The organism is Brevundimonas sp. SS2672 (assembly GCF_059579685.1).
Genome location: NZ_CM184201.1, coordinates 1 through 113,610, shown reverse-complemented (window position 1 = coordinate 113,610; position 113,610 = coordinate 1). Strand labels below are relative to the sequence as shown.

The window sequence follows — 113,610 nt, the reverse complement described above, 5'->3', positions numbered from 1 at the left end:
CGACGATCCTCGACCTTCAGCACGGCCCAGCCGGTTTCGGTCTGGATCGGGCCGACGACCTGACCCGGCGTCTTGCCCTGCAGGGCGGAGGCGTAGGCCCCCGGCAGGACGTCCAGCGTCGAATAGCCCAGATCGCCGCCGGAATAGCGGGTGGCGTCGTCGATGGAGCGCTGGGCGGCGACCGCCTCGAAGGCCGCGCCCTGGCCCAGGACGCCCAGAACGGCGTCGGCCTGTTCCTTTGTCGGCGCCAGGATCAACCGCACCCGAACCTCCTCGGTCGTGCGCGCCAGACGCTGCTGCTCGGCGTAGAGGCGTTCGACCGCCTGGTCGGACACGGCGCCGGACACCACCTTCTCGACCAGCATGTCGCCCAGGATGCGCTCGCGCACGGCCTGCAGGCGGCGCTGGGCGGCCGGGCTGACATCAAGGCCGCGACGTTCGGCCTCGGCGGCCAGCAGCTTCTGGTCGACCACCTCGTCCATCACCCGGCGGAACAGTTCGGAGGACAGGTCCAGAGGATCGTCCTCGCCGATCAGCCCCTGGGCCACCGCCTCGCGGCGCACGTCCGAGGCCCAGACCGCACGGTCGTTGACCTTGGCGACGACGCGGTCGTTCTTCTCAGGCGCGGCTTCATCCCCGCCGCGCCCGCAGGCGGCGGCGCCCAGCGCCAGCCCGACGGCGGCGATCAGGAACAGGCTGTGGAGGGGACGCCGCGCTCGCATCGGACGCTCCTGACAGGGGTCTGGGGGCAAGCCGCCGGAACGGCCGTTCGCGCCTGCGCCGCGCCGCCCTTAAAAAGGCCCTCGCGTTGACAGGGGTAAGGGCGGTGCTTAAGTCCCGCCTGCGCCCAAGTCGAGGGATTTTCGATCGTATGCGCGGCCCTTCGCGCGCCCTGACTGCAGGGAAGGCCTGGGGTCGGCGTGATCGCGGCCTCCCGACCGGGCGAAACCTGTCTTTCTCAGAGCCTTCAGCCGCTCGACCGCCTGACCCGGATCGCCCATGCTCGGCTTCGCCAAGAAACTTCTCGGTTCCTCCAACGACCGCAAGGTCAAGGCCTTCCAGGCCCAGGTCCAGAAGATCAACGCCCTTGAATCCAAGTTCGAGGCCTTCTCGGACGATGAACTGCGCATGATGACGCAGACCTTCCGGGACCGCGTCGAGGGCGGCGAAAGCCTGGACAAGCTGCAGAACGAGGCCTTCGCCGTCGTGCGCGAAGCCTCCAAGCGCGTTCTGGGCCAGCGTCAGTACGACGTACAGATGGCCGGCGGCATGATCCTGCACGAGGGCGGCATCGCCGAGATGCGGACCGGCGAAGGCAAGACCCTGGTGGCCGTGGCTCCGGTCTATCTGAACGCCCTGGCCGGCAAGGGCGTCCACGTCGTCACCGTCAACGACTACCTGGCCCGCCGCGATGCGGACACCATGGGCAAGGTCTATCGCTTCCTGGGCCTGGAGGTCGGCGTCATCGTCAACGGCCTGTCCCAGGGCCAGCGCCAGATGGCCTATCAGGCCGACATCACCTACGGCACCAACAACGAATTCGGCTTCGACTATCTGCGCGACAACCTGGTCTACGACCGTCGCGAGATGGTGCAGCGCGGCCACCACTTCGCCATCGTCGACGAGGTCGACTCCATCCTGATCGACGAGGCGCGCACGCCGCTGATCATCTCGGGCCCGACCGAGGACCGGTCGGACCTCTACAAGATCATCGACGCCCTGGTGAAGGAGCTGGTCAAGGACAAGGCGACCTTCGACCTCGACGAAAAGCAGCGCCAGGCCCTGCTGACCGAGCTGGGCTCGGAGCGCATGGAGCAGATGCTCGAACAGGGCGGCCACTTCGCCGAGGACACCGTCGACCTGTACGACCCGGCCAACGTCAGTCTGGTCCACCACGTCAACCAGGCCCTGCGCGCCAACACCCTGTATCAGCGCGACAAGGACTACATCATCAAGGACGGCGAGATCGTCCTGATCGACGAATTCACCGGCCGCATGATGTCCGGCCGTCGCCTGTCCGAAGGTCTGCACCAGGCCATCGAGGCCAAGGAGGACGTCAAGATCCTGCCCGAGAACCAGACCCTGGCCTCGGTGACCATCCAGAACTACTTCCGCCTCTACGAAAAGCTGTCCGGCATGACCGGCACCGCCGCGACCGAGGCCCAGGAATTCCTCGACATCTACAAGATGGACGTCCTGGAAGTGCCGACCAACCGCCCGATCCAGCGCAAGGACTACGACGACGAGGTCTATCGCACCTTCGCCGAGAAGAACCGCGCCATCGCCGCCCAGATCGCCGACTGCTACGTGCGCGGCCAGCCGATCCTGGTCGGCACGGTGTCGATCGAGAAGTCCGAGGAACTGTCCGACCTGCTGAAGGACTACGACTATCAGGTCGAAGTCTCGCGCAAGGTGAAGCCCGAATACGAGGGCCGCGAGAAGGACGCCCAGAAGGCCGGCGACCTGGCCTATGACGTGGAATACGTCACCGGCCGCGGCATTCCGCACAATGTGCTGAACGCGCGTCAGCACGAGCAGGAAGCCTACATCGTCGCCGAGGCGGGTCTGCCGCACGCGGTGACCATCGCCACCAACATGGCGGGCCGCGGCACCGACATCCAGTTGGGCGGCAACCTGGAGATGCGCGTCCAGCGCTGGACCCAGGAACAGCGCAACATGGCCGTCGAGGTGACGCCCGAGGCCCTCGCCGCCAAGGAAGAGGAATTCAAGGCCGAGATCGCCGCCGCCAAGGCCAAGGCCATGTCCGTCGGCGGCCTGTTCGTCCTGGGCACCGAACGCCACGAAAGCCGCCGTATCGACAACCAGCTGCGCGGCCGCACCGGCCGTCAGGGCGACCCCGGCACCTCGAAATTCTACCTGTCGTGCGAAGACGACCTGCTGCGCATCTTCGCCGGCGACCGTCTGGACAGCATCATGAAGTCCTTCGGCGTGGCCGAGGGCGAGGCCATCAGCCACCCCTGGCTGAACCGCGCCGTCGAGACCGCCCAGAAGCGCGTCGAGGCCCGCAACTACGACATGCGCAAGAACGTGCTGAAGTACGACGACGTCGTGAACGATCAGCGCAAGGCCGTGTTCGAACAGCGCCAGGAGTTCATGGACTCCGAGGATCTGTCGGAACTGGTCGCCGACTTCCGCAACGACGCGATCAACGATCTGGTCGAGCGCTACATGCCGCCCAAGGCCTATGCCGAGCAGTGGGACATCAACGGCCTGGACGAGCGGGTGAAGTCCACCCTCGGCCTCGAACTGCCCCTGCATGACTGGGCCGCGGAGGAAGGCGTCTCCAACGAGGAGATCGAGGAACGCATCCTCGCCGCCGCCGACGCCCGCGCCGCCGAGCGTCTGGAGCTGATCGGCGCCGACCAGACACGCGGTCTGGAAAAGCAGTTCATGCTGCAGATGATCGACATGCAGTGGCGCGAGCACCTGGTCCATCTGGACCACCTGCGCGGCGTCATCGGCCTGCGCGGCTACGGCCAGCGCGACCCGCTGAACGAATACAAGACCGAGGCCTTCAACCTGTTCGAGACGCTGCTGCACGACCTGCGCCACAACGTTACGCGCTGGTTGATGACGGTCGAGTTCCAGTTCCAGGCGCCCCCGCCGATGGAGATGCCCGAGTTCCAGGAAATCCACCTGAACCCCGGCACCGGCGAGAACGAGATGCTGAACCCGATGGCTCAGAATCCCGAAGGCCAGCTGACGGGCGACGACCGCTCCAAACTGCCGGTCGAAGCCCTGCCCATCGGCTGGGAGCGCACCAGCCGCAACGCCGACTGCCCCTGCGGCTCGGGCCGCAAGTTCAAGCACTGCCATGGCAGTCTTATTTGAGGCGCGCTGACGCGCGCGGCGCTACGCTCGCGACGCGGTCGCTCGCTGCTTGAGCGCCAAAGATCGAGTTGAGAGAGGCGGGTTCGCGAAAGCGGCCCGCCTTTTTCTTTGGCCGGTGACGCCGCCTGCCACGCAGGTTAGCGTGCGGCCATGAACTACAAGCCCCTGTTCTCGCGCGCGCTCGGCCTTGATCCGGAACGCCTGCATTTCGCCGCCCACAGCCACCACCTGTGGCCCGACGCCAGCTTCGACGGCCAGGTTCAGGCCTGGGCCGAGGCCAACCGCTTCGCCGACCGAAAATGGGACCTGGTGTTCGGCGACGTCATTCCCGAGGCTCAGGGCCATGTAGCCGGAGAGCTGGGCCTGCCCTCCCCCGACAGCCTGATCTTCGCGCCCAACACGCATGAAATCCTGCTGCGCATCGTCTCGGCGGTCGACAGGGCGCCGGTGCGCATCCTGGCCACCGACGGCGAGTTCCACTCCTTCCGCCGCCAGTCGGAACGCTGGGAGGAAGCGGGACAGGCGGTCGTCACCCGCGTGCCCCTGGCGCCGTTCGAGACCTTCGCCGACCGCTTCGTCGCCGCGGCTAGGGCGGGCGGGCACGACCTGATCTTCGTCAGCCAGGTCTTTTTCCGCACCGGCGGCCTGTTCGAGCGAGATCGGCGAGCTGGCGGAGCTGGCCGATCCGGCGGGCCCGTGGGTAGTGGTGGATGGCTACCACGGCTTCATGGCGACGCCGACGGACCTGTCGGCCGTGGCGGATCGGGTCTTCTATCTGGCCGGCGGCTACAAATACGCCATGGCGGGCGAAGGCGCCTGCTTCTTGCACGCTCCGCCCGGCTTCGGCCCGCGCCCGGTCGTGACCGGCTGGTTCGCCGAGTTCGGCCATCTGGAAGGCCCGCCCGGCGGCGTCCAGTACCGCACCGACGGCGGCCGCTTCTGGGGGGCCACCTTCGACGCCAGCGCCCTGTATCGCTTCAACGCCGTGCGCCGGATGCTGGACCAGCACGGCCTGACCACGGCAATGATCGCCGACCACGCACGCGGCCTTCAGACCCGGTTTCAGACGGCGATCCAGGGCGGAGACGCCGGGGCGGTGAACAAGGCCGAGATCCTGAACCCGGTCGAGGGAGCGGCGCCGCGCGCCCGCTTCCTGGCGCTGCGTCACGCCGACGCCCCGCGCTGGAAGGCGGCCCTGCAGGAGATGAACGTCATCGCCGACGTGCGCGACGACGTGATCCGCTTCGGCTTCAGCCTGTATCAGAGCGAGGACGACGTGGCGCGGCTGATCCACGCCTGCGCCCGGCTGGACTAGGTCTCAGAAGAACAGGCTGTCGGCGTCGCGCCGGGCCTCGGGCGGATCCGTGCGACGGGGCGAGGCCGGGCGAGCGGGCGAGGATCGGCCCGGCGAGGGCGGCGCCTTGGCTCTCGGCGCCGGATCGCCCGGCAAGGCGGGGGCCGGAGGCGCAGCTCGCGCCGGGGCTGCGGCGGGCGGCGCGGAGGGCGCAACGGTCTTGGCCGGTGGCGGCCCGAGACGCGGATAGGCCGGGCCCGCCGGTTCGGCGGCGCGGCGCGAGGCGACGGCCGGAGGCGTCGACGTCGGCGCTCCATCAAGCGAGGCTGCGGCCGCAAGCAACTGACGCGCCTGCGCCCGCGCGCGGGGATGATCGCACCGGCACAGCACCAAGCCGGTCGGCCCTCGCCAAATCAGCAGGGGACGACGCGGCGGCTCGGCCCACCGGCGAGCCAGGCGCTCGATCTCGCGCGCCAGCACGGGATCGTCGGGCGGCGTCGGACGGAGGTCATACCCCTGAGATTCCAGCTCGGGTGCGATCTGCGCCAGCCAGTCGGCGCCGCTGGCAGCGCCGTGAACATAGACGGGGGCAAGGCCGAAGGCGGCGGGCCCGGCCGCCGCTTCCAGACGCGCCTCGAACCCCTCGGGCGCGACGATCGGCTGCGGCGTATGGCGCGCCACAGCCAGCCACCAGGCGGCCAGCGCCACCCCCAGCATCAGCAGGCCCAGCACGGCGCCGATCACGACGCCCAGCAGGATGCGCGGCAGTTGGGAAGGGGCGGCGGACGACGTCATCGTCCGTCAGGACTAGCATCGAACCGCCCGACGACAACCCCCGCCGAGGTCAGACCGCCAGATCGAACAGAGCGTCGCGGGTGATCTCTGTGTGGGTCATGGGGAACAGATGGCCGCCGCCCGCCACCGTCTCGACCTGCAAATCGGGCCGACGCCCGCCGGGCCGAACCGCGCACAGGCTGCCGGTCTCGCCCTTGAGGATGCGCACCGCGCCCGGATAGCGGGCCAGGGCGCGCCAGGGGTCATGCGCCTGGGCGGCGTAGTTCGAGGCCTCCCACGCCGGGCTGCAGGCCAGCTCCAACCCCTTGTCGGTCTCGATCAGGCCGTCGGCCAGATAGTCGGCCAGCATCAGGTCCGGCCAACCCTTGAAGGCGCCCCGCCCCCGATAGGCGGCCAGGGCCTGCTCCCGGCTGTCGAACACGGCGCGGCGTTTCAGGGTGCGCGAGACGATGGGAAAGCGTCGCGACAGCCGCCCGGCCAGCGGCAGATTCAGCGCCATCACCATGGGGCGCGGCCAGATCACGGGGTCGAGCAGCAGCAGACGCGACACCCGGTCGGGCCGCTCGGCGGCGGCCAGCAGGCCGCTGGTCCCGCCGATGGAATGGCCGGCCAGGGCCACAGGCGGGCCGCCCGTCGCCTCCAGCAGGGCGATCAGGTCGTCGCGGTGATCTTTCCAGCTGCGATGGCCTTCGGGCTGGGCGGGCAGACGCGTCGCCCCATGGCCGCGCAGGTCAGGCGCCCAGATGCGCAGGGCGCTGGACAGGGGCTGCAACAGGGTGCGGTAGGTGCGGGCGTTGAAGCCGTTGGCGTGGACGAAGACCAGGTCGACCGGTCGCTCGGGATCGCCGAAGTCGAGCACCGCCATCTGGCCCGCGCCCCAGCGGTTGTCGATGGGGACGCTGATCCGGCGCGGCGCCGACAGGGCCAGGGCGTCCATCAGGTTCAGGCCGCCACGCGACAGGCCGGGCAGCGGCCATGCCCTTCTATGGTGGTGCGTTCGATGGCGTAGCCGGCGCCGGCGGCGGCGCGGGCGAAGGCGTCGCCGCCCTGGACCGCCACCTCTTCGGCGGCGCCGCAGCAATCGCAGATCAGGAAGGCCGCCGCGTGCCCCTTGTCCTCGCCCAGGGCGTCGGCGGTGCAGGCGACATAGGCGCTGATGGAGGCGATGCGGTGCGCCAGGCCCCGGCGCTCCAGAAAGTCGAGCGCGCGATAGACGGTCGGGGGCTTGGCCGCCTGGCCGTCCAGGCCGTAGCGGGCGATCAGGTCATAGGCCTTCACCGGCTCGCCCGCCGTCAGCAGCAGCTCCAGCACCCGGCGGCGCGGGGCGGTCATGCGCTCGCCGTCGGCGGCGCAGCGCGCCTCGACGGCGGCCAGGGCGCGGTCCACCTCGGCGGCGCCGAGATGGTGTTCAGCGTGTTCGTGATCGCAGGCCAGACCCATGGCCTACAGCTAGGAGGTCATGACCGCCGCTGCAACCGCATCCACGGTCGCACCCGCGCGCGACGCCGCCGACCGCTGACGCAATGTGGCCAAACAGCGGCGTTTGCGGAGGCTCCGACCATAGGCTAGAAGAACCGACCTTTCTGTTCAGAAGATCCTTTTTCATGACCGACGCGACCCAAGCGAACAGCCCCCTGTCGGGCAACGTCCTGTTCTATTCCCAGCCCGAGCCGCTGTCGGCCGAGGCCCACGGCAAGCTGGGCGTGACCCCGGCGGACAAGCCCTACGCCTTCGTCGCCCAGACCAATGTGGTGCCGCTGACGGTGACCGAGTTCGCCCCGGCCGCCCTGTCCTACCCGGTCATCTTCGTCGGCGACGCCAAGCAACCGGTCGCCGCCATGGGCCTGAACGCCGCCGAGAACCTGTTCATCGAGGACGGCGACTTCCGCCCCGACGCCTACATCCCGGCCTACGTCCGCCGCTATCCTTTCGTCTTCGCCAATGACGACGAGCAGAAGCGTCTGGTGCTGTGCATCGACCGCGCCGCCCCCTTCGTGGTCGAAGGCGGCGAAACTCCCCTGTTCGAAAACGGCCAGCCCAGCGGCTACGTCAACTTCGGCATGGAGTTCTGCAACAACTTCGAGCAGGAGCGCGTGCGCAGCGAGTCCTTCGTCGCCCTGCTGAAGGAACTGGACCTGTTCGAAGTGCGCGAGGCCAACTACACGCCGCGCAACGCCGACGGTTCGGCCGGAACGCCGCAGAAGATCGCCGAATATTTCGCCGTCTCGGAAGACAAGCTGAAGGCCCTGCCGGCCGAGAAGCTGGCCGAACTGCGCGACAACGGCGCCCTGGGCCAGATCTACGCCCACCTGGTGTCGCTGCTGGGCTGGGATCGCCTGATCGCCATGGCCCTGACCCGCGCCGCCAAGCAGCAGCCCGTCGCCGCGAACGCCTGATTTTTTTGAGGAGCCTAACGCGCGTTCGCGCGGCTTGAGGTCCCTGGAAAAACACCAAACGACAAACGCCCCGTCAGGCAACTGGCGGGGCGTTTTTTATCCTTCTCCCCTTGTGGGAGAAGGTGGCCCGCCAGGGCCGGATGAGGGGTCTCTCCGAAGTTTGACGCCGGCTGACGGTCAGGGGCGCGAAACCCCTCATCCGTCCGGCTTCGCCGTCCACCTTCTCCCACAGGGGAGAAGGACGCGACCTTAGCGGCGCGCGACCAGGGCGCGGGTCAGGCAGGAGAAGACCAGGCGGCCCGCCTCGTCCAGCAGGTCCTGCTGGGCGATGACGACGCCCTTCTCGTCGCCTACCGGATCCTTGCCCATGATGGTCAGGCGACCGCGCAGCAGTTCGCCCGCCGGGGGGCTGCGCAGGAAGCGAAGGCCGTCGACCGCCAGGGTCTTGGCGCCCGCCCAGCCGCTGGTGCGATCGGCGGCCAGCCGGCTCCACAGGGCGTAGACCATGGCCTCGGGCGCGCCATAGGCCACGTCCCACCCCGGCAGGAAGCGTTCCGCGAACAGATCCAGCGCCGCCGCATCCACCGCGCAGGCCCCCAGGGGAATGACCTGGCCGATCTCGAAATCCTCGAAATGGATGTGCAGCGGCTCGGTCATGCGCGGTCTTCCCTCGGTCAGGCGGCCGGTTCTTCCGACACCCGAACCATCAGCTTGCCGTCATGGTCGCCCGTGAACAAGCGGTTCAGCGAGCCGACCGCGCCTTCCAGGCCGTCGTCGACATGGACCTTCCAGTGAATCTTCCCGTCCGCCAGCCACGGCCCCATCTCGGCGACCATCTCCTTGGCCCGGTGGGCGTAGTCGAGGACCAGGAAGCCCTTCACGTCCAGACGGTGGGTGATGATGCGGGCGAAGTTGGGCGAGGGCGGCATCCGCGTGGCGTTATAGGCCGAGATCAGGCCGCAGACGGCCATGCGGCCGTGCACCTTCAGCCGGTTCCACACCGCGATCATGATGTCGCCGCCGACGTTCTCGAAATTGAGGTCGATCCCGTCCGGAGCCAGCCGATCTAGGGCGTCGCCGACGTCCTCGTTTTTGTAGTCGACGGCGCCGTCAAAACCGAGGTCCTCGGTCAGCCAGCGGCATTTCTCGGCGCCGCCGGCGATGCCGATGACGCGACAGCCGCGCTGCTTGGCCACCTGGCCGGCGATGGAGCCGACCGCGCCCGCCGCCGCCGAGATGACCAGGGTCTCGCCCGGCTTGGCCTTCAGCACGTCGGTGACGCCGAAATAGGCGGTCATGCCGGTCATCCCCAGCACGGACAGGTTGGCGGTCAGCGGCAGGCCCGGCGCGCGATGAACCGGCCGCAGCCCGGCCTCGGGCACGACGGCGTAATCGGCCCAGGCGCCCGACAGAGGCATGACCAGGTCGCCTTCCCTGAACCGCTCGCCGCGCGATTGTTCGACTACGCCCAGGGTCAGGCCGCGCATGACGTCGCCCAGGCCGACGGGCGGCAGATAGCCCTCGGAATCATTCATCCAGGTGCGGTTGGTCGGGTCGATCGACAGATAGATGGTGCGGACCAGAACCTCGCCGTCCTTCAACTCCGGCACGAGGCTTTCCACCAGCTCCAGATCGCCGTCCTGGATCAGGCCGTGCGGCCGCTGACGCAGGATCCATTGTCTGTTGCGCAGGCTCATCATTCCGCCTCCCTGAGCGTTTTCTTTCAAGACCCATAGTGACGCCTCTTCCTCACAGAGCAAGCGGATCAGGCGCCCCGAGCCCGCTTGCCGACAAAAAAGAAGGCGGACCCGTTCAGGATCCGCCAGGAGTCGCATCATCGAGAATGAGGCGAGGGCGAAGACCGACGATCAGGCCGGTCCGGGGGAATAGCCCTCGGCGATCGGATAACGACGGGCGCGCAACTCGGTTCCCGGCTCGGCCGACTTCCTGGCGCCCTTCCCGTCGAAGGAACGGCCGCGCGACGGCGACGTTCGCCATACAGGTTTTCTAACCGCGACAAGGAGGCGAGCCGATGACCCATCAAGACCCGCATTCCCATTCCGCCGACGCCGTGAACACGCACCATGCGGTCGAGGCGCAGTATGTCCGCCAGGGCCGCGGCGGGCGGCAGATCCTGATGATCCTGCTGCTCTCGGCCGGAGCCGCCGCCGTCCTGCTGATCGGCATGTGGGCGGTCAGCAACAGCGGCTTCGCGCGTCAAGACGGCGCCTCCGAACCCGCGCCGGTCGAGGCTTCGGCCGAAGCTCCGGCTGCGGCGCTGGCCGAACCCGCCACCTAGAGCGACATCGGTTCACATGCGATCGCCTGCGAACCCCGGATGTTCGCTCAATGGCCCAGACACGGAAAAGGCCCCGAGACGGCGCTCGGGGCCTTTCGAAACGGTCCCGTCGGGTCGCCCTTACGCGGCCTGCTTCTGGCGCGAAGGATGGAAGAAGAGCGCCTGGCTGATCGCCGCCTTCACCGTTTCCGGCTGGAAGGGCTTAGTGATCAGGAAGGTCGGCTCGGGGCGCTCGCCGGTCAGCAGCCGCTCGGGGAAGGCGGTGATGAAGATGACCGGCACGTCGAAGCGCTTGAGGATGTCCTTGACCGCGTCGATGCCGGACGAGCCGTCAGCCAGCTGGATGTCGGCCAGCACCAGACCCGGCTTGTGACGCGACACCGCGTCCACGGCCTCGTCGTGGGTGGTGGCGGTGCCGGTGACGCGGTGGCCCAGCTCCTTCACCAGGCTTTCGATGTCGGCCGAGATGATGGCTTCGTCCTCGATGATCAGGACGTCGGTCGCCAGTTCGGCGTCGATGTCCGACTGCGCTTCGGCGATCAGGCGTTCGACCGTGCGCGGATCGACGGCCAGGATCTGAGCGGCCTCGGACGGGGTGAAGCCCTCCAGGGCGGTCAACAGGAAGGCCTGACGCGAGCGCGGCGAAATCCGCATCAGACGGTGGGCCGCGTCGTCGCCTTCGGCCGCCGCGCCGTCCTCGAGCTGCGCCCCCGTGGCCGACCAAATGGCGTGAAACACATGATAGAGAGCGACACGCGGCGTCATGTCCGTGGGCAGCTGGCGCTCGCCCGCCGCGAGCGCCTCGAGGGCCACGCGCACATAGTTGTCGCCCGTGGCCTGGTCGCCGGTCAACGCACGGGCGTAACGACGAACATAGGGCAGATGAGGCGCAAGTCTGGCCAGAAGGCTCATACGGTCTTTCCCCGACAATCTCAGCGCCGCGCACGTGTCGGCGCACCAGTGGTCTCAACGTATCAAATGCGCCACGGTTCCCGGCTCCTTCGCCAGCTTGAGCATAAAAACGCAGAAGGCTAGGAACCGTATGCAAGAGGCGGCGTTTTCCGCTTCTACAGGCGTTTCAACTGGCTTGGGCGGCAGCCGTAAACTCGATGATCAACACCAAGGACACCCCCGCTCACCCCGACGGGACACCGTCGCGCGATCGAGGGCTTGAAGAGGTTCGTCTGCGTCAGCAGGCGATCGGCGTGAAGCTGCGCCATATGTTCGACGAGGTCGTGAACGAGCCCGTCCCCGACGAGTTCCTCGAGATTCTCAGACGCGCGGATCAGGCGTCGTCCTCCAAGGAGGGACAGTGACCAGCACTCCATCCCGGCCCCCGTCGGCCGACGACGGCGCCTTCAAGGCCGAACTGGTCACCCTGATCCCCCATCTGCGCGCTTTCGCCCGTACCCTGACCGGCGACCCGACCTCGGCCGACGACCTGGCCCAGGAAGCCATGATGAAGGCCTGGGACGCGCGCGCCAGCTATCAGATGGGCACCAACATGAAGGCCTGGACCTTCATGATCCTGCGCAACCAGTTCTATTCGGAGAAGCGCCGCTCCTGGCGTCAGACCCAGCTGGACCAGGAAGCCGCCGAGCGCACCCTGATCGCCGTCGACGATCCCGAGGCGCCCGTCGCCCTGGACGAATTGCGCCAGGCGCTGCAGACCCTGCCCGAGGAGCAGAGGGAAGCGCTGATCCTCGTCGGAGCCGGGGGCTTCGCCTATGAGGAGGCGGCCGAAATCTGCCAGTGCGCCGTGGGCACGGTGAAGAGCCGGGTGTCCCGCGCCCGCAAGGCGCTGCAGGCCACGCTGGAGCGCGGCGGCTACACCCGCGACGGAAAGTCCGCCGGGGACGCGATGCGCTCCATCCTGGCCGACGCCGACAGGCTGAGCGGCTCCGGGCGGCGCTAGTCGTGCTGCGGGTCGGCCGGCTTCTGGGGCGAAAGCTCGGAAGACCCAGCGTGCAGGGAATCCGGTTCCGCCTCGGCGTCGCCATGGCCATCGCCCTGCTGCCGATCCTGCTGCTGGCCGCGATCCAGACCGAGGCCGGGTTTCGCCGCCAGGCGGCCGAGCAGCGCATCGACCTGCAACTGGCCGCCGATCGCAGCGCCGCTCACGCCAAGAACAATATCGACAGCACCGTGGTGCTGTTGCACGCCCTGGCTCCAGAGGGCGTCGGCTTCTACTGCGAGCCGCGCCTGACGGCCCTGGTCGATCGGATGGACAGCATCGTCGCCCTGGCCCGCTTCAGCCCCACGGGCGAGCCCGTCTGCGCCTCGCGCGACGCCCGCCCGCCCACGGCGGCCCAGGTCCGCGAACGGGCCTGGTATCAACGGCTGCGGCGCGGCGAGAGCGTGGCCATGGAATGGACATCCGGCCAGCCGAACGCCCTGCTGGTAGGGGTGCGTTCCGAACGTCCCATGGGCGCCTTCCAGGGCGCGATGGCCGCCGTCCTGCCGTTGTCGGCGCTGCAGCCGGACATTCGCGACCCCGCCCTGCCGCTCGGAGCCCAGGCCGCAGTGATCGATACTTCCGGCCGGGTGCTGACCGCGACCGACCCCGCGGCCTTCCAACTCGATGATCCCCAGGCGATCGCCGCCTGGGCCGCCCAGGCCGAGCGTGGCGACACCGCCCTGTTCGAGGCGAAGGACGCCCGCGGCCGTCGTCACGTCTATGCCGGGGCGCCGTTGTCGGGGCGCGACGTCTTCGTCCTGCTGTCCGCGCCCGCGCCCGGCCTGCTGTCGTGGGCGCGGCTGAATCCGTTCGGCACCCTGCTTCTGCCGCTGGGCGCCTGGCTGGCGACCTTCGCCGCCGTGATGCTGCTGTCGGAACGGATCGTCGTGCGCTGGCTCGGCTATCTGGAGCGGGTCGCCGCCATCTATGCGCGAGGCCGCTTCTCGGTCCGCCCCGTGCAGGCCGAGCACGCCCCGGCCGAGATCCGCGTCCTGGCCCGCACCCTCGGCGTCCTGGGCGACAACATCACCCGGCGCGACAAGGCCCTGCTGGAAGCCCTCGACGAGAAGGACGCGCTAATGCGCGAGATCCATCACCGGGTGAAGAACAACCTGCAGATCATCTCCTCCCTGCTGTCGATGCAGCAGCGGGCCGTGGCCGACCCCAGCGCCCGCGCGGCCCTGGGGGACACGCGCCAGCGGATCGCCGCCCTGGCCCTGATCTATCGCATCCTCTACCAGAGCGAGCATGTCCGCGAGGCCGACTCCGAGACCTTCCTGCGCGAACTGGTCGGCCAGTTGATCGCCGGCGAGGCGGTGCGCGGCCCCCTGGTGACCACGACGATCGAAGCCGATCCCCTGGTCATCGACCCCGACAAGCTGGCGCCCCTGGCCCTATGGGTGGTCGAGGCCGTCTCCAACGCCCAGAAGCACGCCTTCGCCGGGCGCGGCGGCGACCTTCAGGTGCGCTTCCGCGTCCGAGGCGACACCAGCGTCCTGGAGGTGCAGGACGACGGCCCCGGCGTGGCCGACACCGCTGCGGCCGGGGTCGGCCGCACCCTTATGATCGCCTTCGCCAAACAGCTGCGCGGCGAGGCCGAGATCGTCCCGGCGCCCGAAGGAGGCCTGATCGCCAGACTGACCTTCGCCACGCCGGAGGCGCACGGCGGCGCCCAGGTGCGCGAGGTGGCCGCCTTCCGTCTCAGCGGAACCGCCCCTCAAGCGTAGCGTTGTTTCCGGGACGGGCGCCGAGCCCGAAACCTTCAGGAGCTTCCTATGCGCAAACTCATCATTCTGGCTGTCGCCGCCGCCGCCCTGACCACCGCCGCCTGCAACACCATCCAGGGCGTCGGCAGGGACACCCAGGCCGCCGGACAAGCCGTCGAAGGCGCGGCCAGGGACGCCAAGAACTGATCCTTCACGGAAGGATCGACGCCCCCGGAACCCCGCCGCGCGCTTCGCCTGGCGGGGTTTTATTTTTCACTGGCGCGACCCTGGTCGCTTGTTTAGCGTCCCCGCGCCCTATGCCAGGGCCAGGACTTTGAAAATAACATGCGCGTCGGCTGCCCCCGAGAAATCAAGACCAATGAACATCGCGTCGGCCTGACGCCGGCCGCCGTGCGCGAGTACGTCGCCCATGGCCACGCCGTCGTCCTCGAGACCGGGGCGGGCTTAGGCGCGGGCTTTACCGACGCCGACTACGTCAAGGCGGGCGCCCGCATCGCGCCGGACGCCCGGACGGTCTTCGCCGGCAGCGACATGATCGTGAAGGTCAAGGAGCTGCAGCCGGCCGAGTTCGCCCTGCTGAACGAAGACCACATCCTCTTCACCTATCTGCACCTGGCTCCCGACCCCGAGCAGACCAAGGCCCTGCTGGCCTCCGGCTGCGCCGCCGTGGCCTATGAGACGGTGACGGACCGAAACGGCGGCCTGCCGCTGCTGGCGCCGATGTCCGAGGTGGCCGGGCGCATCGCCGTCTTCTCGGCGGCCGAGACCCTGCTCAAGCACAAGGGCGGCATGGGGCTGCTGTTCTGCGGCGTGCCGGGCGTGGCGCCGGCGCGGGTGCTGGTGCTGGGCGGCGGCGTCGTGGGACTGAACGCCGCACGCATGGCCATGGGCCTGGGCGCCGAGGTGGTGGTGCTGGAACGCTCCATCCCCCGCATGCGCCAGATCGACGAAGTGACCGGCGGCCGGGTCATCACCCGCTATTCCTCCCTGCACGCCATCGAGGAGGAACTGCCCAAGGCCGATGTGGTCATCGGCGCCGTCCTGACGCCGGGGGCCGAAGCCCCGACCCTGGTGCGCCGCGACCAGCTGAGGTCGATGAAGAAGGGCAGCGTCCTGATCGACGTGGCCATCGACCAGGGCGGTTGTTTCGAAACCTCGCGCCCGACCACCCACGACGATCCGACCTATGTGGTCGACGAGGTGATCCACTACTGCGTCGGCAACATGCCCGGCGCCGTGCCGCGCACCAGTTCGGAGGCTCTGAACAACGCCACCCTGCCCTTCGGACTGGCCCTGGCCGACCGGGGGCTGGACGCCCTGCGCGCCGACCCGCACCTGGCCAAGGGGCTGAACGTGCTGAAGGGCGAGATCACCCATCCGGCGGTGGGCCAGGCCCTGGGCATGGACTGGCGCGACCCCTTCGGCGTCTGGGCCGATACTCGGGCAAGGGGCTGAATCGCACCCACCTGTAATTCGCCGCGCTTCTGGGCCATAAGGCGCCCATGAAGTTCCTCGATCAGGCCAAGATCTATATTCGCTCCGGCAACGGCGGCGCGGGCTCCGTCTCGTTCCGTCGCGAAAAATTCATTCCCAACGGCGGCCCCGACGGCGGCGACGGCGGCAAGGGCGGCGACGTCTGGGTCGAGGCGGCCGATGGGCTGAACACCCTGATCGACTTCCGCTACCAACAGCATTTCAAGGCCCAGACCGGCCACCACGGCCAGGGCCGCCAGATGCACGGCGCCAAGGGCGAGGACGTGGTCCTGCGCGTCCCCGTCGGCACCCAGGTTCTGGACGAGGACAAGGAGACGGTGCTCGTCGATCTGGACGAGCCGGGCATGAAGGTGAAGCTGCTGTCCGGCGGCAACGGCGGCTGGGGCAACACCCGCTTCAAGGGGCCGGTCAACCAGGCGCCGCGCCACGCCAACCCCGGTCAGGACGGCCAGGAGCGCTGGATCTGGCTGCGGCTGAAGCTGATCGCCGACATCGGCCTGGCGGGCCTGCCCAACGCCGGCAAGTCGACCTTCCTGTCGGCCGTCTCGGCGGCGCGGCCCAAGGTGGCGGACTATCCCTTCACCACCCTGACGCCCAACCTGGGCATGGTGGACCTGAGCCCGTCGGAACGCTTCGTCATCGCCGACATCCCCGGCCTGATCGAAGGCGCCAGCGAGGGCGCAGGCCTGGGCACCCGCTTCCTGGGCCACGTCGAGCGGTCGGCCAGCCTGATCCATCTGATCGACGGCACGCAGGACGATGTGGTCGAGGCCTATCGCATCATTCGCGGCGAGCTGGAGGCCTATGACGAGGGTCTGGGCGACAAGACCGAGATTCTGGCCTTGAACAAGATCGACGCCCTGACGCCTGAAGTGCGCGAGGAAAAGGCTGCGGCGCTGGAAGCCGTCGCGGGTCGTCGCCCCATGCTGGTGTCCGGCGTCTCGGGCGAGGGCGTGACCGAACTGCTGCGCGCCGCCTGGGCCGAGGTGAAGAAGACCCGCGGCGAGGTCTCGGACGAAGGCGAGGACGTCATTCCCGAAACGCCGGGCGGCTGGCAGCCGTAATCCGTCACATGGCCGGATGACGGGGGCGTCGCCGCCCCCTATGTTCGCGCCATGACCGACGCGACCGCCGAAATCCCCGCCCGCTCCCTCACGCAAGACGGGCCGCCCTTGCGGCTGTGGATGATCGACGCCTCGGCCTACATCTTCCGCGCCTATCACGCCCTGCCGCCGCTGACCCGCAAGTCGGACGGCCTGCCCGTGGGGGCGGTGCAGGGCTACTGCAACATGCTGTGGAAGCTGCTGAAGGACATGAAGGGCGAGGACGGCCCGACGCACCTGGTCGCCGTCTTCGACCACTCCGAGAAGACCTTCCGCAACGATCTCTACGACCAGTACAAGGCCCATCGTCCCCCGGCGCCCGAGGACCTGGTCCCGCAGTTCCCCCTGGTGCGCGAGGCGACCAAGGCCTTCGGCGTCCACTGCGTCGAAATGGCCGGATACGAAGCCGACGACCTGATCGCCACCTATGCCTGCAAGGCGCGCGACGCGGGCGGCGAGGCGGTGATCGTCAGTTCCGACAAGGACCTGATGCAGCTGATCGGCGACGGCGTGGTCATGTACGACCCGATGAAGGACCGCCGCCTGGAAGAAGAGGCCGTGTTCGAGAAGTTCGGCGTCACGCCCGACAAGGTGGTCGAGGTCCAGGCCCTGATCGGCGACAGCGTCGACAACGTGCCCGGCGCCCCCGGCATCGGCCCCAAGACGGCGGCCCAGCTGATCCATGAATACGGCGACCTCGACACCCTGCTGGCCCGCGCGGGCGAGATCAAACAGCCCAAGCGCCGCGAGACCCTGATCAACTTCGCCGACCAGATCCGCCTGTCGCGCGAACTGGTGACGCTGGACTGCGAGGCGCCGATTCCCGAACCGATCGACGACTTCATCATCCGCGACCCGGATCCCGAGGCCCTGTCGGCCTTCCTGGAGATGATGGAGTTCAAGTCGCTGGCCCGCCGCGTCGGCGACGGCAAAACGCCGCAGAAGGAAGGCTCCGCCTTCACCCGTCAGCCGACGGCGCCGGTCGCCACGCCGCGCTACGGCCAGACCGAGGTCGCCGCCCCCGCCGAGACCCAGGCGATCGACCTCGACCGCTATGAGTGCGTACAGACCCTGGAAGACCTCGACCGCTGGATCGCGCGGGCGAAGGCGGCGGGCGTGGTCGGCTTCGACACCGAGACGGACGCCCTGTCCTCGACCCACGCCGGGCTGTGCGGCCTGTCGCTGGCGGTCGGTCCGAACGAGGCCTGCTACATCCCCCTGACGCATGAGCATGAACCGACCGGCGACGGCGGCCTGGACTTCGGCGACGGCGGCGACGCGCGCCCGCCCTTGCAGCAGATCGACAAGCCGACGGCCCTGGCCCGGCTGAAGGAGCTGCTGGAAGACCCGTCAGTGCTGAAGGTCGGTCAGAACATCAAATACGACCTCGCCGTCATGGCCCGGCGCGGCGTGCGCGTCGCCCCGATCGACGATGTGATGCTGATCTCCTACGTGCTGGAAGGCGGGCTGCACGGCCACGGCATGGACGAGTTGGCGCGCCTGCACCTCGGCCACGAGCCGATGACCTTCAAGAGCGTGGCGGGGACCGGCAAGAGCCAGAAGAGCTTCAAGCACGTCGAGCTGAAATCGGCCGTCTGCTACGCCGCCGAGGATGCGGACGTGACCCTGCGCCTGCATCGCCTGCTGAAGCCGCGTCTGGCGGCCGAGGGGCTGTCGAATGTCTATGAGACGCTGGAGCGCGGCATGCCCGCCGTTCTGGCCGACATGGAGCGGGCCGGGGTGCGGGTCGATCCGGACCGACTGCGCTCTCTGTCCTCGACCTTCGGCCAGCGCATGGCCGAGCTGGAGGAAGAGGCGCACAAGCTGGCCGGGCGTCCGTTCAACGTCGGCAGCCCGCGCCAGATCGGCGAGATCCTGTTCGGCGAGATGAACCTGCCCGGCGGCAAGAAGACCGCCAGCGGCCAGTGGGGCACCGACGCCAGCGTGCTGGAGGACCTGGCCCAGAACCATCCCCTGCCCCGCACCATTCTGGACTGGCGTCAGCTGTCCAAGCTGAAGGGCACCTATACCGACGCCCTGGTGGCGGCCATGGACCCGCAGACGAACCGGGTCCACACCTCCTATCAGCTGGCGGCGGCGACGACGGGGCGTCTGGCCTCATCCGACCCCAACCTGCAAAACATCCCGATCCGCACCGAGACCGGCCGCCAGATCCGTCAGGCCTTCATCGCTTCGCCGGGCCATGTGCTGATCAGCGCCGACTACAGCCAGATCGAGCTGCGCCTGCTGGCCCACATCGGCGACATTCCCGAGCTGAAGCGCGCCTTCAAGAGCGGTCTGGACATCCACGCGGCGACCGCATCCGAGATGTTCGGCGTGCCGGTCGAGGGCATGCCCAGCGAGACGCGCCGCCGGGCCAAGGCCATCAACTTCGGCATCATCTACGGCATCAGCGCCTTCGGCCTGGCCGCCCAGCTGGGCATCGACCAGGGCGAGGCGGGGGCCTACATCAAGACCTATTTCGAGCGCTTCCCCGGCATCCGCGACTACATGGACAGGACCAAGGCGCTGGTGAAGGAGCAGGGCTTCGTCACCACCGTCTTCGGGCGGCGCATCCACATCCCGGCCATCCACTCCAAGTCCGGCGCCGAGCGTCAGTTCGGCGAGCGCGCGGCCATCAACGCCCCGATCCAGGGCGCCGCCGCCGACATCATCCGCCGCGCCATGATCCGTATGCCGGGCGCCCTGCTTGATGCGGGCCTCCAGACCCGGATGCTGCTGCAGGTCCACGACGAACTGGTGTTCGAGGCCCCCGAGGCCGAGGCCGAACGCGCCGTCGCCGTGATCCGCCGCGTCATGGAGACCGCCGCCGAACCGGCCGTGGCCCTAAGCGTTCCGCTGGACGTCGAAGCCAAGGCCGCCGGCAACTGGGACGACGCGCACTAACTCCAACCAAGGATGACGACATGAGCCTGGACCCCGAAATCCGCGACAACGAAGAGGCCAAGCGCTACGAACTAGATGTCGACGGCGAGACCGCCGTGGTCATCTACAATCCCGTCGCGGGCGGGCGGCTGATCACCGAGACCATCGTGCCGGTCCCGCTGGAAGGGCGCGGCATCGCCAGCCGCATGGCCAAGCACGTCCTGGCCGATCTGAAGTCGAAAGACCTGCTGATCCTGCCGACCTGCCCCTTCTTCTCCAGCTATCTGAAGAAGCACCCGGAATACGCCGATCAGGTGCATCCGACCTATCGGGCCATGCTGGGCCTGTAGGGCATCGCTTCAAGCCCCGCCTCCTGCTAGGGCGGGGCGATGAAGTCTTCAGACATCGACGTCCTGATCGTCGGCGCCGGCGCGGCCGGCATGATGTGCGCCATCGAGGCGGGCAAGCGCGGCCGCCGCGTACGCGTGATCGACCACGCCCGCGCGCCCGGCGAGAAGATCCGCATCTCGGGCGGCGGGCGCTGCAACTTCACCAATCTGGGGACGAGCGGCGCCAATTTTCTGGGCGAGAACCCACGCTTCGCCCTGTCGGCCCTGCGGCGCTTCACCCAGCACGACTTCATCAAGATGGTCGATCGCCATGGCGTCGCCTGGCACGAAAAGACGCTGGGCCAGCTGTTCTGCGACGACAGCGCCAAGCTGATCATCCGCATGCTGACAGACGAGATGAAGGCGGCGGGCGTCACCCTGTCGCTGGGCCTCGGCGTCAAGGCGGTGGAGCGCGCGGGCGAGCGATTTCAGATCGATCTGGACGACGGATCGCGGGTGACGGCGGCCTCGCTGGTCGTCGCGAGCGGCGGCAAGTCCATTCCCAAGATGGGCGCCACCGGCTGGGGCTATGAGGTGGCGCGGCGCTTCGGCCTGCGCGTCACCGACACTCGGCCAGCCCTCGTGCCCCTGACGTTCGAGCCGGGCCTGCTGGAGCAGCTCAAGCCTCTGGCGGGCGTGTCAGTGGACGCCGTGGTGCGGCACAAGGCGCCCAAGGATGCGGGCGCAGGCCGACAGGCCAGGGAAACCGTCTTCCGCGAGGGCCTGCTGTTCACCCATCGCGGCCTGTCGGGGCCGTCGATCCTGCAGATCAGCTCCTACTGGCGCGAGGGCGAGGCGATCACCGTCGATCTGGCCCCCGACCGCGACGCCGCCGCCGAAATTCTGGCCGCCAAGACCGAGAGCGGAAAGCAGGCGGTCCACACGGCCGTCGGCCACGTCGTGCCGCGCCGTCTGGCCGAGGCCCTGTGTGCGCGCGAGAACCTGTCGGGCAAGCTGGCCGAGGTCGGCGACAAGAAGCTGCGCGCCCTGGCCGAGGGGATCAACGCCTGGACGGTCAAGCCGGTCGGCTCGGAGGGTTATCGCACCGCCGAGGTGACGCTGGGCGGGGTCGACACCGCCGCCCTGGATCAGCAGACGATGGAGGCCAAGGCCGTCCCCGGCCTGTTCTTCATCGGCGAGGTCGCGGACGTCACCGGCTGGCTGGGCGGCTACAACTTCCAGTGGGCCTGGTCGTCGGGCTGGGCGGCGGGCCAGCACTGCTGACGGCGTGAAAACAGAGCCTGCGGCGACGCGGCGCGTTGTCGCGCGGGCGGGCCCTCCCTACGTCTTTTCCTCTAGCGGGACGGGCCCCTCTGGCGGCGCTTAGGCGGCGTGATGTCGGACCGCTTCAACGACGAAAGAGGATGACGATGCCCCTGCTGATGTGCCCGAACGACAATGCGCCCATGCAGACGCTGGACCGCCACGGCGTCCAGTTCGACATGTGCCCGACCTGCCGCGGCGTCTGGCTGGATCGCGGCGAGCTGGAAAAGCTGATGGAATCGGCGACCAACGAAGGGCGCGCCACCGCCTACGTCGCACCGCCGCAACCAGCCCCTGCTCAGCCTCAGCAACCCTGGGGAGCCCAGCCGACCTATCGCGAACCGCCGCGTCATCGCGACGACCGCTATGACCACGACCGCCGCCGCGACGACGACTATCACCACCGCAAGAAGAAGAAGCGGCTGGATATCTTCGACATCTTCGACTGACGCGGAAAGAGCGATCAGGCGGCCAGGCCGACCGCCTGCATCAGGGGCCGCAGGGCCTGAGCCGCCTGCGGTTCGGCCCCCAGGGCCGCGCGGGTGTCGGGCGCGCGCATCAACCGCATCGCCTCGGCGCGGGCGCGCTCGGCGACCGGGCCGGTCGGACCGGTCTCGGCCGCCGCCAGACGCAGCAGAGCCGCGAGCTTCTGCGGGATCGGGACCGGCGCGCGGGCGATCTGCGTCGTCAGCCGGGCGTCGGCCTCGACCGCGCCTCCGACCATGCCCAAGGCGTCGACGATGGCCTGGGTCTCGCGCTCAGGCAGGCCGGCGTTGCGCACCGATCGCTGCAGGGCGACCAGCGACAGCAGGCGTTGTCCCGGCGGCGCGGTCTCCGTCGTCAGGCGCCCGCGCATCTCGGTTTCGAAGCGCAGGGAGGCTACGCAGGCGTCCAGCCAGCGCGCCGCCGCCCGCTTGTTGGCGCCGCCCGTGACGTTCTCGCACAAACGGGTCAGGCGCTCCGCCTCGGCCAGGACCGACGTGCAGTCGGCCACATAGGCGGCGACGAAATCGGCGGCGACCAGACTGCGCGAGCGTTCGATAAAGGCGGTCTGCACCTCTTCCAGCGTCAGCAATCGTCCCGCCGTGGCCGTCAGGGCGGTGGCCAGGGCGCGCAGGATGTCGATCTCGCCTACGGCGTCGCCGGGCCGCAGGCGGCGCTGGCTCATCAGCTCGCGCAGCACCATTCGCGCCAGGGCGGCCGCCAGCAGGGGGAATTCGCCCGCCGCCAGCCGCTCGCCCAGTCGCGCGGGCGGACCTTCGACCGGCGGCACCAGCAGGGCCAGGCGCGGATCATGAGCGAGAATAGCGCCGACCTCGCGCGGGGCGACCATCCGCACCGCCGCCGCCAGGCTGGAGCCCTGATCCAGGCCAGGGCCCAGAATCTGGGCCAGTCCCGCCCGCGAACCCAGCAGTTCGCACAGGATCTGTTCGACCGAGACGAACACCAGGGCGCGCGGAGCGCCCTCGACCGGCGCACGGTCGCAGATGTCCATCAGCCGCTCCAACCGCGCTCGCGCCCCGATCAGGCCGCGCAGAGACCCGGCCACCGCCCCGCCCATCAGGAAGGCCCGATCCGGCGCGCCGGCCAGCCCCTGCGCCAGATCGGCCACAGGCTGCGTCTCCAGATCAGCGAACGCCCTGTCGCGACCGGCCTTCAGCAGCCGCTCGATCGCCTGTTCGGCCAGGCGCTGATAGTGGCGCATCAGATCGTGCACCGACTGGCCGGGAACGGCCTGGGCCTCAGGCACGGCCACCTTCTGTATGGCGTGTTGCAGCTCCACGCCCGACGCCTCGAGCCGCTCCGCCAGATCCGGGCGATGCAGGAGTTCAAAAGCCGTCGCCGTCTGACGGGCCAGCCAGTCCTCAAGGACCCGGCCGATGGTTTCGCGGCCGTGAGGGGCGTAAAGGTCGTGCACGCCGCGACAGGCCGGGCCGCGCGGCTCGACCGGCGCCGGACGTCTGCGGTTCAGTTCGGGCGCGCCCCGCGTCAGGATGACGACGCTGGCGAACTCCATCGTCTCGGGGTCGAGCGTCTCCTTGGTGACGCGCACCGCCACGGCCTGGCGGTCGCGCATCAGGTCCTCGGCCGTCTCCATGGCGCGACGACGATCCTCCGTGGCCTGCGACAGGGACCAGTCGTCCGGTGGCGTGCGGCGGATGTAGATTTCGTAGTGGACAGGACCGGCCATGGCGCCTTCAGAGACAACAAGACGGCCATCCTGCCTCTTCAGGCTTTAAGGCGAGGTTTCGCCTTTTCCTCGCGCGGGTTGAAAGGCAGAGTCATGCGAACCATTTTGCAGTGGCCGTAAAGTCACCGCGATTGCATAGAACGGTTACGCTTGCCGCGCGTTACCGGATAAGGCGGCCGATCAGACGATCGCCCCGCCCGCACTAAGGAGAAGCCCTTGGCTAACATCACCCTGGTCGACGACGACGAGAACATCGTGGCCTCCGTCTCTCTGGCGCTGGAAAGCCACGGCCATAAGGTGACCGCCTATCACGACGGCGCCTCGGGCCTGGAAGCGCTGGAGACCAGTCCGCCCGACCTGGCCATCCTGGACGTGAAGATGCCCCGCATGGACGGCATGGAGGTGCTGCGCCGCCTGCGTCAGACCTCCAGCATTCCGGTCATCATGCTGACGTCCAAGGACGAGGAGATCGACGAGATTCTCGGCTTCAACCTCGGCGCCGACGACTACATCCACAAGCCCTTCAGCCAGCGCCTGCTGATCGAGCGGGTGAAGGCCCTGCTGCGCCGCGCGGGCGTGGAAGGCCTGGATCCGATCGACCCCGCCGCCGCCGAGGCCGGCAAGGCCATCAAGCGCGGCAAGCTGTCGATGGACCCGGCGCGCCACGAATCGACCTGGGACGGCCGGCCGGTGAAGCTGACCGTCACCGAGTTCCTGCTGCTGCAGGCCCTGGCCCAGCGCCCCGGCTTCGTGAAGAGCCGCGACAATCTGATGGACGCCGCCTATGACGATCAGGTCTATGTCGACGACCGCACCATCGACAGCCATGTGAAACGGATGCGAAAGAAGTTCCGCATGGTCGACCCCGAGTTCGACGCTATCGAGACCCTGTATGGCGTCGGATACCGCTACCGCGAGAGCTGAAGCCGAAGACGTCCCGGCGCGGCGCCGATTCCGCTTCGGCGGATCGCGCCTGGGCGGCTTCATCCTGGCCCTCAATCTCCTCAGCCTGCTGATCCTGTTCGGCGGCGCCCTGGCGCTGAACGAATGGCGGCGCGGCCTGATCGAGGCGCGCCAGGAATCCCTGGGCGTCCAGGCTGAGCTGCTGGCCAACGTCCTGGGCGAACTGGGCATCACCCAGGGCGACCCCTATCCCATGCTGGACGATCGCGCGGCCGCCCTGTGGCTGCGCGACAACTTCATTCCGGCCGGACAGCGCGCCCGCCTGTTCGACATGGACGGGATCGAGGTGTCCGATTCCTATCGGGTCAGCGACACCATTCCGGGCGAGCCCCTCCCCCCGGCCCATCCCGCGGGAACCGCCCTGGCGCCCAGCGAGCCGTCCGCGCGTGAGACCGCGCGCCTGGCCCGCGCCGATGCGGAACTGTCCGCCGAGGTCGAACGCGCCCTGCAGGGCGTGCCTCAGGCCGCCATCCGTCGCAATGAAGAGGGCGAACGGGTGGTCTCCGTCTCCCTGCCCGTGCGCCATGTGCAGCAGGTCCTGGGCGTGCTGACGCTGGAGGCGGGTGACGTCAACGAGACCCTGGCCGCCCAGCGCCGCGCCCTGACGCCTTTCGCCCTGGTGGCCCTGGCGGTGAACCTGCTGGCGTCCCTGGTTCTGCACCTGTTCGTGGCGCGACCGGTGATGCGTCTGTCGGCGGCGGCGGACCAGGTGCGGCTGCAGCGCGCCCGCGCCATCTCCCTGCCCGATCTCGAGGATCGTCGCGACGAGATAGGCGACCTGGCCCGCGCCCTGGAGTCCATGACCGACACCCTGTCGACCCGTATGGACGCCATCGAACGCTTCGCCGCCGACGTCAGCCACGAGATCAAGAACCCCCTGACCTCGATCCGCTCGGCGCTGGAGACCCTGCCGCTGGTCAAGACCGAAGAACAGCGGGCCCGCCTGACCAATCTGCTGCAACAGGACGTGCGGCGGCTGGACCGGTTGATCACCGACATCTCCAACGCCTCGCGCCTCGACGCCGAACTGTCGCGCGATCGCCCGCGCGCCATCGACCTGAACGAACTGCTGGGCGACATCATCGGCGTCTATGAGGCCGGGCAGAAGCCGGGCGAGCCGCCGGTGCGCTTCGCCTCGACCGCCGAGAACGCCCGCGTGGTGGGCCGCGACATTCCCCTGGGCCAGGTGTTCCGCAACCTGATCGACAACGCCCGCTCCTTCAGCCCGTCCGAGGGCGAGGTGCGGGTCCGCCTGGAACGCGACGACAGCCAGCCCGACCTTCCCCTGCGCATCCGCATCGAGGACGACGGCCCCGGCATCCCGGCCGAGAATCTGGAGACGGTGTTCGAGCGCTTCTACACCTCCCGCCCCAAGGGCACGGCCTTCGGCGCCAACTCGGGCCTGGGCCTAGCCATCGTGCGCCAGATCATCGACGCCCACGGCGGACGGGTCCACGCCGAGAACCGCACCGACGCAAACGGCGCCGTGGTCGGGGCCCGCTTTGAAGTGCGGCTGCCCGCGACCGGAAAACGCGTGTGACCCCGCCGCGCCAACCCCTGCACGCCACAGTCGCCGCCGTCCGCATCGACGACGCCTGGCGCGGCGTCCTGATCCAGGGGCCGTCCGGCGCAGGCAAGAGCGACCTCGCCCTGCGGTTGATGCAGGTCGGATGGAGGCTGGTCGGCGACGATTGGGTGGACGTCTTCGCCTGCGAAGGCGCCCTCTACGCCGCTGCGCCCGCGACCATCGCCGGACGGATGGAGGTGCGCGGCCTGGGCGTCGTCAGCCGCCCTTTCCTACCCTCGACGCGGATCGCCCTGTCGCTGCACCTGACGCATGGACCGGTCGAACGGATGCCCGAGGCGGCCCAGGACGTGATCGACGGCGTCGCCGTGCCGCGTCTGGTTCTGGACCCTCGTCCCGCCTCCGCGCCCCTGGTCGTGGCGGCCGCCATCAACCGCGCCATGAGGGCTGCGGGCCGGCGCGGCGACAGCGCTCTTTGATCCGCGCCGCGATTGCCCTATGAAACGAGGCTTGTCGCTCGTCGAGGCGAGCTGGGGATGTCTTTGGTGAAGCCTATATGATCGGGCTGGTGATCGTCACCCACGGGGGCCTGGCCTCCGAATTCCTGTCGGCGATGGAGCACGTGGTGGGGCCGCAGCGCGGCGTCGCCGCCATCTGCATCGGTCCCGAGGACGATATGGAGCGCCGACGCCGCGACATCGTCGACGCCGCCGCTGCAGTCAATGAAGGCGAGGGCGTCATCCTGCTGACCGACATGTTCGGCGGCACCCCCTCCAACCTCGCCATCTCGGTGATGGAGCAGACCGGCGCCGAGGTGATCGCCGGACTGAACCTGCCCATGCTGATCAAGCTGGCCAGCGTGCGCGGCCGTGAAAGCCTGGAAGCCTGCGTGGCCCACGCCCAGGACGCCGGCCGCAAATATATCTCGGTGGCGTCGTGGGTGCTGGCGGGCGAGAAATGAGCGACGTCGTCCCGTCCGCCCAGGCGACCCTGAACATCTGCAACCAGCGCGGCCTGCACGCCCGCGCCTCGGCCAAGTTCGTGAAGCTGGCCTCGGAGTTCGAAGCCGAGATTCAGGTGACGCGCGACGGGGTTACCGTGGACGCCCGTTCGATCATGGGTCTTCTGATGCTGGGCGCCGGGATCGGCTGCGGCGTCGAGGTGAAGGCCGAAGGGCCGGACGCCGCCGAGGCCGTCGCCGCCCTCACCGATCTTGTGGCGCGTCGCTTCGACGAGGATCAGTAGTCAGGTCCGGCGGAGTACGGACCACGCCGGCGCACTCGCCCTCCAGCGGCACCCTCACCCCGTCGCCCGAACGATCGGTGCGATCACGGAACAGGGCGGCGCGCGCCAGGATGATCAGCGTCACCGGCGTCGTCACCGTAAAGAAGACGGCCACCAGCAGTTCGACCGGCATGAACTGCCCCTCGGCCGCGGTGAAATAGACCACCGACCCGCCCAGGATCAGGAACATGCCGAGCGTCGCCCCCAGCGTCGGGGCGTGGACTCGCTCATAGAAGGTCTTGAGCCGCACCAGGCCGAACGCGCCCAGGAAGGTCAGGGCGGACCCGGCCAGAACCAGACACGCCGCCAGCAGGGCCGCCCAGGCCGGGACGTTCGCGGGAAATCCGGTCATTCGATCACCTCGCCGCGCATCAGGAATTTGGCCAGGGCGACCGAGGAGGTGAAGCCCAGCATGCCGATGATCACCGCCGCATAGAAATACAGGTGGCTGCCCGTCCGCACCCCGAAGGCGACGACCAGCAGCATCCCCGCCTGGTAGAGGGTGTCCAGGCCCAGGATGCGATCCTGGGCGCGCGGCCCCTTGGCGATGCGCCACACGCCGATCAGGGCCGCCCCGGCCAGGAACAGCTGCGCCACGACCAGCGCCCAGTAGAAGACGGCGCCGCTCATTCGAAAATCTCCATCAGACGGCGCTCATAGCGATTCTTGATGCGGTCCGCCCAGTCGTCGCCAGCCTGAAGGTCGAGGATATGCAGCAGGAGCACGCCGGTCGCGTCCTCGTACTCGACCCAGATGGTGCCGGGGGTGCTGGTGATGATCACGGCCAGCACGGCCAGGCCGTATCGATCCCGCATCTCCAGCGGGATGTGCACAAAGCCCGAGACGCGATTCTCGCGCGAGGCGTTCAGCCCCAGGATGACCAGGGCCACCTCCCAGTTGGAGCGGATGATGTCGCGCGTGACGACCAGGGCGAAGCTCAGCAGGGTCAGCGGCCTTCTGACCCGCACCGGCTCAACCTCAAGAGCGCGCATGATGTGGGGCGCGGCCAGGGCCATCAGCAGGGCCAGGGCCATGGCGGGCGCCGCGACCGACCCGCTGAGCAGCAGGGAGGCGCCGAACAGGGCCAGCGACAGGATGGGGTGAGGCAGAACCGCCCGGATCATGAGCCGCCTCCCAGCACCGCGCGGACATAGGCGTCGGGGCGCACCAGCCAGTCGGCCGTGTGGTCGGCATAGGCGAAGCCCGCCTCGCCGAAGATCGCCAGGAAGATGCAGGCCGCCAGCAGACCGGCGATGGCCACGCCCTCGGCCGCGCCGACGACGACCGCCGGCTCGGCGTCGTCGTCCCGCGCCCACAGGGCCGCCATGCCCAGGCGCGTCAGCCCGATCAGGGCGCCGAGCGAGGCCAGGGAAAGGGCGGCGATCACCCCGTAACCCGCCCAGCCGGCGAGGCCTGACAGGGCGTCCATCATGGCCAGCTTGCCGATGAAGCCCGCCAGCGGCGGCAGGCCGGCGATCATCAGGGTCGAGATCAGGAAGGCGCCGCCCAGGGCCGCCACGGCGGCCGGAATGACCAGGCCGGGCTCATTGCGCTCTTCGTCGTCGAAGGGATCGATATACTCGTCCTCGAAGACGGCGCGGCCCGAGCGCGCGCCGGGGTCCTGGCCCCGGTTCAGCACCTCGGCCAGCATGAACAGGGCGCCGCAGGCCAGGGTCGAACCCACCAGGTAGAAGACCGCCCCGCCCAGGACGTCGGCGTTGCCCGTGCCCGCCGCCGCCAGCACCGTGCCGGAGGAGACGATGACGGCGTAGGCGGCGGCGATCGACAGGTCTCGCGCGGCGATGATGCCGGCCGTGCCGAAGCCGATGGTCGCCAGACCGCCCAGCAGGATCCACAGTTGCCCGAATCCGGCCGAAGCGCCGCTGTCCGCCGCGAACAACAGGAAGCTGAGGCGGATGATCACATAGGCGCCGACCTTGGACAGGATGGCGAAGACGGCGGCCGCCGGGGCGCTGGCGGCCGAATAGGTGGTGGTCAGCCAGAAGCCCAGCGGCCACATGGCGCACTTGGTCAGGAAGGCCACGCCCAGGATCGCGGCGCCGACGTGGAACAGGCCTCGGTCCGCCTCGGCGATCTGGGGGATGCGCACGGCCAGGTCGGCCATGTTGAGCGTGCCGGTGACGCCGTAGATCAGGCTGACCCCGATCAGGAACAGCATGGAGGCCGTCAGGTTGACGGCGATATAGGCCAGGCCCGCCCGAATCCGCGCCTCGCCCGAACCGTGCAGGGCCAGGCCGTAGGAAGCCGCCAGCATGATCTCGAAGAAGACAAAGAGGTTGAACAGGTCGCCCGTCAGGAAGGCGCCGTTGACCCCCATGACCAGCAACAGGAACAGGGCATGGAAACGCGGCCCCGCCCGGTCCCATCGCGCCAGAGCGAAGATCATGGAGCAGGCGCCCAGCACGCTGGTCAGAGCCACCATCAGGGTCGACAGGCGGTCCGCCACCAGGACGATGCCGAACGGCGCCGGCCAGTCGCCCAATTGATAGACGCGCGCGGTGTCGCCCCCGCCCGTGGCGCCGGTGGCGCTCTCATGCAGCAGGGCCAGGGCCATGGCCAGGATGGCCGCCATGGCGAAGAGGCTGAGGCCGCCCTTCAGCAGACGGCGGCGCTCGTCGAACAGCAGCATGGCCGCCGCAATGACCATGGGCAGAACGATCGGCCCGATGATCAGATGTTCCTGCCAGTCGGTCATTCGGGCGCCTCCTGGCCGTCGACGTGGTCGCTGCCGGTCTCGCCGCGCGAGGCCAGCAACACCACCAGGAACAGGGCCGTCAGGGCGAAGCTGATGACGATGGCCGTCAGCACCAGGGCCTGGGGCGTCGGATCGGCGTAGAGGGCCGGGTCCTCGGCGCCCTTGCCGGTGATCGGCGCAGCGCCGGAACGCAGCCGCCCCATGGAGAAGATGAACAGGTTGACCGCATAGGAGACCAGCGACAGGCCGATGATGACCTGAAAGGTGCGCGGGCGCAGCATCAGCCACACCCCCGAGGCGGTCAGAACGCCGATGGCCAGGGCCAGGACGATCTGGGTCATTGCGCCCCTCCCTTCTGCTCGGCTTCCGCTTCGGCCTCGGCCTCCTCTATGCGCGCACGACGCAGCGACTGGTGCGCCAGGGCGACCAGGATCAGCACGGTGGCGCCCACCACCAGCACCACCACGCCTAGGTCGAACAGCACGGCGCTGGCCAGGGGCACGCGACCCAGCAGCGGCAGATCGGCGTACTGGAAGTAGCTGGTCAGGAAGGGTTGATCGAAGATCCAGCCCACGGCGCCGCTGATCGCGGCGATCAACAGGCCGACGCCGATCCAGATGATCGGGCGGATCTCCAGCCGCTCCTCCACCCAGCGGGCGCCGGACGACATGTATTGCAGGATGAAGGCGATCGACAGCGCCACCCCCGCCGCGAAGCCGCCGCCGGGCAGGTCATGCCCGCGCAGGAAGAGGTGCACGGCCAGAAGGATGATGAAGGGGAACAGCCAGCGCATCACCACCCCGGGGATCATCATGGTGTCGCTGAGGGTGTCGCCTTCGCTGCGGCCCTCACGAGCGCGGTCCGACGCATCCTGAACCCGCTTCTGCATCGGCTGGGACAGGCTGTCGCTGGCCGGACGGAAGCGACGCAGCAGGGCCAGAACCGTCAGGCCGACGACGCCCAGGACGGTGATCTCGCCGAAGGTGTCGAAGGCGCGGAAGTCGACCAGAATGACGTTGACGACGTTGCGGCCGCCCGCCTCCTCATAGGCCCGCTCGACGAAGAAGCGCGACACTCCCTCGACCGGCGGGCGCACCATGACGGCCCAGGCGATCAGGGCGGCGCCGGCCCCGGCGCAGATGGCGATCACCCGGTCCAGCCGACGACGCCAGCGGGCGCGGCGCTGCTCGGACTCGGGCACATGGATTTCGGCCAGGCGCTTGGGCAGCCAGCGCAGGCCCAGCAGCAGCAGCACCGTCGTCACCACCTCGACCACCAGCTGGGTCAGGGCCAGGTCGGGCGCCGACAGCCAGACGAAGGTCAGGCAGCTGGCCAGGCCCGCCCCGCCCATCAGGATGACGGCGGCCAGGCGGTGATATTTGGCCTGCCAGGCGGCGGCCAGGGCGCAGGAGCCGCCCGCCAGCCACAGGGCGGCGAAGGCCAGGTTGTGCGGCTGGGGAACACGGAACTCAGGCCAGGTCAGGACGAATCCGCCCGCCGCCGCCACAGCCGCCGACAGCAGGGCCGTCAGCAGGATCAGCCGCAGCTGCGGCTGCAGGCGCTGCGCGCCCAGATGGCGCACGATCCACTGCGACAGGTCCATGAGGATGACCTGGGACCTTTCGAACAGATAGCCGCCGTTCAGCCGCTTCATGCCCCACGGGCCGCCGCGCGGATTGGCGTTCAGCGCCTTGCCGAACACGACATAGAGGCCGATCCCGCCCGCCATGGCGATGACGCTGAGCAGCAGCGGCAGATTGAAGCCGTGCCACAGGGCCAGGCTGTAATAGGGCAGGTCGAAGCCGAGCATGGTCACGGCCGCGCTGCGCAGAAAGGGCCCGACGGTGACCGCCGGGAAGACCCCGACCAGAAGGCACAGGGCCACCAGCACCTCGACCGGACGCCGCATCCAGCCCGGCGGCTCGTGCGGCACACGGTCCAGCTCGGTCGGCGGCGGGCCGAAGAAAGTCGTATGGATGAAGCGCAGCGAATAGAGGACGCTGAAAGCGCTGGCCAGGGTCGCCAGCACCGGCAGGGCCTGGTTCAGCGCCGAGGTCTGGGTGCTGGCCAGGGCCTCGGCCAGGAACATCTCCTTGGACAGGAAGCCGTTCAGCAGGGGCACGCCCGCCATGGCGGCCGCGGCGACCATGGCCAGGGTGGCGGTGATCGGCATGAAGCGGATCAGGCCGCTGAGCTTGCGCATGTCGCGCGAGCCGGCCTCGTGGTCGATGATGCCCGCCGCCATGAACAGCGAAGCCTTGAAGGTCGCGTGGTTGATGGTGTGGAAGATGGCGGCGATGGCGCCCAGGTCCGACCCCAGCCCCAGCAACAGGCAGATAAGGCCCAGATGGCTGATGGTCGAATAGGCCAGCAGGCCCTTCAGGTCGTGCTGGAAGATGGCGCACCAGGCGCCGACCAGCAGGGTCGTCAGCCCCAGGCCGCCGACCACGAAATACCACATCTCGGTCTCGCCGAAGACGGGCCAGAACCGCATCAGCAGGAAGACGCCCGCCTTCACCATGGTGGCCGAATGCAGATAGGCGCTGACCGGCGTCGGCGCCGCCATGGCGCGCGGCAGCCAGATATGGAACGGAAACTGGGCGCTCTTGGTCAGGGCGCCGATCAGGATCAGACCCAGGGCGACCGGATAGAGGGGGCTGGCCAGGATGACGTCGCGCGCGGCGATGACGGCGTCCAGCTCATAGCTGCCGACGATCCGGCCGATCAGAATCATGCCGACCAGCAGGGCGACCCCGCCGGTGGCGGTGATGGTCAGCGCCATGCGCGCGCCCTCGCGCGCCGAGGCGTTCTGGTGCCAGTAGCCGATGAGCAGGAAGGAAAAGAGGCTGGTCAGCTCCCAGAAGACGACCAGCTGGATCAGATTGCCCGACAGCACCACGCCCTGCATGGCGCCCATGAAGGCCAGCAGGAAGGAGAAGAAGCGCGGCACCGGATCCTTCGGCGACATGTAGTAGCGCGCATACAGGACGACGAGCGCGCCGATCCCCAGGATCAGGGCGCTGAACAGCCAGGACAGGCCGTCCAGGCGGATGGTGAGATTGACCCCAAGCGACGGCAGCCACGCAAGGGTCAGCTTCAACACCTCGCCGTCCTGGAACCTGGGCCAGAGCACCGCCAGACAGCCGACGCTGATCAGGGCGATGATCCACGACAGAACGGCCGCAGAGGTCCGCGCATGACGCGGCAGCCCCGAGGCGATCATGGCCCCCAGAAAGGGCAGGACGAGAATGACGAGCAGGAGGAAGCTGGCGGGCACGGGCGTGTCGATCATCTCCGATGGGTTGTGGGGCGGCGCCCGAAAGACTGCGGATCGCGCCTTTTCGTTCTGCCAGAGTTTTTCCTAAGGGAAATGACGCGCTTGCGTCAAAGCGACGAGTTGGCGCGATTGTGACCGTAGCAGGAGCGATTGAGGCGCGAAAACCATCACATTGCGCTCGACAATCATTGTCAACACGCACGGGCGCGCCCGCAGATGCGGAACGCCCCCCGCTCCGACCGGGGAACGGGGGGCGTCTTCAGCTCAGGTCGTGAAATCCGGGCCTCAGCCCTCGCCCATGCCCTCGGCCGGTCGAGGCGCGCCGCCGGCGCGCACCGCCGCCTCGATCCGGGCGCCGACGTCGGGATCGATGCTCTTCCAGTAGTCGAAGGCGCGCTCCAGCACCGGAGAGCGCACGCCGCCCAGCAGGCTGCCCGCCACCTGATCGACCAGTCTGGCGCGCTGGTCGTCGTTGAACACCTCACGCACCAGGACGCCCGGCTGGGTGAAGTCGTCGTCCTCGGCGTGCAGGGTATAGGCGCTGCGGACCAGGTCGCCGTCGGCCTCCCAGCCGTCATGGACCGGGCCGGTCTCATCCGACCAGGCGCGGCCGCCGCTGTTGGGGACATAGACCGGCTGGGCGCCCGAGTGGTGATAGGCCATCTGCCCGTCGAACATATAGGTGTTCACCGGAACCTTGGGCTGGTTGACCGGCAGCTGGTGGAAGTTGGTCCCGATGCGGTTTCGTTGGGCGTCGTTATAGGCGAAGGCCCGGCCCAGCAGCATCTTGTCCGGCGACAGGCCGATGCCGGGCACCGTGTTCCCCGGCGAGAAGGCCGCCTGCTCGATCTGGGCGAAGAAGTTCTCCGGGTTGCGGTTCAGCGTCATCCGCCCGACCGGGATCAGCGGATAGTCCTTGTGCGACCAGGTCTTGGTCAGGTCGAAGGGATTGATCCGATAGGTCGCCGCCTCGGCATAGGGCATGACCTGGACCGACAGATCCCACGACGGATGCTCGCCGCGCTTGATGGCGTCGAACAGGTCGCGGCGGTGGAAGTCGGCGTCGGCGCCCGACATGGCCGCCGCCTCGGCATTCGAGAAGAAGGCCATGCCCTGGCGGGTGTGGAAGTGATACTTGACCCAGAATTTCTCGCCCGCCGCGTTAATCCACATATAGGTGTGGGAGCCGTAGCCGTTCATCTCGCGCCAGGTGCGCGGCAGGCCCCGCTCACCCATCAGATAGGTCACCTGGTGAGCGGTCTCGGGGTTGTTGGTCCAGAAGTCCCACTGCATGTGGTTGTCGCGCAGGCCGGAGTCGGGCAGGCGCTTCTGGCTGCGGATGAAGTGCGGGAACTTCATCGGATCGCGCACGAAGAAAACCGGGGTGTTGTTCCCGACCAGGTCGTAGTTGCCCTCGGTCGTGTAGAACTTCAGCGAAAATCCGCGCACGTCGCGCCAGGTGTCAGGACTGCCCTGTTCGCCCGCCACGGTGGAGAAGCGCGCCAGCATCTCGGTCTTGGCGCCCGGCTGAAACAGCGCCGCCTTGGTGTAGGCTGAAACATCGTGGGTGATCTCCAGCTCGCCGAAGGCGCCGGAGCCCTTGGCGTGCGGCTGGCGTTCGGGAACCTTCTCCCGGTTGAAGTGCGCCATCTGCTCCAGGAAGTGCACGTCATGCAGCACGATCGGCCCGTTCGGCCCGACGGTGAGCGAGTTCCGATCACTGACGGCCGGTGCGCCCGCGCCCGTCGTGGAACCTGAATTCTGCTGGGTCATCGCCTATCTCCTCTGGCGCCCGGCGCTCCCGTACAGCCGAGCCTCGCTTATGAGATGGACCAGCGCCGCAAAAACGCAACCGGCGCAGTCGCAGAAAAACGGCGGGTTCTGGGCCGCACAGCCCCTCGGAGGATTCAGCGTCTCAGCCGGCGCCTGGGATGCCGCGCCATGCGAGGAGGCGACCCGGCCTCGCCTGGAGTTTCCCCAAAAAAGCCCCATTTCACTAGGCCCTGACGAGGAGGAAATTTCGTCTCGCCTGCCATTTTCAGACATTAATTTAGATTTTTGGATTTCAATCCCTGCCCCATGGGCAAAATTATTGCCAGCAACTAGGCTGGCGATGGGAAGCATCTTTCTAAAATCAAGCGGCGCCGTGAGGGGAGCTGCTGGCAAAGAATCGTCAGCATCAGAGGGGATTTCATGCTGTTTTGCGTTTCTCGGGGCGGTCGCCCCGTGATGTATCGTGCTCTGTTGGCAAGCGGGTGCGCGTCATTGGCCTTGATGAGCGCGGCGGGAACCGTCTCCGCCCAGGAAACGCCCGAAGAATCCGGCGCGGTCGAAGTGGGCGAGATCGTCGTCACCGGCTCGCGGATCGCCCGCCGCGACTACGCTTCCAACAGTCCCCTCGTCTCCGTCACAACCGAGGCGATTGAGAACACCGGCCAGGTGACGGTCGAAAAGGCCCTGACCCAGATGCCGCAGTTTTCGGGCGCCATGGGCCAGAGCACGGCCGGTTCGTCCTCAACCTCGCTGAACGGCGGCCAAGCCTACGCCAGCCTGCGCGGCCTGGGCTCCAAGCGCACCCTGCTGCTGCTGGACGGCAAGCGCCTGCAGCCGTCGAACCCCGACGGCTCGGTCGACCTGAACGTCATCCCGGAAGCTCTGATCGGCAACGTCGAGGTCATCACCGGCGGCGCCTCCACCGCCTATGGCTCCGACGCCACCGCGGGCGTCGTGAACTTCATCCTGAAGCGCAACTTCAGCGGCGTGACCGTGGCGTCGCAATACGGCGTCAGCGACTATGGCGACGGCGAGACCTTCCGCCTGTCGGTTACGGCCGGGGACAGCTTCGCCAATGATCGCGGCAGGGCCGTGGTTTCGCTCGACTATTCGATGCGCGACGTCGCCTACCAGTCGAAGCGCGACTATTATTTCACGCGCAATCGCGAGTCCAACACCGCCATCATCGCCCAAGGCGCCGCCTGGTTCGGCAGCAACCGTCCCACGCTGGACGCCGTCAACGACGTCTTCGTCGGCCAGTACGGCGTCAATCCGGTGCTCGGCGCCGGCGACTTCTATAACGGCCAGATCGGCTTCAACACCGGCGACCAGACCCTGTTCAACCTGGGCGGCGCCTCGCCGGTCATGAACCTTAAGGACCCGGAAACCGACGGCCACTTCCTGAACGCCGCCGGCACCAACATGCTGTGGGGCTGGAACAAGGGCCGTATCCAGAACGACAACGAGCGCTACTCGCTGTTCGGCCGCGTCGATTATGAGATTGCTCCCAATATCGACTTCTTCCTGCAGGGCTCGCTGACCAGCTATGAGTCGGAAGGGACGTTCAACCCGACCCTGGCGGGCCTCGCCTATGCCCTGTCGGCGCCGGTGACCAATCCCTACATCGGGGCCGATTTCGCCCATATCCTGGCGTCGCGCCCGAACCCGACCGCCGACTTCGCCCTGTGGAAGGACCTGGACTTCGCAGGGGAGCGCCTGCAGTCCTACGCCTATAACGTCTATCAGTTCATCGGCGGCCTGTCGGGTCAGGTCGGCTACAAGGACTGGACCTGGGAAGCCTACGCCAGCGCCTCCCAGGCTGATTTCGAGAATGTGCAGACCGGCGGCGTCAGCCGCTCTGCCATCACTCGCCTGCTGTACAGCCCGACGGGAGGGTCCGAATTCTGCGCCGGAGGCTTCAACCCCTTTGGCAATCACGACCCCTCGGCCGATTGCGTGAACTATGTGCGCCGCAATACGACCAACACCAATGAGTTGACCCAGCGCATGGCCGAGGCCTCCATGCAGGGCGGCCTGTTCAACCTGCCCGCCGGCGAAGTCCGCTTCGCCGCCGGCCTGGGCTATCGCTACAACCAGTTCGACTTCCGTCCCGACAGCGCCCTGGACCAGCCGGACGGCACCAGCGACATCCTGGGCTACAGCGAGCTGCGCGCGTCTTCGGGCAGCGTCGACACGACCGAGGTTTTCGCCGAATTCCTGATCCCGCTGCTGCGCGACCTGCCCTTCGTCAAGTCGCTGGAGATGGACCTGGGATATCGCTACTCCGACTATAGCTCCGTCGGCGGCGTCCATGCCTACAAGGCCGATCTGAACTGGCAGGTGAACGACATCGTGCGCCTGCGCGGCGGCTACAATCGGGCGGTGCGGGCGCCGAGCGTCGGCGAACTCTACTCGCCCGTCTCGTCGGCCACGGTCGATATCGGCACCCCGTCCGCCAGCAACACCAACGGCGATCCCTGCGACTACCGCAGTTCGTTCCGCAACGGGCCCGACGCCGAAAAGGTCAAGGCCCTGTGCGTGTCGCTGGGCGTGCCCTCGGCCCTGATCAACGACTTCCAGTTCGGCGCCGCCCAGGTGTTCGCCCTGACCGGCGGCAACCCCGACCTTCAGGAAGAAACGGCCGACACCTATTCGTTCGGCACGGTGCTCCAGCCGACCTTCCAGTCGCCGTGGCTGAGCAACATCAGCGCCTCCATCGACTGGTATCAGATCAAGGTGGCCGATGCGGTCGGCGTCCTGGGCGTCGGCAACGGCATCCGCTACTGCTTCAACGACGGCGGCAACAACCCGACGTTCGATCCCAACAACTACTACTGCACCCTGCAGGATCGCGGGACCAACGACGGCTATATGATCAACCCGCGTCAGCCTCTGCTGAACCTGGGCCAGTTCAACGTCACCGGCATCGACCTGCAGCTGGACTGGCGCCTGCACCTGGGCGATGTCGGCCTGCCAGACGAGGGTCAGCTCAGCGTCAGCTCGGCGATCAGCTACCTGAACAGCTTCGAGATCCAGGCCCTGCCGGGCGCGCCGACGTACGACTACGCCGGCACCTGGGGGACGGCGATCGAAGCCAACGCCGGCCAGGCGCACCCCGAATGGAAGGCGTCGACCAGCGTCACCTACTCGCGTGAAAGCTGGAACGTCGGCCTGCGCTGGCGCCACATGTCGGAGATGATCAACAGCGCCCGCGTGACCTCGCCGACCAGCACCGCGCGCGGCGTGGACGCCTATGACGTCTTCGATCTGAACGCCCGGGTGACGTTGCCTTACGACACCTCCCTGCGCTTCACCGTGACGAACCTGTTCAACGAGGCGCCGCCGCAGGTCGGGGATGTCCGCGGCACCTACGACCCGCAGAACTACGACACCATCGGCCGCTACTACACGGTTGCGGTCACCAAGACCTTCTAGGTCTCCGTCAGGAGACCTGAAGCCAGACGCGGCGGGACCTTGTCCCGCCGCACCTGATCCCGGCCCGGCGGGCCGGCGACATTTTCAAATGGGGCGGCGACCTTCGCCGCGTGGAGGAGGACAGTGCAGTTGTCATCTAAGAAATCATGGTTCGTCGGCCTGGCGGCCGCCCTTCTGGCCTCGACCCCGGCGGTCGCGCAGCAGGCGGCCTCGGCGCCGAACGTCTCCTATATTCATGCCGGGCGCCTGCTGGCTGACCCGGCGACCGGCCGCGTGGCTCAGAACCAGACCCTGGTGATCGAGAACGGCCGCGTGCGCGAGATCGTCGACGGCTTCGTCGGCCAAGGCGACGTGGTCGACCTGTCCGACAAGTTCGTGCTGCCGGGCCTGATCGACAGCCACGTCCACATCACCAATCAGCAGGGCGAAGGCAACCGCGTCGCCCGCTTCACCAACACCGCCGCTGACTCCGCCGTACAGGGCGCGGCCTATGCCCTGGTGACGCTGCAGGCCGGCTTCACCACAGTCGCCGACCTGGGCGGCGCCAGCGACGCCGTCATCGCCCTGCGCAACGGTATCGCGGCGGGCAAGATTCCCGGCCCGCGCCTACTGGTCTCGGCCGGCACGGTGACTCCGCACGGCGGCCACGGCGACGCCAACGGCGTGAACAGCGCCCTGGTGCCGGTGCTGCGGCAAAACGGCGTCTGCTCCGGCGCCGACGACTGCCGTCGCTCGGTGCGCGAGCGCGTGCGCGCGGGCGCCGACATCATCAAGATCACGGCTACGGGCGGCGTCCTGTCCGACACCGGCGCCGGCCTGAACCAGCAATTCTCGAACGAGGAACTGCAAGCCATCGTCGAGACCGCGCACTTCATGGGCCGCACGGTCACCGCCCACGCCCACGGCACGGACGGCATCAACAGCTTCCTGCGCGCCGGCGGCGACTCGATCGAGCACGGCACCTTCCTGGACGACGAATCCATCCGCATCTTCAAGGCCAACAACGGCTGGCTGGTGCCGACCCTGCTGGCCGGCGACTTCGTCGCTCGCGAAGCCGCGCGTCCCGAAACCTTCTTCACCCCGAACCAGCGCAAGAAGTCGCTGGAAGCCGGTCCGCAGATGCTGGACATGGCGCGCCGCGCTCACCGCGCCGGCGTCCAGATCGCCTTCGGCACCGACACCGGCGTCTCGCCGCACGGTGAAAACGCCAAGGAGTTCGCCCTGCTGGTCCAGGCCGGCCTGACCCCGCTGGAAGCCGTCCGCGCCGCCACCGTCGGCGCCGCGACCCACTTCCGCCTGCAGGACGAGATCGGTCGCCTGACGCCCGGCTACGCCGCCGACGTCATCGCCGTCTCGGGCGATCCGCTGAGCGACGTCACCACCCTGGAGCACGTTAAGTACGTGATGAAGGGCGGCGTGACCTATCGCAACGACTGACCGCCGACGCCTCGGCGTCCGTGATCGGAAGGATCTGAAGGGGCGGCGCGAGCCGCCCCTTTTTTGCGCCCGGCTCTAAGTCAGCCTTCGGCAGGCTCCGCTATTGGCCGCCCATAGCCGGCGCATAGTCCTCGTCGAAGAAGCAGGCGGCGTCATAGCGCGTCCGCGCGGCTTCGCAGAGCGCCGCCACCGAGCGCGGCTCCGGTTTCGTTCCGTCGTCTATCCAGGCCATCAGGGCCTCGAAAACCGCGACGTACTCCGGCGAGCTGAGGGCGCTGTGCGACGCCTCGTCGGTGAAGGTCTGCACCAGCAGGCTTGAGCGCCCCGCCGCCGCCACGCGGTCACGATAGGCCGCCTCGTGCCAGACGAAGGCCGTCGGGTCGTCCTTGCCGTGAATGGTGATCGTCGGGGCCACGATCAATCCCGACAGGTCCGCGTCGTAGGCCAGGCGCGCAACCGCCATCGGGTCCGCCGCGAACCGCTCGACCCCCGCGTTCAGCGCCGCATCGTCGTGCGAGCCCTGATAGACGGTCCGGCTGTTGTCGAACGGATTGAAGCCGTCCAGACGCCGCTGCACCAGGTCCTGGAACAGGAAGGTCCCCCAGGCCAGGTGAGAGACAAGCTGGCCCTCGCCTATGCCCACGACGTTGAGAATATCGGCCAGCCGCCGCTTCTGCTCCGGCGAGCGTTCGGTCTCAGCCAGGCCGACTCCCGTGCAGGCCTGCACCCGCTGTGCCAGTTGGGCGCGGGTCAGGCGGACGCCCTCGGGCAGGCCCTGCCAGACCGGATACTGCGCCTCGTCGGGCGCCGGATGGTTGTGGCAGTAATACTGATAGACCGCTCGCAGATCGGCGCGGAACCTGTAGGCCTCGGTCCCGCCCGCCAGGACGCCGCTTGTCAGGACCACGCCGTCCCAGACCACCTGGCCCTCGGCGTCGCGCGCATAGAGCTCGGCCGCCTTGGCCGCGACATTGCCGCCCCAGGACTGGCCGTGCAGCAGGGTGCGGCGCGGACGTCCGAAGGCGTCCCAGAAAATCTGGCGCAGATCGTCGGTGTCCTCGGCGGCCATGCGCACGCCGTAGCCGCCCCGGCGATAGGTCGAGCCCGCCCAGGCGAAGCCCTCCTTCACCGTCATGGAGAAGCGTTCCAGATCCTCCAGCGGATCATCGGCTCTGGGAGCGCCCGTGCGCGGCCCGCCATGAGCGTGGACAATCAGCGAGCCGTTCCAATTCTCGGGCACGGCGATCCAGTAGTAGCCGCCCTTGGCCGCCCGCCCCGACCAGCAGTGCGCCTGCTGAGGAAGGAAATCGGGACAGACGGCCGGGGCGGGCGCCGGCGACGAGGCCGCAGGCGCATCCTGGGCGGCGGCGAAGGGCGCGCCGGTCAGCGTGACGGCGGCGGCCGCCGCCAGCATCGAAAACAGACGCATCCCTATCGCCTCCTCGGATCAGAACGACTTGGTGGCCGTGACGTACCAGTAGCGGCCCCACGGACTGTGCACCGAGCCGCGATAGCCGTTGTCGGCCAGCGGCGGCCCCTGATCCGTCAGGTCGCGGACGCCCAGGCGCAGGCGCGTCTCGGCCGGGAATTCATAGTCGACATAGGCGTTGACGGTCTGGCGGGCGTCGACGACCCACGGGTCGCCCGAGGCGCCCAGCAGGCCGGGCTGCTGGAAGTCGCTGATGTACTGGGTCGTCGTCCCTGCGCGCCAGGGGCCCTTGCGCCAGGTCAGGCTGGCGTTGAGGCGCCATTCTGGACGCCCGTTCTGCCCCACCAGTTGCGAGGAGTCCGGCAGGGTCGTGCCGGCATTGATCGTTCCGGCCTCGCGGGCGGCGTACAGCTCATTGACGATATCGCCCGGATCGCGCGTGAATTCGTCCAGCTTGCTGGCGTTCACATTGACGATGAAGGTGCCGTACTTGGTGCGACGCAGCGACCAGTTCACGGCCAGGTCCAGGCCGCTGACGGTCTGGGGCTGAAGGTTGATGAAGCGGTCGTTGATCGAGACCACCTCGCCCACCGGGGTCAGGCCCGTGCCCTGGAACAGCAGGATGTCCTCGGGCGTCGGCGCGCGACGGTTGACCAGCGGATTGGAGCCGCCTTCGACGCGGTTCAGGTAGTCCAGCGCCAGGGCCGTCTGGGCGCCCAGCAAGCCGACGATCTTCTCCTGCTCGATCCGCCACTTGTCGATGGTGAAGGTGAAGGCGCCGAAACGCTCGGGGATGAAGGAGGGCTGCAGCACCAGGCCGTAGGAGGTGTTGGTGCTCTCTTCCGGCTCCAGATCCGGGTTGCCCGCGACAAGCAGGGAGGCGCCCGAGGTGTTCTGCGAACACTGCGAGAAGTTGCTGATGCGGCCGGCGCGCAGATCGGCCTCGCAGCGGACATAGTCCGTGCCGCTGGCCAGACGGGCGTATTCCGTGGCGTGGGTCTGCTCCAGGTTCGGCGCGCGGAAGCCTTGCGAATAGGAGCCGCGGACCCGCACGCCCGGAACCACGTCCCAGGCCGCGGCGATCTTCGGCTTGGCCACCGAGCCGAAGTCGGAATAGTGCTCGTACCGGCCCGCCAGCTGCACATCTAGCTGATAGACCAGAGGAATGTTCATCTCGGGCGAGACCACCGGCACAGCGAACTCGACATAGGTCGAGAAGACCTCACGGCTGCCCGAGGTGTCGGGGTTGGGGCTGACGGCCGAGACGTTGGACAGGTTGGTCTCGCCGCTGACCATGTCGGTGAAGGTGTAGGTGCCGTCCAGATTGGCGTCGCGGTCGTCCTTCTGGGTCTCGCGGCGCGCCTCGACGCCGAAGGCCATGCCGACCGGCCCGCCCGGCAGCTGGAACAGGTCGCCGCGCGACAGCTTGAAATCCGCCATGGTCAGGGTCGTGCGCGACACCCGACGCAGGTCGAAGACGATGGCGTCGATCGCCGCCTGCGAACTGGGCGAGCAGTCGCCATAGCTGGTGGTGGCGACGCAACCGCCGCTGAAGGGGTTGTAGGCGTCGGGCGTCGACAGGGCCAACTGCTTCTGCAGGGCCGTCATATTGACGTTGGGCGAAACGTCCTTGGCCTCGGCCTCGGAGTAGACGACCGCCGTCTCCCAGTTGAAGCCGCGCCACTCGCCGCGCAGGCCGCCCAGCAGACGCGCCTGATAGTTGTCGACCTTCACCACCTGGAAGCCGGTGTCGACGAAGCGGTAGTTGGTCATCAGGATCGGCAGGCCCTCGGCGGGAACGCCGGTCAGACCCGGCAGGCGGTTCGGATTAGCCGTGCCGTCGGCGAAGGTCACGGGGCCGAAGGGGTTGTAGTAGTTGCTGGCCGGAATCCAGATCTGGTTCAGGTTGACCACCGGCGGCTGCACGGCGCGGCTGTGGGCGCTATAATAGCCGACCTCGCCGAAGGCCTCGACGCTGTCGGTCAGGTCGTAGCGCCCCGTCAGGAACAGGTTCATCCGCTCGACCGACGGACGGACGGTCGTCTCATGCCGGGTGTCGTACCGCATGTCGCGGTTGGTCGTGTTGAAGTTGTGGTTGCCGCTGGACAGGCAGATGTCGTCGCCCATGTCGATCCCGCAGCCGAAGCTGGACGGCTGGAAGCGGAAGGACCCGGCTGAGTTGGTCACGGCGACGCCGTTTGAACGGATCACCGGGCGCGAGCCGACCGAGAGGCGCGCCCACGGCGTATGCGAGGAGCGGCCGTCCAGCGACTGGACGTCAGCGAAGTCGGGGTGGTCGGCGAACAGCGGACGCAGATCGTCCGAGCGGGTGAAGTCCTGATCCGAGGCCCACAGGGCAGTGCGCTGAGCGTAGTTGGCGAACAGGGAGACGTTGCCGCGATCGAAGTTCTTGCCCGTGAACAGGTTGAACTCGGTGTCGCGCATCTGCGTGCCCTCGGCGCCGCCGTAGCGGGCGCTGACCGTCAGGCCGTCGATGTTGTCGCGCAAGACGGTGTTGACCACGCCCGCCACCGCGTCGGCGCCATAGATGGCGGCGGCGCCGTCCAGCAGGACCTCCAGCCGCTCAAGCCCCGACACGGGGATGGCGTTGGAGTTGTAGCTCAGCACCGGCACCGTGCCGGTGTCCGAGGTGCCCTGGCTGGTCGGGTGCTGGACCAGACGACGGCCGTTCAGCAGCACCAGGGTGTTGCCCACGCCCAGCGAGCGCAGATTGACCGAGTTCACATCGCCACGCGCCGAGTTCGAGGTCTGGGGATTGTTGGCGGAATCGAACAGGACGTCGCCCATCTGGGGGATGGTCCGCATCAGCTCGTCGCCGGTCGTGGCGCCGGTGGCCTCGATCTGCTCGCGGTCGGCCACCACCACCGGCAGGGCCGCCGTGGTGCGCGCGCCGCGGATGTTGGTGCCGACGACGACGATGTCCTCGACCTGGGTGGGCTCGGCGGGCAGGGCCTCCTGGGCCAGGGCCGCCCCGGCGAACAGGACGGTCGATGCGGTCGTCGCCATCAGGGCGATCTTGGATGGGTTTCTCATGTCTCTCTCCCAGTCGCCGTGTGCGGCGATCATGTCGTTGAGGTCGTGGTTCAGGGTCAGTCGTCGGCCAGCACCAGGTCGTCGCCCGGTCCGGCGGCGGGATCCGGCGCGGCAGCCAGAGGCTGAGGCCCGCCGTCCAGCGCGGCCTTCAGCGCATCGCGGTCCAGTTCCCCTTCCCAGCGGGCGACGACGATGGTGGCCACGGCGTTGCCGATGAAGTTGGTCAGGGCGCGGCATTCGCTCATGAAGCGGTCGATGCCCAGGATCAGGGCCATGCCCGCCACCGGCACCGAAGGCACCACCGACAGGGTGGCCGCCAGGGTGATGAAGCCTGCGCCGGTGATGCCGGCCGCCCCCTTGGACGACAGCATGGCCACCAGCAGCAGCAGGACCTGGTCCTGCAGGCTCAGGTCGATATTCAGCGCCTGGGCGATGAACAGGGCCGCCATCGTCATATAGATGTTGGTGCCGTCCAGGTTGAAGGAGTAGCCGGTCGGCACGACCAGGCCGACCACCGACTTGGCGGCGCCCGCGCGCTCCATCTTGGAGATCAGGCTGGGCAGGGCGGCCTCGGAGCTGGAGGTGCCCAGCACCAGCAGCAGCTCCTCCTTCAGATAACGGATCAGCTTCAGGATGTTGAAGCCGTTGGCGATGGCGACCAGACCCAGCACCCCCACCACGAAGATGGCGGACGTCAGGTAGAAGGTGGCGATCAGGGCGAACAGGTTCGCGACCGAGGCGATGCCGTAGGCGCCGATGGTGAAGGCGAAGGCCCCGAAGGCGCCGATCGGCGCCGCCTTCATCAGGATGGCGACCAGTTTGAAGAAGGCCGCGCTGACCGACTCCAGGAAGGTCATCACCGGCTTGCCCAGATCGCCGATCATGGCCAGGGCGATGCCGAACAGGATGGAGACGAACAGGACCTGCAGGATGTTGCCGGTCGAAAAGGCGCTGACCACGGTGTCGGGAATGATGCCCGTCAGAAAGCCGACGATGGTGCTTTCATGCGCCGCCTGGGCGTACTGGGCCACTGCGCCCTTATCCAGGGTGGCCGGATCGATGTTCAGACCGTGGCCGGGCCGCACGACGTTGGCGATGATCAGGCCGACGATCAGCGCCAGGGTCGAAAAGACCAGGAAGTAGCCAAAGGCCTTGGCCGCCACCCGGCCGACGCGGCCGATGTCGCGCATCCCGGCGATGCCGGTGACGATGGTCAGGAAGATCACCGGCGCGATCACCATCTTCACCAGCTTGATGAAGGCGTCGCCCAGCGGCTTCAGGCTTTCGCCGACGTTCGGCCAGAAATGGCCGATCGCGCCGCCCAGCACGATGGCGACGAGCACCTGGAAATAGAGATGCCGATAAAAGGGGCGGCGCGCGACAGCCGCCGTCTCTGACGCGATGGGAATCAAGAAGGTCGCTCCTGATGGCGAGCAGCACGCTCGCGGATTTCCTCTCGGCGCGATCTTCGCCACGCTTCGACCTCAGTGTGGCCACAGCGCCGCCAGGAGGAAACGGCGCCCGAAAGATTCATCAACTCATTGACAATAAATGTTATTTTTACACGCCGCATTTCAAGGACATGCGTTTAGTGCGAAATACCGCTCGAACTTGTGGCACAAAAGTGCGGAATACCGCACATTGAGAAGATGACGACTCCGGCGGCTGCATCACATTCGGAAGGCCTCGTACGGCGACATGCGAGACTCTGGATCGCCCTGATCCTGGCCTGGCTGGTCGTGGCGACGACGGCCGCCTATGGGCTGGGCGAGACCGCCCGGAAGGGCGCCTCAGCCGAACTGGCGCGCCAATCGGAGTCCGCCGCCGCCCTCCACGCCGCGGTTCTGCGCAGCGAACTGGAGAAGTATCGCGCCTTGGCGCCGGCCATGGCGACCGACGCCGACGTCGCCAGACTGCTGCTGAGCTCTCGCCCCGACCCGGCGATGCTGAATCAACGGCTGGAGGCCCTGGCCGACCAGACCCGCGCCTCGGCCATCTATGTCATCGGGACCGACGGGGTGACCCGCGCCGCCAGCAACTGGCGCCAGCCGATCAGCTTCATCGGCGCCGACTACAGCTTCCGCCCCTATTTCGTGAAGGCGATGCGGGACGGCTCGGCCGAGTTCTTCGCCCTGGGGACGGTCAGCGGCACGCCCGGCCTGTTCCTGGCCCGTCGGGTCGTCTACGGGAACCGCGCCATCGGGGTCGTGGTCGTCAAGGTCGAGTTCGACGCCCTGGAAGCCGAATGGCGCGCCTCGGGCGAACCGGCCTATGTGGTCGATCCCGGCGGCGTGGTGCTGATCACCAGCATTCCCACCTGGCGCTTCCGGACCCTGCGGCCGATGGACGCCGAAAGCCGCCGCCTGACCCTGGCCGACCAGACCCTAGGCGACGGCGCCCTGACGCCCCTGCCCTTCCGGACGCCTGACAACGGGGCCACGCGCCTGATCGAGGCGCCTCTGGACGGCGTCGATCGCCCCTGGATGCACGCCCGCATCGACACCATGACGCCGGGCTGGACGCTGCATCTGCTCACCCCCGACCGAGGCGCCATAGAGACGAGCGTCGCAAACGCCCGCGTTCTGGCCGCCCTGATCGCGACCCTCGCATTCGGCGTCGCCGCCGTGCTTCTGCGTCGCCGCCAGCAGGCTGTCGTGCGGCAGCGCGCCGCCGAGGCCGCTCGCCAGGAGCTGGAGCGTCGCATCGAAGAGCGGACCCGCGACCTGCGTCAGGCCAACGTCGCCCTGAATCGCCAGATCGAGGAACGGATGCGCGCCGAGGCCAGTCGCGAAGCCCTGCGCGATGAACTGGTCCAGGCCGGCAAGCTGGCGGCGCTGGGCCAGATCGCCGCCGGCGTGGCCCATGAGATCAATCAGCCCGTCGCCGCCATTCGCACCCAGGCCGAGACGGCGTCGGCCTATCTGGAGCGGGCCCAGGAGGCCAAGGCGGCGCGCGCCCTGGGCCGCATCGGCGAGCTGACCGCCCGGATCGGGGCCATCACCCAGGAACTGCGCGCCTTCTCGCGCAAGTCGGAGCCGCAGCTTCGTCCCGTATCGCTGAACGAAGCGATCGACGGCGCCCTGCTGCTGCTGGGCGGGCGCCTGCGCCAGGGGGGCGTCCGGCTGGTGCGGGCCCGAGGCGGGGACGTGCAGGTCATCGCCGACCGCTTTCGTCTGGAGCAGGTCATCGTCAACCTGATGCAGAACGCCGCCGAGGCGCTGGAAGGGCGCGCCGACGGCAGGATCCATCTGACGGTCCGGCGGGTCGGCGGGCTGGTCGAACTCAGCATCGCCGACAACGGCCCCGGCGTGGCCGACGCCATCCGCGACCAGCTCTTCACCCCCTTCTTGACCAGCAAGGCCAACGGCCTGGGGCTGGGCCTGGTCATCTGTCGCGACCTCGTCGCCGGATTCGGCGGCGAGCTGAATCTGCGCCCGGCCGAAACGGGCGCCGTCTTCGTCGTCGGCCTGAAAGCCGCGTGATGGAGGCGCGCGCCATGGAGTTTCCGCGTCTTGAGACCGTCGCCCTGATCGAGGACGACGATGATTTCCGCAGCGCCCTGGCCGAGCGGATGGAGGTCGAGGGCCTGACGGTGCGCGCCTATCGCAAGGCCGAGACGGCGCTGGCGGACATCGACGCCGACTTCCCCGGCGTGGTGGTCACGGACTTGCGGATGCCCGGCCTGGACGGCCGCCAGGCGCTGAGCCGACTTCAGGCCCTGGACCCGGCCCTGCCGGTCATCCTCATCACCGGACACGGCGATGTGGCCGAGGCCGTCGCCGCCATGCGCGGCGGCGCCTATGATTTCGTGGCCAAGCCCTTCGCCTTTGAACGCCTGTCCGAAAGTCTGACGCGCGCGCTGGAGAAGCGCGCCCTCGTTCTGGACAACCGGCGCCTGACCGCCCTGTCGTCCGAGGCCGGACTGGAACTGCCGCTGCTGGGCGACAGCCCGGCGATCCGGTCGCTGCGCGCCACCATCGCCCAGATCGCCGACGCCCGCATGGACGTGCTGATCGAAGGCGAGACCGGCGTCGGCAAGGAAGCCGTGGCCCGCGCCCTGCACAACGGGGGCCGCCGCCGGCCTCATCCTTTCGTCGCGGTCAACTGCGGCGCCCTGCCTGACGGGCTGATCGAGAGCGAACTGTTCGGCCATGAACTGGGCGCCTTCGCCGGCGCCTTGCGACGCCGCGTCGGCCACGTCGAACGCGCCCACAACGGATCGCTGTTTCTGGACGCCGTGGAGACCATGCCCACCGCCGCCCAAGTCAAGATGCTGCGCGTGCTGGAAGAACGCGAAGTCCATCCGATCGGCGCGTCCGAACCGCGCGCCGTCGACATCCGGGTGCTGGCCTCGGCGACCGGCGACCTCGACCACGCCCTGTCCGACGGCCAGTTGCGTGAGGATCTCTATTATCGCCTGAACGTCGTGCGCCTTCGCGTGCCGCCTCTACGCGAGCGTCGCGACGACATCCCCCTGCTGTTCGCCAGCCTGCTGGCGCGCGCGCCGATCAAGGCCGGCGGCGAAACGCCCATCATCACGGACGACGTCCGATCTCGCCTGCTGGAGCACGCCTGGCCCGGCAACATCCGCGAACTCTCCCACTTCGCCCAGCGCTTCGCCCTGGGTCTTGAAGGTCGCGAGACGGCTGGAGAACAGGAGCGCGGCCTCGTCGATCGCGTCGCCCAGTTCGAAAAGCGCATACTGAAGGATACGCTTGAAGCCCTGGGAGGCAACGTCAACGACGCCATCCTCCAACTGAAGATCCCCCGCAAGACCCTCTACGACAAGCTCAAGCGTCACAATCTGAAGCCTGGCGATTTTCGCAACGGTTAGCGGGGCGGCTTCAATATTCCATTCGCAGACCCAGGGAGAGGGTGCGGGGCGGGGCGTAGCCGGCGACGCCGCCGGCGGTTTCGGAGACCTCGACCTCGGCGTCGAACAGATTGTCGGCCGCCAGCCACAGCACGGTGCGTGCGCCGGCGCGCCATTCGACGCGGGCGTCCACGGCGACGGCGGCGTCCAGCACGCGGCTGTTCAGATCGTCCTCGAACCGCTTGCTCTCATAGCGGGCCTGGATCGCCAGGCCGAGCCGGTCCGACGCCTGCCACTCCACCCCGCCGACGACGCTCCAGATCGGAGCCTGGGCCGGACGCAGTCCGGTCAGCTGAGGCGCCGCCGAGCCGCCGTCCATCCGCGCGTCGGTGAGCGACAGGGCGCCGTTCAGATGCAGCCCCTGGCGCAGCGTCTGGCGCGCCGTCAGCTCGACCCCCGTCGCCTCAATGGTCCCCGAGTTCTGACGCTGGCGCAGCACGCCGCCGGCGGGGACGAAGCCCGCGCGGGGGAAGGTCCCCGGCCCCTCGGCGAGGGTGACGTTGACGATGGCGTCTTCGATCCGGTTCCAGAACAGATTGACGCCCAGGGCCGAGATCGGCCCCTCGAAAGCCAGCCCCGCCTCGACCCCCTGCAGGGTTTCGGGGACCAGCGCCGCATTGGCCTCGGTCAGGTCGTTGCCGACGCGGAACGGTCGGTGCAGCTCGTTCAGCGTCGCCGGACGAAAGCCGGAATAGGCCGCCGCCCGCGCCGCCCAGCCGCGGCCGATGAAGCGGCGCCCCGCCAGCCGGGCGCTGACCACCTCGCCCGAACGGTCGGGGTCGGTTTCGTCCAGCGTGGGCAGGCCCGTCTCCCGATCCCATTCGCGCCGCCGACCGTTCTCATTGCGCCAGCCGTCCAGGCGCAGGCCGCCGGCCACCAGCCACAGATCGTCGCTCCAGGAACCCTCGCCGTAGAGACCCGCCACCGAGGTCTCGCCGCCCGCTACGCGGTCGCGGGTGAAGGCGCCGTTCATGAAACGGAAGCGCTCGCGCGTCTCGCCCTCGTTGACGCGGGCGTCGGCGCCCAACTCCCATTCCAGCCGCCCTCCGGCGACGTCCCGCGTCGAGCGACGCAGGGCGGCGTTGACGCCCCAGCCGGTCGCCGGCGTCTCATACTGGTCGTTGGCGGGCGTGGTCGCGCTGCGGTCCGCCGCCACCGCGACGGAGGTGTTGGCGAAGTCGCTCTCGCGCCGCCAGGCCTGCAGGCGCCAGCCATAGCGCCCCTCCTGCGCCCGCCGCGCCGCCGTGGCGGACAGCAGGTGGCCGCTGGCGCTGGATCGCGCCCCGGCCAGCCCCGAGCCGCGCTCTTCGTCATAGACCGAGGCGCGTAGCGACACGCTGGCCTCGCCTGCCGGCGCATCCAGCCGCATGGCCGCCGCACGGGCTTCCAGGTCCAGGGGCGTGTCCGCCGCCCCGGCCGCCGCGCCGCGCACGGGCCTGTAGCCGTCGCTGGTCTCGTAAAGCGTCGAGGCCGTCAGCCGCGCCCGACCGAGGTCCAGACCCCCTGATCCCGCCAGGCGCGCCCCGCCCCGTTCCGACACCGAGGCCGACAGCACGCCGCCGCGCTCACGCTCGCGCAGCTGGATCACGCCGGTCAGGGCGCCCGCGCCATAGGGACCGGCCCCCGCCCCGCGCACGATATCGAGGCTCTCCAGGCTCTCGGTCGGCAGTTGCGACCAGATCACCCAGCCGCCGAAGGGATCGTTCATCGGCACGCCGTCCAGCGTCACCAGAGTGCGCCCCGCCCCCGACGGCGCGATGGCGCGCAGGGAGATCCCCTGCGTCGTCGGATTGGCCGCCAGGCTGGACGTGCGCCGGAACAGCGACACCGCCGGAACGCTCGCCAGAGCCTCGTCCAGACGCGCCGACCTCGCCAGCGCCGCCTCGTCCAGCCGGATGACCGAGAACGCCGCCTCCCCCGCCGCCGCCGGCAGACGCGCCGCCGTCACCACAACCTCGTCAACGACAACCGGCTGAGACTCAATCACCTGAAATCCCCCTCAACTCACGACCTGCACGGCTACCTGGGCGGCAAGGCCTTGCCGAGATAGCCGATCACCGTGTCGATGTCGTCCGCCGAGGCCTGCATTCCATTGGCCTCCATACGGGCGACGATGGAATCCCACTCCGCTTCGGTGTGGCCTGTGGCGGTCACCAGGACGAGGGAGTGGCAGGTTCCGCACAGGCGCTGGGCCACATTGCGCCCCGCCCCGGCGGGCAGGACGCCCGGCTGGACCGCCGGCTTCGGGGCGGGCGGAGGAGGCGGCGTCTGTTGCGCCAGGACATTCACCTTCACGGCGGGGGCGGGCGCGGAGGCGGCCACGGACGCGTGCGCAGCCGCCTCCTCCGACGGCGTCCCGGGCGCAGCCACAGGCAGCGCGGCTTGCGCCGGAGCCTCCGGCCCGGCCTCGGTCGGCGCGGGCGCGACTTCAGGCTCCGCCGCTGCGGGCGCCGCAGCGATCGGCGCGGGCGACGGTTTCGGCGCCGCTTCCGGCCGGGCCGGGTGAGAGGGTTGACACGCCGCCAGACCCAGGGCCGCAACCAGAGCGCCGGCCGAGACGCGGACGGCAGGCGAAATCGGGAACATCGACCGCATCACTTGAACTCCTCTGCGGCGGGCTCGGCGATGCGTTCCACTCGGCCGACCAGGAAGGTGTAGGAAAGAGCCCCGATCAGGGCGAGCACGCCGATGAAGGCCAGACCGCCGAAGAACGACCCGGTCGCGGCGACGATGAAGCCGATCATCATCGGCGTGACGATGCCCGCCAGATTGGTGCAGAAGTTGAAGACCCCGGCGGTCAGGCCGATCAGGCTCTTGGGCGCCACGTCCGAAATCAGGGTCCAGCCCAGGTTCGACATGCCCTGGCCGAAGAAGGCCACGGACATGACGGCGATCACCAGAACGTCGGACTTGAGGAAAGCCGCCGAGATGATCGTCGAAGACAGCAGCAGCCCCCCGACGATCGGCAGTTTGCGTCCGAAGGTGGCCGAGCCGCTGCGCTTGACCAGGGCGTCCGAAAGCTGGCCGCCGATCAGCACGCCGACCGAGGCGGCGATGAAGGGCAGCACCGCCATCCAGCCGACCTTGAGCCAGGGCATGTTGCGTTCGGCCACCAGATAGGTGGGGAACCAGGTCAGGAAGAAAACGAGGGTGGCGTTGGTGGCGAACTGGCCGATGGAGGCGCCCAGAATCTGACGCTTGCCGAGCAGCCAGCCGATCTGCTTCCACGAGAAAGACGTCTTGCCCGCCGTCGACGCCAGGCCGCCGCCGCCCGCCGCGATGTGATCCAGCTCGGCCTGGTTGACCATGCGGCTGTGCTCGGGATCACGATAGACCTGCCACCACAGCAGCGCGAACAGGACGCCGATGACGCCGGCGATGATGAACAAGGCGCGCCAGCCGAAGGTCCCCGTCACCCAGAACAGGACCGGGCTGAGGAAGGCGATGCCGAAATACATGCCCACGGAATAGACGCTGTTGGCGCGGGCCCGCTCCTGCTGCGGGAACCAGGACACTAGGATGCGGCTGTTGGCGGGGAAACACGGCGCCTCGGCCGCGCCCAGACCCAGGCGATAGACGATGAGCGAGATCAGTCCCGTCGCCGCGCCCTGCAGGGCGGTGAACACCGACCAGACCCCGACCGACAGGGCGTAGGTCAATCGAACGCCGAAGCGATCCAGGAACATCCCGCCCGGAATCTGCGCCAAAGCGTAACTCCAGGAGAAGGCCGAGAACAGCACGCCCATGGTCGCCGCGCCGAGCGCCAGATCCTGCGACATGCTGGGCGCCGCGACCGCCAGGAGCGAACGGTCCAGATAGTTGATCATCGTCCCGACGGCGATCAGGGCCAGCACGACATAGCGCGCGCGGGTCCTCTTTTTCGGCGGGACGGACAGGGCTGCGTCCATTGGCTGAATCCACTGACTAGAGACGGCCCGACGACGCCGGGCGAAAAACACGCCCCGCGAGGTCTTCCTCGCGGGGCGTCAGGCGCTAGGGGAGGACGAAGGCGTTCAGGGTGTCGGACATCCGTCGCGCGGCCACGGCGGTGCCGCCGGCGCCGGTGACGACCACATACTGCTTGCCGTCCTTGCCCATGAAGGTGATCGGCGTGGTGTGGGCGCTGGCGTCCAGTTCGACCGACCACTTCTCTTCGCCGGTACGGGCGTCATAGGCGCGGAAGGTGCGGTCGTTGGCAGCCCCGATGAAGACCAGGCCGCCCGCCGTCTGGATGTTGCCGCCCAGGTTGCGCGCTCCGGTGGCCACATCGGTCTTCAGGCCGGGAATGGTTCCCAAGGGCGCGCGCCACAGGATCTCGCCCTTGCTGATGTCGACCGCCACCAGTTCGCCCCACGGCGTGGGGGTGCAGGGCAACATGGTGTCGGCGTCGATGCGGTAGGCGAAGCCGGACTGGGTGATCGGCGCGCCCGGCTCGGCGGCGACGCGGCGGCGCGGGGGGCGCGGACCGCCGAAGATCGGGGTCACCGGTCCGGCCGGGCGGAATTGCGCCATGTTCTGAACATTGACGATGAAAACGTCCGAGTTCGGATTGTAGGACGGCCCGCCCCAGTTCGGTCCGCCCAGGGTCGAGGGGAAGCTGAGCGTGCCGCGCGTCATCAGCGGCCGCCCGTAGAGGCCGGTCACCTGGATGTTGTTCTCATCCCAGAAGGCGGTGCAGTAGGCGTGCTGTTCCGGCGTGATGTTGGGGATTTCATCCCGCGTCATCGTGACCCGCGCCAGCGGACCGGGGCGAACCGGGAAGGGTTGCGTGGGCCAGGCCTCGTCCTTGGGGTCGTCGCTGCGCGGCGTGGGCCGCTCCTCGATCTCGTGCAGGGGCCGCCCGGTCAGGCGTTCGTAAACGAACAGAAGGCTCTGCTTGCCGGTCAGGGCCACGGCCGGAACGGTGTGGTCGCCCTCGCGGAAATTCACCAGGATCGGCGGGGTGGGCATGTCCCAATCCCACAGGTCCTTGTGCGTGACCTGATGGTGCCATTTCAGCGCGCCGGTGCGGGCGTCCAGCGCCAGCAGGCTGTTGGCGTACAGTTCGGATCCCGTGGCGCGGCCGTTCAGGTCGCCCACCGGCGCGAAGACGATGCCGTTCTCTTCGTCGATGGTGATGGTGGACCAGACGTTGGCGCCGCTGCGGTCCTTCCACTCGTCGCCGCTATAGGTCTCGTGGTTGGCCTCGCCAGGCTGGGGCACGGTGTGGAAGGCCCAGACCAGCTCGCCCGTCCGCACGTCCCAGGCGCGCACGTCGCCACGCGGACCGGGAGGGCCCATTTCGCCGGGACGCGAGCCGGTGATGATCAGGTTGTCGTAGAGGGCGACCGGGTTGGGAATGGTGAAGGTGTCGCGACGGCTTTCGCCCACCACGTCCGACACCACGCCGACATAGGCGTCGACCTGTCCGCCCTGGCCGAAATCCGCCGCCAACTGGCGCGTACGCACGTCCAGCGCCGCCAGATAACCCTTGTCCGTCGCGAAGATGATGCGCGGGCCGTGGGTCGCGTCGCCCGGCCACCAGGCGATGCCGCGACCGTGGATGTTGCGCTCCGCCTCCCACTTCCACAGCACCTTGCCTGTCTCCGGCTCCAGGGCGGTGATGGTGGACTTCAGCTCGGGAATGTTCGGATTGGTCGGCGTCGAGACATACATGACCCCGTCGATCACCAGGGGCGTCACCTCCCAGCGGTAATCCAGACCACGATCGCCCTCGTCGTCGGTTCCGCCGCCGTAGCGGAACGTCCAGGCTCGCTGAAGGCCGCCGACATTCTCCGGCGTGATCTGCGTCAGGGGCGAGAAGTTGGTCGCGCCGGGATTCTGGCCGTAGCTGCGCCAGGTCGTTCCGTCGTCGGGCGTTTGTCCTCCGGATTGGGCCCCGGATTGGGCCAGGGCCGGAGATGCGGCCATGAGGATCAGCGCCAGGCTGGCGCCGACGCCTTTGAGAGCGCTCTTGGTCATGGGGCGTTCCTCTTGCTTGTTCATTGTGCGGGATCGAGCGTGACGTCGGCGTCGGTCAGGCCGAGCGCCCATTTGATGCCTTCGAGCTGGAAGTTGCTGAGGACAGGATCGTCCCAGATCGCCTCGACGTGGCCGAGGGAGCTGACGAAGACGCGGCCCCGGCCATAGGTCTTGGCCCAGGCGACCGGGAAGTCGCCGTCCGGACGACGCGCCAGCTGTTCCGGCGTCAGGCGCGAGGGATCCAGCCTCAGGATGGTGTGGACGCCGCCCTTCACATAGGGGGCGCCGAGATAGGGAAACTGATCGGTGATGGTGTCCGGCAAGGCGGCTGCGCCTGGGAAGTCCGGATCGGCGACGATCACCCCCGTCGGCTCCACCCGATACTCGCCGGCCATGAAGCCGCCGATCATCTCGCCGTATTCAGGCCAGTCGTAGAAGGCGATGGTGGCCGCGTGGCCGCCGATGAACCCCTTGCCGTCCTCCTTCACGAAGGCGAGCAGGTCGGCCTTCTGCTGGTCCGACAGCGTTCCGGCGCCGCTGCTGAGCATGAAGACGGCGTCGAAATAGTCGAGGTTGCGCGCATTGATCGGCCGCCCTTCGTAGCGGCTGCCCGTGCCGAGGATCGGCGTGCGGGTGATCAACTGGGAATCGGTGCGCAGGAAGGCCACATAGGCGCCGCTCTCGCGTCCGAGCCGTTCGATCACGGCCATGGCGTGATTGATCGAGTCGTGATGGAAGCCCGTCTGCACGTCGGCGATGACCAGCAGCTTCTTCTTGCCCGCATAGGGGTCCGGCATGGCCTGTCCCGGCGCCGGCGCCTGGGCGCAGACGGTCCCGGCCCCCAGCATCAGGCTGATCGCCCCTGCCAGCACCGCCAGCCACGTCTTCAACTTGCTCATCCGCTCCTCCCTGCGAAAGCATCGGAAGCGGCGAGGGTCGAAACCCCGCCGCTTCCGACCGGTGTCAGAACCGTTTGGTCAGCTCCACCGACCAGACCCGTCCGAACGGGTTGTGATTGCCCAGATCCACCGCCGTCGTACCGCTGAGCACGATGGGCGGCTGTTCGTCGGTGAAGTTCTGCACATTCACCGCCACGCGGACGCCGTCCAGAACCCCGCCGTCGTCGAAGTCATAGGCCAGGCCGGCGTCCCAGGTCGTCCAGGCCGGAATCTCCGTGTCCGGCAGCTTGACCCCGCCGACGGTGATGGTGGCGTTGTTCAGATAGGAGCCGACATAGTTGGCCGTCACATTGGCGGTGAGGCCGTCGCGCCGGTAGTTGACGTTGAAGCGCCCCCGCTCGGACACCTGGAAGCCATAGGTGTCGAGGGCGTCGAACAGCGGACCGCCCGCCACCACGCTCTTCTCCAGGTTCAGCACCTTGGAGACGCTGGCGTTGAAGGCGAAGTCGCCGATCGAAGTCTCGTGCAGATAGTTGACCCCGAAATCCAGGCCGCTCTGCTTGACCTGGCCTAGGTTCAGCCGGCCGCCGGTGATGACGCCGACCATGGAGCAGTCGTTGATGGTCGATGGCGAGTAGACGGCGTTCGGGTCCGTCAGCCACAGCAGATAGGCGGGATTATAGGTCGAATAATCGCCGTTGACGCAGCTGGTCGGCTGAGGCGCAGCGATGAAGAAATCCTTGTAGAGCGCCAGATTTTCCGGGCTCGACAGGATCAGGGTCTGGTTCGGAAGGTTCTCGATCCGATCCTCATAGTTGACGTTGTAATAGGTCAGGCTGAGCTTCAGGTCCGGCAGGTAGTTCGGGCGATATTCGCCGCCCAGAGACCAGATGGTCGCCGACTCCGGCCGCAGGCCGGCGGTGTTGCCGGTACGCGACAGGACCGCGCTCTGGCCCGAGGCCGGATTGGTCACCGGGATGTTCGGATCGTTCAGGCCGTTGCTGACATAGACGCGGTTGGTCTGGCCGACCGTCGCCGGGTTGGCCTCGATCAGCGTCGGAGCGCGGAAGGAGGTGCCCCAGCTGGCGCGAACCAGGAACTCCTCGTTCGGACGCCAGGTCAGACCGATCTTCGGATTGGTGGTGTCGCCCGCATCCGAATAACTGTCGTAACGAATGGCCGCGCTCAGATCGAGCGACTGCATCAGCGGCACGCCCTGCGCCTCCGACACGATCGGCACGAAGACCTCGGCGAAGGCGGATTTCACCTCGCGCATGCTCTTGGTGAAACGCGAAGTCTGATAGTCGCCGGCCAGGTTGAGCGTGTTCTGCGCCTTCAGATACAGCTTGTGGCGGGAGAACTCGGTTCCCGCCGCCAGACGGACCTCGCCGGCGGGCAGGCTGAACAGCGGGCCGTCGATCTTGGCCACGGCGTCGAACAGAACCGTGTCGTACTGCTGGATGAAGCCCCCGACGAGGGCGTCGGCGCCCGGCTGTGATCCCAGGAGATAGGGATTGAAGCCCCAGGAGGCGTTGCTGGCGATGACGTTGCCGACCGTCGTGTTCACCTGCGGCTGGCAGACGTTGCACGAATCCGTCTTCCCGTAGGTCAGCAGCCCCGAGAACCGATAGTCCCTGGGCAGGTCCAGGGTCATGTCGATCGAGTGGTTGATCGTCTCCTCGCGGTTGTCCTGGCTGCGCGAGACGTCCGGGTTATTGAGCGAGAAGTTGTAGACCAGCGTCTGGTTCGCCGTCGGGTTCGGCATGCCCGGAATATAGTAGGGGCTGTCGGGCGTCAGCCGGATCGAGACGCGCTCGAAACCGTCGCCCGCTCGGGACGAGTTCTCACGCAGGTTATAGATGCCGGTATAGCCCAACTCGAAGCCCGGAGCGACTTCCTGGCGCAGCTTGAACATGGCCGCATGGCGTTCGCGCGCCGTGTAGAAGTCGTAGAGATACGAGGAGTCGTAGAGCTCGGGCGTGCCCTGCAGCGCCAGCACGTCGGGGGCGTTGGGGATGGCGCCGTTGGTCTGCGGCAGGCCGTAGACCGTGTTGCCGATGATCAGCGCCCCAGGCGCCCCCGGATAGACGGTCGTGCCGACCAGACGGTTGTCATTGCCGCCGAAAGGACGCAGATCCTGCCTCATGTAATCGCGCGTGCTGCGCGGAACGCTGTCGTTCTTGTCCCAAGACCCGGCGAACATGACCCCGCCGCCTTCCCAGGTGCGACCGATCACGCCGTCGATGACGTACTGATCGTACAGGGAGTTGACCCAGCGGCCGGTGATCTCGGCGCCGTCGTAGTTGCGGCGCGTGATGTAGTTGACCACGCCCGCCACCGCATCCGAGCCGTAGATGGCCGAGGCGCCGTCCGTGACGACCTCGACCCGCTCGATGGCGGAGAAGGGAATGAGGTTCGGGTCCGAGACTTGGGCGTTGCCGCCCTGCGGCACCACCCGGCGGCTGTCGAACAGCACCAGGGTGGCGTTGTTGCCCAGACCGCGCAGGTTGACGCCCGCCGCCCGGCCGCCCGACGACGCCAGGGTCGTGCCCTGGCTGGAGGCCTGAGGCAGGCTGGCCACCAGGGCGCTGGCGTCCTTGGCCGGCGCCTGAACCAGATCCTCACGCGTCATGCCGACCGTGGCCGACCCCACGGGAGCGACCCCGCGAATGGCCGTGCCGGTGACGACGATCGCCTCGACCTCGACCGCCTCGGGCGCCGGCGCGGCCGTCTGCTGAGCCCAGGCCGCATGGCCCGTCAGCACGACGCCGGCCGCCGTCGTTCCCATCAAAATGGCGCGCACGCGCCGTCCCCGGCTCCTTGCAGGAGCCTGGCTCATTCCTTCAATCGACACTGTCATCCTCCCCGCAAGCCTGCTGTTCTTTCTGCGCAGGCCTTTGCTTTCCCTTAGTTGTTCCCTCGATCTTCGATCTTGCGTTCGATCATTCGCCTCCTTTCGAGCAGGGCCTGCGCCCGGCTCAGGATCGGTTTGTCAATCATGCGTCCGTTAAGCGCGAAGGCGCCGACGTCGGCCATCCGCGCCGCGTCAACGATGGCCAGCGCCTCGCTGACCTCCGCCTCGCTCGGCGCGAAGACCGCGTTCAGCACCGCGATCTGTGACGGGTGGATGCAGGCCGCCCCTACATGGCCCAGCCGGCGCGAGCGGACCGCCACCTCGCGATAGCCGTCCAGGTCGTCGAAGCGCGTCGCCTGGCCGACCAGACCCAGGGGCGCGACCCCGTTGGCCGCCGCCGCGATCACCATCTGCTGACGAGGCAGGCGCAAGGTCTCCTCGCTCGGCTCCACGCCCAGGTCGCGCGCAAAATCCTCATTGCCCAGGTTGACCGCGATGATCCGCGCGCTGGCCTCGAGAATGGACGGCAAGGCCAGAAGCCCCTTCGCCGTTTCAACCAGCACCAGCAGACGGGTCGCGCCGTGCGCCACGCCAGCTTCGGTTTCTGCAGCCTGGACCAGGCGGTCGATGCCGCGGATGTCGTCCCCGCTCTCCACCTTCGGCAGCACCAGGGCGCAAACGCCGGGCCGCACGGCCGCGCGGACATCCTCCTCGATCAGCCCCGCCTCGGCGTTGACGCGCACCAGAACGTCCGCGCCCCAACGGCCGACGGCCTTGATCGCTGCGCCTAGGGCCGCCCGAGCCGTCGCTTTCAATTCCGGCGGCACGGCGTCTTCAAGGTCCAGGATGACGGCGTCCGCCTCACGCACCCGCGCGGAGCCGACATGCTTCTCCTGATGCGCCGGCACATAGAGGAGGGAGCGCCAGACGGGCGTCATGCCGCATCCTCCGTAAGAGGCAGAGCCGCATCGATGACCACGCCTTCGGAGATCAGACGGGCGGCCTCCGCCTCGTCGAAGCCGAGCTGCTCCAGGATATCGCGCGAATGCTGGCCCAGGACCGGCGCCGGCAGGCGGATCGAGCCGGGCGTGCCCGACAGGCGCGGCACCACGTGATGCATCGGCAGATGCTCGATCTCCGCATCCGGATAATCGGCCAGGATTTCACGCTCCACGACGTGCGGATCTTCCATGATCTGCGAGACGTCGTAGATCGGACCGACGGTGACCTCGGCCTCCTCCATCAGGGCGACCAGGGCCGCCTGGTCGTGTCGACCGATGAAGTCGCCGATCGCGGCGTCCAGTTCTTCCACGTGCTTCAGCCGATCGGCGTTGGCGGCGAACCGGGGATCAGCCGCAAGATCCGCGCGACCGATCGCCTGGAGAATCCGCATGGCCATGGTCTGGGTCGACCCCGACAGGCTGACGTATTTGCCGTCGCGACAGCGATAGACGTTGCGCGGCGCCGAGTTGCTGGACCGGCTGCCTTCGCGGCGACGCGTCTTGCCGCTGAGGCGATAATTGGCCGCCTGCGGCCCCAGAAGGGCGAACAGGGGATCATAGAGCGGCAGGTCGATCACCTGCCCCTTGCCGTCGGGACGTTCCGCCTCGCGCAGAGCCAGCAAGGCGGCCGAGGCGCCATAGGTCCCCGCCACGCCGTCCGCCAGATACATGGGCGGCAGGACCGGCTCGCGGTCCTCGAAGCCGTTGATGGCGGCGAACCCGGACATGCCTTCGATCACCGTGCCGAAGCCCGGCCGCTTGCGGTAGGGCCCGCCCTGCCCCCAGCCGGACACGCGAACGATCACCAGGCGAGGATTGAGCGCGTGCAGAACCTCGGGGCTCAGGCCCATCTTCTCGAGCACGCCCGGCCGGAAGCTTTCGACCAGGATGTGCGCGGTGGGGACCAGCTTGCGAAAGATCTCGCCGGCGCGCGGATTGCGCAGATCCAGGCCCAGGCTCTTCTTGTTGCGGGCATAGATCTTCCAGTGGGTGGAGACGCCTTCGGTCTTCCAGCCGCGCAGGGTGTCCCCTGCGGGCGGCTCGACCTTGATCACCTCAGCGCCGAAGTCGCCCAGGATCTGGGTCAGGACGTTGCCGGCGAACAGTCTGGACAGGTCCAGCACCCGCACCCCGTCGAGCGGTCCGACGGCGTCCGGCTGATAGTCCCGCTGACGCAGACCCCGTTTGAGCGGCGGCGCGTCAGTCATTGCCGGTCGCCAGGAAGTCGGCGATGTCCCAATAGCCCGTGCGCGGCATCGGCACGTCGCCGCGCGTGCGCACTTCCAGCAGGAAGGGGCCGCGCTCGGCCATGGCGGCGCGTACGCCCGCCTCCAGATCGGCCGGCTCCTCGATCAGCGCCGACTTGATGCCGAACGACCTGGCCAGAAGCTGGAAGTCGGGATTGTAGAGTTCGCCGTCCGGCGACCGGAATTCCGTGCCGTACTTGTTGTTGAAATAGGTCGAACCGACGGTGCGGATGGTCGAGTAGCAGAAGTTGTTGAACAGGACCCACAGCACGGGAATGTCCAGTTCGACCGCCGTGGTCAGCGCGCCCAGCACCGACATCAGACCACCGTCCCCGACGAGGCCCAGCACCTTGCGATCGGGCGCGCCCATGGCGGCGCCGACGGCGGCGGCGGGAGAATAGCCCATGGTCGCCATGCCGCCGCTGGTCAGAAAGCCGTTGCGGCCCTGGATCTCCAGTTGCTGACCGGCGCCGTTCTTGTTCCAGCCCACATCCGTCACGAAAATGGCGTCTGCGGGCGCCGCATCGGACAGCACCTTAAGCAGCCGCGCCGGATGGATCGGCTTGGTGTCGATCTCCTGCGTCTCCTTCAGCTCTTCGCGCCAGGCGGCCTGGCGCTGTTCCAGCAGGGCGCGCTGGGCCTCGACGGCCGCCTGCGGGCGGGGCTGATCGCCGAGGGCGGCTGACAATTGCGTCAGGGTCGCCCGCGCGTCGCCGACGATGCCGACGTCGACCGGATAGCTCTTGCCGATCTCCTGCGGGTCCAGATCGATCTGGATCAGCGTCGTGTCGGGAATATTGAAGGTGTGCTCGGGCCGCCAGGAGCTGCAGTCGGCCTCGCCGAAGGCCGTGCCGACGGCCAGGATGACGTCGGCCGTGCGCGCCGTATCGTTGGCGACGCGCGCGCCCCAGATGCCGGTCGTGCCGACCGACAGCGGATGGCTTTCCGGAAAGACGCCCTTGCCGACCAAGGTGGTCGCCACCGGCGCGCCCAGTTGCTCAGCCAGAGTCTCCAGCGCCTCATAGGCGCCCGACAGAGCCACGCCGTTGCCGGCGAAGATCACCGGATTGGCGGCGGCCTTCAGCAGGGCGGCGGCCTCGGCCACGCCTTCGGCGTCGCCCATGGGGCGGGCGAAGTTCGGGCGGCGCGAACGCGTCTGGGCCTCGGCCGAAATCTTCTGGGCGAAGACGTCCATCGGGATGTCCAGCAACACCGCGCCGGGGCGGCCCGTCTGGGCGATGTTCAGGGCCCGGTGCATCACGTCCGGCAGGTGGCGGGCGTCATCCACGCGCCAGACCCGTTTGCAGATCGGCCTGAAGATATCGCCCTGGGAAGCGTCGGCGTGCAGGCGCATGCTCTGATGCGCCTCGCGCGGGTGATGATAGGTCGGCGTGTTGCCGGTGATGACCAGCATCGGCGTTCCATCCATCGCCGCCGAGGCGACCCCGGTGACGGTGTTGGTCAGTCCGGGCGACAGGTGGACGTTGATCACCGCCAGCTTGCGCGACACCCGGTAGTAGGCGTCAGCCGCGTGGACCGCCTGCTGCTCATGGCGGAAGGAGACATATTCGATGCCCAGCCGGTAGAAGGCGTCGATCAGGGCGTAGTTGGTATGGCCGCACTGGCCGAAGACCTTCTCGACGCCTTCTTCCTTGAGGCACTGCGCCATGAAGATGGCGGCGGTTACGCTGTCTGCTGACATATCCAAATCCATCACAGGGTGATCGTGACGAGACGCTCTTCGGTCATCTCGCGCATGGCGTAGCGGGGGCCTTCGACCCCGACGCCGCTGTCCTTGACGCCGCCGAAAGGCATCAGGTCGACGCGGCTGCTGGAGGCTTCGTTCAGGTGCACCACCCCGACGTGCAGACGCTCTGCCGCCTTCAGGGCGCGGCTCAGGTCGCGGGTGAACAGACCCGCCGCCAGGCCGAAAGGGGTGGCGTTCACCCGTTCGATCGCTTCATCCAGCGTGTCGAACGGCAGGATGGTCAGGACCGGGGCGAAGATCTCCTCGCACAGCACCTTCGACCCAGGATCGACCTCGGCCAGGACGGTGGGGGCCAGAACGGCCCCGCGCCGTTCGCCGCCCGCCAGCACCCTGGCGCCCTTCGCCTCGGCCTCACGGACCCAGGCCTCGGCGCGCGCGGCCTCGGCCTCGCTGATCATCGGGCCGACATCGGTAGAGTGGTCGCGCGGGTCGCCCACCTTGAGCGCGGCGACCTGGGCCAGGAACATCGGCAGGAAACGCTCCAGGACCGACCGCTCGACGAACAGTCGCTGGGTCGAGGTGCAGGCCTGGCCCTGACGGCGGAAGCCGGACTGGGCGCAACGAACGGCCGCCCGCTCCAGATCGCCGTCGGCGCAGACGATGGTGGCGGCGATGCTGCCCAGCTCCAGAGCCGTGGCGCGCATGCCCCTGCCGGCCTGGATCGCCTTGCCGACCGGCGTGCTGCCGGTGAAGGTGAAGAAGTTCACGCCGGGATGGGCGGCCAGCGGCGCGCCCACATCGGCGCCGCCGCCATGAACCAGGTTGATCAGCCCACCAGGAATCCCCGCCTCGAGCATCAGCTCGAACAGACGCGTCGCCGCCAGAGGCGTGGCGACCGGCGGCTTGAACACCACGGCGTTGCCCGAAGCCAGGGCGGGCGCGACCTTGTGCGCCACCATGTTCAGCGGCGAGTTGAACGAGCTGATGCCCCCGACCACCCCCGCGGCGCGCGCAAGGTATAGGCCATGCGCCCCGACTGACCGGCCGCGCCCTGGATCGGCACGATCTCGCCGGTCAGGCGCCGACCTTCCTCGGCCGACACACGGAACGTCTCGGCGGCGCGGGAGACTTCATTGTCTGAATCCTTCCACGGCACGCCGGACTCGGCGACGATCGTCGCGGCCAGCGCCTCGCGATCATCCAAGATCAGGTCGGCCACACGGTGCAGCAGGCGACTGCGCTCGTAAGGCTCGACACGGACGGCGGCGAAGGCGGCGCGGGCGGCCGCAACCGCCGCGTCGACCTGAGCTGCGGCGGCCGAACGGACGCGCCCCAGCGCCTCGCCGGTCCACTTGTCGGTCACCGGGATCACGGGGCCTTCGCCCTCGATCCACCGGCCGTCGATCAGCATCCTGATGTCGTATTGATCCTGCATTCTCTCTTCCCTGTCCCTCGCCTCTCCGGGCGTTGGGACCTTGCCGAACCGCGAGCGACCTCGCGATCCGTCTTGTGAGTGGTAACAATCGCCACACTGAAGGAATAGTGACGTTTGCTGTTTCGATAGGTAACGTTTCCTTATGTATGGGGCAGCTGCCGTCGCCCTCCCGGAACGCGTCGAGGCGGATGAAAGATGAAGTTCGAATTCCTGATGACCCTCAACTCCGTCCTGAGGCACGGCAGTTTCGCCAATGCCGCCGACGACGTGGGCCTGACCGCCAGCGCCGTCAGCCTGCAGATGAAACGGCTGGAGGAATATCTGGGTCAGCCGCTTTTCGACCGCTCGGGGCGATCTGTCCGCCCCACTCCCCTCGCGGTTGAACTGGCTGAAAACGTGCGCGGCGCGCTCGACGCCATGGAGGAGGCGCGCACTCGCCATGCCGCAGCCCTGACCGGCCGGGTCGTCATCGGCGCCATCCGCTCGCTGCAACCCACGATGATTCCCCTGGTGCTGCGCGAGATCGGCGGACGGCACCCGAGCCTCAGCGTGCGCGTGATCCAGGGCGACTCGGGCGAGCTTTTGGAGCACCTCAAGGCGGGACGGCTGGACGGCGCCGCCCTGGTGCGCCCGACGTCCGGCGGATCAAGCCGCCTTTACTGGCAGGACCTCGAACAACAGCCCTTCGTATTCGTCGCGCCGCCCGATAGCATCGAAACCACGGCAGAGGCGCTCATCAGCCGCTACGACTGGATTCAGTTCGACACCTCGCTCACCAGCGGCCGCACCGCCGCCAGCTATCTGCATCGACTGTCCCCGGGAACGCGCCCGCGCTTCGAACTGGAGTCGATCGAGGCCGTCCTGGCCATGGTTTCGGCCGGGCTCGGCGTCTCCATCATTCCGCGCCTGCCGACCAGTTCGCGGGTACGGGCTCCGGTGCGCCAGATCCGCCTCGACGACGATACCCCGACACGCAAGATCGCCTTCGTGTGCCGCAGCGGCGACGCCGACAACCGTCGCGTCATGGCGATCCGCGACGCCTTCGCAACCGGCTACGGCGTCACGCGCGACGAGTGATCAACCGCCCGCCGACGCGGCTTCGCCCTTGCCCAGATTGGCTGCGAGATAGTCGGAGACGTCATAGAGATCGTCCTCGGCCGCCGTCATGCCCTTGGCCATCATGCGGCCGATGACTTCGTTCCACTCATCCTGGGTGTGCCGCTGGGAGGCGAACATGCCGACCGAATGGCATTGACCGCAGACCTGCTGGGTCAGAGCTCGCCCTTCGCCTTCGGGCAGGCCGGAAGCCGTGGGCGCAGGCGACGATGGCGGAGCCGCCCTGTCGTCCTGCCGCGTCATGGCCGCCGCCCCCACCGCGAAGGCCAACGCAGTTGCACCGGCCAGACCAACGAACAGAAAACGCATCCTGTTCTCCCCCTTCTTACGACTACGACAGGAGAGGAGTTATGCATCGGCCTCGCCTCCCGGCTAGAGGGTTTGCTTCAGAATAGCCGGGAGGCGAGGCCGACCGAAGCGGTCAGCCCCGCTGGCGGTAGAGGTCTCCTCGCCGCGTCATCGTTGCAACATTCCACTCAAGGGGCGGGTATTAGTCGACCGCCGCCGCACTCCACCCCCACGCCTCCATCATCACATGGAACAGGCGGGTGTTGGGGAAGTAGCCTCGGACGCCGTCGGCGCCGGCGCCGATGGCCAGAGCCGGGACTTCCTCGGCCGTGTGGGTGCGATTGACCAGGACGTTCTTCAGCCGGACCACATCGTCGTCGCCTCCGGCCGCCTTCCAGGCGTCGTAGCCCTCCAGAACCGGCTCGCCGCGCCGTCCGCCGTCGACCTGCAGGCCGAAGGAGTGGTCGGCGGTGAACAGCAGCAGGGTGTCGTCGAGATCGACGCGCCCCTCGACCTCGGCGATCAGGCGGTCGAAGTCCGCGATGTTCTGCAGCCCCTTGCGGACGTCATCCGTATGCGCGTCCCATTCGACCACGAGCAGATAGCCCTCGGGGGCGGCCTGCAGCAGGTCCAGGGCCCTCAGGGTCGCCGCGCGCACGTCCATCCGATCGGCCACGACCACCGGCCGGGCGTTCGAGGCGGGCGCTTCGTCCAGGCGGGCGTAGATCGGCCGCTCATGCGCCTGGCTCAGGGCGTCGAAGCTGGTCCCTCTCGCGGCCAGTTGCTCGCCGATCTTCTGACGGCCGGCGCCGAACAGGACGTCCACCCCGTCGCCGAAGCGCGGCGAGAAGGCCTGAGGGAAGATTTCGCCCCACTTGCCGCGATCGTTCGAGTGGGCGTAGGTCGCCGCAGGCGTGGCGTCGGCGATCGACTGGCTGGAGATCACGCCGGTGCGCAGGCCGCGTTCCTCGGCGTACTCCAGCAGGGTCTTGGCCGGGGCGCCGTCCTGACGGCCGCGCACGGCGTCGGCGGTCTGGCTGATCACGCCGTTGCGCGTCTTCACCCCCGTCATGATCGAGGACATGCCGTTGGCCGAGTCCGAGACGAACTGATCGACCGGCGAGGTTTCGCTCAGCCCCAGGTGGGGCCATTGCTGGATGTGCAGCTTCATCGGCTCGCCATGAGCCATTAGGCTGGCGGCGTTGAGCGAGGAAACGCCCGCCGCATCGGCCAGGAAGAGGATGACGTTCTTCGCCCGTCCCGGAGCCGCGACATACCGAGAAGGCGCATGAGCCTGCGCCGTATCCTGCGCCCATGCCGGCGCAGCGAAAGCGGTGGCGGCCAGCGAGGCCGAAAGCGCGGAAACCAGCAGCCGGCGCGCGAGGTTCGTCATGGGAAAATCCAATCCTGAATGAGATGAAGTTGAGGGCGGTGGCGCTACTTCGCGCTGCCCACGCACGGCGCCCCGTCAGGCCCGACATCGCCGTCGCAAAGCCGGAGCGGCGGCAAGCTTTCGACCGGTTCGCGCAGGGTCTTGGTCCCATCCGCCGCCCGGACGACGTCCACGGCGTCATAGAGCACGCCCGACACCGTATAGGCGCGATAGCGCAGACGCCCGGCCTCCACGTCGATGGTCTGATACATCTGGGTGTCGGCCGCCACGCGGTCCGGCTGGGTCAGGGCGCGGTCGTTCAAACCGTACATCTTCGGCCCCGCGACAGAGACGACATAGACGGGTCCCTGGGCCGCGCCCTGCGCACGCCGGGCCTCGCCCGACGCCTTGCCGTCGCCATCGGTGATCCGGCTGTAGCAGTGATCGTGGCCCTGAAGGACCATGTCGACATTGCGCGCGCGGTAGATCGGCTCCCAGGCCGCCTTCAGGGCCTCGGTATCGTTGGGACGGGCGCAGGTGTAGATCGGCTGGTGCTGGATGACGATGTTCCAGCGGGCCGTGCTCGACGCCAGGGTCCGGTCCAGCCAGCGGGTCTGGGCGTCCAGCGCATCCAGACTGGTTCCCGCCGTCCCGTCCAGGACGATGAAGCGCACGCCCTGATAGTCGGTGTAGTAGCTGGTCTCGACGACGCCCTCGGCGCCGTTCTCCGGCAAGGCGAACTGGGCGGCCCACAGCGGCCCGAGCCGGCGTCGGCCGTCATCGTCGTCGCTGTATTCATGATTGCCGGCCGCCGGTATCTGCGGGACCATGGCGTAGCCGTAGCCGCCGGCCGCCGCCCACTCGCCCCACTCCCAGTCATGGGATCGTCCGGTCAGATCGCCGGCGTGGATCACCACGTCCGGCGACGTGCGCATCAGACCCGCACGGATGGTGCGGGCGCCCTTGGACAGGATGCTATTCTGGGTATCGCCGAAATAGAGGATACGGAACGGTGCCGCATCATCCGCAGCCGTCCGGAAACTCAGCCATTCGGACCAGCCGTCGGCGCCCTTGACCCGATAGAGATAACCCGCGCCCGGCTTCAGGTCCGTGAAGCGGACGGTGTGGTAACGCCCCTGCCCGCCCCGCACGACGCCGTCCGTCGACAGACCGTCGACAGTTCGCGCCCGGTTTTCGAAGGCGGGGCCGTCGATCGCTTCCACAATCTCGGCTACGGCGTCCGCCTGACGGGCGTCGGTCCGCCAGGCGACAGCCATCTGGCGCGCAGCATCCGCGCCAGGACTCAGGACCACACGGTCCGGAAGACCCGACGGCGCCCACGCAGGACGCGCGACGCCGGCCGCGCTCTGCGCCGCCGCCGGAACAGCCAGGCCGAGCGCCATGACCAATCCGGCCGAAAGGAAGAGGGTTCGCTTGAACATGAGACGCCCCGTTCAAATGAGCGGCCGCACGGGCCGAGGGAGATTCTGTTGAAGGAGAGCGCGACCGTCCGCCGCCAGGGAGGAGGAACGGCGAACGGTCGCTCAGCCGGTCCTAAAAGTTCAGGCGCAGGCCGATCATGTAGCGGGCGCCGAAACGCTCGTATTCGGACACGCGCCAGGTTTCGCCCTGGTAGCGAACGCCCGGCTCGTTCAGCAGGTTGTTGGCGTCGAAATAGATTTCGGCGTTGTCGTTGAAGGCGTAGCTGGCCTTGAAGTCCAGCCGGCCGACTTCATCCCAATAGCTGTCGCCGACGATGTCGCCGCCGCCCAGGCCGTCCAGCCACTCGGTGCGGTACTGCCAGCTGATGCGGCTTGAGAAGCCGTAACGCTCATAGGACAGGGCGGCGTTGTAGATCATGTCCGAGGCGCCCGGCAGGCCGACCTTGCGGCCGTCCGGCGTGGTGGCTTCCGACTCGTTCAGCGTCAGGTTGGCGCGCACGCCGAAGCCCGCAGCCCAGTCCGGCAGGCCCAGACGCTCCGCGAAGGGCTCCATCGTCTGCGAGTAGGAGAACTCCAGGCCGCGGATGAAGCCGTCGCCGCCGTTGTCGATGGTGAAGTAGGTATAGCCCGAGCGATCATAGCCCGGCACGTTCAGGGCGTCGCTGCCGTACGGCGTCCGCTCGATATCGAACAGGACGTCGCGGAGGTCCTTGTAGTAGACGCCGGCCGACAGGAAGGCGCCGCCCGGACGATACCATTCGAAATAGGCGTCGAAACCGATCGACTTCTCGGGACCGGCGTAGGGGTTGCCGCCGCTGATCTCGCCATCCTCGTCGCTGATGCTGTAGTTCGGGCGCAGATCGGTATAGTCGGGACGCGCGGCCCCGGTGTTGGCCGACAGGCGCAGCTTCATCTCGTCGTTGATGTCCCAGTTCAGGTGCAGGCTGGGGAAGACCTCAAGGTTGTCGTCCTTGAACTCCAGTGGTTCGAAGGGACCGTCCTCTTCCATCTGCACCAGGGCCTGACTGGTGTTCTCGACACGCTCGGCGCGCAGACCGGCGACCACATTACCCCAGTTGAAATAGGTGGTGGCCATGGCGTAGCCGGCGATGACCGCCTCGCTCACCTTGTAGTAGTTCTCATTGGCGACGTCGGGCTTGTCGACGGCGTGGGGGCTCAGGCGGTTCCACAAGTCCCAGGCGCCCTTTTCCGAGTGGTAGCGGAAGGCGTAACCCAACGGCAGCTTGCCCTTGTAGGGGGTGTTCAGGGCGAAATCGTCGGTCGTCGGCAGGGCGACGCCCGCCGCCGTCAGCGCCGCCGGCGTAATCTCCAGCCGCGAAGAATTATTCTCCTTTGTGCGGTCGTCGTACTGGAAGCCGAAGGCCAGTTCCGTCGGCAGACCGAACAGATCGATGTCGCGGGTCAGGTCCAGGCGCGCCGTATAGGCCTTGGTCTGGGCCAGGCTGGCGTTCACGCGCATGTTGACGAAGTCGTAGTCCTGAGGATCAAGCGAGCGCTTGATCTCACCCTGGCTGAAGGAGCCGTCGGGATTGACGATGGTGTCATACAGACGAACGTTGTGGTTCTCACGGTCGGTGAAGTCATAGACTACGGTCGGACGGCGATTGTTCGGGCTCTTCCAGGTCGAGTTGAAGGACGGGCCGCCGTCGCTCTTGGCGTCCGTGTAGTTCAACCGCCAAGAGGCGTTCCAGCCGCCGAACCGCTGATCCCCGCCCAGGGTGGTGGTGAAGATGCTCTGCGTCGTGTGGTTGACGTTCAGCGTGCTGTCGAGGTCGACGTTGTAGATCGTGCCCCGCGTCGCCGTATTGCCGGTGCGGACATCGGCGTAGCCGTTGGATATCCCCGCCTTGTTGGTGGCCACGGCGCCGTCGTCGAAGTCGAACTCATGCGCATTGCGCATCTCGTCGTCGGTGAACTCGGTGTAGATGCTGCTCAGGAAGAAGCGGTGATCATCCGACGGGCGATAGTCCAGGCGACCCGAATAGGCGGTGTTGCTGCGCGTCAGGCGATAGAGCTTGTTCTGGTGCGCGTCGGCCCAGGTGCGGGTCTCGAAGCCCGGCTCCTGGTCTTCCTTCGCCGTTTCCCAGTCCGTCTCGAAGTTGTCGGTGACCATCTCGCGCTCATAGCGCGAGGCCGACAGCAGGACGCCGAAGCGACCGTCGGCGAAGGTGTTCGAGATGAAGCCGCCGGCGTTGTACTGGGCGCCGCCGCCCAGGTCGTTATAGCCCAGCCCCAGATCGGCCGCGGCCATCAGACCCGGATAGTCGAAGGCGCTGCGGGTGATGATGTTGATGTTGCCGGCCAGGGTTTCGCCCGGCATGGCGGCGGTGACAGCCTTGCGCGCCTGCACCGAGCTGGCGATAGCGGCCGGGATGGTGTCGAGGCGGGCGGTGCGGCCCGAGGGGCTGATGACGTTGACGCCGTCGAAGGCGATGGTGGTCCAGCGCGACGGGGCGCCGCGCAGGTTGACGTAGCGCTCCTGGCCCTGGTCGCGCTCGACGGCGATGCCCGGCAGGCGGCTGAGGGCCGCAGCGATGTTCTGGTCGGGGAAGCGGCCGATGGCGTCGGCGGCCACCACGTTCACCAGCGACGTCGACGAGCGCTGGATCTGCAGCGCGGCGGCTTCTGATTCAGCCATGGGGCGCGAGGCCGTGACGACGACGTCGGCCACCGACGACGCGCCGGTGTCGATCGCCAAGGCGGCCGTCACAGGCGTGACGGCGTCGGCGGCGATGTCGACCTCCATACGATGGGTGACGCGGCCGACATAGGCGATGCTCAGGGTATGGCGCCCCACCGGCGCCCGCTGCAGCGTGAAGCGCCCTTCGCGGTCGGTCACGGCGACCTGGCTGTAGCCGTCGATGCGCACCTCGGCGCCGACCAGATAGCTCCGCCCGTCGGCGTCGGTCACGACGCCGCTGACCTGGCCCGCGTCGGCGACAGCAACGGCAGCGGAAACGCCTTCGTCAGCAACAGCCGCAGCGGGCGTCAGACCCAGGCCAAGTCCAATTGAAGCCGCGCCGCAAAGCAGCATCGACTTGAGGCGAGTGTTGGTCATGTTCGGCATCCCCCGAGAACGATTGTCTTTCGGAGCGCCGATCTAGCGCTATAGCCGAGCTTTCGGGGTTATAGTTTTGAAGCCGTTTCATCCATATTGTGTTCACATTCGTTGGTGCAGGGATCTTATTTTTAGGAAATGAAAATCACTCGCAGATCAAACTTGCAACACCAAACCATTCAAAGCTCCAGAAACACAAAGCAACAACTCAACGAAATCTATGCTTTTTTAAATTTTCACTCTCCCCCACACCACAATCAACCGAACAGACTGTGGTTTCCTTAAAACCATGCCACGACGCTAGCGTCTCGTAACGACCGGCACGAGAAACTACCCACGCGGATACCGATGACGAGTTTCTGCATGAGGCGGTCGGGCGTGGCCCTTCTCCTTAGCCATTGAAGGGCGGCCTCGGACGTCCCCGCGATCCGACGGAACGTCGCGATCGGATGCAGCGTTTCGGGCAAACCCGAGCCCAGGAGACGCCGCATGCCCATTCCCCAAGCGCCTGCCGCCCCGGCGCCTCGCAAGGGCATGCCCAGCCCCGAGCTGGACTGGCCGACCTTCGAAGCCCGCTTCCGCAGCCGGTTCGCGGACCCCGTCTTCGATCCCCTGCGCGACGAGATCGATCGCTTGGCCGCTGCGGCCTGGGACGGTTACATCGGCGGGCGCAAATCGCCGCTGACGCGTCCCGCCGGTCCCGGCTTCGCCGAGCCGGATTATGAGCTGGCGCTGGACTGGCTGAACGCCCACGCGGCCGTGCGCGCCGCCCAGGCCCGACACGAGGATGCTTCCGCCCCTGCGCGCATCCTGATCATCAACGCCTCCAGCCGATCCGAGCACACCTGCCCCGGCGAGATGTCCAAGAGCTGGCGCCTGGTCCAGATCGCCCGGGAGGTCGTGGAGGGCCACGCAGGCATGGAGACCGAGGTCCTCGACCTGTCGCGGCTGGCGTCGGAGTACGGGCGGGAGATTCATCCCTGCAAGGCCTGCTTCTCCACGGCGGCGGCGCTCTGCCACTGGCCGTGCAGCTGCTATCCCAACTACAGCCTGGGCCAGGTTCACGACTGGATGAACGACATCTATCCGATGTGGGTGCGGGCGCACGGCGTCCTGATCGTCACTCCGGTCAACTGGTATCACGCCTCCAGCCCGTTCAAACTGATGATGGACAGGCTGGTGTGCGCCGACGGCGGCAACCCGGATCCGACCACGACCCACGGCAAGACGGTCGCCCTGGCCAAGGCGCTGGAACTGGCCGGGTGGCCCTATCCCCGCCACCTGGCGGGCCGTCGTTTCGCCCTGGTCGTCCATGGCGATGTCGAGGGGGCCGAAAACGTGCGCCGCGCCCTGTCCGACTGGCTGGTTTCGATGAAGCTGTCGTCGGCCGGCGCCGACGCGGAGATCGACCGCTACATCGGCTACTGGCAGCCCTACGCGACCAGCCATGACGCGCTGGATCGCGACCAGGCCGTTCAGGACGAGGTCCGGATGGCGGCGGAAGAGTTGGCTCGCGCTGTTCAGGCCCAGCGCGTCGGCGGTTCAGACGCCTCCGAGCAAGGCCTGGAAGTTCCGCGCCAGAAATAGAGGCACGCCTGGCGGCGCATGGAACGGGCTATACGCCTTCTTCAGCATTCCTAGCCCTTGGGCAGGTCCCCAAAAGCAAAAACCCCTGGAGCGAGGGCTACGGGGGTTTTAGTGATGCTTGGGTGCGGAAGCAGGATTTAGGCGATACCTCACACTTAACTTTCTCGCCTGAGATCTCAAAGTTCAGCCGACGCGACCGCGAGGTCCTCCAGGAACCTGGCGCGTTCTTTATCCCTCGTCATTGGGTCAGGCAGGCGCAGCAGATAGGCGGGATGAACCGTTAGCAGCACCCGCGCGCCGTCGTCCGCAGTGATGATCCGGCCGCGCTCCGCCTGCACGGCGGGCTTTCGGCCCAGAAGCGCCAGACCCGCCGTCGCGCCCAGCGCCAGGATCAACCGGGGCTTCACCAGGCGCCGCTCATGATCAAGCCACCAGCGGCAGGCTTGGACCTCGCCCGCATTGGGCGTCTTGTGCAGACGGCGCTTGCCGCGCGGCTCGTGCTTGAAATGCTTGACCGCATTGGTGAGGTAGAGGTCGCGCCGATCCAGCCCCGCCGCCTCCAGCATGGTGTCCAGCAGGCGTCCGGCCGGGCCGACGAAGGGACGTCCGGCCAGGTCTTCCTGATCGCCTGGCTGTTCGCCGACCACCATCAGGCCGGCGCGCGCCGGCCCCTCGCCGCAGACGCCCTGGGTGGCGTCCCGCCACAAGGGACAGCGGCGGCAGCCCTGAACGCCGCGCGCCAGGTCGTCGAGAGTCTCGGGAACCAGATCATCGGTCGTGGCGCGATCAATCGCGGGCGCGCGAACACGCTGGAACCGTTCGTTGGGTCGAGGCGCGGGCTGGGTCACCATGGCTTCTGTGCGAACCGACGCATCCGCGGTCAGTTCCGGGATCAGCGCCGCCTCGGGCAGGTTTTTCCAGTAGCGCTTGGGCATTTCCGAGCGCATGGCCTGGAGCCGCAGCCGCGCCGGATTGAAGGTCGAGGCGTAATAGGTGCGCCAGAATTCCTCCATCGCGTCTTCCCTGGGCGCCTGCGCCTGATCGGCGGGCGGCCCGTAGGTCAAGGCCTCGCCGTTCCAATGGGCGGACCCGTCCGGCGTCAGGATCGACCACCGCATGGTGCTGAACCGCCGCGCGAAGAAGGGGCCGTCGCCGGCAACACGCGATGGGCCGGCTCGAACCAGGCGCCCCAATGCTCGCCCGTCTCGTCTTCAGCCTGTCGGAAACGAACGAAGGCCTTCATCTTGTGAGCGGCGCGGCGCACCGCCTTCACCCGATCAGCCGCCTCGGCGACGTCACGATCCGACAGAACGGCCATCAGGTTCGGCTGATCCTTCAAGCGCCATAGCAGGCGATACATCAGGTCGAAGCGATCATCGGATCGATGCTGGATCAACTGGGTCGCCGTTTCCCAGAAGGTGCGCGGGACGCTGAACGCGCCATCAACCCGGGGAAGAGCAGCAGCTTCGTCGAACAGGCCGCCGAAGGACTGCCCCACCACGAACTGCACCCGCGCCGGCTCGACGCCGGCCAGCCGCAACCGCCGCGCCGCCTCGCGCCAGCCGTCGAAATCCAGCGGGTCGGCTAGAACCGCGGTCTGCATCAGAACAGGCTCAACTGCTCGGCCTTGCGGCGGGGCGCCAAACGCGCGCGCAGGTCCGCCGCGTCGGTCAGGCCGCCGGGCGTCCAGTCCAGCGTCGTGATCCACGGCCGCACCGCCTCGATGGAGCGGGTCAGCCGCCCGATGTCCTCGAGCCGCAAGGTCCGATGCCGCCGCACCGACAGGATGCGGTCGACCGCCTTCACGCCCAGGCCCGGCACCCGCAGCAGACTCTCTCTCGCAGCCCGGTTGACGTCCAGAGGAAAAGCCTCGCGTCGCCGCAGCGCCCAAGCCAGCTTGGGATCGACGTCCAAGTCCAACATGCCGCCGTTCGCGCCCTCCCCGATCTCGGGCGCGGTGAAGCCGTAGAACCGCATCAGCCAATCGGCCTGATAGAGCCTGTGCTCGCGCATCAAGGGCGGCTTGGTCGGCGGCAACAGGCTGGAGCCGTCGGGAATGGGGCTGAAGGCGGAATAATAGACCCGGCGCAGACCATACCCGCCGTACAGCGAGGCGCTGCGGGCCATGATCTCCGTGTCCGGCGCGCCGTCGGCGCCGACGATCAGCTGCGTCGACTGACCCGCAGGGGCGAAGGCGGGCGGCCGCTTGCGGTCTCTCCTTTCCGGCTGCGCCGCTTCCAGCTTCAGCCGCACCTGCCCCATGGTCTTTCGGATCGTCCTAGCGTCCTTTTCCGGGGCGAGACGGCCCAGAGCCTCATCGCGAGGCAGTTCGATATTGGCCGACAGGCGATCCGCATAGAGGCCTGCCAATTCCACCAGCCGTGCATCCGCCTCAGGAATCAACTTCAGGTGGATGTAGCCACGAAAGTCGTGCTCCTCGCGCAGGCGTCGCGCGACCTCGACCAGTTCCTCCATGGTGTAGTCGCCGTTGCGGATCACGCCCGACGACAGGAACAACCCCTCGATGTAGTTGCGCTTGTAGAAGGCCAGGGTCAGATCCACGACCTCCTGCACCGTGAAGCGCGCCCGCTCGACGTTCGACGACACCCGGTTGATGCAGTAGGCGCAGTCATAGATGCAGAAGTTGGTCAGCAGTATCTTCAGCAGGCTGACGCACCGTCCATCCGGCGTATAGGCGTGGCAGATGCCCATCCCCTCGGTCGAGCCGATCCCCCGACCGCTCAGGGAATCCCGCTTGGTCGAACCCGATGAGGCGCATGAAGCGTCATACTTCGCCGCATCCGCCAGAACCGCCAGCTTTCGTTTCAGATCAATCCGCGCCATATGTTCATGATATGTTCCAATCTATCGGCGATCCAGTACGCCCGGATAGATTTTTCAGAACGCCAGCGGCGTCGTCTGCCACGTCACCCCAACGGCGGCGACAAGCGCGCCAGTCAGAGCCACGCGTCGCTCCCACAGACCCGGCCCATCGGGGAGAGGACGCCGCGCCATGACGACAGCCACGACGGCGATCAGCGCCAAACACAGAAGGCTGAAGCCCAGCCCTATCCAGCGCCCAGCGGCCGCCTCGGTCGACGACCAGACGTCTGCGGCGCTGGCCAGCAGATAGAGACCGAGAAAGTGCGCGGCCCAGATCAGCAGGCCCGCCGTCATGGCCAGCCAGCGCGTCACGATCCGCCGCCCGGAAACAGCCGGATCAGCAGCACGACCATCGCCGCCTGCCCCGCCGTATAAGCCATGAAGAGGCCGATCAGATCGACCGTGGAGGGCCGGTCGGCCGACACCCGTCCAAACGTTCGACGCAACAGGATATAGAGTCCCATCAAGGCCCCGATCCCCGCGAAAGTCCCCGCCCAGCCCAGAAGAGCGAAGACAGCGGCGCCCTGACTGGTAGCGTCCGGCTTCAAGCCAGCGGACCGCCAAGCCCGAAGCTCCAACCCTGTCGCCGTCGCGGCGCCGATGGCGCTGATGAGCAGGAGAGCCGTGGCGAGCGTCTCCGCTCCCCTCCTCGCCCGGCGCAACACGCGCGGCGCGGCTGCCGCGCACAGCCCCGCCAGGGCCAGGACGCCGAGGTGCAGCGTCATCGACGCCGTCTCCGGCGGCGCCTGCCACAGATCCGGCCGTCGGCTCCACAGGAAGACATAGGAGAAGCCCGCCAGCAGGCAGACCATGCCGCCGACGATCAGCACGATCACCATGGCCCACCAGCCATGACTGGACGGCCCCGAAACATAGTTGGGCATGCGGACGCCCGCCCCGATGTCCGTGGTCTTGCGACTGTAGGGCGCATCCAGGAACCAGCACCAGCGCATGATGCAGTAGATCGCCAGCACCCCGCTGATCACCGCGGCGGCATAGGCCTGGATGGTCATGATCAGGAAGAAACCGGCGGTGAAGACCGCGCCGAAAACGTGCCAAGGGGACGGGCGCGGGAGGCGCAAGACATACTCCGGCTCCGCGTTAAGGGGGCTGGTGACCAGGGTCTGGCGCTCGCCTCCCGCCGCGCCGGGCAAAAACCAGCGCCCCTCCTGCACCTCCTTCGCCAACCCCTTCTGCTCCCAGAGCGGATAGAGGCTCTTCACCACCGGGACGGAGCGCACGGAATAATAGCCGCTGGGCAGCCATTCCAGACCGGGGCCGTCGTGGATGTTGCCCGCCTCGCGCGGGCCGAAGGGGCGGAAGTTGCGGATCATGTCGATGACCCAGAGCAGGACCGCCAGCCCGAACAGGAAGGCCCCTATGGTCGAGATGAAGTTGGGCAGGTCCCAGCCGCGTCCCGGCAGATAGGTGTAGACCCGGCGCGGCATCCCCATCAGCCCCGTCAGGTGCATGGGCAGGAAGGCGATGTTGTGTCCGGCGAACATCAGCCAGAATATCCATTTACCCATGCGCTCGCTCAGCGGCCGGACGCTGGACATGGGCAGCCAGTAGTAGATGGCCGCGAACATGGGAAAGACCATGCCGCCGATCAGGACGTAGTGCAGGTGGGCGACGATGAAGTAGCTGTCGTGGGCCTGCCAGTCGAAGGGCACCATGGCGACCATGACCCCGGTCAGCCCGCCCATGACGAAGATGACCAGGCCGCCCACGGCGAACAGGCCGGGCGTGGTGAAGCGCATCTTTCCGGCCGCTATGGTGGCGATCCAGGCGAAGACCTGCACCCCGGCAGGCACGCTGACCGCCATGGAGGCGGCGCTGAAGTAGTTGATGCTGATCTGCGGCATGCCGGTGGTGAACATGTGGTGCGCCCACACGCCGAAGCTGATGAAGCCGGTCGCCAGCATGGCCATGACCACCAGGGGATGGCCGACCAGTTTGGTCCGCGCCATGGCGGGGATGATGGTCGACATGGCCCCCGCCGCCGGCAGGAAGATGATGTAGACCTCCGGGTGGCCGAAGAACCAGAACAGGTGCTGCCACAGCATGGGATCGCCGCCCTTCAGCGGGTCGAAGAAGGGCCAGCCCAGCGCTCTCTCCAGCTCCAGCAGCAAGGTCGCCAGGATCACCGAGGGAAAGGCGATGATGATCATGCAGGCGAAGATCAGCATGGCCCAGGCGAAGACCGGCAGCTTGTCCAGCGTCATGCCGGGCGCGCGCGTCTTCAGCACCCCGACGATGATCTCGATCGCTCCGGCGATGGCCGAGATCTCGATAAAGCCGATGCCCAGCAGCCAGAAGTCGGCGTTGATCCCCGGCGAATAGGTCATGCCGGTCAGCGGCGGATACATGAACCACCCGCCGTCCGGGGCGAGGCCGAAGAAAAGGGAGCAGAAGAAGGCCAGGCCCCCGATCAGATAGGCCCAGAAAGCGTAGGCGCCCAGGCGCGGGAACGGCAGGTCGCGCGCCCCCAGCATCTGCGGCAGCAGCAGCACGCCCAGCGCCTCGACCGCCGGCACGGCGAACAGGAACATCATCACCGTGCCGTGCATGGTGAAGATCTGGTTGTAGGTATCCTGCGGCAGGAAGCCCGTCATCGGCAGGGCCAGCTGGGTGCGCATCAGCAGCGCCAGCCCCCCCGCAAGCACGAAGAACAGCATGGCCGCGCCGACGTAATAGACGCCGATGATATTGTTGTTGATCGCCGTGATCCACTCGCCGGGACGGCGCGGACCGCACCAGGCGGCTTCCAGCTGCTCCAGCTCGCCGTCCGGACGCGGCTCCTCGGTGGGAAAGCGATCGTATTTGCGGACGTCGAAGCCGGTTTCCGACGTCATTTCAGACTGTCCAGATAGGCGGCCAGGTCGCGCAGCTCGCGCCCGGTCAGCACCGGATAGGACGGCATGCGGTTGCCCGGCTTGATCCCTTGGCTGTCGGCGATCCACCCCGCCATCGTGCCCTGATTGTTGGGCAGGATGCCCGCGCCCAGCGTCTGGCGCGAACCGACGTGGGTCAGGTCCGGCCCGGCCAGGCCGTTGGCCTCCGTTCCGCGTATGGTATGGCAGGCGCCGCAGCCCGAGGCGCCGAACACCGCCGCGCCCGGAAGGGCGGACGCCGCGGCGGGCGCGGCCTGCCTGGCCCGCCAGGCCTCGAAGTCGGCCTCGGCATGGGCGACGACGACGAAGCCCATCAGGGCGTGGGGTCCGCCGCAATATTCGGCGCACTGTCCCGCATAGACGCCCGGTTTGTCAGCCTGCAGGCGCATGAAGTTGCGGCGGCCCGGGATCATGTCCGTCTTGCCGCCCAGGCGCGGCACCCACAGGCTGTGGATGACGTCGGCGCTCTCCAGTTCGACCACCACCGGGCGGCCGACGGGGATGTGAACCTCATTGGCGTCCTGGACCGTTTCGCGGCCCTGGCCGTCCAGATAGGCCACGCGCCACCACCACATCTCGCCGGTGACGCGCACGCGCATCTCGCCGTCGCGCGGCGCATCCGACACGCGCGCGGTGACGCTGAGGCCGTAGATCAGCAACCCCGTCAACACGACCACCGGAAAGGCCAGGCCGCCGATCCAGACCAGCCGCTCGCCGCCCGCTCGACGTTTCCACTTCCTCGGCCCGAACAGGGCGACGCCCAGTGCGATCAGGACGACGGCCAGCACGACCGCGCCCATGACGAACAGCACCCAGGCGACGACCGTCACCGGCCCGGCGAACGGCCCTGCAGGGTCCAGAACCGGCGGCGGCCAGCCGCCCAGCATGTCCGGCGTCTCAGTCGTCATCGAGCGTATAGAGGTAGGCCGCTATGTCGCGGGCTTCGGCTTCGCTCAGGGGCATGGGCGGCATGCCGGTGTCGGGCAGCAGCGACGGCGCGTCGCGCACGAAGGCGGCCATGATCGCAGGCTGGTTCGGCAGGCGCCCTGCGATCATCGTCCGCGCCCCGACGCCCGCCAGCGATCCGCCGGTCCGCCCCTGGGGCCAGGCCACGCCGGGAATGGCGTGGCAGGCGCCGCAGCCCTGCGTCCGGACAAGGCGCAACCCTTCGGCCGGATCGGCGCCCGCCAGGTCGCGCGGCGCGCCGGTCTTGTCCGCGCAGGCGGCCAGGCCCAACAGGCCGACGGCCAAGACCGCCGCCCCTATCTTCCCCATCGTCGCGACATGACGGCATCCGGCCCCTTTCAGCTTCGCCAGAACCAATCCATCGGGCGGCCGGGGGTTCCGAGGCGGAACCGGCGCCGCGAGACCGGTGTTGGATCGGGGTGCGCGCCCTGCCTATCGCTTTTCTGGGACTGACCCTCGCCGCCTGCGATACGACGCCGGGCGAGACCGATCGCGCCTTTCAGGCGTCCGGCGAGATCATCGCCATGAGCGGCGGCGCGGGCGGCGCGGGCAACGCCTGCTTCACGTGTCACGGCCTGAAAGGCGACGGCGACGGCGTTTCCTCGCCGCGCCTGGCGGGTCTGGACCAGGGCTATCTGCAGAAGCAGATGGAGGATTACGCTAGCGGCCTGCGTCCCGACGACGTCATGACTCGCGTGGCGCGCGGCCTTGACCCCGACGCCCGCCGCATCGTGGCGGCCTGGTACGCCGGGCTGCCCGCTCCGCCCGCCGGTGCGTCAGCCGCCGCTCCGCCGTCGATCTGGCTGACCGGCGACACAGCACGAGGGATCACCGCCTGCGCCGCCTGCCATGGAACTGAAGGCCAGGGCGCTGGCGCGGGTCAGCCGATCGTCGCCCGGCAGCCCGCCGCCTATACTCTGGAGCAGATCGACCGCTGGAAGTCCGGCCGGCGGCGCAACGACCCCCGCGGCGTCATGGCCGCCGCCGTCCAACGCCTGACGGAAGCAGAAGCTCAGGCCATCGCCCGCTGGCTGTCGACCCAATCGCCCTCCTCGGCCCGCGCCGAAGCTTCCCTCGCTCGTGCCGCCTCGGTCGCCGCTGCGGCGCGCCCGGCCGCGTCGCGCGAGACCCGCCGCCCCGCCCGCTCCGACGGCGGCTGAGCCTCGCAGGGAACGGGCTGCGTACCCAGCGATTGGTTGTCTCACGGCTAAAGCAACCCGATGGAGGCCCACGATGCACGGCCACAGCTATCGCAAGCTAGCGATCGAACTGCTGATCGATTTCGTCATCATGTATCTGGTGATGTTCACCATGATTGCGACGCTCGATCATTTCCGCTTCAACCTGAACAACGTCTACATGACGCTGATGATGGTCGCCCCGATGGCCGTGGTCATGCTGCTGTCGATGCGTTCGATGTTCCAGAACAAGCGCGCCAACTGGATCGTCATCGGAGTCGCCGCCATCGTCTTCGCCGCCAGCTTTTACGCGATGCGCACCCAAGCGGCTATCAACGATCAGGAGCTGATCCGCGGCATGATCCCCCATCACTCCGGGGCGATCCTGATGTGTGGAAAAGCCAAGCTGAACGACCCCGAACTGATCGCGCTGTGCGATGAAATCATCGTGGCTCAGGAGCGGGAGATCGCCCAGATGCAGGCGATCCTGGACCGGCTCTAAGCCTGCGTGCGCACGCGGCCGCGCCGCAGCCGCCGGACGGTCGCCAATACCCTTTTCTCCAGCGCGCGCCATCGCCTCTGCCAGCGTGTGCGTCTGGGCCTCAGTTGCGAGACCACCGGCAGCATCGCGTGAAACACGTCGTCCCGATCGATCAGATGGTGCTTGAGCGCCGCCCACGCATGGATCGGGATCATCAGCAGAAGGGTCAGGACCAGACCCCAGTGCATCCACTCGGCCGTCGCCTCGACCGCCCAGAGCTGACGGTTCGACAGATCCTGCATCGGCAACAGCGGCCAGGGGATGAAGCCCGCCGCCGCCAGCTGGGTGTCCCGCGCCGTCGCCGAGATCATAGCCCAGCCCGACAGCGGCAGGCCGAACAGGCAAAGATAGAAGACATAGTGGGTGACGTGGGCGGCGGTGCTTTCCCAGCCCGGCTTGTCCGCGTCATTGATCAGGTCCGGCGCGACCAGCCGCCAGGTCAGGCGACCGATGACTAGCAGCAGCATCAGCACGCCGACGGCGAAATGCACTTCATAGGCCGCCACCTTCTCGCCGCCGACCGGCAGCCGCCCCATCCACCAGCCCCAGCCCAGCTGGAATACGACCAGACCCGCCATGATCCAGTGAAACCAGATGGCCACGGGGGAATAGCGCCCCTCATCATGATGACCGGCGGCCCACTCCAGCGCCTGGGCGATCAGCCGGTCGATCATGCCGCCGCCTCGCCCGCCGGCTTCAGCAGACCGTGAATCCGCCACAGTGCGACCAGGAGGTAGGCCGCCGCCGCCGGCGCCCACATGATGAGCCCGGCCGCCTGCTGATCCTCCAGCGGCGTCATGTTCCAGGCCAGGGTGCTGGCGAAATGCGGGGCGTACAGGGGCTGGCCCGCGAACACGATCAGGGCGCCCAGCAGCCCCATCAGCAGCATGGCCGCCAGCAGAGCGGCCACGGCCGCATGGCCCCTGGCGCTTCGCACCGCCGCCCAGAACCAGACGGCGCTCCCCAGGATGCTGATCTGCATCAGCCAATAGATCCCGTCATGCGACAGGGCCTGAGCGTAGAGTCCGGGCGCGTGCCAGGCCCAGAAGACCACCGCCTGCACCGCGGTGGCCGCCGCCAGACGCGGCCGATTCAACCGAGGCAGACACAGGGCCAGCAAGGGCGCCGCCGCCAGCACCAGCAAAAGATGATGCAGGGTCCGTGCGGTGAACAGGGCCGAACTCAGCGCGCACAGAGGCGAGATGAAGCCGATCGCCAGCACGGTCACCGCCGCCGCGTATCGCCCCTTTTCCGGCCCGCGCAGCAGAACCAGCCCCGCGACCGTCGCAGCCGTCAGAACGGACCAGAGAACCGGGTCGCCGTTCCAGCGGCCCAGCGCCTCGGCCGGATCGGGCGCGGGCCCGCAATAAGGTGTCCAGACGGCATCGACCATCCTGGGCCAACGCCTGCGTGCAGCGACGGTTCACCGACCCGGATCACGCCAGGCCTTCGCCGTCCCGGAGATAAATCGTGGCGTCGTAGCCTCGCCCATAGGGCGCCTCGGCGGAGAAGCTGAGGTCGAGCAGGCGCGACCGGAAGAAATCGCCCCGCGCCAAGCCTTTGAAGTCGATCACGGCTGCGCCGCTCCCGCGATCGAGCAGCGCCGCCTCAAGCGAATCCGCCTCCTGGGCCGGGACTGGACGGGTCACGCCGAAGTCGATTTCGGATCCATCCAGCGCCTTGTGCGACAAAGCGCTGACGTGGCCGCGCCCAAGGGTCGTCGCAATCGCGCATACCCTGTCGGGAAAGGCGCGGGAGGTCACGCCGCCGACGTAGGCCAGGGCGGTCTTCTGCGCGTCGCTCATGGCGGCGATCTGTGCGGCCGGTCCTTTATCGCGAACATCCAGATAGACCGAGGAGTCCTTGAGGATGTGGTTGTTGTGCGCCCAGACGATGATCTTCCGTCCCGGGTACCTATGACGGATCAGCCAGCCGAGATTGGCCGCCATGGCTTCGTCCCTGGAATGGCCCAGCCAGGCGAACCGGGCCCAGGCGTCAAGGCTGGCCAGTTCGGCGAGAATCTGTCCGCTGGCGTCGCCCGGCGCGGCGTCATCGCGACGAAGCAGGGACACGGAGCGGGCGAGTGCGGCGAAATAGGCCTCCTGCACCGCCGGCTCCGGCGGGGCGTCGAATTCCGCCGATTGAAGAGCGGCGTAGCCTCGGACGAACGCCTCGAACGCGTCATCGGGCAGGCCGACCGCCGTCGCGACGGGGCGCAGGACATCGACCACGCCGCTGCGCGCGCTTGCGCCCTTCAGCCGACAGTCGAAGCCGCAGACGTCAAGTCGCCCGCCGGCCCGGAAGACGGTCTCGACATAGGCCCATAATCCATCGACGGCGGGCGCCCTGCCCCAGAAGTCATAGATGTTGGTCTGCGCGAAGGGGCGGATCTGTTCAGGTTGCGAGATGTCGCCCCACCCGCGGGTGACGGACCAGAAGTCCGCCTCGAACGCCAGAACATCAAAGCCGAACCGCCTGTGCAAAAGCTCGACCAGCCGCCCCCTCAATCGGATGGAGGCCCCGTCGCCATGACTGGATTCCCCCAGCATGACGATGTCGCGATCGCCGATGATGCGGGCGAGGACGTCTGCGAGCGTTCTTTCCTCGGCAGGATCAAAGACGGCGTCGAAGGGAATGGCGTCCCGGGCCAATCGCGCCGCCAGGGCGTCCTGCCCTCGCGAAGGCAAGGTCAGCGAGCCCAGACCCGCCAGAAGCCCGAAGGATGTTTCGCGCCGCGTAAGAATGACCTGTCCTCCCAACCGTCAAGCTCCCCCTCCTAGGGCGGGGCGCCCGCGCGAACAACAGGGAGATGAAATCGTGCGCGACGGCGCCGGACCTGCGAGGACCCGGCGGAACCCCGCTTCCATATGCGCCGTTCCCCTGCCCTGTTCAGGAACCCGCACCCCATGTCCGACACGGTCGCCGACCCGGCCTTTGAACCGCCGCCCGAAGCCCAGGCCTTCTATGAGGAGGCCTTGCGCCTGCTGAAGGACTCCGGGGTGCCCTTCCTGCTGTCGGGCACCTATGCGGTTACCGCCTATACCGGAATCCGTCGACCAACCAAGGATCTCGACGTCTTCTGCAAGCCCGGCGACTACCCTCGAGATCCTCGCCTTCTTCCAGGCGCGCGGCTATCGCACCGACGTCGAGGACGAACGCTGGATCGCCAAGGTTTGGAAGGACGACAAGCATTTCTTCGACGTGATCTTCGCCATGTCGAACGGCACCATCGCCGTGTCCGACAGCTGGTTCGGGCCGGACCGCATCACCGTCTACGGGCATGAGGTGACGATCACCCCGCCGACCGCCCTGATCCTGTCCAAGGCCTTCATCCAGGACCGCTATCGCTACGACGGCGCAGATGTGAACCACGTCATCCTGAAGCAGGCCGAGGCCATCGACTGGAAGTCGCTGCTGGATCAGATGGACCTCTATTGGGAGGTGCTGCTGGCGCATCTGCTCAACTTCCGCTTCGCCTATCCGACCGAGCGCGGCCTGGTGCCCGCCTGGCTGATGACAGAGTTGATCGGTCGCCTGCAGGCCCAGGTCGATCTGCCGCCGCCGCGCGTTAAGGTCTGCCGAGGCCGTCTGTTCAGCCCGCGCGACTATATCGCCGACATCTCCGAATGGGGCTTCGGCGACGTGGTGGGCAAGGGCCTAGAGGAGCGCCATGACCCCGTCGCCTGAAACCGCCGCGCCTCCCGCCGAAGGCCAGACGCCCCAGCCGGGCATGGAGTCCGGGCCGAAGAACAAGCTGCGCGTCGCCGCCGTGGCCGACTTGCACGTCGGCGAAACCTCGCATCGCGCCTATCGCGACCTGTTCGACCGGGTGCATGAGGACGCAGACGTGCTGTGCCTGTGCGGCGACCTGGTCAATTTCGGCAAGACGGTCGAAGTGGAGAACCTGCTGGAAGACCTGCGCGCCTGCCGCATCCCCATGGTCGGCGTTCTGGGCAATCACGAGCATGAGTGCGGCCAGCCGCAGGAAGTGACCCGCATGCTGACGGAGGCCGGGGTCAGGATGCTGACCGGCGAGGCCTATGAGATCGACGGCGTCGGCTTCGCCGGGGGCAAGGGCTTCGTCGGCGGTTTCGGCCGCTACATGCTCAGTTCCTTCGGCGAGGCCTCGATCAAGACCTTCGTCAGTGAGGCGGTCGAAGACGCCAACCTGATCGAGAATTCGATCCGAACGCTCCGCACCGAGCGGAGCGTGGTTCTGCTCCACTATGCCCCCGTGGTGGATACGGTGATCGGCGAGCCGCCCGAGATTCACGCCTTCCTCGGCTCGTCGCGGCTGGCCGAGGTCGTCGATCGCTATGAGAACGTCAAGCTGGTGCTGCACGGCCACGCTCATCGCGGCGCGCCGGAAGGCCGCACCGCCCGCGGCGTCCCGGTCTACAACGTCGCCCTGCCCGTTCTGCGCACGCTGGGCGATGCGCCCTATCGCGTCTTCGAGGTCTGAAAAGGGTCAGGCGATCCCGGCGCCGCCGGTGACGCCCCAGACCTCGCCCGTGACGAAGCTGGCCTCCTGCGAGGCCAGAAGTACGTAGATCGGCGCGATCTCGACCGGCTGGCCCGGACGGCCGAAGGCGCTGTGAGCGCCGAATTTCTCGACCTTCTCCTGAGGCTGGCCGCCGCTGGGCTGCAGCACTGTCCAGAAGGGCCCCGGCGCCACGGCGTTCACCCGCACGCCCTTCTCGATCAACTGCTTGGCCAAGGCTTTGGTGTAGGTGACGATCCCGCCCTTGGTGGTGGCGTAGTCCAGCAGGATGTCCGACGGCTCATAGGCCTGGATCGAAGCCGTGGTGATGACCGCCGCGCCCGGCGGCAGGTGCGGCGTCGCCGCCTGACACAGCCAGTGCAGGGCGTAGAGATTGGTCTTCAGCGTGGCGTCGAAATCCTCGGTCGAGACCTGACCCACGTCCTCGCGGAACTGCTGCCGGCCGGCGTTGACGACCAGGATGTCCAGGCCGCCGAAGGCCTCGAGCGCGCGCTCCACCATGGTCGCATTCCACGCTTCGTCGCGCACGTCCCCCGGCAGGGCCAGCGCCTTGACGCCCTCCGCCTCGATCAGGGCGATCACCTCTCGCGCGTCGGCTTCCTCCGAAGGGAGATAGGAAATCGCCACGTCGGCGCCCTCGCGGGCGTAGGCGATGGCCACCGCGCGACCGATGCCGGAATCGGCGCCGGTGATCAGGGCGCGCCGCCCCTTCAATCGCCCGTGGCCGTGATAGGCCTCCTCCCCGTGATCGGGCTGAGGCTCCATTCTGGCGACCAGGCCCGGCGCAGGCTGAGGCTGACGCGGAAACGGCGGGCGCGGATACTGATTGCGGGGATCCTGCATGGTCAGGCGGTCGGACATGACGGCTCCTCTGAACGACTGAAGGCGTGCCTTCCTAAGTCGCACCCTGCGCGAGCGTTCCCCGCTTGGTTCGGCTCGCTGGCGCGCGTCATCCTCACCAGCGTGACGGCGACTCGGCTCGAGAAGGCCTCGAATCACCGGGCCGGAAATCGAGAAGCGACCGGCGCCGTATGGAACGGGCCGCGCGCCTTTTCCTTCTCCCCCACGACGAAAGGAGTTCCTCTTGCCCCTCGCAAACAAGGAAAAGCCCCCGATCCTGCGACAGCCGCGGCGGCTGATGATGATTGTCGGCGCCATCCTGGCCCTGTTGTTCGTCGTGTATCTGGCCACGGCCGCGACGGGCTTCCTGCGCACCCAGACCAAGGTTCCGGATCCGCGCATGACGGGTACGGAAGCGCCTCTGGAGCGCGCCATGTAACGGCGGGTTCAGGCTTGGCCGTTTGGAACGGCGGCGCGCCTGACCGCTTAACCTCCTGTCACAGGGAGGAAAGAATGAACCGACTTCGCACTCGCCCGCCCCCCGCCGTCATCATGGGAGGCCGTCATGCGTTTCTATGAAGTGGTGGTCGGCAGCGACAGCGGCCCGCAGCGGCGCCTGCGCGTGACCTCGCCCACGGACGCGCAGGCCGCAGACGCCGCCGCGCCCCTGATGCGGGCGCACGAAGCCATCCTGTCCATTCGAGAAACGCCTGACGACGGGCTGCAGCAGGCCGACGCCCCGCCGCCCAAGACCCAGGCGGAAGAGCTGGCCCCCGACACGCCGGGCATGGCCGCCAAATCCTGATCCATCGCAAGGAGATACACTGATGATGAAACAAACCATGGCCGTCATGGCCGTCTCGGCCGCCGCTCTCACCCTGGCGGCCTGCAACCAGCAACAGGGCTCCGAGGCCGTCGACAAGGCCCAGGACGCCGTTTCCGAGCCGGTCGGCCAGACCTCGGCCGCCACCATGGGCGCCAATATGGTCAGCGCCTATGTTCCCAACGCCTCCATGGGCGACATGTACGAAATCCAGGCCGCCGATATCGCCCTGGAACGGTCGCAGAACGCCCAGGTCAAGGAATTGGCCCAGATGATCAAGACCGATCACACGGCCGCCTCAGCCGCCCTGAAGACCGCCGCCGCGCAGGCGGCGCCGGACACCGCCGTGCCGACCGAACTGGATCAGCGTCGCAAGGGTCTTATCGATAACCTGCGCTCGGCCACGGCGGCGAACTTCGACAAGACCTATATCGATCAACAGGTCGCCGCCCACGAGGAGGCCGTCACCCTGCATCGCGGTTTCTCGGACAAGACAGACGTCCCGGCCCTGGCCGAGCACGCCCGCACGGTCCTGCCCAAGATCGAAGCCCACCTGGAACGCGCCAAGCAGTTGCAGTCCAGCCTGGGCGGCTGACGCCAACCCCGTTGCGAAGCGAGAGGGGCGGGCCGCAGTCCGCCCCTTTTTTCTACGCGTCGGCAGACTTCCGCGCCTCATCGGCGGGTCTAGGCGTCTGTCCGGATGCAGACACACCGGAACGCTGCGACGCATCTCCCGCTTCGAAGGCTCCCACTCGTTTTGAGGAGACAACCATGGTCGAGAAAACGCTGCAGACCCTGTTTCACGACACTCTGCGCGACATCTATTACGCCGAGCGCAAGATTCTGAAGTCTCTGCCCAAGATGGCCCGCGCGGCTCAATCCCCTGAACTTAAGGCGGCCTTCGAAAAACATCGCGAGCAGACGGAAGTACAGATCGAGCGCCTGCAGCAGGTGTTCGAGATCATCGGCAAGCCCGCCCGCGGCAAGACCTGCGACGCCATCGAAGGCATTCTGGCCGAGGGCGATGAGATCACCGAGGAATACAAGGATACGGCGGCGCTGGACGCGGGCCTGCTGGCCGCGGCCCAAGCGGTCGAGCATTATGAGATCACCCGCTACGGCACGCTGAAGCGATGGGCGCAGGTGATGGGGTTGAAGGACGCCGTCAAACTGCTGGACGAGACCCTCCAGGAGGAAAGCCAGACGGACGAGGACCTGACGGCCATCGCCGACTCCGCGGTCAACGCCGAGGCGCTGCAACCCGCCTGACGGCCGGTCTCCCCGCCGCCTCGTGGGCGGCGGGGACGAACCGCCTCAGACCGGCAGCTTCTCCAGTCGGAGGTAGGACGGATTGAACTCGGCCGCATCGGCCAGTCGTTCCCATGCGAGGATGCGGACGTCGGCGCCGTTCCATTCCAGCCACCCCGCCTCGCGCATGACTTTCAGCGTGCGGTTCACATGCACCGCCGACATGCCCAGAAGGTCGGCGATCTCCGCCTGGATGATTGGAAAACGAAAGGCTCCGTCGCGAGCGAGTCCGACGGCTTCCAGGCGGGTGTAGACTTCACAGACCAGCAAGGCTGTCCGCTCCAGCGCCTCCTGACGCCCCAGCGCCAGGAGCCATTCGCGATGCATGGCGGCGTCCACCACCGTCTCCAGCCACAGCAGACGCGTGAGGTGCGGGTGCTGCTCCGTCAGGCGTCGCAGACGGTCGTGCGGAGCCTCTGCGATGAGACAATCGGTCAGGGCGCGCACCCCGTGATCGACCCGCTTCAGGACGAAGCCGTGCAGGTCGATGAAATCTCCGGGAAGGTTGATCTGGGTGTATTGACGCCGCCCGTCGCTCAGGTCGCGGTAGCGCGCGCAGAACCCGCCGATGACCAGGCTGGAGTGATCGACCAGGGCATCCTGTGAAACGATATCGCTGCCCGCCGGCTTGGCCACGATATTGACCAGCACGCTTCGCAAGGCCTGTCGTTCCTCATCCGCGAGGGCGTCGCGACGCTCCAGCTTGTTCTCCAACAGGCGGCTATGGTCGTGCATGGGGCGGCTCCGCTGACGCTTGCGGATGCTCAACGTCGCCCGACGGCGAATGTTGCCGCCAAGCTCGCCTTCGCCCGGTTCCGCAACGCCGCAAAGGCGACACAAAGAACCGGCTACGGCCTAGCTGCGTTGGTTTCGCGTAACAGGGGAGTTTGCATTGTGAACAGGACACCAGTCATTGAGCGGGCCTTTGAGCTGGCGCGCAGCGGTCGCTTCCGTATCCCAAGCGAGGTCCGCAAGGCGTTGATATCCGACCGCTATACCCAAGCCGAGCTGTTCCAGCTCGAAGGCAAGGCCACGTGGCGCCAGCTGCGAACCTTGTGCGCGGATTCCTACCATCGCGCCTGAGGCCGATCTATCAGCCCTGCGGCGGCGCTGGGACTAACCTATGTAAAGAACGAAACACCCCTGGCCGTGCTGTTGGTCAGGGGGATGAAGAATCAGTCTTATCAAGATGATGTAGACATAGCGGCGGCGTCGTTGGAACGGATGCTTTCCAGCTTCGCCGTGCTGTCGTCTTCTGACGTCGATCGCATTCGCGGCTGGTTCCGGGGTCCGGCGTTGGCCCACCCTCCGGGCAGCCCCGTCCCTCTCCATCCCGAGCGCAAGGACGCCCGGGTCGTAGTGCGCGGCTGGGTGGCGCGGGGCGCCATGCTGGAGGACGGTCGTCGTCAGATCGTGGGGTTGAGTCTGCCCGGCGACGTCATCCTTGCGACCGACTCGGTGGACGCCGACATGGCGGTCTGGGCATTGACCGACGGCTCGACCCTCGACGCGACCCTGCTGTGGGAAGCCATTTCAGAAGGCGCGGACATCAGCCCGCGCCTTCTGGAGGCCTGGCGCCAGTTCCGTTCTGCGGAGCGTCTGCGGCTGGCGCGACATGTGATCCGGCTCGGCCGGCTCAGCGCCTATGAGCGCACCGCGCACCTCCTGCTGGAATTGTATGAGCGGCAAAGCCGTCTGGGCGCCGTCGAACCCGGCGTCCTGCATCTTCCCCTCACCCAGGACATGCTCGCCGACATCCTGGGCCTCAGCGCCGTGCATATGAACCGCACCCTGCAGCAGCTTCGGCGCGCGGGCCTCGTCGACTACCGGACGGGCCGCGCCATCCTGCCCGACCTGCCGGGCCTGGCGCTGGCCGCCGGACTCAGCATAGCCGACGCTCTCGCGGACGCGCGGAACTTCGGCGACTAACCCATGTAAGTGGCGCCCCCTGCATTCATGGCACGGCTCCTTCCCCCAGGAGGGCTCATGCCTGCAGATTCCGCCGCCACGCTGCCTCCGTCCGTCTCGCTTCACGGGCGTCCGCGCGCCCATATCGGAGATCATCCGGTCTATGGCGCCTTGCCGCCGGACGCGCAGCGGCGCCTGATCGCGGAAGGGACGGAAGTCGATCTTCCGGGCGACGCGCGCCTGCCCCTAGACAGAGACCACCTCTGGTTCGTCATCTCCGGCGTGCTCGGCGCCTTCCCGCCCGACAGCGAGGTCTGCGCCGCGCCGGTCGTGTCCGGCGCCGTCTACGGGTGGGATCACGCCCTCGGCTTCAGCGGCAGCGGCGCCCAGGTCCGCCCTCTGCTGGACGTGCGGCTGTTCCAGGTTCCCGCCGCCGCCGCACGCGAAGCGCTGGGCTATGATTGGCTGGCGCGTTTCGTCGCCCTGCAGGCAGTCCAGCGCCTGACCTTTCTGGAACAGGAAGCCGCCTGCAACGCCTCTCACCGGGTGTCGCAGCGCCTGGCGAAGTGGCTGCTTCGCCTGCATCACGGCGGGAACGGCGCGCCGCTTCGCCTGAATCAGGCCCGACTCGCGGCCATGCTCGGCGTCCAACGCACCAGCATCAACGTGGCGGCGCGCAGCCTTCAGGCGGCGGGCGGCGTGCGGTTCAGTCGCGGCAAGGCCTCCATTCTGGATGTGGCCAGGCTGACCGCTGGTTCATGCCGTTGCGGCGCGACAGATTAACGAGGATCGCAGCCGGCATCGGCGAGCAGCGGCGTTCGGCGCGTCAAGGCTCCGACCAGCCCAGAACGCGTAGGGCCGGCTCTGGCTTATCCGCCTGCGAGAAGACCAGGCTGGCCTTCTTCTCTCCCCGCCCAGGGACATAGTCGAGCGAGGCGCCGGAGCGTTCGCCGCCGAACTGGCCCTCGACATCCACGGCGGCGGCGGCCAGGTCGCCCTGGTTGGCGACCACGACGTCGACCACCCATCCGCCGGATGAAGGTCGAACCGCCTCGCTTCTGATCGTCAGCGCCGCCGGCGACGGAACCGAAAAAGCCGCTCGCGCCAGCACGCCCGCCGCGCCGAGCGTGATGACGAGGCCAATCAGAGCGCAGGCGCACTGCAGCCGCGACACGCCCTTCTTCCCTGCTTTCTGCTTCTCCTTGTCCGTCACGGCTACACCAGAAGCCGCGCGGCCGCGGCGCCGATCGCCGCCGGAAAGGCCAGGATCACGACATTGGCCATGAGCGCCTGGAGCCCATGGCCGTCCGCTCCGCCGAACACCCACAGCATGGCGAGGCTGGCCAGCAGGCACAGGGCGTAGCCCGGCAGGGTGAAGTCGAAGAAGGCCCGGACCGGCGTTTCCGCCTCTTCCTGCCCCGCGAAACCCGCCTCGAAGACGATCAGGTGCAGCAGAATCATCGACAGGACCAGGACGCCCAACGCGCCCAGCGGCGTGGTCATATAGGCGATCAGCCGCATCTCCTCGGTCGGGGCCAGGTTCATGGCGAAGTAGAGGGCGCCGGCCAGCATCAGGAACAGCTCGCCCGGATAGGAGGCCTCATCCTCGTCGCCCTCGTCCGGATCGCCCGACAGCTGGCGTCGCGCCGCCAGGGCGCCCAGCGCGGCGGGCACCGCCTGCAGGGATATCTGCCCCACGGCGGACGCCGGCGAACTCAGATCCAGCACGTTGAAGACCAGCAGAAGCGCAGCGGCGGTGACGAAGCCCACGGCCAGGGCGACCAGGGTGTCCAGCGCATTGTTGATCAGACCTCGGCGAGCCGAGAACCCAGCATAATGCGCCAACCCGAACAGCACCGGCAGCGCCGCCAGCAGAAAGACGAGACGCCGCTCCGGTTCCGCAGCGAAGCCAAGCGCCCACATCTCCATCGTCATCAACAGGGGCAGGCTGAACAGCAGCGCGCCGCCGAAGGCTCGGCCCAGATCGAGGATATAGGCGCTGTCGTCCGCCCGCGCGGCGTCCTGGATGGTACTCATGACCAAGCAACGCCGCCGCCCGGTTTCGGCTCCCGCATGGCTGCGGCTCGTCAGTTCAACCGGTTACGGAGGCGCCGTCCGCTATGATCGCGGAACCCTGCTCCAACGGCAAAATCATCGCCGCCAGGAGGTGGAGATCCGCGTCCTCGCGGCTAGTTGAACCGACGCTGCTGGCGTCTCACTTGGTCGTATAGCCGCCGTTGACGAGAATGGTCTGGCCGGTCATCCACCACCCGTCGCTGACCAGGAAGCGGATATAGGGGACGATGTCCTCGATGTCGGTCAGGCCGGTCTTCGAAAACCCTGACAGGGCTGCGGCCGTCTTGTGATACGCGACGGCGTCTTCCCCCTCGGCCGGATAGAAGAAGGGCGTGTCCATCGGCCCGGGCCCGATGGCGGTCACCGAGATGCCGCGCTCGCCAAACTCCTTGGACGCCGCGCGGGTGAAATGCTCGACCGGGGCCTTGGTCCCCGCATAGGCCGCATAGAAGGGCGTATAGGCGCCGAGCAGGGAGGTGACCAACGTACAGATCTTGCCGTTGTCGTTGAGGTGCTTGCCCGCCTCCTTCAGGAAGAAGAAGGCCGACTTGGCGTTGACGGCGCTCATCTCGTCGTACTCGGTCTCCGAAATCTCGACGATCGGCTTCTTCAGCACCTTGCCCACCGTATTGACGGCGATGTCCGGCCGGCCAAAGGCTGCGACGGCATCCGCGAAAAGCCGCTCCATCGCATCAGCGGTGGTGAGGTCCGCCTGCAGGGCGACGGCTTCTGCGCCGACGGCCTTGACGGCGGCGACGGTCGCGTCCGCCTCCGCTCTGGCCGCTTCGCTGTTGTAATGGATCGCCATCGCCTTGGCGCCTTGCTCTGCAAGGTCGCGGGCGATCAATCCGCCGAGATTCTTGGCGCCGCCGGCGATGATGACGGTTTTGCCCTTGATGCTGTGATCGGTCATGGCTCGGTTCCGTTGCTGAGCGCCCGTTCGGGCGGCTTCCAGGGGCCGAGGCTATCGCGTTACACAGGCCGATAAAGCCGAACATTCTGGCATCAATTGTCAGAAACAGTATCCAATGGGAAAGCGCCGGACATGGACCGCATCGATCTGTTCCGCATCTTTGCGCGTGTGGTGGAGTGCTCGAGCTTCACCCGCGCGGCCCATATGCTGGGCGTCCCCCGTTCTTCCGTCTCGGCCGCCGTTCAGGAGCTTGAAGCCCGTGTCGGCGCTCGCCTGCTTCATCGCACCACGCGTAAGGTGGCGCCGACGCAGGACGGCCTCGTCTTCTACGAACGCTGCCGATCCGTGATCGTCGACGTCGAGGATACGGAGAACCTCTTCCGACAGGATGCAGCCCAGCCGTCGGGCAGGCTTCGCATCGATGTGCCAGGCCGGATCGGACGCCTGATCATCGCGCCGGCTCTGCCCGACTTTCTCGCGCGCTACCCCGGCATCGGGATCGACCTTGGCGCGACCGATCGTGCGGTGAACCTGGTCGAGGACAGCATCGACTGCGTGCTTCGCATCGGCTCTCTGAACAACTCGTCCCTGATCGCCCGGCAGATCGGCGAACTGCCGCTGATCAACGTGGCCAGTCCCGTCTACCTTGAACGTCATGGCGCGCCCCGGTCGCCATCCGACCTCACCAGGCATCGTGCCGTGAACTATGCGTCCCCTACGAGCGGGCGGATCGAAGACTGGGAGTGGGTTGAAGACGGCATGGTTCGCCACCTGCCGATGCAGGGCGAGGTTACAGTCAACAACGCCGAAACCTACATCGCCTGCTGCCTGGCCGGCCTGGGGCTGATCCAGGTCCCCGCCTATGATGTCCGGGGCCATATTGAGGCGGGCGAGCTCGTCGAAGTCATGGCCGACCATCGCGCCCAGGCCATGCCGGCGACCTTGCTCTATCCGCATCGGCCGCACCTTTCGCCTAGACTGCAGGTCTTCGCGGACTGGCTCGAGAAGCTGGTCCGGAGAGAGTTGCTCTAAGACCACAGCGCGTGATCGTCCTGAGGACGAACCTGCATTTTTGCGGCAGGCGGAATACCGACGCGATCGTCTTGCCGACGCCCAACCTGGGTCTGAAAGGCAGCTCGTCGCCCGTCCGCCCGCTCGGCTGCAAAACAACCGGGTGCGCGATTACCGTCCACATACATGAGTTTACAATTACGGCACACAGTTTGCGTGCGCCAGATCATGTAACCGTCTAGTCGTCTCGCAATTACACAAGATAACCTTAAGAAATCACAATTTCGGCTACGCGGCTGCGCAGCTCCCCTTCCGAGGCATCTATGTCGACCCAGCCGATCATTCGAGAAGCCCCCGTCGTAGAGACAGTCGAGGCCGCCAACATCGGTCGCCCCTACCGCCGCCTCTATCTGTCGGTTCCGACGAAGTTCGCGCTGGCCCTGTTGCTGGCGATCGCCTGGACCGCGCTCAGCGTCTGGCTGTCGCAACGCTGGCTCAATGATCTGGCGGCGATCACCACCTGGGCCTTCGCCCTGATCGCCATCGGCTTCATCGCCTATGTGCCCGGCTTCATGAACGCCTTCCTGTTGGGAACCCTGCTGTTCGATCGACGCCTGCCGCGAGTCCGGCCGGCCTCCTATCCATCCATCAGCATTCTGGTCGCCGCCTACAACGAGGCCGCCGCCATCCGCGACACCCTGACCAGCCTGGCGGCCCAGACCTATCCCGGCGACTACGAGATTCTGGTCCTCAACGACGGCTCGACCGACGCCACCGTCGCCCTGGCGCAGCAGGCCGTCCGCGACCTAGACTTCCCCGCCAACGCCTCGGTTCGCGTCCTCGACTACCGCGTGAACGCGGGCAAGGCCGCAGTTCTGAACCGGGGTCTGAAGGAAGCCAGGCACGACCTGATCATCACCATCGACGGCGATTCCTGGGTGCGTCATGACGGCCTGGCCCAGATCGTCGAGCGCCTGCTGACCGACCCGCCCAACACCCGTGCTGTCGCCGGCGCGGTCATGGTGCGCAATTCGCGCCAGAACTTCCTGACCCGCGCCCAGGAGTGGGACTACTTCCACGGCATCGCCGCCGTGAAGCGGATGCAGTCCATGTATCACGGCACCCTGGTCGCCCAGGGCGCCTTCTCTCTCTATACGCGCGCCGCGCTGGAAGAGGTCGGCGGCTGGCCCGAATGCGTCGGGGAGGACATCGTCGTCTCCTGGGCCCTTCTCGAAAAAGGCCACCGCATCGGCTATGCCGAGGACGCCCTGGCTTTCACCAACGTCCCCACGAAATTCAAGCAGTTCGCCCTGCAGCGCAAACGCTGGTCGCGCGGCCTGATCTACAGCAACACCCCCGTCGCCAGCGGCTATACCTATGATTACACCCAAGTAAATTTCGGCATCGTCCGGGCGTTCTGACCTGACCCGGCCGATATCCACCTGTGCGTCGCCTCAGCGCCGGTTGCAGATATTGATGGGCCGCCAAAAACGCGACATTCAAACTAGGCTACGCGGGTTCTACAATTCTCATATTCGAGATGGATTCGGGAGATCGCCTCATGGCCAGAACGTCGACGCCACCTCCCTTGGGAGAGGATGTCGGGCCCCGTGTGATGACGGTGACCGTCAAAGGCGCGCTCGGGATGATTCCTGGCGTTGGCGGCCTTCTTGCTGAAGTTGCCGGTCAGTTCATCCCGCAACAGCGAGTGGAGCGCCTCGAAGCGTACGTTCGGCACCTGAGCGCGCGATTTGATGAAATGGACGAAAGCCAACTCAGAGAACAACTTCATGACCCGGAGCGTATCGACCTCTTCGAGGAGGGGGCGTTGCAGTCCGTCCGGGCCCTCTCGCCAGAGCGACAGGATTACATTTCCAAGGTCGTTGCACGCGGCATTACCGGCGATGAGCAAACGCGGATTGAAGCTAAGCGAATGCTGAAGCTTCTGCGCGAAATCGACGACGACCAGATCATCATCCTAGCTGGCAAGCTGCATCGAAACGAACGGGACAACTCATTCCACGTACGTCATGCGGCTATATTCGACCCGCCCCGGGTCCATTTGGGGTCCGAACGAAGCGAGTTAGATAAGGAAGCCCTCTTCGAACTAGCGCGATTGGAGTTGGTTAGGCTTGGTCTTCTGGCCCCCACGTTCAAGACGCTGAAGAAAGGCGATTTGCCGGAGTTCGATCAGAAGACCGGCATGATGAAGCAGCAGTCGCGGCGGCTGACTCCTCTTGGGCGGTTGCTGCTCCGCCATGTTGGCCTGGCCGCTGAAGACGAAATATGAACAGGGAGCTGTTCGGAGATCGGCTAGGGTTCAGGCTTCTAAATTCTCCAGAAGCCTCGCACGCGCCAGCAGCGGTCATTGACCTCGTGCCGAAAACCAGACCTCCATTTCGCGAAATCGGTGTCGCTTAACGATCATATCGATGGCCTCCGCCTCCGTCCGGGTTAGACTCCGACCTTGGGCCGCTTCAGCGGCGGAACGACCCCGGACCCTCATGGTCGCGATCAATGAAGCCTGGTGGCTCCACCTCGCCCCGAAGGCAATGCACAGGCACCGCAAGGAACTGGACACCCTGCTGCGCGCCTGGCTCCGCTCGGACTACGGTGCCCACTGGCTCGGGGTCGCCAGACACACCAACGGGCTGATCCGGGTCAGTCCGGGCCAGGCCATCCCGGTCTTTCACGCCATCAAACTCGGCGACCGCCCGATGTTCGTCGCCCCGCTGCAGAAGGTCCGTCCGGGCCACAGGAGCGTCGGTCCGACCGAGATGTCGTCCGGCAGAGCTCTGGCGGACGGCGAGCTGCCCATCGCCCCGCAAATCCGCTTAGACGTCGTCGATGATCCGGTCCTGCTCGATCTGGCGAGGCGCGGTCAGGCTCCGCTGCATATCCCGGGGGTCAAACGCCCCAGCCAGCTGTTCACCGCGCCCGCCCATCTGTTGCTCGCGCCGACGCTGTGGCCGCGCAGGTCCTATGTCCTCTACCAACACATTTTCGGCGAGGGCGGCTCCTATCCGGATGACGGCTGGTTCTATGTGGGGTTGACGACGCGCAGCTGGCAGGCGCGTTGGGCTGAGCATCAAAAGGCCATCCGCAACGGGGGCAAGCTCAAATTCCATCGGACCTTCCGCGAGGAGCTGGCGGCCGAACGCATCACCTACGTCAATCACAAGATCATGGGCGTGACCGATGACCTTGAGGCCTTATACCGGGCCGAAGAGGCTCTGGTGGAAGGCCATTGGGACGATCAGCGACGTCTGAACATGATCCCGGGCGGCAAGGACGGCCTGCGGTATCTGCGCGAGCACGGCGTGATTCCGTCCGGCGCGCCGCCCGAACCCGACGAGCGTGAGCCGGCGCTCGACAAATGGATCAACGCACGGGCCGGAGACGATCTGCCGCGCCCCTGGCTTAAGGAGCGATGGCAGGATCGGACGTGGGCCGCCGCCCAGATTTGCAGTCGCTCTGATCGCTTGTCTATCGAGCAGGTGGAGGCCATTCGCGCCCTGTCGAAATCGCACTCGGCCGCTGAGATCTCGGCACGGATCGGGGCTGGGGACGCGGAGCGAGTTCAGCGCGTCATCGACGGGCGAACCTACAAACGGGTGACCTACTGAAGTCGTGTCGCGAGCACCGATTTGAGCCGTGGAAGATCGTGACGATCCGGGATGTGGACGTCGACATACTGCCCGATTTGCCGCCGGTGTGTCTTGGAGATAGGCCTAAGCTATGACGCCAAAGCATGGGCGGCACCGCCGCCCATGCTTCGAGTTCCTGAACAAATGTCGAGGTCAACCCGTCAACCAGCGCCACACCCTTGTCAGCAGGCCGGACGTTTCGGGCTGCATCACTTCGGGTTCCGCTGTCGGCGGCACGTGGCCCCCTTGCATCCCGTAGTGACGTTGCTTGGCGAGGTGATCGCGTCGACGTTCCGCAGCGATCTGATCATTCGTCCAAGGTGCTGCCTCGATCACACGGGATCTGTCGATGACGTAGTGGGACCGACAGGGGAGCGACCAACTACCAACCGATGGGCTAAGCGATATGGTCTCCCCGTCATAGGTGATCCGCCAGTCGGTCGGGGTAAGAGGTGTTACCACCTCCTCCCCGCACCCACAGCAGCAGCTGTGCCCGACCGTTCCGTACTCCATCGACACATACAGGATGCCCGGCATTAGCTGGTCAGGCAGATGCTGCACGAACCGGGGCTCCAGGCGGTGGTAGCGGATCATGGCAGGTCACCGTTGGTGAGCTGGTTGCCGTCGGTCGTGTAGGTGGAGTGGTGCTCCTCCTCGAGGTCCCGATAGAAACCGCAGATCTTCTTCCACTTCACCACCGCGAGGATGGCGTTCAGGGCATTCAGATCCGCGACCTGGATGTTGGAAACGTAAATGTCGTTTCCACCACCGCCCGCGAACGAGATGCGGCCGGTATGCACATGATCACGCTTCTTCGGTGTGCTGGCCGTCACACGCAGGATGCCGCCCAGCGAACCGTCGTCGAGTTCGAGACCCATGCCGACATCGACGAATGACGCGCCGATCGCCTCCAGCTTTTCGACGACCAGCCGTTTCTCTTCCCCCGCATCCATACTCAGGAATGCGAAGGTGATTCCGTCCAGCAGATGCAGCGTATCGGCGGTCATCGCAACCGGGTGAGCGACAATGCCACGGTGCATACGGTCGTAGATGGTCTTCAGGTAGTCGACCTTCATCGGCACTTCACGGAGCTGTTCGAGGGTGGGGGCACCCGGAGCCCTAAAGGCGTTGTGCTGGAGGAACTCATCCGCGTCGACGATGCGGATTTCCGGCACGGGGGTCTTGGCAACCTGATCCAGGATGTAGGAGCCGGTGCCGCCCAAGCCGATAATCGCGACGACCTCGGTCTTGAAGACGCCCGACAGGGCGCCGAGTCCGACCCGGTCAGACGCGGATTCCACATACAGGAAAGGCCCGTCGTCGCCCCCCTCGTCCTCGTCATCGTCCCGCGCGCGTAGGACCCGCGCGGTCATCTCGGGGTCCAACACAGCGGCCGGCCCGGAGATGATGCCGGCATAGCTGGTCATCTTCTCGTAGTAGTCAGCGTACCCTTGGTCGGGTTTGCTGGAGAAGGAGTGCCGCGCCGTCACGCCGTTGCCGAAGTCGAGCTGGATGTCGGTCTGATGCGACAGCCCCGAAATCCGACTACCGTCCGCGCGACAGGGATAGTCGCCGTCGAAGTGGATCACGTGGGTGTCCGGCCGGCGGGTCTGATCTCCAGCCAGCGTAAGGCTGGAGATCAGGGTCCCTAAACGGATCTGCTTGTTGGCGTCGACGTAGGGCACATCCCTCATGATGAGGACGCCGCCCTTGACCTGGACGAAGTAGCCCTCGTCGCGAAGCCGCTTGAGGTCGGGACTACGATTGAACAGTTCGCGTGACATTAAAGACCGTGCCCTTCTGCTTGACGATGACGAAGCCGCCGGCGGCCAGTTCGCCGGCGTGCGGTTTGGAGGCGGCGTGGCGGTAGGTCATCGAGAACTCGACGTTCGGCGCGTGCGGACCGGGGAAGGCCAGCTGAACCACCTGCTCGAAGGTCACGCGCTCGTCCGGCACGACCTTGACGCGGGAGTTGACCAGGATCTCGAACGTCGGCTTGGGCTTCGGCGCGGTGATGAAGTGCTCCACGCCCGGTTGGGCGAGATCGATCAGTTCGGCAGGCTCGATGAGGCGGTCCTGCCCGCCGGGCACGCGCAGGAAGACGCCGATGCCCTCGGCGGGCTTCGCCAGCCCGTAGAGAACGGCGCCGCTAAGAACGGCCTTGCCCCAGCGGATCTGATCGTCGTCCAGCGTCAGCTTGAACTCACGGTCGGTGCGCGATGCGATGAACCGCTCGGCACCCACGCCGCGCAGGTCGAAGGGTTCGTCGAGACGCACGTCCTCGAAGTCGCCCGACGGCAGGATGCCGGAAAGGCTGTAGTCGCCGCGCGGGTCCAGCCCGCCCGCTTCAAGGAGTTGGCGCCCGAGGGGCACCGGGTCAGCCACGTCGGCCGATTTGAAGTCGAGGCTGTCTTCCGCGATCAAGAAGCGGTAGGCCTTGGCGAGGCGGAACGGGCGGGCCTCGCGGATCGCCTCGCCGATGTCCTCGATTTCGATGGGATCGTCATTCATTGTGTGATTTCCTTAGGTTGGCCCGGGCGAAAGCCCGGCTCTAAGGAGTCAATCGATGCGACTTGCCTCGACCGGTAAGGTCAGGCGAACTTTTTCTCCATTTCCCCGTCCGGCACCGGACCGCAGATGAAAAAGGCGGGGCAGTTCGGGCAGGTGAACTCGGACCGTTCCATGGGAAAGCGACCTTGGCGGACGTGCTCAAGAAAGCCTTCCAGCTTGGTTTTGCGGTTGGCGACTTCCTTGTCGGTCAGGGGCACGGGCTCCGCGCTGCCGTCGGCCAGGTGCACGAGCTGGACTTGTGCGTCAGGGAACGTTGACCGGGCGGCCAGCAGGAAGGCAGCTGAGCCCACGTCTTTCCCGGCCTTCGACCGTCGATGGCCGGTCCTGATACTGCGAACGATCCTCTGTCCGTCCGGTCCGACCAGCACGTCATCCGGCAGAGCGAAGACCTCGCCTCCGACCACCTGCACACAGATCGGCGTTGCAGGCTCTGGCTCGAGTCCCGAACGGCTGGCCGCGAAATAGCCGACCAGTGTCCCGGCCAGTTGCAGGAAGTCGTCGCGATAGCCGTGCTCATGAAGATCATGCTGCGTGATCGCCGCTTCGATCATTGCCGTCATCTCGTCCGATGGCACGGGCTCGGCCGCCGCCGCGAGGCGCTGCACCACGCTGCGCACCACCTCATGCAGCTGCATGTAGGCCGTCATCGTCCTGCGTCCGCCCACTTGGAGAATGTGGGTGTACAGGAAGCGCCGTGGACACCGCTCGTACAAGGCGATTTGGGAGGCGCTGAACCTTAGCGCCGTCTCGAACCTGATCGTCAGGCTCTCGGCCCCTTCCGTCGACGGAATCGGCAAGACAGGCGCGACCTCCTTCGAAATCAGGTCGTTGCCCAACCGGTTCAGGAAGGGGGAGAGTTGTCGAGCATGGCCATTGGATTTCTGGGTTGGCGCATAGAAGAACAGGCGATCGCGCGCGCGGGACAACGCGACGAAGAACAGACACTCCTGCTCATCCGCCTGTCCCCGATGAAAGGCGTCCGTCGATTTCCCCACCACGCCCGCGATCATTCCGTCAGGAGCCGGACAGGGCGGGTCCGGCACCCGACGAGGAATTGTATCGGCGTTGATGCCCGGGACATGCACGACGGGGAACTCCAAGCCTTTGGAGCCGTGGATGGTCATGAGCCGGACCGCGTCGAGCCCCTGCGCGGCCGCCGGCAGTTGGCGAAGGTCACGGTCGTCGCCGAGCCGGAGCAACCTCCGCACGCGATCCAGAAGGCGGGTGATCGGCAGTCCCTTGCCTGCCGGCTGCGCTCTGACGAAGTTCAGGAACTGCCAAATCGCAATCCCTCTTGTGCGATCGATTGGGTCGGCCGAGGCGCTGACGCGGGCTGCGATGCGCGTCCGGTCCAGCAGCAGCACTGAGAGCATGGTCCACGGGTCCGAGCTCTCGGAGAAACCATTCAACGCCGTCGCCAGTGCGCGGATTGAGGCCTGACCATCTACAGACAGCCCCGGGATGCGCTCCGTAGCCCCCATCCAGCTTGCAGGCTGAACCTCCGCACCGCGGAGATAGTTGGTCAGGGCGGCTACGTCTCCGAGCGCCATCCGGAAATCCGGCCAACAGCCGATGCGGTACATGCCCATGGCCCTGCGATCCACCAGGACCGATAGCAGTGACAGCAGATCCTTCACTTCTGGACGCTCGAAGAGGCTGCCCAGAAACAGCACGGGAATACCGAGTCTCTCGAGATCGCTGCCGAGGCGAGCCAGTTTCTCGTTCCCGGTGCAGACCACGGCCTGATCCCGATACGTCCACCCGGTTGCCCGCATCTCTTCGATCGCCTCGGCGACCGCCGCCGATTGCTGTTCGGCACTCAGTATCTTGCGAAGCTCCACCGGCTCGCCGGCGGGACGGTCGGCCTCAAGACCCGCGTCTGCATCGCCCGTGGTCATATCGATAGCAAAGGCGGAGAACGCCTGGACGATATTGTCAGTTGATCGATAGTTCCGTTTCAGGCGGCCGCATTTGCCGCCGACAAAATCCTCCTTGCCGAAACGTGACATGTTGAACGACGACGCGCCCCGAAACCGGTAGATTGACTGCTTGGCGTCGCCGACGGCCCAGAAGTTGATCCCACTGGGTTTGAGCGCCGTCAGTAGTCGGATGCTGCTGCGGTTCACGTCCTGATACTCGTCGACCAGGACATGGTCGTACCGGCTCTGGAAATGCTCCCTGATCGCGGGGTTGGTTTCCAGAAGGCGGACGGGCAGCGAAATCAGATCGCCGAAATCGATCCGGTCCCTAGCGCGCTTCAACCGTTCGTAGACGGCATAGACGCGCCCAACTTCGAGAGCCCTTACGCCAGCCTCACCTTCCATCTTGGCCGCCAGCTCAGCGTACTCGGCCGGGTCGATTACTTCATCCTTTGCGCGGGAAATCGCGCTCAGCAAGTTCGCAATCAGCTGCGTCGGATCGAAGATGTTTCGGTAGTGGAGCAGACCCAGCCGCGGAAACTCGTTTTCGATCAGTTCCACAGCTTCGGTCCGATCCATCATTTTGGGATCCTTCGGAAGCCCCAATTCCGCATGGAACCGACGGATCACATCAAGACCGAATGCGTGGAAAGTGCCGATCCACATCGCGGCGGCGTCAGCCTTTCGTTTGTCCGCGATCCGATCGGCCATTTCAGCCGCGGCCTTGTTGGAAAACGTCAGCACGAGAATGCGCCGCGGATCGGCGCCTTCATCCAGCAAGCCCTCCACTCTCGCGACGAGCGTTTGAGTCTTGCCTGTGCCAGGGCCCGCTTCCAACAAGTAGGCGCATCCGCGATGATCTGCGGCGTCGCGCTGAAGGGCGTTGAGCTTCTTGTCGGGTTTGCCCTCGGCTGCTGCCGTGACGACCGCAGGCAACAGCAGGGCATCCAGAAGCTGCTGCGCGACTACGGCAAAAGGCGCGCCCAATTTCCTTGCAATCTCTGACGCCGTCAGGCCGTCGTCGAGGTGGAGTGCACGAACGGCGTGGCGCGGAAGAAGAAACTCGCGCGCGAAGAGGTCCATCTGAACCTCCCGTCTCTGTCGTTGGCCGTAATCGACGACCCGATCAAAACCGTTGGGAGAGGGCTCGGCGGGGCGGGCGGGATCCCAAGGCTCGCTGGACGTCGGCGACTGAGCGTCGTTGATAGGGTCAAAGCCATCGCCAAGTTCAAGGTGTCCGATCTCATGGGCGACTAGAAAGGCCTTCTCGAAGTCGGTCCCACCCTGCTCGTGCAGGATCAGTTCCTCTTGGAAGTTGATTTTGGCCTGGCCCCCGTCCAGCATGGCCGGGCCAGCGGCTTCGACATCAAAGCCTCTCCGCTTCGCTTCGGCGACAGCGAACCGATACGGACGCCAAGGGTCCTCACCCGCGAGTACGGCCTGGCTGTGAAGTTCCGCAGCTCGCTGACGAGCGATTTCGACCGCGTCCATGTCAGCGATCGTCAGCTAGCAGGCGCTCTCGATCAGCCTTCGGCACGGCGGCCTCGATAAGGAGTTGCTCGAAGCTCACCGGGTCAGGCACCGCAGGTTTGACCTTGGACTTGTATGCCGCCATGGCCCCGCTCGAAGGGCCCGGGTTGAGGTAATAGATGCGAAAATCCTGCAGCGTGCCGCCCAACTCGCGAGCCAGCACGCTCAGGAAATGGCCTGGCACGGTGTCTAGTCGAACTCGGCGCTCACGAAACGCTGTGATCACCTGCCTGGGGACGGCCAGATGGGTGGCGATCGCCTTCAGCGTCGCAACTGAAACGGGGGCGAAAAGATCGCGAGTCGTCTGCAGATCGCGGCTCTGCGCGGCGACAGCGGTTTCAATTACTGCGCGTTCTTCAGCGGAGAGCGGTTCGGTCCACTCAACCGCGACACGACTAAGCTCGCGACCGAGGTCAATTAGATCCCCCGCGTATTCGGGATAGTCCCTCAGATAGCGCTCAAGGGTCGCCTTATCGTGGAGCGGCTCCACCGCGAAGGCGAATGTCACGTCTTCGCGCGAAGGCCGCGTTTGTCCGCCGGTCATTTGTCCCCTCCGTCGCCCAACACGTCTCGCAGCGTCGCGTAGGCCTTGTCTCTATACGTTCTGACCGTTTTCTCCACCCGTCCAAGCGTATTGGAGATCGTGACGACACTGGGTTCTTTGGAGTCGATCGGGAAGCCCTCGAGCAACATGTGAATGATCCTGCTTTGTTCCTTTGGCAAAGCATTAATCGCTTCGTAGAGTCGGAACCGGTAATCCGTGTCATCCAAACGGTCGGGATCCAGCGGATCGAACGATCCCGCCGCGCGCTCGACATCGTGGGGAAGTTCGCCCGTACGGCTGCCGAACTCTAGGGTTTCATTGCGGTTTTCGTCACGCCAAGCCCTATCCTGAGCATCCTTCTTCAGATTAGCGAGCGCGCTGTCGAAGCGGATTTCGAAAAAATCGAGCGTCAAGGAATAGCCGGATCGGTCGGCTGTGATGAGTTCACTCATCCTGCCGAGAACGTCATCCCGTATCGCTTCGTTCTTCAGCGACCGGGTGACGCCATCCGAACTATCGGCTTTGGGCAGTCGTCGGAGGACGCGTTCGAGAAGCTCGCCGTACAGAGCGTTGAACCACTGTTCCCGGTTATCTCTCCGCGCAGCCCGCAGGAGATAGACTAGACACTCGCTGGGGACGTAGCCGGGTGCGTTTCGATCGCGGATCCGGATAAGTTCGAGGATCTTCTCGCGCGGCAGATCGAGAAGGTCGCCCAGTCGGCTCTGTATCAGAGCGGGTCGAGCATAGGGTTGCCCGTCCAGCGTCGCCTTACGCAGTGGTTCGATCAAAAGCGTTGTCCCGCCGCAGCCCTTCCGGCCGTTCTTGTCATCTAACAACGCGGTTATCCCGAGCTTTGCAATAAAACACAACCGACAATACTAGTGGAGCGTGTGCTGCCTGAGTTACGGCCTCGGCAATGCGCTTTGCACAGCCAACGCAAAATCGCTCAAAATGCTCTTATCTTGGCGAAAGCGGCCACGGAGCGTGCGTGGCAGCTCCAACTGCACACCTGCCCCTCTCAGGCCGCGATTGCAGATGTTATCCGCGCTGGTACCTGCGAGCTTTCCGGTGACAATCCGGGCCGAAAATCCGCCCTGCCCAAGCGCGCGCAACACTGCCTTGGATGTTTCACCATCACGCCCCCCAGCCAGACATCCTCCGGGTCGTCTGCGTCCGCTCGACCATGGATTGCGATTACCGTCATAGCTCCCTTCACCAACGCCACACCTCGGGGCTCGTCAAAGTGGCAGGATGTAATGTGGAGGTCCCGACCGTTTCGGAGGCCTTCGAAGGCGTAGAAAGAATATATGTCCCCGGCGATTGCGGCAGCCACCTCCGAAGAGCCCGGCTCGATCCTACCGCCATGCGGCGCAAGCACGACGACGTCGCTTGCCCTGTCTATGAGCCGAATACGGTAGTCGATTCCGGCAATTTTCTCCTCCGCCAGAGCCGCGAAGTTCGGATAGCGATCATACAAGGCTGAACTTTCCAAGCATCATTCCTAGGCCTTACGAGAATGCTATCCTGTTTTCGCTGGGCTGCGAGCAGTAGCCAAAGATGAACGCACGCTCGCTTGGGGTGAACAAGCTTCCTTTAAACTCGGGAGTCGGCGACCTAGGGTTACTAGCAGCGGCCGTTGACCTGAGAGTGGTTGAACCGCCGTTCCCCGCGCAACAATCTCGGCGCGGTGGGTCCTCGGCGCGGCGATCCTAAGCCAGAAGCAAATCTGTCTCTGACTTCAGCGTGGAATTCAGGCGCGGATGCCTGCAGGTCTGCAACGAAGCAAGACCCGACCCCGGCGACCACTACGCGAGCGCCCAAGAGCAGACGTTGTGAAGGTCAGCAAAGAGTCAGAAGCGGCCTCTCCCTGAGCTTACTTGGTTGCGTAAAAATCCGTCGGATGAACACCAAGCACTTCGGCCAGCTTGCCTAGAATGGCGACTGTCGGATTGCCTTCGCCCCGCTCAATGCGACCCAGGTGACGCATCGCCAGCCCCGCTTCACCCGCCAGAGTCTCCTGGCTCAAGCCGCGCTCCTTGCGGAGGCGCCTGATATTCGCGCCGACGATCTTCTCCCATTCCATCGGTGCGATGGTGTTAGCGGAGCGGTAACCTCTCTAGGACATCTATGTCCTATTATTCCAGAGGGGCGATTATGGGGTGTCTGGCAGGTGTGATGTTCGGCGCGGTTGGCTTTTTCGTCGCCGGACCGATAGGCGCGATCATCGGTCTGCTCATCGGCATCCTGGGCGCTGTAGGAGCGAAACGCCGATGAGAAGGTTGCTTATCTTGGCAAGCGCTGGCGCTCTGCTGGCCGGCTGCGCCACCACGCCGCCAGCAGAAGTGCGGATGATCCCGACCGCCGATCACGGCGTGGGCGTGCGCTTCTCGCGCGGCAACGCCCTGATGGTGTCGAACGGGCCGTCCGGCGCGATCATGCTGCTGCCGGTCCGCTACAACGACACCCAGAAGTTCTACTTCTCGATCGCCGCCTTCAACACCTCGGGCTATCCGATCAACATCGGCTCGGAGGATGTGCGCCTCTATCTGGATGGGCGGCCCTACAGCGTCCAGGACTTCGACTACCTGCGCCACACGGCGCGCACGACCGCCCAGCGCGAGATGAACCTGGCCTGGGCCGACGCAGCGGTGGAGTACTTCCTGACCCTCCAGGAGATGGAGGACCATCCGCGCCGCCACGATATCGCCTACCGCCGCGCCTCAGGGGAGTTGCAGGCATCGCACGACCACATCCAACGGCGTCTGCATCAGACCATCTCCACTCTGGGGCGGACCATGCTGGAGACGACGACCATCGATCCGGGCACGGCCCATGGCGGCGCCATCCTGGCGGAGCAGATCGTCATCCCCGACGGCATGGTCCGCGATATGGTGATCGAAGTGCGCTTCGGCGGCTTCCCTCACCGGTTCCGCCTGAACCTGGCGCCGTCCGGCACCTATGCGCCGACGCCGGTCGACATTCCGGCCGTCCCCGCCCAGGTCACCCAGGAGCTCATGCGCACCCGCGAGACCTGGCACTGGACCGATGGCCCGCCGCCGTCGCCGGCGATCTTCAAGGGCATGCCGGTGATCGAGTAGCCCTACGCTGCCTCCTGCACGCCACCGTCCCCGCGATAGACTCTGATGGAGATCGTCGAGACCAAATCCACCTCGGTGGTGTTGAACGGCAGATGCACAGTCGTCTCCCGTCGCCGCCGAATGACTTCAGGCGACGGGGGCGAAGCTGTGGCCCAAAGATACCCAGCGCCGTAGCGCGCCAACAGCCCCCGCTTCTGCATATAGTTCATGGCGTAACGAACACGCTCGGCCTGCGGCGATCGCTCCGAATAATCAGGGTCCTCACCCCACAATTCCGCCAAGCCGTCGATGAACTCCTTCCTCGAAACGGGATGGGAGGCGTCGTCCAACATACGCGTCATCATCTCCAGAACAGCGTAGCCGCCCTGCTCCAGGCGCATGTCGGACGGGAAAAGGTCGATCTCCAACTCAACCAGCACGGTCGCATGGCCCTGCATGCTTTCCGGACGAGAAGCATGCTGAACCACGCGACTGAGGTCGGCCAAACCCAGGGCACGGGTGAGGTTGCCCACAACGGTGATGCGGACCGGTCCAATGCCGCGCCCATCAGCGTTTTCCTCCTCAATGGGTGAGATCGTCACGCTCTCGATAAGCGACCGAATGAGTTCGCGCGCTCGAGCCGCGTCCCGTTCATCAGAGGCCAGATTCGCCTGGAGATCGGCGACGACCGCCCGCATGCGGGCGATGATCGCCTCATCATCAAGAGGAAGATCGGCGCCCGCGGGTTCAGCCTTCAGCGCGCGCACGACCATAGCGCGTTCACTTTCCACCTTGGCGAGTTCCTCCAGGACCACGTTGCGAACGACGTCCTGAAGGTCGCCCTTTCGCAGATCCCCCGTCAGGACCTGCTTAGCTTTCTCGAGACCGTCCAGTCGGGTCTGCAGCTCATTTCGCTTGGCGCCCCATTCCCCTTGGGCCAGTTCCAACTCACGGCGGTATTCTGCGACGAAGGGCTGGATAAAGCGTGGCTCAAGGAAATGAGACGCCAGCGCGCTGACCACCACGCCTTCGATCTCTTCGCGATCGACGCGTCGGCGGTTGCTGCAATCATGGCGCTCGGCCCGGCCGACACAGCCCATCTTCACCTGAAGCACTTGATATTTCGCGCCGCAGACGCCGCACCGGCACAACCCTGACAGGAGGTATTCAGCCTTGCGTTTGCTTTGGAAGTCAGGCGTCTCATTCGCGGCTAGACGTTCTTGCACCGCATCGAAAAGATCGTCGGGGATGATCCGCAAATCCGGAGCAGCGACGACAGTCCAATCGTGCCGCGACCGCACCTGGGCCTTCTTTGTGCCGGCGCGCCGGTTCCGCTTGATTTCCGTACGTCCCCAGACCGTCTCCCCCTTGTAGAGCCGGTTACGCAGGATGCCTGTACCCTTGTGTTTGTTGCCGTACAGGACACCAGGACGCCAAGGCCGCCCGCCGGGCCCCGGAACGCCCTCCTTCGTCAAGGCGCGGCAGATGTCCCTAACGCTCAAGTACGCAGCATAGTCACGGTAGATGCGATAGATCACACCCCCTTCCGCCTCCACGACTTCGCGATGGCCGTTCTCCATCGACCCATCAGGGCGGATGACGGGAACCTTGCGATAGCCATATGGAAGCCGCCCGGATTGACGCCCCTTAAGGACGGTTCCTTCCACTCCACGGCGGGACTTCAGACTCATGTTCCTGGCGTATTCGGCGTTCTGAAAGGCGCTGAACGTCGCCGCCATCTGCGTCACTTCGCCAGAACGAACGGTATGGATACCGATATCCAAGGCTTCGAGTTCTTCGATAACTGCATGAAGTCCCGACGCCTGTCGCGTTATCCGGTCCAGATCTTCGGTGACGACATAGTCGTACTTGGCGCGTTCGGCGTCAGCCATGAGCGCCGCAAATCCCGGACGCCCCATGAAGGATTGGCCGCTGCATTCAGGGTCGGAGTAAGACGCCACCCAGATTCCGCCCTGTGCGCGCACATACTCTTCGCAAATCCTGAGCTGATCCTCGATCGACTCCTGGCGCTGGTGAATGGTGGAATATCGCGCATAGCCGACGCATCGCTTGTTCTTCAGGGAGCGAAGCGTCATGCCGCCACCTCCACGCCACCAGTGGTATGACGGCCCTCAGAGGCGCGTCGACACGCGAACCTTTGCGCGTCCAATCGCGCCAGCGCCAAGACGATGGGGATCAACTCATCAGAGGGTTCGCCGGTTTGGGATTCCGCCTCGTGGCGCTCGAGACGCTGCTGTCGCAACAGCTCTTCGAACGAATGGGAGACCTGGCGTTTCATCGACTTCCCTCGCTACTGCGCGCACCGTCGGCCGGACCGGTCACGTAGGTGACGAAGGTGTCGATCTTCCCAGTCGCCATACGTTCGAAGCAGATGCCGACGCCGTCAAAGCCGGCCGCCTCAAGCTGAGACCGCAGTTCGTTAATCTGCGACAGCGACGTGGCCGTCGCCTGGAACCGTTTGACAACCGCGACCAACACTTCGTCGTTCGTGCGTGAAGGTCGCCTCTGCCCGACGCGTCGCTTCGAGAAACGGCCCCTCATTGCTGCGCCTCCGGCTGGACGCGGCGCATGTGGAAGCGATCCGGATCATTGGGATCGACCTCCAGGATCATATCGTAGACCACGCCATCGCAGATCATCTGCGTGCGGACGCCAGCCTCTTGGGTAGGTTCTGCAGGCTGTTCAGCGGGGCAAGCGGTATCTTCGTTCATTTGTATTTCCATTAGTGGGCGCCGCCGTTGAGCCTCCGCGAGGGGACGACAGACGAATTGGACTTCAGGGCGCACGCCATCGGCTTCGCGCGGAGGCGCGAATGACGACGGGCCGGATTGTTGGGTAGGAAGGCCGCCTAGGGTTGAAGCGGCCGCAGGTCAGTCGCCGACGGTGAAGACCGCGTGCTGACGCGCCAGCCGCGCCAAGGCGCGGATCGTCGGCAGGAGGAGCGAGACGGCCGCTTCACAGGACGTCGTCGACACGTCCTCGACCCATGGAGGGATCAACGGCCGCGGACGGTCCGGGCGGGTCGAAAACTGGATGACTGTGGCCTCACCCGGCATCAGCGAGCACCAGCTGAATGCGATGGCCGGGCACGAGCGCTTCGACGATCGCCGGATAGCCGTCCTCTTCGATGATGAGGTGGCCGACCAGGGCCCGCTCGCGTCGCAACAGTTCGCTGACGGCGGACAGATCCGCAGCCTCCAGACGCATCCGCAGCGCCTCACCGCCCATCAGTCGGACGGAATATTCTTTCTGATGAAGGGCATCGACGTCCGCCGGGCCCCCATGGGCGACGCGCATAAGCACTCCACGGGTTGAATGTTCCCGCAGAATGCGATAGCCAGACGACAATGTCAAGCAATAGGCGTAACTCGCCCTATCTGCTTGTATATAACGACACGACAGGCGGCGTCAACCGCTTTTTTGCAGAAAACTTCAACCGGGAAATCCCTTGGTCCTTCGCCCCAAGAAACGCGCCCTCTACGGCCGCCATTCCTCCGACCTCCAGAACACCCGGTCGACCGCAGACCAGATCGCACTGCTGCGCGAGGCCAGCCGAGCCGAGGGCGTCACAGACGTTCTCGTGTTCAGAGATGAGGCCGTTTCCGGCAGCGCGATCGCCAATCGGCCAGGACTGCGCGCCCTCCTCGCTGCGGTGGAGCGCGGCGAAGTCGGCGATGTCATGGCCGAGGCGCTCGACCGGCTGTCGCGCGACCAGGAGGACATCGCCGGCATCTTCAAACGCTTCGCCTACGCCGGAGTCGCACTGAAGACCCTGGCCGAAGGCCCGATCGACAGGATTCACATCGGGCTGAAGGGCACGATGAACGAACTCTTCCTGCACGACCTGGCGGTGAAGACGCGTCGCGGCCTGACCGCACGGGTGAAAGCCGGATTCTCGGGCGGCGGCCGCTGCTATGGCTATGACATCGTCGGTAAGGGCGAACTGCAGCCCAACGCCCACCAGGTCGGCATCCTCCACCAGATCTTCAACGACTTCGGCCGCAACGAAATGTCGGCCCGCGCCGTCGCTCACAAGTTGAACGCCGCCGGCGAACCCGGCCCACGCGGAGGCGAATGGACGCCGTCGACCATTCACGGCGACCGCCGCGCCCAGGACGGCATCCTGCACCAGGAGCTCTATATCGGCGTGCGGGTGTTCAATCGGCGTCGCTACCGCAAGCACCCCGACACCGGAAAGCGCTCATCGGTGCTGAACCCGCCCGAGGAATGGTTGCGCGAGCCCGTCCCGCACCTGCGCATCATCGATCAGGGACTTTGGGACGCCGTCCAGGCCCGCCTCGACGCCCAGGCCGAACAACCCAAGACACTCACCCGGAAACCGAAGCGCCTACTGTCCGGACTGATGAAGTGCAGCCTGTGCGGCTCCGCCATGACGCTGAAAGGCGGCAAGTACAACTGCAGCGGCCGCTACGATCGCGGGACCTGCTCCAACGGCAAGATCATCGCCGCCAAGACGGTGGAGGAGCGCGTCCTCACCGGCATCAAGACCCATCTGCTGTCGCCTAAAGCGATCGCGGAGGCCGTCAGAGCCTTTCACGCCGCCGCAGAGACGGAGCGCCGGGCCCTTCAGATTGAGCGGGCGCCGCTGGAACGCGAACTGGCCGAGATCGAGCGCAAACTGAAGCGCGCGCAAACCATGTGCCTGGACGGCGCGATCGAGACGGACGAACTGAAGACGATGAGCGCGCCGCTGAAGACCCGCAGGAGCGAGATCCAGGCCCGACTGACAGCCGACGCCGCCCCGTCGGTGATCCAACTTCACCCCGGCGCCGCCGACGCCTACCGCCGGCTGGCGGAAAACCTGCACCAGGCCATCGAGGATGATGACGGCGAAGAGGTGCGTACGGAACTGCGCCAGTTGATCGACAGGGTGGACTTCATCCCGATGGACGGCCTGGGCAAGTTCCAGCTGGAGGTTCACGGCAGCCTGGCGGCGCTGCTGGCGCTGGGCCAGGCCCGAAACGCAAAAAACCCCACGGCTGGAGGCCATGGGGTTTCTGAAGATCAGAGCCTCACGTCCGGGTGTGAGGTAATGCT

100 protein-coding genes and 4 pseudogenes (1 of these 104 only partly in view) are annotated in these 113,610 nt (G+C 66.9%); 42 read left to right on the top strand and 62 right to left on the bottom strand.

Annotated features, from left to right (window positions below; translation table 11 throughout):
• Positions 1-722, bottom strand: partial view of a peptidylprolyl isomerase gene (locus AC52GN_RS00520; protein WP_496527840.1) — the 5' portion only. It extends 205 nt beyond the left edge of the window; the window shows 722 of its 927 coding nt (coding positions 1-722); its start codon is at positions 720-722; the stop codon falls past the left edge of the window.
• A 277-nt stretch (positions 723-999) separates the two neighbouring features.
• On the opposite strand from AC52GN_RS00520, the gene secA reads away from it, so the two are divergent.
• Both secA and AC52GN_RS00510 read left to right on the top strand, forming a co-directional pair.
• A complete protein-coding gene (secA, locus tag AC52GN_RS00515) occupies positions 1,000-3,852 on the top strand; it encodes a preprotein translocase subunit SecA (protein ID WP_496527839.1) in 2,853 nt (950 codons plus the stop codon).
• A gap of 150 nt (positions 3,853-4,002) precedes the next feature.
• Positions 4,003-5,167: pseudogene (locus tag AC52GN_RS00510) on the top strand (kynureninase/PvdN C-terminal domain-containing protein).
• Between the two features lie 3 nt (positions 5,168-5,170).
• Here AC52GN_RS00510 and AC52GN_RS00505 read toward each other — a convergent pair.
• From AC52GN_RS00505 to AC52GN_RS00495, 3 genes are read right to left on the bottom strand one after another with little or no spacing between them, the layout of a single operon-like run.
• Positions 5,171-5,941 carry a hypothetical protein gene (locus AC52GN_RS00505; RefSeq protein ID WP_496527838.1) on the bottom strand — a complete coding sequence of 257 codons (771 nt, stop codon included), beginning with the start codon at positions 5,939-5,941 and terminating at the stop codon, positions 5,171-5,173.
• A gap of 49 nt (positions 5,942-5,990) precedes the next feature.
• Positions 5,991-6,878 carry an alpha/beta hydrolase gene (locus tag AC52GN_RS00500; RefSeq protein ID WP_453989847.1) on the bottom strand — a complete coding sequence of 296 codons (888 nt, stop codon included), beginning with the start codon at positions 6,876-6,878 and terminating at the stop codon, positions 5,991-5,993.
• 5 nt (positions 6,879-6,883) lie between these two features.
• Positions 6,884-7,381 carry a Fur family transcriptional regulator gene (locus AC52GN_RS00495; protein WP_291778606.1) on the bottom strand — a complete coding sequence of 166 codons (498 nt, stop codon included), beginning with the start codon at positions 7,379-7,381 and terminating at the stop codon, positions 6,884-6,886.
• Between the two features lie 164 nt (positions 7,382-7,545).
• Here AC52GN_RS00495 and AC52GN_RS00490 point away from each other — a divergent pair, with 164 nt between their 5' ends.
• Positions 7,546-8,337, top strand: a complete 792-nt coding sequence (locus AC52GN_RS00490) for a SapC family protein (protein WP_291778603.1) — start codon at positions 7,546-7,548, stop codon at positions 8,335-8,337.
• Between the two features lie 249 nt (positions 8,338-8,586).
• On the opposite strand, the gene AC52GN_RS00485 is transcribed toward AC52GN_RS00490, so the two are convergent.
• Positions 8,587-8,994, bottom strand: coding sequence for a MaoC family dehydratase (locus AC52GN_RS00485; RefSeq protein ID WP_496527837.1), 408 nt, complete (start codon positions 8,992-8,994; stop codon positions 8,587-8,589).
• 17 nt (positions 8,995-9,011) lie between these two features.
• Positions 9,012-10,037 (bottom strand): NADP-dependent oxidoreductase, encoded by a 1,026-nt coding sequence (locus AC52GN_RS00480; RefSeq protein ID WP_496527836.1) that lies wholly within the window; start codon positions 10,035-10,037, stop codon positions 9,012-9,014.
• 332 nt (positions 10,038-10,369) lie between these two features.
• Here AC52GN_RS00480 and AC52GN_RS00475 point away from each other — a divergent pair, with 332 nt between their 5' ends.
• Positions 10,370-10,636 carry a hypothetical protein gene (locus AC52GN_RS00475; RefSeq protein ID WP_496527835.1) on the top strand — a complete coding sequence of 89 codons (267 nt, stop codon included), beginning with the start codon at positions 10,370-10,372 and terminating at the stop codon, positions 10,634-10,636.
• 120 nt (positions 10,637-10,756) lie between these two features.
• Here the strand turns inward: AC52GN_RS00475 and phyR are convergent, their stop codons facing one another.
• Positions 10,757-11,548, bottom strand: a complete 792-nt coding sequence (gene phyR / locus AC52GN_RS00470; protein WP_312219400.1) for an anti-anti sigma factor/receiver protein PhyR — start codon at positions 11,546-11,548, stop codon at positions 10,757-10,759.
• A 197-nt stretch (positions 11,549-11,745) separates the two neighbouring features.
• Here phyR and nepR point away from each other — a divergent pair, with 197 nt between their 5' ends.
• The 10 genes from nepR (at position 11,746) to AC52GN_RS00420 (ending at position 21,904) form a co-directional block, all read left to right on the top strand.
• A complete protein-coding gene (nepR, locus tag AC52GN_RS00465; RefSeq protein WP_291778589.1) occupies positions 11,746-11,952 on the top strand; it encodes an anti-sigma T factor NepR in 207 nt (68 codons plus the stop codon).
• Positions 11,949-12,551, top strand: a complete 603-nt coding sequence (locus AC52GN_RS00460) for a sigma-70 family RNA polymerase sigma factor (RefSeq protein WP_312219402.1) — start codon at positions 11,949-11,951, stop codon at positions 12,549-12,551. Before nepR ends, AC52GN_RS00460 begins: the two co-directional genes overlap by 4 nt.
• 50 nt (positions 12,552-12,601) lie before the next feature.
• Entirely contained in the window at positions 12,602-14,320 is a 1,719-nt protein-coding gene (gene phyK, locus AC52GN_RS00455; RefSeq protein ID WP_496527834.1) for a sensor histidine kinase PhyK, read from the top strand.
• 48 nt (positions 14,321-14,368) lie between these two features.
• A complete protein-coding gene (locus AC52GN_RS00450; protein WP_003169829.1) occupies positions 14,369-14,506 on the top strand; it encodes an entericidin A/B family lipoprotein in 138 nt (45 codons plus the stop codon).
• 138 nt (positions 14,507-14,644) lie between these two features.
• Entirely contained in the window at positions 14,645-15,775 is a 1,131-nt protein-coding gene (gene ald / locus AC52GN_RS00445) for an alanine dehydrogenase (protein WP_496527833.1), read from the top strand.
• A gap of 47 nt (positions 15,776-15,822) precedes the next feature.
• Positions 15,823-16,878, top strand: coding sequence for a GTPase ObgE (obgE, locus tag AC52GN_RS00440; RefSeq protein ID WP_496527832.1), 1,056 nt, complete (start codon positions 15,823-15,825; stop codon positions 16,876-16,878).
• A gap of 51 nt (positions 16,879-16,929) precedes the next feature.
• Positions 16,930-19,824, top strand: coding sequence for a DNA polymerase I (polA, locus tag AC52GN_RS00435; RefSeq protein WP_496527831.1), 2,895 nt, complete (start codon positions 16,930-16,932; stop codon positions 19,822-19,824).
• 20 nt (positions 19,825-19,844) lie between these two features.
• Positions 19,845-20,153 carry a GNAT family N-acetyltransferase gene (locus tag AC52GN_RS00430; RefSeq protein WP_343831615.1) on the top strand — a complete coding sequence of 103 codons (309 nt, stop codon included), beginning with the start codon at positions 19,845-19,847 and terminating at the stop codon, positions 20,151-20,153.
• A gap of 39 nt (positions 20,154-20,192) precedes the next feature.
• On the top strand, positions 20,193-21,416 hold the full coding sequence (locus AC52GN_RS00425; RefSeq protein ID WP_496527830.1) for a BaiN/RdsA family NAD(P)/FAD-dependent oxidoreductase: 1,224 nt from the start codon (positions 20,193-20,195) through the stop codon (positions 21,414-21,416).
• 146 nt (positions 21,417-21,562) lie between these two features.
• Positions 21,563-21,904, top strand: coding sequence for a TFIIB-type zinc ribbon-containing protein (locus AC52GN_RS00420; protein WP_496527829.1), 342 nt, complete (start codon positions 21,563-21,565; stop codon positions 21,902-21,904).
• Between the two features lie 14 nt (positions 21,905-21,918).
• On the opposite strand, the gene AC52GN_RS00415 is transcribed toward AC52GN_RS00420, so the two are convergent.
• Positions 21,919-23,646, bottom strand: coding sequence for a hypothetical protein (locus tag AC52GN_RS00415; RefSeq protein WP_496527828.1), 1,728 nt, complete (start codon positions 23,644-23,646; stop codon positions 21,919-21,921).
• A gap of 216 nt (positions 23,647-23,862) precedes the next feature.
• On the opposite strand from AC52GN_RS00415, the gene chvI reads away from it, so the two are divergent.
• The 5 genes from chvI (at position 23,863) to AC52GN_RS00390 (ending at position 27,379) form a co-directional block, all read left to right on the top strand.
• Positions 23,863-24,570 (top strand): two-component response regulator ChvI, encoded by a 708-nt coding sequence (chvI, locus tag AC52GN_RS00410; protein ID WP_291778555.1) that lies wholly within the window; start codon positions 23,863-23,865, stop codon positions 24,568-24,570.
• Complete coding sequence (chvG, locus tag AC52GN_RS00405; RefSeq protein ID WP_496527827.1) at positions 24,539-26,149, top strand: two-component sensor histidine kinase ChvG; 1,611 nt, start codon at positions 24,539-24,541, stop codon at positions 26,147-26,149. Before chvI ends, chvG begins: the two co-directional genes overlap by 32 nt.
• A complete protein-coding gene (locus AC52GN_RS00400) occupies positions 26,146-26,613 on the top strand; it encodes an HPr kinase/phosphorylase (RefSeq protein WP_453989865.1) in 468 nt (155 codons plus the stop codon). The genes chvG and AC52GN_RS00400 overlap by 4 nt, the downstream gene beginning before the upstream one ends.
• Positions 26,614-26,690: 77 nt before the next feature.
• The gene (locus tag AC52GN_RS00395; protein WP_025976949.1) at positions 26,691-27,095 is read left to right on the top strand and encodes a PTS sugar transporter subunit IIA; all 405 of its coding nucleotides are present in this window, start codon (positions 26,691-26,693) and stop codon (positions 27,093-27,095) included.
• The gene (locus tag AC52GN_RS00390; protein ID WP_291778539.1) at positions 27,092-27,379 is read left to right on the top strand and encodes an HPr family phosphocarrier protein; all 288 of its coding nucleotides are present in this window, start codon (positions 27,092-27,094) and stop codon (positions 27,377-27,379) included. The genes AC52GN_RS00395 and AC52GN_RS00390 overlap by 4 nt, the downstream gene beginning before the upstream one ends.
• Here the strand turns inward: AC52GN_RS00390 and mnhG are convergent.
• From mnhG to AC52GN_RS00355, 7 genes are all read right to left on the bottom strand, one after another.
• Positions 27,339-27,770, bottom strand: a complete 432-nt coding sequence (gene mnhG / locus AC52GN_RS00385; RefSeq protein ID WP_291778536.1) for a monovalent cation/H(+) antiporter subunit G — start codon at positions 27,768-27,770, stop codon at positions 27,339-27,341. The two genes, AC52GN_RS00390 and mnhG, sit on opposite strands and share 41 nt — an antisense overlap.
• Positions 27,767-28,048: a K+/H+ antiporter subunit F gene (locus AC52GN_RS00380; RefSeq protein WP_291778532.1), complete on the bottom strand. Its 282-nt coding sequence runs from the start codon at positions 28,046-28,048 to the stop codon at positions 27,767-27,769. Before AC52GN_RS00380 ends, mnhG begins: the two co-directional genes overlap by 4 nt.
• Positions 28,045-28,542, bottom strand: a complete 498-nt coding sequence (locus AC52GN_RS00375; RefSeq protein WP_496527826.1) for a Na+/H+ antiporter subunit E — start codon at positions 28,540-28,542, stop codon at positions 28,045-28,047. The genes AC52GN_RS00380 and AC52GN_RS00375 overlap by 4 nt, the downstream gene beginning before the upstream one ends.
• Positions 28,539-30,134, bottom strand: coding sequence for a monovalent cation/H+ antiporter subunit D (locus AC52GN_RS00370; protein WP_338577724.1), 1,596 nt, complete (start codon positions 30,132-30,134; stop codon positions 28,539-28,541). The genes AC52GN_RS00375 and AC52GN_RS00370 overlap by 4 nt, the downstream gene beginning before the upstream one ends.
• Positions 30,131-30,475: a Na+/H+ antiporter subunit C gene (locus tag AC52GN_RS00365; RefSeq protein WP_312218705.1), complete on the bottom strand. Its 345-nt coding sequence runs from the start codon at positions 30,473-30,475 to the stop codon at positions 30,131-30,133. The genes AC52GN_RS00370 and AC52GN_RS00365 overlap by 4 nt, the downstream gene beginning before the upstream one ends.
• The gene (locus AC52GN_RS00360) at positions 30,472-33,426 is read right to left on the bottom strand and encodes a monovalent cation/H+ antiporter subunit A (protein WP_453989872.1); all 2,955 of its coding nucleotides are present in this window, start codon (positions 33,424-33,426) and stop codon (positions 30,472-30,474) included. Before AC52GN_RS00360 ends, AC52GN_RS00365 begins: the two co-directional genes overlap by 4 nt.
• A gap of 270 nt (positions 33,427-33,696) precedes the next feature.
• Positions 33,697-35,184, bottom strand: coding sequence for a catalase (locus tag AC52GN_RS00355; protein ID WP_312218703.1), 1,488 nt, complete (start codon positions 35,182-35,184; stop codon positions 33,697-33,699).
• Positions 35,185-35,685: 501 nt separating this feature from the next.
• On the opposite strand from AC52GN_RS00355, the gene AC52GN_RS00350 reads away from it, so the two are divergent.
• A complete protein-coding gene (locus tag AC52GN_RS00350; protein ID WP_496528829.1) occupies positions 35,686-38,619 on the top strand; it encodes a TonB-dependent receptor domain-containing protein in 2,934 nt (977 codons plus the stop codon).
• Between the two features lie 123 nt (positions 38,620-38,742).
• Complete coding sequence (locus AC52GN_RS00345) at positions 38,743-40,056, top strand: metal-dependent hydrolase family protein (protein WP_422388311.1); 1,314 nt, start codon at positions 38,743-38,745, stop codon at positions 40,054-40,056.
• 100 nt (positions 40,057-40,156) lie between these two features.
• Here the strand turns inward: AC52GN_RS00345 and AC52GN_RS00340 are convergent, their stop codons facing one another.
• From AC52GN_RS00340 to AC52GN_RS00330, 3 genes are read right to left on the bottom strand one after another with little or no spacing between them, the layout of a single operon-like run.
• Positions 40,157-41,485 (bottom strand): hypothetical protein, encoded by a 1,329-nt coding sequence (locus AC52GN_RS00340; protein WP_496527825.1) that lies wholly within the window; start codon positions 41,483-41,485, stop codon positions 40,157-40,159.
• 18 nt (positions 41,486-41,503) lie between these two features.
• Complete coding sequence (locus AC52GN_RS00335; RefSeq protein WP_496527824.1) at positions 41,504-44,539, bottom strand: TonB-dependent receptor domain-containing protein; 3,036 nt, start codon at positions 44,537-44,539, stop codon at positions 41,504-41,506.
• Positions 44,540-44,595: 56 nt separating this feature from the next.
• Positions 44,596-45,951, bottom strand: a complete 1,356-nt coding sequence (locus AC52GN_RS00330; RefSeq protein WP_496527823.1) for a dicarboxylate/amino acid:cation symporter — start codon at positions 45,949-45,951, stop codon at positions 44,596-44,598.
• A gap of 237 nt (positions 45,952-46,188) precedes the next feature.
• Here AC52GN_RS00330 and AC52GN_RS00325 point away from each other — a divergent pair, with 237 nt between their 5' ends.
• Both AC52GN_RS00325 and AC52GN_RS00320 read left to right on the top strand, forming a co-directional pair.
• A complete protein-coding gene (locus AC52GN_RS00325; protein ID WP_496527822.1) occupies positions 46,189-48,021 on the top strand; it encodes a sensor histidine kinase in 1,833 nt (610 codons plus the stop codon).
• Between the two features lie 14 nt (positions 48,022-48,035).
• Complete coding sequence (locus AC52GN_RS00320; RefSeq protein ID WP_346486448.1) at positions 48,036-49,373, top strand: sigma-54-dependent transcriptional regulator; 1,338 nt, start codon at positions 48,036-48,038, stop codon at positions 49,371-49,373.
• A gap of 10 nt (positions 49,374-49,383) precedes the next feature.
• On the opposite strand, the gene AC52GN_RS00315 is transcribed toward AC52GN_RS00320, so the two are convergent.
• The 10 genes and pseudogenes from AC52GN_RS00315 to AC52GN_RS00270 form a co-directional block, all read right to left on the bottom strand.
• Entirely contained in the window at positions 49,384-51,399 is a 2,016-nt protein-coding gene (locus AC52GN_RS00315) for a TonB-dependent receptor (protein ID WP_496527821.1), read from the bottom strand.
• A gap of 32 nt (positions 51,400-51,431) precedes the next feature.
• On the bottom strand, positions 51,432-52,007 hold the full coding sequence (locus tag AC52GN_RS00310) for a hypothetical protein (RefSeq protein ID WP_496527820.1): 576 nt from the start codon (positions 52,005-52,007) through the stop codon (positions 51,432-51,434).
• Entirely contained in the window at positions 52,007-53,320 is a 1,314-nt protein-coding gene (locus AC52GN_RS00305) for an MFS transporter (protein WP_291778506.1), read from the bottom strand. Before AC52GN_RS00305 ends, AC52GN_RS00310 begins: the two co-directional genes overlap by 1 nt.
• Before the next feature lie 85 nt (positions 53,321-53,405).
• A complete protein-coding gene (locus AC52GN_RS00300; protein ID WP_496527819.1) occupies positions 53,406-55,373 on the bottom strand; it encodes an outer membrane protein assembly factor BamB family protein in 1,968 nt (655 codons plus the stop codon).
• 20 nt (positions 55,374-55,393) lie between these two features.
• Positions 55,394-56,272 (bottom strand): ThuA domain-containing protein, encoded by an 879-nt coding sequence (locus AC52GN_RS00295; protein WP_346487946.1) that lies wholly within the window; start codon positions 56,270-56,272, stop codon positions 55,394-55,396.
• A gap of 64 nt (positions 56,273-56,336) precedes the next feature.
• Positions 56,337-59,075, bottom strand: coding sequence for a TonB-dependent receptor domain-containing protein (locus AC52GN_RS00290; RefSeq protein ID WP_496527818.1), 2,739 nt, complete (start codon positions 59,073-59,075; stop codon positions 56,337-56,339).
• A 104-nt stretch (positions 59,076-59,179) separates the two neighbouring features.
• A complete protein-coding gene (locus tag AC52GN_RS00285; RefSeq protein WP_496527817.1) occupies positions 59,180-60,064 on the bottom strand; it encodes an HpcH/HpaI aldolase/citrate lyase family protein in 885 nt (294 codons plus the stop codon).
• Entirely contained in the window at positions 60,061-61,335 is a 1,275-nt protein-coding gene (locus AC52GN_RS00280) for a CaiB/BaiF CoA transferase family protein (protein WP_496527816.1), read from the bottom strand. Before AC52GN_RS00280 ends, AC52GN_RS00285 begins: the two co-directional genes overlap by 4 nt.
• Positions 61,328-63,076 (bottom strand): thiamine pyrophosphate-binding protein, encoded by a 1,749-nt coding sequence (locus AC52GN_RS00275; RefSeq protein WP_496527815.1) that lies wholly within the window; start codon positions 63,074-63,076, stop codon positions 61,328-61,330. Before AC52GN_RS00275 ends, AC52GN_RS00280 begins: the two co-directional genes overlap by 8 nt.
• 11 nt (positions 63,077-63,087) lie before the next feature.
• Positions 63,088-64,493, bottom strand: a pseudogene (locus AC52GN_RS00270) (aldehyde dehydrogenase family protein).
• A 219-nt stretch (positions 64,494-64,712) separates the two neighbouring features.
• Between AC52GN_RS00270 and AC52GN_RS00265 the strand changes: the two are divergent.
• Entirely contained in the window at positions 64,713-65,594 is an 882-nt protein-coding gene (locus AC52GN_RS00265; RefSeq protein WP_291778485.1) for a LysR family transcriptional regulator, read from the top strand.
• On the opposite strand, the gene AC52GN_RS00260 is transcribed toward AC52GN_RS00265, so the two are convergent.
• The 4 genes from AC52GN_RS00260 to AC52GN_RS00245 all read right to left on the bottom strand — a co-directional run bounded on the left by AC52GN_RS00260 (position 65,595) and on the right by AC52GN_RS00245 (position 71,814).
• Positions 65,595-65,942 (bottom strand): hypothetical protein, encoded by a 348-nt coding sequence (locus AC52GN_RS00260; protein WP_496527814.1) that lies wholly within the window; start codon positions 65,940-65,942, stop codon positions 65,595-65,597.
• A gap of 181 nt (positions 65,943-66,123) precedes the next feature.
• Positions 66,124-67,314: an alkaline phosphatase gene (locus AC52GN_RS00255; RefSeq protein ID WP_496527813.1), complete on the bottom strand. Its 1,191-nt coding sequence runs from the start codon at positions 67,312-67,314 to the stop codon at positions 66,124-66,126.
• Between the two features lie 44 nt (positions 67,315-67,358).
• Positions 67,359-68,735 (bottom strand): purple acid phosphatase family protein, encoded by a 1,377-nt coding sequence (locus tag AC52GN_RS00250; RefSeq protein WP_496527812.1) that lies wholly within the window; start codon positions 68,733-68,735, stop codon positions 67,359-67,361.
• Positions 68,736-68,847: 112 nt separating this feature from the next.
• On the bottom strand, positions 68,848-71,814 hold the full coding sequence (locus AC52GN_RS00245; RefSeq protein ID WP_496527811.1) for a TonB-dependent receptor: 2,967 nt from the start codon (positions 71,812-71,814) through the stop codon (positions 68,848-68,850).
• A gap of 489 nt (positions 71,815-72,303) precedes the next feature.
• On the opposite strand from AC52GN_RS00245, the gene AC52GN_RS00240 reads away from it, so the two are divergent.
• A complete protein-coding gene (locus AC52GN_RS00240; protein WP_496527810.1) occupies positions 72,304-73,401 on the top strand; it encodes a flavodoxin family protein in 1,098 nt (365 codons plus the stop codon).
• 176 nt (positions 73,402-73,577) lie between these two features.
• Here the strand turns inward: AC52GN_RS00240 and AC52GN_RS00235 are convergent, their stop codons facing one another.
• The 7 genes and pseudogenes from AC52GN_RS00235 to AC52GN_RS00205 form a co-directional block, all read right to left on the bottom strand.
• Positions 73,578-74,252, bottom strand: coding sequence for a UdgX family uracil-DNA binding protein (locus AC52GN_RS00235; protein WP_496528828.1), 675 nt, complete (start codon positions 74,250-74,252; stop codon positions 73,578-73,580).
• A gap of 111 nt (positions 74,253-74,363) precedes the next feature.
• Positions 74,364-74,719, bottom strand: a pseudogene (locus AC52GN_RS00230) (TIGR03915 family putative DNA repair protein); the annotation flags it as partial.
• Positions 74,720-75,003: 284 nt separating this feature from the next.
• A complete protein-coding gene (locus AC52GN_RS00225; RefSeq protein ID WP_496527809.1) occupies positions 75,004-76,245 on the bottom strand; it encodes a putative DNA modification/repair radical SAM protein in 1,242 nt (413 codons plus the stop codon).
• A gap of 54 nt (positions 76,246-76,299) precedes the next feature.
• Positions 76,300-76,596, bottom strand: a complete 297-nt coding sequence (locus AC52GN_RS00220) for a hypothetical protein (RefSeq protein WP_291783705.1) — start codon at positions 76,594-76,596, stop codon at positions 76,300-76,302.
• Positions 76,593-79,139 carry a cbb3-type cytochrome c oxidase subunit I gene (locus AC52GN_RS00215; protein WP_496527808.1) on the bottom strand — a complete coding sequence of 849 codons (2,547 nt, stop codon included), beginning with the start codon at positions 79,137-79,139 and terminating at the stop codon, positions 76,593-76,595. Before AC52GN_RS00215 ends, AC52GN_RS00220 begins: the two co-directional genes overlap by 4 nt.
• Positions 79,136-80,086: a cytochrome c oxidase subunit II gene (coxB, locus tag AC52GN_RS00210; protein WP_496527807.1), complete on the bottom strand. Its 951-nt coding sequence runs from the start codon at positions 80,084-80,086 to the stop codon at positions 79,136-79,138. The genes AC52GN_RS00215 and coxB overlap by 4 nt, the downstream gene beginning before the upstream one ends.
• Positions 80,076-80,429: a c-type cytochrome gene (locus AC52GN_RS00205; protein WP_496527806.1), complete on the bottom strand. Its 354-nt coding sequence runs from the start codon at positions 80,427-80,429 to the stop codon at positions 80,076-80,078. Before AC52GN_RS00205 ends, coxB begins: the two co-directional genes overlap by 11 nt.
• Before the next feature lie 134 nt (positions 80,430-80,563).
• On the opposite strand from AC52GN_RS00205, the gene AC52GN_RS00200 reads away from it, so the two are divergent.
• Together AC52GN_RS00200 and AC52GN_RS00195 are read left to right on the top strand one after the other, a co-directional pair.
• Positions 80,564-81,304 carry a c-type cytochrome gene (locus AC52GN_RS00200; RefSeq protein WP_496527805.1) on the top strand — a complete coding sequence of 247 codons (741 nt, stop codon included), beginning with the start codon at positions 80,564-80,566 and terminating at the stop codon, positions 81,302-81,304.
• A 73-nt stretch (positions 81,305-81,377) separates the two neighbouring features.
• Positions 81,378-81,824, top strand: a complete 447-nt coding sequence (locus tag AC52GN_RS00195; RefSeq protein ID WP_496527804.1) for a DUF305 domain-containing protein — start codon at positions 81,378-81,380, stop codon at positions 81,822-81,824.
• Here AC52GN_RS00195 and AC52GN_RS00190 read toward each other — a convergent pair.
• From AC52GN_RS00190 to AC52GN_RS00180, 3 genes are read right to left on the bottom strand one after another with little or no spacing between them, the layout of a single operon-like run.
• Positions 81,821-82,537 (bottom strand): cytochrome b, encoded by a 717-nt coding sequence (locus AC52GN_RS00190; protein ID WP_496527803.1) that lies wholly within the window; start codon positions 82,535-82,537, stop codon positions 81,821-81,823. The two genes, AC52GN_RS00195 and AC52GN_RS00190, sit on opposite strands and share 4 nt — an antisense overlap.
• Entirely contained in the window at positions 82,534-83,256 is a 723-nt protein-coding gene (locus AC52GN_RS00185; RefSeq protein WP_496527802.1) for a cytochrome c oxidase assembly protein, read from the bottom strand. Before AC52GN_RS00185 ends, AC52GN_RS00190 begins: the two co-directional genes overlap by 4 nt.
• A gap of 43 nt (positions 83,257-83,299) precedes the next feature.
• Positions 83,300-84,622, bottom strand: coding sequence for an erythromycin esterase family protein (locus tag AC52GN_RS00180; protein ID WP_496527801.1), 1,323 nt, complete (start codon positions 84,620-84,622; stop codon positions 83,300-83,302).
• Positions 84,623-84,887: 265 nt separating this feature from the next.
• Between AC52GN_RS00180 and AC52GN_RS00175 the strand changes: the two genes are divergently transcribed.
• Together AC52GN_RS00175 and AC52GN_RS00170 are read left to right on the top strand one after the other, a co-directional pair.
• Entirely contained in the window at positions 84,888-85,550 is a 663-nt protein-coding gene (locus AC52GN_RS00175) for a hypothetical protein (protein WP_496527800.1), read from the top strand.
• Complete coding sequence (locus AC52GN_RS00170; protein ID WP_496527799.1) at positions 85,534-86,325, top strand: metallophosphoesterase family protein; 792 nt, start codon at positions 85,534-85,536, stop codon at positions 86,323-86,325. The genes AC52GN_RS00175 and AC52GN_RS00170 overlap by 17 nt, the downstream gene beginning before the upstream one ends.
• A gap of 6 nt (positions 86,326-86,331) precedes the next feature.
• On the opposite strand, the gene AC52GN_RS00165 is transcribed toward AC52GN_RS00170, so the two are convergent.
• The gene (locus AC52GN_RS00165) at positions 86,332-87,225 is read right to left on the bottom strand and encodes an SDR family oxidoreductase (RefSeq protein ID WP_496527798.1); all 894 of its coding nucleotides are present in this window, start codon (positions 87,223-87,225) and stop codon (positions 86,332-86,334) included.
• A gap of 223 nt (positions 87,226-87,448) precedes the next feature.
• Between AC52GN_RS00165 and AC52GN_RS00160 the strand changes: the two genes are divergently transcribed.
• The 4 genes from AC52GN_RS00160 (at position 87,449) to AC52GN_RS00145 (ending at position 89,296) form a co-directional block, all read left to right on the top strand.
• The gene (locus AC52GN_RS00160; RefSeq protein ID WP_453990225.1) at positions 87,449-87,643 is read left to right on the top strand and encodes a hypothetical protein; all 195 of its coding nucleotides are present in this window, start codon (positions 87,449-87,451) and stop codon (positions 87,641-87,643) included.
• 126 nt (positions 87,644-87,769) lie between these two features.
• On the top strand, positions 87,770-88,009 hold the full coding sequence (locus AC52GN_RS00155) for a hypothetical protein (protein ID WP_291783675.1): 240 nt from the start codon (positions 87,770-87,772) through the stop codon (positions 88,007-88,009).
• Between the two features lie 22 nt (positions 88,010-88,031).
• The gene (locus AC52GN_RS00150) at positions 88,032-88,622 is read left to right on the top strand and encodes a DUF4142 domain-containing protein (RefSeq protein WP_496527797.1); all 591 of its coding nucleotides are present in this window, start codon (positions 88,032-88,034) and stop codon (positions 88,620-88,622) included.
• 176 nt (positions 88,623-88,798) lie between these two features.
• On the top strand, positions 88,799-89,296 hold the full coding sequence (locus AC52GN_RS00145; RefSeq protein WP_496527796.1) for a YciE/YciF ferroxidase family protein: 498 nt from the start codon (positions 88,799-88,801) through the stop codon (positions 89,294-89,296).
• A 45-nt stretch (positions 89,297-89,341) separates the two neighbouring features.
• On the opposite strand, the gene AC52GN_RS00140 is transcribed toward AC52GN_RS00145, so the two are convergent.
• A complete protein-coding gene (locus AC52GN_RS00140) occupies positions 89,342-90,070 on the bottom strand; it encodes a Crp/Fnr family transcriptional regulator (protein ID WP_496527795.1) in 729 nt (242 codons plus the stop codon).
• Here AC52GN_RS00140 and AC52GN_RS00135 point away from each other — a divergent pair.
• The 3 genes from AC52GN_RS00135 to AC52GN_RS00125 all read left to right on the top strand — a co-directional run bounded on the left by AC52GN_RS00135 (position 90,059) and on the right by AC52GN_RS00125 (position 92,026).
• Entirely contained in the window at positions 90,059-90,418 is a 360-nt protein-coding gene (locus tag AC52GN_RS00135) for a hypothetical protein (protein WP_496527794.1), read from the top strand. The genes AC52GN_RS00140 and AC52GN_RS00135 overlap by 12 nt on opposite strands.
• Positions 90,419-90,559: 141 nt before the next feature.
• Complete coding sequence (locus AC52GN_RS00130; protein WP_496528827.1) at positions 90,560-91,264, top strand: Crp/Fnr family transcriptional regulator; 705 nt, start codon at positions 90,560-90,562, stop codon at positions 91,262-91,264.
• Positions 91,265-91,321: 57 nt separating this feature from the next.
• Positions 91,322-92,026, top strand: a complete 705-nt coding sequence (locus AC52GN_RS00125; RefSeq protein WP_496527793.1) for a Crp/Fnr family transcriptional regulator — start codon at positions 91,322-91,324, stop codon at positions 92,024-92,026.
• 43 nt (positions 92,027-92,069) lie between these two features.
• Here AC52GN_RS00125 and AC52GN_RS00120 read toward each other — a convergent pair whose 3' ends face one another.
• The 3 genes from AC52GN_RS00120 to AC52GN_RS00110 form a co-directional block, all read right to left on the bottom strand.
• Positions 92,070-92,456, bottom strand: coding sequence for a hypothetical protein (locus AC52GN_RS00120; RefSeq protein ID WP_496527792.1), 387 nt, complete (start codon positions 92,454-92,456; stop codon positions 92,070-92,072).
• Positions 92,457-92,458: 2 nt separating this feature from the next.
• Complete coding sequence (locus tag AC52GN_RS00115) at positions 92,459-93,280, bottom strand: TIGR02587 family membrane protein (protein ID WP_496527791.1); 822 nt, start codon at positions 93,278-93,280, stop codon at positions 92,459-92,461.
• Between the two features lie 178 nt (positions 93,281-93,458).
• On the bottom strand, positions 93,459-94,232 hold the full coding sequence (locus AC52GN_RS00110) for an SDR family oxidoreductase (RefSeq protein ID WP_496527790.1): 774 nt from the start codon (positions 94,230-94,232) through the stop codon (positions 93,459-93,461).
• Positions 94,233-94,364: 132 nt separating this feature from the next.
• Between AC52GN_RS00110 and AC52GN_RS00105 the strand changes: the two genes are divergently transcribed.
• From AC52GN_RS00105 to AC52GN_RS00090, 4 genes are all read left to right on the top strand, one after another.
• On the top strand, positions 94,365-95,264 hold the full coding sequence (locus AC52GN_RS00105; RefSeq protein WP_496527789.1) for a LysR family transcriptional regulator: 900 nt from the start codon (positions 94,365-94,367) through the stop codon (positions 95,262-95,264).
• Between the two features lie 302 nt (positions 95,265-95,566).
• On the top strand, positions 95,567-96,664 hold the full coding sequence (locus AC52GN_RS00100; protein ID WP_496527788.1) for a glycosyltransferase family 2 protein: 1,098 nt from the start codon (positions 95,567-95,569) through the stop codon (positions 96,662-96,664).
• Between the two features lie 194 nt (positions 96,665-96,858).
• Positions 96,859-97,533 carry a hypothetical protein gene (locus tag AC52GN_RS00095; RefSeq protein ID WP_496527787.1) on the top strand — a complete coding sequence of 225 codons (675 nt, stop codon included), beginning with the start codon at positions 96,859-96,861 and terminating at the stop codon, positions 97,531-97,533.
• Positions 97,534-97,747: 214 nt separating this feature from the next.
• Positions 97,748-98,869: a GIY-YIG nuclease family protein gene (locus AC52GN_RS00090; RefSeq protein WP_496527786.1), complete on the top strand. Its 1,122-nt coding sequence runs from the start codon at positions 97,748-97,750 to the stop codon at positions 98,867-98,869.
• 174 nt (positions 98,870-99,043) lie between these two features.
• Here the strand turns inward: AC52GN_RS00090 and AC52GN_RS00085 are convergent, their stop codons facing one another.
• The 8 genes and pseudogenes from AC52GN_RS00085 to AC52GN_RS00050 form a co-directional block, all read right to left on the bottom strand.
• Positions 99,044-99,484, bottom strand: a complete 441-nt coding sequence (locus tag AC52GN_RS00085) for a ubiquitination-like system serine protease family protein (protein ID WP_496527785.1) — start codon at positions 99,482-99,484, stop codon at positions 99,044-99,046.
• On the bottom strand, positions 99,481-100,674 hold the full coding sequence (locus tag AC52GN_RS00080) for a ThiF family adenylyltransferase (protein ID WP_496527784.1): 1,194 nt from the start codon (positions 100,672-100,674) through the stop codon (positions 99,481-99,483). Before AC52GN_RS00080 ends, AC52GN_RS00085 begins: the two co-directional genes overlap by 4 nt.
• On the bottom strand, positions 100,649-101,401 hold the full coding sequence (locus AC52GN_RS00075) for a multiubiquitin domain-containing protein (protein ID WP_496527783.1): 753 nt from the start codon (positions 101,399-101,401) through the stop codon (positions 100,649-100,651). The genes AC52GN_RS00080 and AC52GN_RS00075 overlap by 26 nt, the downstream gene beginning before the upstream one ends.
• Positions 101,402-101,481: 80 nt before the next feature.
• Entirely contained in the window at positions 101,482-104,871 is a 3,390-nt protein-coding gene (locus tag AC52GN_RS00070) for a UvrD-helicase domain-containing protein (protein ID WP_496527782.1), read from the bottom strand.
• A 1-nt stretch (position 104,872) separates the two neighbouring features.
• Positions 104,873-105,454 (bottom strand): hypothetical protein, encoded by a 582-nt coding sequence (locus AC52GN_RS00065; protein ID WP_496527781.1) that lies wholly within the window; start codon positions 105,452-105,454, stop codon positions 104,873-104,875.
• Positions 105,451-106,242, bottom strand: a complete 792-nt coding sequence (locus tag AC52GN_RS00060) for a hypothetical protein (RefSeq protein WP_496527780.1) — start codon at positions 106,240-106,242, stop codon at positions 105,451-105,453. The genes AC52GN_RS00065 and AC52GN_RS00060 overlap by 4 nt, the downstream gene beginning before the upstream one ends.
• Positions 106,243-106,356: 114 nt before the next feature.
• Positions 106,357-106,931: pseudogene (locus tag AC52GN_RS00055) on the bottom strand (poly-gamma-glutamate hydrolase family protein).
• A 396-nt stretch (positions 106,932-107,327) separates the two neighbouring features.
• Positions 107,328-107,537, bottom strand: a complete 210-nt coding sequence (locus AC52GN_RS00050; protein ID WP_496527779.1) for a helix-turn-helix domain-containing protein — start codon at positions 107,535-107,537, stop codon at positions 107,328-107,330.
• A gap of 44 nt (positions 107,538-107,581) precedes the next feature.
• Here AC52GN_RS00050 and AC52GN_RS00045 point away from each other — a divergent pair, with 44 nt between their 5' ends.
• Together AC52GN_RS00045 and AC52GN_RS00040 are read left to right on the top strand one after the other, a co-directional pair.
• Positions 107,582-107,728 carry a hypothetical protein gene (locus tag AC52GN_RS00045; RefSeq protein WP_165906582.1) on the top strand — a complete coding sequence of 49 codons (147 nt, stop codon included), beginning with the start codon at positions 107,582-107,584 and terminating at the stop codon, positions 107,726-107,728.
• A 74-nt stretch (positions 107,729-107,802) separates the two neighbouring features.
• Positions 107,803-108,552 (top strand): hypothetical protein, encoded by a 750-nt coding sequence (locus AC52GN_RS00040; protein ID WP_496527778.1) that lies wholly within the window; start codon positions 107,803-107,805, stop codon positions 108,550-108,552.
• Between the two features lie 2 nt (positions 108,553-108,554).
• Here the strand turns inward: AC52GN_RS00040 and AC52GN_RS00035 are convergent, their stop codons facing one another.
• The 7 genes from AC52GN_RS00035 to AC52GN_RS00005 all read right to left on the bottom strand — a co-directional run bounded on the left by AC52GN_RS00035 (position 108,555) and on the right by AC52GN_RS00005 (position 113,563).
• Positions 108,555-110,627 (bottom strand): recombinase family protein, encoded by a 2,073-nt coding sequence (locus tag AC52GN_RS00035; RefSeq protein ID WP_496527777.1) that lies wholly within the window; start codon positions 110,625-110,627, stop codon positions 108,555-108,557.
• The gene (locus AC52GN_RS00030) at positions 110,624-110,830 is read right to left on the bottom strand and encodes a hypothetical protein (protein ID WP_496527776.1); all 207 of its coding nucleotides are present in this window, start codon (positions 110,828-110,830) and stop codon (positions 110,624-110,626) included. Before AC52GN_RS00030 ends, AC52GN_RS00035 begins: the two co-directional genes overlap by 4 nt.
• Positions 110,827-111,027, bottom strand: a complete 201-nt coding sequence (locus AC52GN_RS00025; protein ID WP_496527775.1) for a hypothetical protein — start codon at positions 111,025-111,027, stop codon at positions 110,827-110,829. The genes AC52GN_RS00030 and AC52GN_RS00025 overlap by 4 nt, the downstream gene beginning before the upstream one ends.
• Positions 111,028-111,089: 62 nt before the next feature.
• Positions 111,090-111,263 (bottom strand): hypothetical protein, encoded by a 174-nt coding sequence (locus AC52GN_RS00020; protein WP_496527774.1) that lies wholly within the window; start codon positions 111,261-111,263, stop codon positions 111,090-111,092.
• 334 nt (positions 111,264-111,597) lie between these two features.
• A complete protein-coding gene (locus AC52GN_RS00015; RefSeq protein WP_496527773.1) occupies positions 111,598-111,849 on the bottom strand; it encodes a hypothetical protein in 252 nt (83 codons plus the stop codon).
• Between the two features lie 76 nt (positions 111,850-111,925).
• A complete protein-coding gene (locus AC52GN_RS00010) occupies positions 111,926-112,681 on the bottom strand; it encodes a hypothetical protein (protein WP_496527772.1) in 756 nt (251 codons plus the stop codon).
• 219 nt (positions 112,682-112,900) lie between these two features.
• Positions 112,901-113,563, bottom strand: a complete 663-nt coding sequence (locus AC52GN_RS00005) for a hypothetical protein (protein WP_496527771.1) — start codon at positions 113,561-113,563, stop codon at positions 112,901-112,903.
• Between the last annotated feature and the right edge of the window lie 47 nt (positions 113,564-113,610).

Excerpts from the sequence above, each read along its gene's own strand:
- secA (WP_496527839.1), top strand. The coding sequence starts at position 1,000 with ATGCTCGGCTTCGCCAAGAAACTTCTCGGTTCCTCCAACGACCGCAAG.
- AC52GN_RS00505 (WP_496527838.1), bottom strand. The coding sequence starts at position 5,941 with ATGACGTCGTCCGCCGCCCCTTCCCAACTGCCGCGCATCCTGCTGGGC.
- AC52GN_RS00500 (WP_453989847.1), bottom strand. The coding sequence starts at position 6,878 with ATGGACGCCCTGGCCCTGTCGGCGCCGCGCCGGATCAGCGTCCCCATC.
- AC52GN_RS00495 (WP_291778606.1), bottom strand. The coding sequence starts at position 7,381 with ATGGGTCTGGCCTGCGATCACGAACACGCTGAACACCATCTCGGCGCC.
- AC52GN_RS00490 (WP_291778603.1), top strand. The coding sequence starts at position 7,546 with ATGACCGACGCGACCCAAGCGAACAGCCCCCTGTCGGGCAACGTCCTG.
- AC52GN_RS00485 (WP_496527837.1), bottom strand. The coding sequence starts at position 8,994 with ATGACCGAGCCGCTGCACATCCATTTCGAGGATTTCGAGATCGGCCAG.
- AC52GN_RS00480 (WP_496527836.1), bottom strand. The coding sequence starts at position 10,037 with ATGATGAGCCTGCGCAACAGACAATGGATCCTGCGTCAGCGGCCGCAC.
- AC52GN_RS00475 (WP_496527835.1), top strand. The coding sequence starts at position 10,370 with ATGACCCATCAAGACCCGCATTCCCATTCCGCCGACGCCGTGAACACG.
- phyR (WP_312219400.1), bottom strand. The coding sequence starts at position 11,548 with ATGAGCCTTCTGGCCAGACTTGCGCCTCATCTGCCCTATGTTCGTCGT.
- nepR (WP_291778589.1), top strand. The coding sequence starts at position 11,746 with ATGATCAACACCAAGGACACCCCCGCTCACCCCGACGGGACACCGTCG.
- AC52GN_RS00450 (WP_003169829.1), top strand. The coding sequence starts at position 14,369 with ATGCGCAAACTCATCATTCTGGCTGTCGCCGCCGCCGCCCTGACCACC.
- ald (WP_496527833.1), top strand. The coding sequence starts at position 14,645 with ATGCGCGTCGGCTGCCCCCGAGAAATCAAGACCAATGAACATCGCGTC.
- obgE (WP_496527832.1), top strand. The coding sequence starts at position 15,823 with ATGAAGTTCCTCGATCAGGCCAAGATCTATATTCGCTCCGGCAACGGC.
- polA (WP_496527831.1), top strand. The coding sequence starts at position 16,930 with ATGACCGACGCGACCGCCGAAATCCCCGCCCGCTCCCTCACGCAAGAC.
- AC52GN_RS00430 (WP_343831615.1), top strand. The coding sequence starts at position 19,845 with ATGAGCCTGGACCCCGAAATCCGCGACAACGAAGAGGCCAAGCGCTAC.
- AC52GN_RS00425 (WP_496527830.1), top strand. The coding sequence starts at position 20,193 with ATGAAGTCTTCAGACATCGACGTCCTGATCGTCGGCGCCGGCGCGGCC.
- AC52GN_RS00420 (WP_496527829.1), top strand. The coding sequence starts at position 21,563 with ATGCCCCTGCTGATGTGCCCGAACGACAATGCGCCCATGCAGACGCTG.
- AC52GN_RS00415 (WP_496527828.1), bottom strand. The coding sequence starts at position 23,646 with ATGGCCGGTCCTGTCCACTACGAAATCTACATCCGCCGCACGCCACCG.
- chvG (WP_496527827.1), top strand. The coding sequence starts at position 24,539 with ATGGCGTCGGATACCGCTACCGCGAGAGCTGAAGCCGAAGACGTCCCG.
- AC52GN_RS00395 (WP_025976949.1), top strand. The coding sequence starts at position 26,691 with ATGATCGGGCTGGTGATCGTCACCCACGGGGGCCTGGCCTCCGAATTC.
- AC52GN_RS00390 (WP_291778539.1), top strand. The coding sequence starts at position 27,092 with ATGAGCGACGTCGTCCCGTCCGCCCAGGCGACCCTGAACATCTGCAAC.
- mnhG (WP_291778536.1), bottom strand. The coding sequence starts at position 27,770 with ATGACCGGATTTCCCGCGAACGTCCCGGCCTGGGCGGCCCTGCTGGCG.
- AC52GN_RS00380 (WP_291778532.1), bottom strand. The coding sequence starts at position 28,048 with ATGAGCGGCGCCGTCTTCTACTGGGCGCTGGTCGTGGCGCAGCTGTTC.
- AC52GN_RS00375 (WP_496527826.1), bottom strand. The coding sequence starts at position 28,542 with ATGATCCGGGCGGTTCTGCCTCACCCCATCCTGTCGCTGGCCCTGTTC.
- AC52GN_RS00370 (WP_338577724.1), bottom strand. The coding sequence starts at position 30,134 with ATGACCGACTGGCAGGAACATCTGATCATCGGGCCGATCGTTCTGCCC.
- AC52GN_RS00365 (WP_312218705.1), bottom strand. The coding sequence starts at position 30,475 with ATGACCCAGATCGTCCTGGCCCTGGCCATCGGCGTTCTGACCGCCTCG.
- AC52GN_RS00360 (WP_453989872.1), bottom strand. The coding sequence starts at position 33,426 with ATGATCGACACGCCCGTGCCCGCCAGCTTCCTCCTGCTCGTCATTCTC.
- AC52GN_RS00355 (WP_312218703.1), bottom strand. The coding sequence starts at position 35,184 with ATGACCCAGCAGAATTCAGGTTCCACGACGGGCGCGGGCGCACCGGCC.
- AC52GN_RS00350 (WP_496528829.1), top strand. The coding sequence starts at position 35,686 with ATGAGCGCGGCGGGAACCGTCTCCGCCCAGGAAACGCCCGAAGAATCC.
- AC52GN_RS00340 (WP_496527825.1), bottom strand. The coding sequence starts at position 41,485 with ATGCGTCTGTTTTCGATGCTGGCGGCGGCCGCCGCCGTCACGCTGACC.
- AC52GN_RS00335 (WP_496527824.1), bottom strand. The coding sequence starts at position 44,539 with ATGAGAAACCCATCCAAGATCGCCCTGATGGCGACGACCGCATCGACC.
- AC52GN_RS00325 (WP_496527822.1), top strand. The coding sequence starts at position 46,189 with ATGACGACTCCGGCGGCTGCATCACATTCGGAAGGCCTCGTACGGCGA.
- AC52GN_RS00320 (WP_346486448.1), top strand. The coding sequence starts at position 48,036 with ATGGAGTTTCCGCGTCTTGAGACCGTCGCCCTGATCGAGGACGACGAT.
- AC52GN_RS00310 (WP_496527820.1), bottom strand. The coding sequence starts at position 52,007 with ATGCGGTCGATGTTCCCGATTTCGCCTGCCGTCCGCGTCTCGGCCGGC.
- AC52GN_RS00305 (WP_291778506.1), bottom strand. The coding sequence starts at position 53,320 with ATGGACGCAGCCCTGTCCGTCCCGCCGAAAAAGAGGACCCGCGCGCGC.
- AC52GN_RS00300 (WP_496527819.1), bottom strand. The coding sequence starts at position 55,373 with ATGACCAAGAGCGCTCTCAAAGGCGTCGGCGCCAGCCTGGCGCTGATC.
- AC52GN_RS00295 (WP_346487946.1), bottom strand. The coding sequence starts at position 56,272 with ATGAGCAAGTTGAAGACGTGGCTGGCGGTGCTGGCAGGGGCGATCAGC.
- AC52GN_RS00285 (WP_496527817.1), bottom strand. The coding sequence starts at position 60,064 with ATGACGCCCGTCTGGCGCTCCCTCCTCTATGTGCCGGCGCATCAGGAG.
- AC52GN_RS00280 (WP_496527816.1), bottom strand. The coding sequence starts at position 61,335 with ATGACTGACGCGCCGCCGCTCAAACGGGGTCTGCGTCAGCGGGACTAT.
- AC52GN_RS00275 (WP_496527815.1), bottom strand. The coding sequence starts at position 63,076 with ATGTCAGCAGACAGCGTAACCGCCGCCATCTTCATGGCGCAGTGCCTC.
- AC52GN_RS00265 (WP_291778485.1), top strand. The coding sequence starts at position 64,713 with ATGAAGTTCGAATTCCTGATGACCCTCAACTCCGTCCTGAGGCACGGC.
- AC52GN_RS00260 (WP_496527814.1), bottom strand. The coding sequence starts at position 65,942 with ATGCGTTTTCTGTTCGTTGGTCTGGCCGGTGCAACTGCGTTGGCCTTC.
- AC52GN_RS00255 (WP_496527813.1), bottom strand. The coding sequence starts at position 67,314 with ATGACGAACCTCGCGCGCCGGCTGCTGGTTTCCGCGCTTTCGGCCTCG.
- AC52GN_RS00250 (WP_496527812.1), bottom strand. The coding sequence starts at position 68,735 with ATGTTCAAGCGAACCCTCTTCCTTTCGGCCGGATTGGTCATGGCGCTC.
- AC52GN_RS00245 (WP_496527811.1), bottom strand. The coding sequence starts at position 71,814 with ATGACCAACACTCGCCTCAAGTCGATGCTGCTTTGCGGCGCGGCTTCA.
- AC52GN_RS00240 (WP_496527810.1), top strand. The coding sequence starts at position 72,304 with ATGCCCATTCCCCAAGCGCCTGCCGCCCCGGCGCCTCGCAAGGGCATG.
- AC52GN_RS00235 (WP_496528828.1), bottom strand. The coding sequence starts at position 74,252 with ATGGTGACCCAGCCCGCGCCTCGACCCAACGAACGGTTCCAGCGTGTT.
- AC52GN_RS00225 (WP_496527809.1), bottom strand. The coding sequence starts at position 76,245 with ATGGCGCGGATTGATCTGAAACGAAAGCTGGCGGTTCTGGCGGATGCG.
- AC52GN_RS00215 (WP_496527808.1), bottom strand. The coding sequence starts at position 79,139 with ATGACGTCGGAAACCGGCTTCGACGTCCGCAAATACGATCGCTTTCCC.
- coxB (WP_496527807.1), bottom strand. The coding sequence starts at position 80,086 with ATGACGACTGAGACGCCGGACATGCTGGGCGGCTGGCCGCCGCCGGTT.
- AC52GN_RS00195 (WP_496527804.1), top strand. The coding sequence starts at position 81,378 with ATGCACGGCCACAGCTATCGCAAGCTAGCGATCGAACTGCTGATCGAT.
- AC52GN_RS00190 (WP_496527803.1), bottom strand. The coding sequence starts at position 82,537 with ATGATCGACCGGCTGATCGCCCAGGCGCTGGAGTGGGCCGCCGGTCAT.
- AC52GN_RS00185 (WP_496527802.1), bottom strand. The coding sequence starts at position 83,256 with ATGGTCGATGCCGTCTGGACACCTTATTGCGGGCCCGCGCCCGATCCG.
- AC52GN_RS00175 (WP_496527800.1), top strand. The coding sequence starts at position 84,888 with ATGCGGTTACCGCCTATACCGGAATCCGTCGACCAACCAAGGATCTCG.
- AC52GN_RS00170 (WP_496527799.1), top strand. The coding sequence starts at position 85,534 with ATGACCCCGTCGCCTGAAACCGCCGCGCCTCCCGCCGAAGGCCAGACG.
- AC52GN_RS00165 (WP_496527798.1), bottom strand. The coding sequence starts at position 87,225 with ATGTCCGACCGCCTGACCATGCAGGATCCCCGCAATCAGTATCCGCGC.
- AC52GN_RS00155 (WP_291783675.1), top strand. The coding sequence starts at position 87,770 with ATGCGTTTCTATGAAGTGGTGGTCGGCAGCGACAGCGGCCCGCAGCGG.
- AC52GN_RS00150 (WP_496527797.1), top strand. The coding sequence starts at position 88,032 with ATGATGAAACAAACCATGGCCGTCATGGCCGTCTCGGCCGCCGCTCTC.
- AC52GN_RS00145 (WP_496527796.1), top strand. The coding sequence starts at position 88,799 with ATGGTCGAGAAAACGCTGCAGACCCTGTTTCACGACACTCTGCGCGAC.
- AC52GN_RS00135 (WP_496527794.1), top strand. The coding sequence starts at position 90,059 with ATGGTCGTGCATGGGGCGGCTCCGCTGACGCTTGCGGATGCTCAACGT.
- AC52GN_RS00140 (WP_496527795.1), bottom strand. The coding sequence starts at position 90,070 with ATGCACGACCATAGCCGCCTGTTGGAGAACAAGCTGGAGCGTCGCGAC.
- AC52GN_RS00130 (WP_496528827.1), top strand. The coding sequence starts at position 90,560 with ATGCTTTCCAGCTTCGCCGTGCTGTCGTCTTCTGACGTCGATCGCATT.
- AC52GN_RS00125 (WP_496527793.1), top strand. The coding sequence starts at position 91,322 with ATGCCTGCAGATTCCGCCGCCACGCTGCCTCCGTCCGTCTCGCTTCAC.
- AC52GN_RS00115 (WP_496527791.1), bottom strand. The coding sequence starts at position 93,280 with ATGAGTACCATCCAGGACGCCGCGCGGGCGGACGACAGCGCCTATATC.
- AC52GN_RS00110 (WP_496527790.1), bottom strand. The coding sequence starts at position 94,232 with ATGACCGATCACAGCATCAAGGGCAAAACCGTCATCATCGCCGGCGGC.
- AC52GN_RS00105 (WP_496527789.1), top strand. The coding sequence starts at position 94,365 with ATGGACCGCATCGATCTGTTCCGCATCTTTGCGCGTGTGGTGGAGTGC.
- AC52GN_RS00100 (WP_496527788.1), top strand. The coding sequence starts at position 95,567 with ATGTCGACCCAGCCGATCATTCGAGAAGCCCCCGTCGTAGAGACAGTC.
- AC52GN_RS00095 (WP_496527787.1), top strand. The coding sequence starts at position 96,859 with ATGACGGTGACCGTCAAAGGCGCGCTCGGGATGATTCCTGGCGTTGGC.
- AC52GN_RS00090 (WP_496527786.1), top strand. The coding sequence starts at position 97,748 with ATGGTCGCGATCAATGAAGCCTGGTGGCTCCACCTCGCCCCGAAGGCA.
- AC52GN_RS00085 (WP_496527785.1), bottom strand. The coding sequence starts at position 99,484 with ATGATCCGCTACCACCGCCTGGAGCCCCGGTTCGTGCAGCATCTGCCT.
- AC52GN_RS00080 (WP_496527784.1), bottom strand. The coding sequence starts at position 100,674 with ATGTCACGCGAACTGTTCAATCGTAGTCCCGACCTCAAGCGGCTTCGC.
- AC52GN_RS00075 (WP_496527783.1), bottom strand. The coding sequence starts at position 101,401 with ATGAATGACGATCCCATCGAAATCGAGGACATCGGCGAGGCGATCCGC.
- AC52GN_RS00070 (WP_496527782.1), bottom strand. The coding sequence starts at position 104,871 with ATGGACGCGGTCGAAATCGCTCGTCAGCGAGCTGCGGAACTTCACAGC.
- AC52GN_RS00065 (WP_496527781.1), bottom strand. The coding sequence starts at position 105,454 with ATGACCGGCGGACAAACGCGGCCTTCGCGCGAAGACGTGACATTCGCC.
- AC52GN_RS00050 (WP_496527779.1), bottom strand. The coding sequence starts at position 107,537 with ATGGAATGGGAGAAGATCGTCGGCGCGAATATCAGGCGCCTCCGCAAG.
- AC52GN_RS00045 (WP_165906582.1), top strand. The coding sequence starts at position 107,582 with ATGTCCTATTATTCCAGAGGGGCGATTATGGGGTGTCTGGCAGGTGTG.
- AC52GN_RS00040 (WP_496527778.1), top strand. The coding sequence starts at position 107,803 with ATGATCCCGACCGCCGATCACGGCGTGGGCGTGCGCTTCTCGCGCGGC.
- AC52GN_RS00035 (WP_496527777.1), bottom strand. The coding sequence starts at position 110,627 with ATGACGCTTCGCTCCCTGAAGAACAAGCGATGCGTCGGCTATGCGCGA.
- AC52GN_RS00030 (WP_496527776.1), bottom strand. The coding sequence starts at position 110,830 with ATGAAACGCCAGGTCTCCCATTCGTTCGAAGAGCTGTTGCGACAGCAG.
- AC52GN_RS00020 (WP_496527774.1), bottom strand. The coding sequence starts at position 111,263 with ATGAACGAAGATACCGCTTGCCCCGCTGAACAGCCTGCAGAACCTACC.
- AC52GN_RS00015 (WP_496527773.1), bottom strand. The coding sequence starts at position 111,849 with ATGCGCGTCGCCCATGGGGGCCCGGCGGACGTCGATGCCCTTCATCAG.
- AC52GN_RS00005 (WP_496527771.1), bottom strand. The coding sequence starts at position 113,563 with ATGGCCTCCAGCCGTGGGGTTTTTTGCGTTTCGGGCCTGGCCCAGCGC.